The organism is Paraburkholderia sp. GAS348 (genome assembly GCF_050434205.1).
Lineage (GTDB): Bacteria > Pseudomonadota > Gammaproteobacteria > Burkholderiales > Burkholderiaceae > Paraburkholderia.
Map to the genome: position 1 here is coordinate 455296 of NZ_JBNPVT010000001.1, position 115343 is coordinate 570638.

Below are 115343 nucleotides of genomic sequence, written 5' to 3' on the forward strand. Positions count from 1 at the left end.
GGCGAGCGAGGCTGTGCTGCTGTAGAAGCGAAATACACGAAAAAATGGCCCGGGGGGACAAATGATGGTAGATCGGATTTGGCGGGCAACGCTGTTTATAGCCTTAATAAACGAGGTTGCAGTGGGTGCGGCGAGGTATTTCTTCGGAGATATTGGTGCAGGGCAGCTCGTCTATACGCCTAAGATTTTGATGGCTATAAACATCTTCTTTTCGTTGCTCACAAATTTTGATGTGGTCGCACTGTTCGTCGTGTGCACCTTTGTCCTGGCCGCGCTCGTTGGAGCCTTAAATGGAGTGACGCTGCCTGCGATCGCATTTCAACTGTGGATCATGCTCCCCTTGATCTTCGCATTGTTGGTGCCGAAAAATATTGCTACATACGAACCTCCCTACGAGAGAAGTCGAACAATTGCGATTATTTTTTTTGTGGCTATTATCGGGGTTGTTGCAAACTACTTTATCGAGTTTCCTTGGGCAGATAGTGCGTTTGATGTCGGTAACTATTCTGTAGAGGCAAACAAACTATCCTATGCCGGTGACTCAGTCCGATTGGCGGGATTAGGTAGAACAAGCGCGTCGACCGGGCTCATCCTCGGGGTGCTGGCTATCTGGCTAATTTGCCGCGCACGTTCCTGGACGATGAAATGGATTTATCTTGGAACAGCCACACTAGCACTTGTGCTGACGACCAATAAGACATCTATTTTAGCTCTGCTCATCGTGACGTTTATCCATTCGTTCGCGAGCAATGCCATAGCATCAAGGGTGCGCAGGGTGGCGTTTGTCCTTCAACTTTTTATTCCCGCCGTTTCGCTGGCAGCGGCTGACTATATTACGACTCAACCGACGGAATACAGTGTTTATTCGTCCCTATTGGATCGGATTGTGACGACATGGCCGGACATTCTGATTGGTCTCTATAAAAATTCAGACCTGCTGCTAGGTCGAGGCTTGGGAGGGTTTGGCTCGGCGACCGACTACTTCAGTACCGGAACCACCTTCAATACAGGGTACGCAGACAATATAGCCCTATATGTTATGTCGACTTGCGGGATCGTGGGGCTTGCCTTCTACAATTTTTCATTTTTCAAGCTCGAATTGCGATGCCGATTCCTGCTTAAATCTGAAGCGAGCATGATACTTTTTCTCATTTTAAGCGGCATTACAACGGACCTTCCTGAATCGGTGCCTTGCCAAATCGCACTCGGAATTTCGGTCATATCCGTAGTGCGTGGATTGAATCGAAATATTCGGAGGACTCGTGGCTAAGACTAAATTGTTATTCACCTGCTTCGCAGCCGTGCTGTTTCGCTCTTCGCCAGTCCTACAGGCGACGGAGGACGGTACTCTAGTCGGTATCAAAGACGGCTGGAATGGTTTGTTGCCCAACCAAGAGGCGCCGCTTCCCGAATTCGCACGGTCACGCAAATCGACTGGTGTTTGTTTGCACGATATTAGAGACGAGCGGTTACTAGAAAAGGCGCAAGAAGCCGGTTTTTCGTTTGTTCGAACAGACCTGTTTTGGGAAGCGGTTCAGCACGGGGATCGTTTTGACTTCGGAAAATTTAGCGATCTCCTTCGCAGGCTGGAAGCCCATCAAATGGGCGCACTGTTTATCCTTGGTTATAAGCACCAAGAATTCAGCCCAGCAGCTCCGACTACGCAGAATGAAATTGAAGCTTTCTCGAGGTACGTAAATCGAGCTATAGAACAATTTCGTGCTAGCGACGTTAAATTTGAACTTTGGAACGAGCCGAATACCAGGGAAGGCTGGCTTCAATCACCGAATGCAAAGGGATATAGCGAACTGGCAACGCAAATATTGAAGGGTGTCGAGCAAACACACGGAGAAATTAAGATTTCCTCCGGAGGGCTATCTACCATCGATCAGGGGTATCTCACTCAACTTGGGAAAGCGATGGATCTAAATAGGTTTGACGCGATTAGCGTTCATCCCTACAGGCAATCGGATCCCGAGAGTGTGTTGGCTGACTATGCGTCGCTGCGGGCCCACCTGAGAGATGCAGGAATTACTCGTCCAGAATTATGGGATTCGGAATGGGGGTATCCATCCTTTGGCTATCAATTTGTCAGCCGCTGGGGTGACGGGCGATCGCAAAACGCCAGAAATGCGCAGGCGATCTATGTGGTAAGACGATTGCTGGCCGATTGGATCACGGGCGTCGATCTAACTGCACTCTACGAATTGCGGGATGACACGGCGAACGGCCAAAGCCGGGAAAGCAATTTTGGTCTGTTGAATAGCGACGACACTCCCAAGCCCGCTTTCATAGCAGTAAAGGAATTGATGCAGCGTACGAGGAGGGTAACGGACGCAAAGATCTGGATAAGTAAGGACAAGCAGATCTTTATTCTGAGTTTTAAATCACCCGGCACAATTTCATTTGTTGCTTGGTCTCGTTCAGCGTCATTCTCGCTAAGTGTGCCGGCTCCAGGAAAGAACAGGTATCTCTACACAGGAGATGTATTTGGAACGGAGATCACGAAAGAAAATGCGCAGGAAGCGCAGATTTTAAAAGTTAGTGCAGACGGCGGCCCTGTATACGTCACGTATTCTGACGCTCCGCACTAGCACGTCAAGTCGTGGTGCTCGTTGACTTGTATAGAAAGATGACTTATGAATTGTTAGGGTCTACGCTAAATGGATAAGCTGGCGATTTATTGCGACACGGGTGTTTTTAGTGGTCACGAAATCATGCTGACTCGCATGATTGAAGGGCTGCTGGAGAACACACCCGACGCAATGGTGTTATTGATGTTTTCGCGCAATAATTTTGAGCTTGTGCAGTTTGCTGCACGCATGACTGCGCGCTACAAAAACGTGTTTTATAAAGCGTTAAGTTTTGAGGCGGAACAAATCAATGGACGACCTTGGGGTTTCTTTCGTGCTGTTCGCGAAATCTTAGTGATTCTTCGCTCGTATAATTCGCGAAAAATATTGATCGCCCAAGGGGATATTGCGTCAGCGAAAGTGGGATTGCTGGCGTCGAAGCTAATGCGACTGCACACCGTAAGTTATATCCCTTTGGTGGACGACGTCGGTTCGAAAAAAAGAAATATTTACGGTTTTTTCAAATCGTTTGTAAGTAGGAAATTGTATTATCTGCCCAGCGAGTTTATTGCGATAAGTGATTTTTTCAGAAAAAAAATATTGAAACTGAGACCTTCAGCTGTCGTTCGGGTGTTGGAAAATTACGTTGATAATTGCAGTGTGCAGTCTTTAGATGCCTCGAATTGTGCAGTTGCCAGAGGTGGATTGGGGATAAGCGCGGGCACGAAATTTGTGGTTAGTCACATTGGGCGGGTCAATTTTTCACAAAAGCGTCAGAATTTTCTTGTTGAAACCGTAAAAGCAAACCCGCACGAATTCGCAGAATTTTTTTTTCTATTCGTAGGCGATGGGCCTGATCGTCAAGCGCTTGAACAAGCAATTAGTGAGGACAAGTTTTTGCGATCCCATATGTTGTCATTAGGACATCGTGCGGATGTTTCGCAGATATTAGGTGTAAGTGATCTCGTTGTTCTGCCTTCAGCGTACGAAGGTGTCCCGTTAGTATTAATCGAATCGATTATAGCTGGTCGTCCTGTTCTTGCCAGCAATGTATCGGGGTTGTCCGAGTATCTGCCTTCTGAGATGCTTTTTGATCCAGACGATACTATTGAGTTTGCGAATAAAATCCAGTCATGCATGAAGGCGGATGTTGTGGAAATAAAACGCTCTTTTGAACGGCGTTTTTCTCGATCCGTGTTTGTTGAGCAAGTAAAAAATATACTGGCATGTTAATTTAAAGCGGAACAATTTATTATGAGAAGCGTCACCATCAATGGGCGTTTTACCAGCCAAAGAGTTACGGGCGTGCAGCGTGTCGCGCGAGAGCTGTTGAGGGCAATTGGACGTGAGCGGCGAGGGGAACCGCTGGAAATAATTTTGCCGCCGGACGGGGAGCTTATGAAAATCGATGGTGTTCGCTCGCTGAAATCATGGGGGGGGCGAGGGGTTTTTTGGGAGCAGCTGATACTGCCTTGGCTTTGTATTAATAGCACACTGATAAATTTTTCAAATTCGGCACCAATTTTTAAGCGGAAGCAGGTTGTGATTTTGCATGATGCCGCAGTCTTTGATATGCCCGAGCATTTTTCATTACTATTTCGAATCTGGTATAGATTGATGTTTTGGGCGCTGACGAGGACATCAAAAAAAATCTTCACGGTCTCTTATTTTTCGAGAGAGCGATTAGCCGTACATCTCGGCGTGGACCCCGCGTCGATTCATGTTATGCATCTAGGATGCGATCACATCGATCGGCTCGTCGCGGACAATGAGATTCTGGCGCGGCATTCTTTGGTGCGAGATCAATATGTCCTGGCCGTGAGTAGCGTTAATCCGACAAAGAATTTTGCACGTCTTGTGGAAGCTTTCTCCAACCTCAGTAGTAATACGGCGATAAAACTGGTGATCATCGGCGGTACCAACGGTGCTGTGTTCAGGGCGCCGAAATCGCCGGATTGCGGCGATGCTGCCAATGTGGTTCACGTTGGATATGTATCGGATCAAGAAGTCAAAGCACTCTATGAGAATGCCGCTTGTTTTGCGTTTCCTTCGGTTTATGAGGGTTTTGGTATTCCCCCTTTAGAAGCTATGCGTTGCCGATGTCCTGTCTTGGCTGCGAGCGCGGCCTCCCTTCCGGAAGTGTGCGGTGATGCGGTTGTATATTGCGATCCCTATTCGGCCGATGATATTCGTCAGCGATTGTCTGAGCTACTGGGGGATGCCGACCTTAGGGAGCGACTGCGGGAAAGAGGTTTTGCTAGAGCCGAGCAATTTGCTTGGTCAGAGAGCGCTAGGACTTTTATGAAACAAGTTGCGCTAAATTGATATTTATATATGGATATTGAATTTACAGTTCGACGCTCCCCGCTATTGAGCGTCGTGATAGCCGCATTTAATGTTGCGCCTTTCATAGAAAGATGCCTTCGATCGGTATTGGAGCAAGCTGAGAATTGGGCGATTGAAGTAGTGGTGGTGAATGATGGCTCGACGGATTCGACTCTCGAGATAGTTAAATTGGTTGTGAGTTACTATCCTACGGTCTCATGCAAGATAATTACGCAGGTCAATCAAGGTTTGAGCGACGCGAGAAATGTTGGTGTCACTCATGCGGCGAGCCCATATATAGTTTTTCTAGACGGGGACGATTCATGGTCTTCGTCGTTTGTCCAGCAAGTGTTACCGGCACTCAGTGACGGACATGCAGATGTCATTGAATTTGACGCGGCAATCGTGGATGAAGCAGACGGTTTTATTGGGCATCTAGATATTTGTCCCAGAAGCGTCTGCGGGCTTCGTGAAATAACAGAGGCAGCGCGGGAAGATTTCGCACGCCGTTTTCATAATTTTGCATGGGCGCGAATTTTTCGAAGCAATTTGGTGAAAGATGTCCCCTTCCCGAGGCGAAGGCATTACGAAGATGCTGCGACCGTTCCAAGTCTGATGTTGCTTGCAAGGACGATTTTCTACGTACCGGCGTCGCTGCTTAACTATCGAAGAAGGAAAGACAGCATAACGCAACGCTTTAAAAAGAAGGACGTTTTAGACTTGTGTCTTTCGTTGGATGATATTCTTGTCGATTCGGATAAATTCGATATCGAAAGAAAATATTGGGCTTTAATATTTGATGGAATTTTGAATAGAGCTTGTTTTGTCGCCTCCCGTCTCTCGGGTGATGAGGCCGTAGAGGCAAAAAGGGAGATTATCGGGAGAGTATTTAAATTGTATGATGAAGGGGTGATTTGGATTTTGCTAAAAATATGGCGCACGTTATTTTTTATAAGATTTGAGTCGTATAAATTTAGAATCAAAGAATTAATAAGGATGGTGATTTTTGATCTGGATATTTTTGCTATATTTGATCGAAAAAGACGGCAGCGAGGCTAATTGTATTAGAGGCAGTGTTAGTTGGATCGAAGTTGAATTATTCGATCCACGTTACCACGGTAGCTTATATGGGCTGCGGGAAACAGTTGTTTGAGGCGGCGACGATGAACTGACGGAATGCGAAGTCGATAGGCCTGGGGCGGGGTAGACATCAAGTGTGTCAGATGTTGTGATGCTGTTACTCGACTTCTTTGACGATAGTAGGTCCTTGTCAGGAGTAGACGTCGACTTCGGCGCTTTGGTTTGGCTCGAAGAAAATGTGGTGGTCAGCGATTCGTCGAACGTAGGATGTTGATTCCCGATGATTTGGTATTGGGTTCTCTGAGCGTCATCCATCGCTGCTGGACCGCCCAATAGTGCAAAAAAGTCTGGCTCGCTTGGGGCGTTTTTTTCCTGGCTACTTGAGCTGCGAGGCGCGGCGGGGCTGCTGGAATGTACCGCCATTCGGGCTGAAACGTTTGTGGAGTTGTTAAGTTGTGCAAAGCTCGCTTGTGAGGGGGATGCTGTTACAAGCAAGACGGCGATAAGGAGGCGATTTCTCATGGTCGTGAGGTGTGCAAGTGAGATTTTTAGAAATATATTGAATTTTCACTATCCTCGCTGTTTTTTTGAGAAAAATCTATAGAGGTTCGTTGCCGCTCTCGTCGGACCTTGCAGGTGTCGAACGTATATGTTCCGCAAGTGGGTTGCAAATGACAGTGTAGGAAAAATGGACTCTTGCCGTCGGTGCGCTAGGTGTGTTGGGTTTGGACGGCGTGGAAGCAGATACCCGCCAACAGCGTGGGGTGAGATCAGCGAGTAAGGGGTACACGCCCTGACGAACGGGAATTAATCGTAGATGTAAGGGGGCGCGAGAATAGTGAGCTTATTTAAAAGTACTCTTGGGACGATGGTGGTGAAGAATGACGTCTAAACGATTCTTGGATGTGAGTCATTTCATGAGTGCTGCCAAAAGTTTGACGTTTGTGAAGAGCTTCAGAAAAAATTCGGTTCGGCTGGTGGTCCAGCGCGGAGTAATGGAGGCGCTTCGTTGCAAGCTTACTGGGTGCTGTATTGCGGCATCGAGCGTGCAGTACAAACGGGCAACTCTGGAGGTGCGTGATCTGCGGAATTACAACGTGTTAGTGCATGTCTCAGTGCGCGACGTTACGAAGTTTGCCGTAGCGGCAGCAAGAACTCGGTTTGATTGTCGGCTCGACAGCGGACGTTTTTCTGCGAACACGGCCCGAGGGAGAGCGTAGAGAATGTCAGAGATCAATCGTAATCTGCGTCGAAGTGTTTCCATCAACATGGTCGGACGCTACTCAAATATCGTCATTCAATTGGCTGTCACTGCTTTGTTAGCCAGAACACTGGCCCCTGAGGATTTTGGCTTGATGGCGGTGGTGAGCGTCATCGCGGTTTTTCTCTCGTTTGTCAGCGAAATGGGGTTGGGGCCGGCGATTATTCAATTCGAGGGCCTAAAGGCAACACAACTAGCGGGCTTGTTCTGGATCACGGTCGCGGTGGGCGCAATCGCAGGATTAACACTTGCGCTCAGCGGTCCGCTGATCGCGCATGTCTACGCCAAGGACGTGTACGTGGAGATTGCGCACGGGTTAGGTTTGAATGTTGCGTTTTCTTGCTGGGTGATAGTTCCACTAGCCTTGCTACGACGACGTCAGCGGTTTCCGACCATTGCTGGAATCGAGGTGGGATCTGCCGTTCTGTCGGGCGCGTGCGCTGTTTATTCGGCGCTTCGTGGAAATGGGGTGGAAGCGTTGGTAGTAAAAAGCAGCGGTAATGCGTTGTTTATGTTTGTGCTGTGTATGGTGTGGGCACGACCACCAATGATGTCGCCGTCGGTGGGGGGTATGAAGCACGTAATGTCTTACTCTGCATACCAATTCATGTTTAACTTGATAAATTATTTCACGCGAAATCTTGACAAGTTGTTAATAGGAAAATTTTTGGGTAGCGCTCAATTGGGTTTGTATGACATGTCTTACCGACTCATGCTGATGCCCGTCGCTAACCTGACTCACGTGGTAACCCCAGCTATTCAACCCGTATACGCAGCCCATGGGAATAATTCGGATATTGTATTCCTGTCATATCAGAAGCTCGTACGTGTTCTATTGATCGGCGGGGGCCTCATGGGATTAGTTGGAATCACATGTTCCCAGGAGATCATCACACTAGCTTACGGCGCGAAATGGGTCCAAGCAATTCCCGTATTTTCAATTTTAAGTGTATCGATAGTGGTGCAGGTTGTGCTCTCATCAACGGGATCGGTATTTCAAGCATTAGGCAAGACCAAGGAGTTGTTCAAGTGCGGTATGTTTTCAACGACGACGACCGTCACTGCAATTGTGTGCGGTGTCTACGCAGCCGATTTGCGATTGCTTTCATGGCTGTTGGTCTTGAGCTTCTTCATCAACGCGCTGCAGGGATTCCATATGCTCGCCCGCCAAGGATTTGGTCGCTCGGTCGTTGAACTCTTTCGGCCAGTTGGTCGGCTTATCCTTGGAGTTGTGATCCTCGATGTGCTCGCAATCGCAGCACAGAGCCACCTCTATTCTTTGCCTGGAAATGCATTCATCCGTCTCGTGACCAAACTTTTGACAGTCGGTGCGATGTATTTCGGATTGATTGTGATGACCGGCGACGCCGCTTTTTTGAGGCGGGCATTGACGGTGCGCGCACGCCGGATTGCTATATAAGGCATGGCATCGTTGCATGCAACAATTTCTTATTGAGGATAGTCGTGCCACTATTTTCCGTAATCGTACCGATATACAACGTCCGGCAGTACGTGGTCGACGCGTTGAAGAGCATTGCAGAACAATCGCTCATAGATTTCGAGGCAATCGTTGTTGACGACGGTTCGACCGATGGTAGCGGCGAGATCGCTGAGGTTTTCTGCTTGAGCGATCGTCGGTTCAAGTACGTTCACCAAGAAAACAGTGGTGCGTCTGTTGCTCGCAACGTTGGCACTTCAATGGCGGAAGGAGCGTTTATCTATTACATGGATGGCGACGATCTGTTGGTGGAGGAAGCGTTGGCGGTATGCTTTAGCGAACTGAGCGCCCACGGTGCAGATATTGTCGTTTTCTGCGCGGATGTTTTCCCGACAGATTCTCCTATGTATGAACGCTATTGCGGCTACTATCAACGTCCACAATTGAGATCTCCTCTTTCGTCGGATGAATTTGTGATTGAATCGCTGAAACAGAAACGGTACTTCGTGTCTCCGTGCTGTTTCGTTGCGCGACGTTCTATTATCGGGGCACAGCGTTTTATAGAAGGTGTCATCTATGAAGACAATCACTTCTTTGCGGCGTTGTTATTGAACAAAAAATTGAAAGTTGCCGTTTCGAATCGTAGCCTGTTCCTACGGCGACTGCGCTCGCATTCGATCATGTCGTCAGAACGGACTATGAAAAACTACGAAAGTCTTTATCGGTTAGTGGGGGAAATGTCAGCGTTGAGTTTCGCTGCCGTGGAGCCGATCGCTCGTACGCGAGTGAAGGCTGATCTCATCGGGGGCATGCTCGGGGAATTGCATGTCACTAGCGCAATGCTAGGGGCTGGTATAAAACTCCGCCTGAAAAATATTAAGGCAACGTGGCACATCGCCGGGTGCGTCGATGTTCGACTATTGACACTAAAACGCATGCTCTTCGCCTTGCTACCTGAACTGTATCTGATTCGGCGAAAACGCTGATCTACTGCCTGGATCCGAGCTGGGTGGTCGGGCAGCGGTATGAGCATCGCTGCAATTGCTCTGGTGCAAGCGGAGTCGGGAGATTTAAAGTCAAATGTGGTGTATCTGGAGACCCAGACTATGTCAGTGCCGAAAGTAAGCGTGTTGCTGCCGATTTACAATGTTGAACTGTACGTTGAAGATTGCCTCGTGTCCCTTTTGTCGCAGACACGCACAGACTTTGAGATCATAGCCGTCGACGACTGCAGCCCGGACCGGTCCGGCGAGATCGTGGCTCGCGTTTTGAAGTCTCAGGACAAAGTGGCATGGAAGCTGGTAACGAACGAAAGCAATCAGGGGCTTGCCGAAACGCGGCGAATTGCCGCCATGGAGGCTACCGGCGACTATGTGCTATGCGTCGACAGCGATGACTACGTTCATCCGAGTCTGATAGGAAGAGTCATTGAAGAGGCGGTTGAGCATGACGCTGATGTCGTGATTTTCGCGGCGACCAACGTCAATCCTGATGGCACGGTAAATTACCAGATCGACAGCGATGACAAAGTGATAACCGGGGTCGAGGCGGTCGAGAGAATTATGGATCTCTCGTTGCAGGCATACTGTTGGAACAAGCTTGTGCGGCGCTCGATCTTTGTCGAAGTCGACCATCCGAGCGGGCTGATCTACGAAGATTTGTGCGTGTCGGTGCAGACCTTAGGCAGTTCGAAGATTGTTCGGCTGATACCTGACTGTCTGTATTTCTATGTGCTGCGCGAAAGCGGTATTTCGACCCGGTTCAATCCAAAAATTCTCGATCTTGTCACGATAATCGACTTGGTGGAGAAGGCCACTGCATCTCTCCCTATCGCGAATCGGAATCGGCGTTTTTTCAAGCTCAAATACATTTATGGATTTCGAACGGTCGCCTTCCAAGTGGCGATGAGAGCACCTACGTACCATCTTGCTAGCACAATCCTGCAAACCGTCTCCGAAAGGTTGCGGCCTCAGCATCTCTTTCGCATGTATGCAGACAGCCGCCCGAAATTGTCGTTCGTGATGTGTTTGCTCAAAATTCATCCGCGAATCTTTTACAGCTTTGTGCGGCGCTTCGGAGAACGCTAAAGCTTCCTTAACCGCGCACTTGACCTGTCTGGCTCTGGTGCAGGTTGTGGAAATAGTCGAGGAAGTGAATTTTGGTCGAGTGACTTATTGAGTTGAGAGAACCGCATCCCAAACGGTCGATACAACGATGTCTTTGAGGTTGAGCGTCACGAGATTGAACTGTGCCTTGCAAATACGATGCAACAACCCGATGCCTGAAATCAGGTGCCAGAAAACTGGTACCCGTACCCAGAATGTAGCATCCGTTCTGGATTCGTAAACGACAGTATTGGCAATACGAAGGCTCGATGGCGGGGCCTGACGAAGAACACCGCCCAGATCACGACGCTGTTTGCGCCGGGTGACCTGCGGATGGCGTGTAAGGTGCTGCGCAAAGTATGAAGCACGCCAGTGTTGGTGCCGTGAGGTTGGGCAATCGCGAGTCGCCACGGTTCGAATAAAACTGCGATCGAGGCCGCTGCATCTTCATCGCCAATTCAATGCAGTCAGTAAACTGCTGCGACGGGCAGGAAACGAGTTGTGCAGATCTTCTCAAATATTGACGCCAGCGGCAGAGACGATCAAATAACCGTACATACATGTTCCTGCATTTGAAGGCACGGTCTCAATGCAAGCGTTATCGCAACAACATGGACCTTATGACGATTGCTCTAAAGAGCCTTTCGTGGCTTTGCTTTGCCTAGTGCGCTTTCTATGTCGTTTTTTGCTTAAGAACAGCCATTTGGATGAGCCGAAGGCACGGCGGCAATTTCTCCTGGGGCGCGTAAAACCTCTCCGGCATTGGGATGGGGCATGGTTTCGCTTCCCGCATCCGCTACTTGTCCTTTGCGCAGTTGATGCGTTAGATCTGCATCAACGTAACCCCACCGCCGCTTAAAGCACATTCCCCCGCGGCGGAAGCACCTCAGCCTGCACCTCTCCCCCACCCACCACCTCCGCCTCCAGATACCCAATCCTCACCGGCGGCACAAACCACGCCAGACACAACCCAACCAACGCAGCCCCACCCGCCACCAGAATCCCAATATGAATCGACTGCACAAGCGCATCCCGCGCAGAATTCATCATCGCATCGCCCGCATGCCCGGCGCTCACCAGACGATTAATCAACGCCGCCTGCTCCGCACGATCCACCAACAACTCCGGGCTCGCAAACGATTTGAACCACTGCGTCGCCTGATACGAGGCGAGCGAGCGATGCACCCCCTGCGTATAAAGATGCCCGAGCAACGCACCGGTCATCACCGTACCCAGCATCCCCCCAAAAGTACGCAACGATTGCAGCAACGCCGTCGCCGCACCGATCTGATCGCGCGCGACGATCTGCTGCGAACAGACAGTCAGACTGGTCGCCACCAGACCGAGCCCAAGCCCGCTGATGCCCATGCACGACATCCACACCAGATGCGGCTCGGTACCTCTGAGCACGATCACGCTCAGACACGCCAGCGCGGACAGCGCAAAACCCACATACATAATGCCGTTCGCGCGGCGAATCCGTGTGACGATACGATTGTTCACCACACTGCCGACCGTCGTACCGAGCAGCAGCGGCGTAATCAACATGCCCGAGTCATGCGCAGACATCGCATAGCCGCCCTGAAACAGCAGCGGCACATAAAACACCAGCGAAAACAGCGCGAAGCCGCCGAGCACGGACATAGCAAAGAGCGCGGAAAGCTTGCGATCCAACAGCATATCCACCGGAATGATCGGATACTTGATCCTCCGCTCCCATAGCCACAGCGTCATTGCAAAACTCGTCGCGACGACGGCCAGCACGATCGTTATCGTGTCGACGCCATACTTCGGAAACAATTCGATCAGCAATTGCAGCGCGCCGAAAGTGACCGCGATCACGAACGCGCCAAGCCAGTCGAGCCGCACGGGGTCCTTGCTCCGCAGGTGATGCAGCGGCGGCAAAAAGCGCTGCACGAACAGCAGCGACACGAGGCCGACCGGCACGTTGACGAAAAACACCAGCCGCCAGCCGCCGTATTGCGTGAGCATGCCCCCGAGCGTCGGCCCGACCATATTGGCGATGCCGAACGCGGACGTGACAAACACGAGCCAACGCAGCCGCAGTTTCGGATTGGGGAACAGATCGGCGACAGTGGCGAACACCGTGCCGATCAGAATGCCGCCGCCTATCCCCTGCAATCCGCGCGAAATCACCAGCAACAGCATGCTGGTGGCAAACCCGCACAATACCGACGCGCAGGTAAACAACAGAATCGCGGCGATCAAAAACGGCTTGCGGCCGAACAAATCACCCAGCCGCCCGAAGATCGGAATGGTGATCACCGAAGCCAGCATGTAAGCCGTGGCGACCCATGCGTACAGATCGAAGCCCTTCAGATCGGCGACGATGCGCGGCAGCGCGGTGCCGACGATAGTTTGATCGAGCGCCACCAGCATCGAGACAAAGGCGACACCGAGCATCGCCAGCAGCGACTCGCGAAACGGCAGCAATTGTCCGCTGGGTAGAGGCGTGTCGAGACTGGGCGTCATGATCGTCTTACTTGCACACTTACTTGCGCGCGGCCTGTTGCGCGCCCAATGCCGCGCCGAGCTCTTCGTCCGTCATCGCCGGGACAACGCTCATCGTCAGTAAATCGCCCCATTCGAGCGCCAGTGCTGCCAGTCCGCGCGTATCTTCCGCCTCGACGACCGCAAAGCCATGCAATCCGCCGACTGCATGCCAGCGCCCCAGCAATTTGACGCCTTCAGGCGCCTGGCCGCCGGTTTTCATGAAGCGCTCGATGACGGAGTTTTCCGCCGTCGGCAGGCCATTCCATTGCACGATGAATTTCATAGCGTGTCTCCAATATGAATTGGCGATGCCGGCTCGTGGCGCGTCTTCACCGCGGCTCGCGCTGTGCGACGCTTTTGCATGCCTTGCGCCGCCAACACTTCTACGCCAGGAGGCTGTCCGGATAGCACGTCCTATCGGCGAACGGCATAAAACCACGCGGCGTCCTAAACATCATAGGTGAGTGCACGGTCGCTAACGTCGCCGCGTGCAGACATTCACCAGGTCAATCGAACAATTCGTCCGCTGCCGGAATAGCGTGGAGGGCTCGCTCGTTTCCAATTGCAGGCGTCTCGCGCGTCCTACAAGAAGGACCTCTTAATACGGCTGTCGACAATGTCGGTATCGATCTGGTTCGAAGCACGCCATGCCGTGTGCCGGCACGACCTGCACGCAGGCGAATGGCATGCGGAACAAACGCCGATTCATCAAACGAAAACGGCACGCGCGTTAAGCGCGTGCCGTTGCTACGAGTGTCCGATCAGAGGCCTAGCTGCGCGACAAATTGCGCGGCACGGCAGCAACGGAAACATCGGCTATCGCCTGATGCGCCGCGGGAAAACCCGGTGGATAGTCGACCACGCGCGCGGAACCCGGCACCACCTGCACGGCGACGCTCGCGTGCGCACCGATCCGCGCGCCGCCGACAATAGCGGCCATCGCCTGGCGGTCGAGTTCGACGCTGTCGGTGAGGTCCTTGATAACGAGCTTTGCCATGGCGGCTCCAGGGAAGCGTTCGAGCCGGCGGCCGGTGCGATTTTCCGGCCGCGGCCCGGGTGTGTCTTTAAGTGTAGAGAGGTCTCGTCGCACTATCAGTATAGGAAATCTGCTTGCAGCTCGCCTGTTGGATGTGACCAGGCAGCAGAAGGGAAGCCCCCGGCCCTTCGCTATTGCACGCAGTTAAACATTGGCGTAATTGGCGCCCCACAGCGACGGGCTGACATTCAGATGCAGCGGCACGAAGCCCGCGCCGATCACGCCGATGTTATTGAGCGCCGCAACATTGACGTTTTGTATCTGACTGAGGTTCTGGTTCACCGAGACGTTGACATTGGCAATGCCGCTCAGGCCGGCCACCGAAGGCAGGCCGGGCACGCTGCTGCCGGTGCCGCCGGCCACTGCCGACATTGCGCGGCGGTCGAGTTCGCGGGTGCGGGATAGATCGCGAATCATGAGGGATGACATGGTGATTCTCCAAAGGTGCGCGGAAGACGGGCGTGATCGGCGCGAAGCGGAAATTGCCGAGGGCCTCTCCGCTTCGCCGAATCGGACTTTAAACGTGAATGTTGTTGCTCGACGTGACGCTGGGGTTGATCGACGACGTGATGCCCGCTGCGAACGCGACGTTGTTGCCGTTGGCGTTCTGGATGTTCATCGCGTTGCTGATCAACTGCGTGGCGTCGACAGTCTTGCTGTTGTTCGGCGCGACCACCGGGCTGAAGTTGAAGTACGACGTGCTGGGGTAACCGTAGCCGTAGCCGCCACGCACGGCGCTCATGGCCTTGCTGTCGAGTTGTTCGGTGATGGACAGGTCTTTGATCATCAGCGTGTTCATGGTAAATCTCCTGGAAGGGAACATCACAGTCTTGCGGTTGGGTTCGAGCATCTTGTCTGCTCGAGTGTCACTAACGCATGGGCTGTGCCAGTTTTATTCGCGGCTCCTAAGAAAGTTGGTGGAGGCTTGATGCACAAGGCTTTCGCGTCACACCGCCGCGTCGAAGCGATAGTATGGCCACTAGCCGGAGACTGGCGGCTGATGGCGCGCACCCAACAACGCGCCGGATTCTGTTGGATGTCGCAAGACACTCGCCGGCAGTGCTCGCAGCGGGGCAATCCTGGTTTGCGAAAGCTCAGACCGGGAGCTAGTATCGAAGCGGCACATGTAACTGGTTACGACAGGTTTTCTATCAGCCCGAAAGGCTCCGGTCGCATGCGATCCGGCCCAACGGCAGCGGGGGCGCTTCGCACAAATGGCTAGCCTTGCGCATGTGATTCGCGACTATCAGAGCGGCGAGCTGTCACGTGACGAGTTCGTCGCCCAACTCGACAGCACGTTGACGACCGAAGGACTCGGTCCCACACAGCTGCTGGAAATGCTCGGCGTAGCACATCGAAAATCGCCGCTGCCCGACGATCTCTACACCGAAGTGCGTCGGCGCATTGAACAGTTGCGTGTCTCGAACGTGGCGGCGGGCGGCGAGGAAACCGGCATGCAGACCACCGTCGAGATACCGTCGGTACGCTCGGCGAGCGGGGCGAGCGAAGCAAGCTCGGCAGGTGCAGCGAGCGCCGCCGGCGCGCCGGGACATGATCAGATCAAAGGCACCGGCGATACGCTGAACAACCGTTTCGTTCTCGAGGAATGTCTGGGTGTCGGCGGAATGGGCACGGTGTACAAGGCGCTCGATTTGCGCAAGCTCGAAGCGTCGGATCGCAAGCCGTATGTTGCGATCAAGGTGCTCAACGTCCAGTTCCGCGGCAACCCGAATTCGCTCGTCGCGCTGCAACGCGAGGCGCGCAAGGCGCAGGTGCTCGCGCACCGCAACATCATCGCGGTGTACGACTTCGACCGCGACGGACCGATCGTCTACCTGACGATGGAGTACCTCACCGGCAAGCCGCTCAGCCAGCTATTGCGCACGCCGGGCTATAAGGGAATGCCAGTTCGCGCTGCGCTGCCGATTGTGCGCGGCATGTGCAATGCACTTGCCTATGCGCACGAACACGGCTTCGTGCATTGCGATTTCAAGCCCGCCAACGTCTTTCTCACGACGAATGCCGAAGTGAAAGTGATCGACTTCGGCATCGCCCGCGTGTTCCAGCGGCCGGAGGAGGAGACCGATGCCACGGTGTTCGACCCCGGCAGTCTCGGCGCGTTGACGCCTGCGTATGCGAGTCCGGAAATGATCGAGCATCGCGAGCCGGATCCGCGCGACGATATCTATGCGCTCGGCTGCATTACGTATGAGCTATTGACGGGCCACCATCCGTTCGACCGGTTGTCGGCGACACAGGCGCGCAATGCTGATTTTAAGCCGCAGCGGCCGTCCAATCTCGATGCGAAGCAGTGGCGCGCGTTGCGGGCTGCGCTGTCGTTCGATCGAAACACGCGCATGCCGAGTGTCGCGCGTTTTATTGCGGAGTTCGACAACGAAGCGCGCGCGGAGAAGTCGGGCACGTTGGCGAAGGCCGGGCTCGCGGGGTTGGCGGTGGTGTGTGCGGCGGTTGTCGGCGTGTTTGCTTTGCGGTCGGCGCCAAATCGTCAGAGCGGGACACAGCCGGCTGCGACTACTTCGGAGGCGTCTGCGGATCAAGCGGCTTCGGCGGCGACGCCTGTTGCTGCCGCACCGGTAGCGAGTGCGCCTGAGCCACCGTCAACTGCCGCGCCGGTTGCCGGGGGCACAGCGCAGCCTCCCGCACCGCCCGCGCCGCTCGCGCCGAAACCCGCGCTGACCTTAGCCGCCGTCGCGCCGGTGCTGGCGCAGGTGCCGTGTTCGGCGCTGTCCGCTTCGGCACAGGATCATTCGTTGACGGTGCGCGGCTACGTCTCGCAGCGCTACGGCGCGGCGCATCTGAAGGATACGCTGGTGGCATTGCCGGGCGTCGATACGCTCGCGCTGGAAGTCGAGCCGCTCGCCGACGACAAATGCGACACGATCAAAGCACTCGCTCCCTATTGGACCCGCAACTGGCAAGCAGGGCACGTTGCGTCGCTGCATGTGCGGCCGCCCGGCGGACAGTTGAGCGACGGCGATCCGCTAGTCGTCGACGTGACGACGCCAGGCTACGACTCGTACGTGAACCTCGACTACTATCAGCTCGACGGCAGCGTCGTGCACATGGTGCCGAGTCCGCGTGCGAAGGACAATCAGGCGCCCCCGCACTATGCGGCCACCATCGGCAGCGCGGGCGACTGGGTCATTTCGAAGCCGTTTGGATCGGAGATGGTGGTGCTTCTGATTACGCCGGCGCAGCTATTCGACAAGCCGCGCCCCGAAAGCGAATCACGTGCCGATTATCTGCGCGCACTGAATACGCGACTCGCGCAGATCGCCGGCAAATTCGGCCAGGATCATATCGTCGCGGACTTCGCGCCGATCACGACCAAGCCGCGCACGCCTTAAGCGACGCGCCGGGAGCATCACTTAAGATCCTTGACCACCCTGAAGCCATCCTGCGATTGGCGCACGCTTGCGCTGTACTTGAAGCGTGTCGCGCTCAGCATATAGCTCCCGCCTTCGCGCCAAGAGCCACCGCGAATCACCCGCATATCGCAACTGGGGCTGTCCCATGCGTGGCCGTCGGCGGGCGCGCTCTGGTAGGAGTTGTGCCAGCAATCGGCGACCCATTCCCAGACGCTGCCGTTCATGTCATACAAGCCGACCGGATTCGGCGCGAACGAACCGGCGGTCTCGGGCCCTTCCTTGTGCCAGGGATCGCCGCAGTCCTTGCAATTGGCGTTGCCCTTGCGCATCTGATCGCCCCACCAGTAGGCCGTCGTGGTGCCGCCACGGTCCGCGTATTCCCATTCGGCTTCGGTGGGCAAGCGGTAGGGTTTGCCGGTCGTTTTGCTCAGCCATTTCACGTACTGTTGCGCGTCGTCCCAACTGAGGTCGCGTGCCGGCGCCGCTTTGTTCGTATTGCTTTCGGGCGTGAGCTTTTGACAGGCGTTCGCGGCCACGCACGCATTCCATTGCTCGACGGTCACTGCGTATTTGCCGATCGCGAACGGCGCCCCAATGGTCACGTGATGGACGGGCTTTTCGGAGGGGTCGTCGGTGTTGCTGCCCATCGGGAATGCGCCCGCAGGCAAGGCGACCATGATTGGGCAGGTGGCGCAATCGCGGCTTTCGCCAGCGACGGGTGGATGCGCCGTGGGCTTTTGCGCGACTGCCGGTGTGGAAGGGGCAGCGGATGGGGCGGTCGTCGTAGTTGTCGTCGGTGGCGGTGCAGCAGCGTGCGGGTGGTCTTGCGGCTGCGCGCTTGCGGGTGGAGTTGGCCGCGCGGCTTGTGGTGACGGTGCAACCGGCGGTGCAACAGATGGCGTGGCAGCAGGCGAAGCAGGTGGCGCGCTCGCCGATGCCGCGGCGTGCAGCCGGTCAATGCGTGCGTGGGCAAGCGTGGCGAAGCGGCCGTTCGGATAGGCCTTCAGATAAGCCTCGTAATCGCCGGGATAGTTGCTGTCCTTGATGGAATTCCAGAAAGTGATTTCGTATTGCTCGCTGCTGTCCTTCGGCAGAATGCCTCGGCTGCGCAGCGCGACAACCGCGCCGTCGTTGGTAGCGGATGTGAGCGCCACAGTAGCCGCGCGAGATGCCGGCTCGGTCAGACGCGCGTCCCACGCAAGCGACGACGCGATCCACGGCGTTTGCTCGCCGCCAGTAACCTCGCTAACCCGCGTCGCGACATGTTGAAACAATCCCGCAAGATCCTGTGTCGACGAAGTGTCGTTGAGCGCGCGCAGCAATGCATTCGTATACACGCCGTGGTGCGTGCCGTCCGCTGCAAACCCGCCTGGCGCCGTCGCGTAAGCGACCAGCGTATTGGCGGGCAGCGTGGCCGTATCGAGTGATACGTCAGCGGAGAAGGGATTGTTCAGGCACGTATCGAGAATCACGAGATTGAGTGCGCCGGCACGCGGCGCGCGCATCGTCTGCAATACGGTATTCAAATCGACGCCCTCGCTGACCACCCGCGCCGGCGCGCGTGCATTGATGCCGGCTGGCACGAGCAGCGTCTGCCGTCCGATTTGCAAGCCATGTCCCGCGAAATAGAAGAGGCCGGTGCCGCCGTCTTGCAGACGTTGGCGGAATTCACTGATGGCTTGCCGCATTTCCTGCGCCGTCGCATCGGTGCGCATGATGACGTCGAAGCCGTGCGCACGCAGCGTGTCGCGCATGGCTTCAGCGTCGCGCGGCGCATTATCGCTAACCGGGCCTGCGTGATCGCCGTACGCGCCGTTGCCGATCACCAGCGCAATGCGCGCTTGCTGCGGGTTGTCTTTTCGCAGTGCGAGTGGCGCGATGAACGTTGCCGCCGTACGCGTAGCGGCAGCGCCATACTCCGCGCCGTCACGCTGCGCCGCGGCATAAACGCTGCCCCAATGCGCCTGAATTGCCCCGGCCATGCACACCAGCAGGAATGTTCGCCACATATTCGTATCCTGTTTGTTCCGGACAGAACATAGGTATTCAACGACCGCGACGCCCACAGCAGTCGTCCGGATGGATCGAGCGCAGCATCGATACCGCTATCGGCAATCCATCGACAACCTATGAACAACGATAGCACGCGGTTTGCACGTCACAATGATCCGCGCGTCGTCAGTGCGTTATACGGTTAACGAGTGTGGCGTATCTTTTTGGCAAGTTACGTCCTAAGCTAATTCACAAAGTAGGGCAGTACGCCCGTTTTAATAATGCCGCCGCTCCTCGACGTAAACCCGCGACGCAAACCCGCGACATGAACCCGCCACGTGAACCCACGTGAAACGACGTGAGTGCCCGCGACATCCAGCCGGAGCGTCCGGCTTGCGCTTTGCGCAGCCGAGGCGGCTATGACCATTCTTCGGGAGCGTGCGCAATGCGAAGAACCCTCAGACTTGGCGTGCTCGACATACGTCAAGGAACAAAGGCGGCGCTCGCAGCGTCCCGCATCGCCTGGTGCGCCACGCTTTTTCTTTTGCTCGGCATCGCGTCACTGTCTGGCTCCGCGCTTGCCGAACAAACGCCTTCGCCGCCGGGCGCCGAGGAATACATCATCTGGCCGTCGGACGGCGCGGTGATTCACGGCGGCAAGCTGTGGGTCCGCATGGGTCTGCGCAATATGGGCGTGTGCCCGAAGGGTGTCGCGGTTCCGAACACCGGGCATCACCATCTGCTGATCGACACCGACCTGCCGCCGCTCGACCAGGAGATTCCGTCGGACCGCAATCACCTGCATTTCGGTGCGGGTGAGACCGACGCGCGCATCGAGTTGCCGCCAGGCAAGCACACCTTGCAGCTCATTCTCGGCGACCACAACCACGTGCCGCATGTGCCGCCGGTGTATTCGAAGAAAATCACCATCACCGTACTAAAAGACTAGCGCGTCCCGTTCGTTCAAAGCGGGTCCGTCAGGACGGAGAGACCAACATGTACAAGATCATCGCGCTCGCGACGCTCGTGGCACTTGCGACATTGACGTCACTGGCCTCGCCGAATCTCGCCATGGCCGGCACGACACCGTCGCCGGCCGGCGCGCACGTCTATATCGGCTATCCGAACGACGGGCAGGTGGTGCCGGCCAATAAGCCTTTCCGGGTGTGGTTCGGCCTGCGCTATATGGGTGTGGCGCCGAAAGGCGTCAAGTATCCGAACACGGGGCACCACCATCTGCTGATCGATACCGACCTGCCGCCGATGGACCAGGAAATTCCAAATGACCGCAACCACCTGCATTTCGGCGCGGGCGAAACGGAGACAATGATTCAACTGCCACCCGGCAAGCACACGCTGCAATTGCTGATGGGCGACGACATGCATATGCCGCACAACCCGCCGGTGTACTCGAAGAAGATCACCGTGATTGCGCGCTAACAGCGTATGGGGTAGCGACACAACGCGGCTTTCCCGCTTCAGTGTCACGTCGCAACCAACACCGTCACGCGCATTGTTGGTTGCGATCCACCAGCTCCACTCTCCCGCCTGGTAGCCATCACGCTGCATCCGCCGGCACACCATCCCCGAAGTCCTTTATCCACGGCCATCTGGAAAGTTTCTTAAGAGCGGAAAGCAAAACTGGCACAGCCCATGCGTTAGTGACACTCGAGCAGACAAGATGCTCGAACCCAACCGCAAGACTGTGCTGTTACCCCTCCAGGAGATTTACCATGAACACGCTGATGATCAAAGACCTGTCCCTCACCGCACAACTCGACAGCAAGGCCATGAGCGCCGTACGTGGCGGCTACGGCTATCCGTCGTCGTCGTTTTTCAACTTCACGCCCGTGTATGCGCCGAACAATAGCAAGACTGTCACCGCCACGCAGTTGATCAGCAACGAAATGAACATCCAGAACGCCAACGGCAACAACGCAGCGTTCGTCACCGGCGTCACCACCACGATCGACCCGCATGTGAGCTCGAGCAACAACATCAACGTGTATTGAACGGCGCAGGCCGCCGCGGAGGCTCTCAGGCCTCCGCGGGACGCGCAACCTCAGCGCGTCAAAAAGATTTCGCATCCAATCGTTCTTTCCACACGACCCCAGCCTCACCGCTCGATCCCCGCGCCGACCTTCCTGTACCGCTTCGATGGTGAAGCCGGGCAGGACATGCTTTACTTAAACAGCGCGCTCGTCTCGTGCGGCGTAGCCGGTGTCATCGGAGAAAATCGTGTCCGCGTTGCTTGATTCAATGGTCCGTCAGCGCTTTTTCTACGCCTCGGCGCGGTGCTGTGCGGACCGTCGGCCGGTGCGTGCGAGCCGCATGTCCGCGGCGTTGCGCGGACTCTGCGCCGCAACGGCCTGCGCGCTGTCGCTGTGCGCGTGCGTCGACGTCAGCATGCCCGGCTACAAGCGGCCCGATACACCCGCCAAGGCGTCGTGGTCGGATGAGAAAGGCTCGCCGGTTTCGGCGGCCGCGACCATCGAGCCGGATTGGTGGAAAGGCTTCCACGATCCGTATCTGGACACACTGGTCGCTAAAGCAATCGCAGGCAACTTCGATATCAAGGTGCTGGCCGCGCGCATCGACGTGGCCAGCACGCAGATCGGCGAGGCCAAAGCAGGCGCGTTGCCGACCATGGATCTCGGCGGCGGCGCCGATTTCGAAAAGAGTACCGGCCAGACGTTTTCCAAGCAGTACAACGTCGCAACCCAGGTGAGCTGGGACATCGATATCTGGGGCAAAGTGGAGAAGGGCGTGCAGGCGCAAAAGGCCGAGTTCCACGCCAGCGAAGCAGATTGGCGCGCCGGCTATCTGGAACTGGTGGCGAACGTATCGAGTACCTATTTCCAGATCCTGCAATTCGACGACCAGATCGAGCAGCAGCAACAAACGCTCGTCACAAACCGGCAGATTCTCACCATCTACGACGGCCAGCGCCGCAACGGCCTCATACCGCAAACGCAGGTGCTGCGCCAGCAGGCCGAGATCAACCGCCTGACCAATCAGTTGCTCGAACTGCGCCGCTCGCGCGATCTCGCGAACAACGCCCTATGCACGCTGCTCGGCGTGCCGGCAGGCGAGTTCCAGTTGCCGAAAGGGCATTTGCAGCAGCGCGTGCAATTGCCCGTGGTGCCGGACGGCTTGCCCGCGCAACTCCTCGCGCGGCGCCCCGACGTGGTGGCCGCCGAGTTCAGAGTGCTGGAAGCCTACAACCTGGTTGGCCAGGCCAAGCTCGCGCAACTGCCTACCATCAATCTCACCGGCCATGGCGGCACCGCGAGCTTCGCGCTGACCGATTTGTTGAAGTCGTTCACCTATGGATTCATGCCCAGTATCAACATTCCGTTGCTCGATCCCGGCGTGCGGGCCCATGTGAAGGTCACGCAAGCGCAATCGACGGTAGCCGAGCAACAGTACCGTGTAGCCGTCATGGGTGCGTTCGAGGAGGTGGAAAACGCGCTGGTCAATCTGAACTCGCACAAGGCGCAGCGGGTGGAATTGCAGCAGGAGGTATCGCGTCTGCAGATCGTTGCCGATCAGATCCAGTCGCAATTGCGCCTCGGCGTGGTGTCGCAGCTGGAAGTCTTCGAAACCGAACGGACCTTGCTGGAAGCGCAGCAGGAACTGCTCGCCAATCATCAACTGATTCTGTCCGACACGGTTTTGCTTTATAAGGCACTGGGCGGTGGTTGGCCGAATGTGGATGTGCAAGCGGAAGTAAAGGAACACTGAGCTAATCCGGGACGTGGCGCGTGCGTGGCGTATTTCGGCTGCAGATGACGCATGAATGGCCCTTACAGCCGACGATCTGAAAATTGACACTTGCCATGCGTGACTTAAAATTTGTAAGAAGCCGGGTTGTGCGCGGCTCGCTAGAACACCCGCCATTCGCCGTAGTTCTTTTTTCCGTTCCCGTTGCGATCTCGTCGCAGCGGGTAAACGATTAGTGATCCAGATAAAATGACTGCTGGCGAAGCTCCGATTGCTGAGATACGCGCGACCCTGGACGCCACCTTCGAGGTGGTGCTGTCGCCGGTTTTGTCCGCGCAGCGTCCCGCGCTCGGTGCGATCCGGATCGTCGACAGCCTGTTCGCGATCGGCCGCAGCGAGGTGCCGTTCACCGACTACCCCGCCGAGCGGATAACCCGCCTGTCACGCCGCCATGCGCGGATTTTCACGGAGCACGGCGCTATCTATGTCGCCGATCTCGGCAGCAAGAACGGCACGACACTCAACGGCGTTGCGGTGCGGCAAGCTCCGTCGCGGGTGCGTGCCGGCGACGAACTGTGCTTCGGTGGCGAGCTCTGTTATCGGGTGAGTATCGAGCCGCGCGCGCGGATCGTCGCCGCCGCGAGTGCGGCACCCGCACCCGGCCTGCTGCTGGAGCCGCAGCGCGACGATCTCGGGCTTCAGCCGATCGACGTGCAGGCGTTCCCGTTTCTCATCAGCAAGGCGGACGAAGTCTTCGCGCGCTACAAGGACCGCTATCCGCATCAGGTCAACTACATTTCGCGGCGCCACGCGCATATCTTTCTGAAGGGCGGCGACCTCTATATCGAAGATCTCGGCAGCACCAACGGTACATTCGTCGGTGGAAAGCGGCTCGACGAAACCGCACTGCCGCTCGTGGAGGGGGACCTCCTTGCATTTGGCGGCGACCACTTCGTCTACAGGGTGACCCTGCAAAAACCCCCTGAAGTCGAGCCGACCGTGACCCAGCTATTCCTCAATCCCGCTGCCGACGAAGCTGCCGATACCGACAAGACCACGTTTGTTGGCGCCGCGCATTCGTTCCTCGATATCTTTTGCGTCGACCCAGGACTACAGCGCGAAGACGAAGTCAACGAGGCGGCGCAGGCCGCGTCTGCGCACGCGAAGCGCGACACGCTGACCGGCGGTGCGAACGGCACGAGCGGAACGAACAGAACAAACGGCGCGCATGGCGCAAATGGGACGTACGGCAAGCAAGGCTCGAACGGCTCACATGGAACGAACGCAGCGAAGGGCCGGCCGCAGCGTTGGCGTCTGCTCGCGGGCGAACTCAGCAAGGCCTTTGCGGGCGGCGATCACGCCATGGGGCGTCGCGCCGCGTGGTGGAGTGGCGCGGCCTTCGCCGTTCTGGTGGCCATCGCGCTGGCGCTATACATGCGCGGCTCATCGGAGCGCGACTTGAGAAATATGCTGGCGAGCGGCGATTACACCAGCGCGGTGGCCGCGGCAAACGGCTACCTGGCGAGCCATCCGGGCGACACCAAAGTCAGCGCATTGGCGAGCGAAGCGCTGCTGAAGGCAAAACTCCCCGGCTGGCTTAACGCGCTGCAGAAGGCGCAGTTCGACCAGGCCGACGCGCTGCTCAAGGAGATGAGATCGTTGAGTGCGAATAATGCGGACGCCGCTTCTCTGGTCGGCGAATTGCAATGGGTAGGCGACCTGGAGCGTTTCGTGGTGGGGCGCGGCGGGGTGGACGCGCCGATCCGCATGTACGCCGACGAGGCCACCATCAACGGCCTGCTGCAACGCTGGGACGACGACGCGAGAAGTCATCAGCGCGCGCTCGATCGCATCGCTTCGTATGTGCCCGTTTTTGCGGAGCCATACGCGCAGGCGCTGAGCCATCTGCGCAAACTGGAAAGCGACGACTCGGTGTACCTCGCCGCCATCGACCGCCTGAACGGCACCATTCGCACCGAACTGGCGCGCGACAAGCCCGACGCGCTGCCTGCCGTCCTCGACGATTACGCGCAGCGTTATCCGCGTCTCGCCGGCCTCGATCGTGTACGGGAAGATCTGCGCCACTACGCCGACGTCCTGAACGCCGCCCTCAGCCGGCAATTGACCCCGTTGCTTGCCTTGCTGAAAACGGTGCATTTCAGCACCCCGCCATTTCAGGCGCAGTTTCAGCAATTGGCTGCGAGCCGCCTGCCGTCGCCGGACGTCATCCAGCGCCATGACGCGGCGAGCGCGGCGTGGCTGCGCGGCGACACCCAGCAGGCGCTGAGCGACTTGCAGGCCATGCCTGCCGGGCCGTGGTCCGACGTGATCGCAGCGGAACTGGCGCATAAGAAAGCGCTGCTCGACCAGTTCGCCGACTTGCAGAAGACGCGCGGCGGCAAGGATTACGACCAACGCTTGTTGTCGTTCTACGCCAGTCTCGATCCGACGGCGGACGCGTGGTTCGTGCAATCGATCCAGAAAGACGTCGCCGCTTTGCACGACAAAGCACTGGCGCGTGCGCAAGACCTGCTGCTGCGCGCCCAGAGCTTATGGAAGCAGTATCGGGCGAGCGGTCCGATCGGCGGCACGCAAAGACTGGAAGCGGGGATTTCGCCCGGCTTTCGCAGCGAGGCGCGTCTGCTTTCCGATGCGCAGTCCGCCGCGCAACAGGGTATGCGCATCTATACGCAGCTGAAGGCGGATCATCCCGCCGACTTCGACCGCCTGCTAGCGGATATCGAAGCCGAAGCGGATTTGCAGCGCCGCTCGCTGACCGAGCTGCGCATGGTGCTGGACCCTGGGCTGTTGAAGGCGAAGCTGGCGTTGATCGGAGGCGAGCAGAGTGAAACGCGACAGTCACCCTAGACCATTGTCGGAGGCGCTGGAGGACCACAGCGTCGAAGGCATCGCGATTCTGACCGCGGAGCCGGTGCGGCTCGCTCGCGCGCTGATCTGGGCGATGGTCGCGCTGGTGGTGGCCGGCTTGCTGTGGTCGTTCGTGGGGCGCGCGGATGTGATCGTCAGTGCGCAAGGCACGCTCTCGCCGGAATCGGAGGTGCGCCGCATCTATGCACCGATCGACGGCGAACTGGCCGATCTGTACATCGCCGAGGGGCAGCCGGTATCGAAGGGTGACGTGCTGGCGCGGCTGAATGCGCGCGGCGCGATCGAGGCGGCGAGCAACGCCCTGCAGGCGCAACTCAAACTCGAAGATGCCGAGCGCGACTGGAAGCAGTTCCCCGAGAAGAAGGCGCTGATGGAGCGCAAGGCGGCCGCGCTGAAGGCCCAGATGGAAGTGGAAGCCCACCAACACGAAAATCGCATCTCCGAGGGCACGACCAAGCTCGCCGAAGGCCAAAAGGCCGAACTCGACGAAGCGCGCAGCGTGCTCGACAACGCGCGCCGCACGCGTGAGGCGGCGCATCAGGAGTTGGACCGCTACTCGCAGCTCTTCGCACAGCCCGGTGGCGGCGGTATCGCCGAGTTGCAGGTGGAGCAGAAACGAACCGCTGCATTGGAAGCGGATAACGCCTACCGTGTCGCGCAATCGAAACTCGCGGAGCTGGATTTCCGCCTGAGCCACGAATACGCGCAGGCCAATGCGCAACTCGAAACCAGCGGGCAGCAGACTACCGACCTGCAACTCCAGTACGACTCGGCAGTCCGCGACATCACCGACGCGGAAGACAAGGTGCGCCTGCAACTCCAGAGCGCGCGCCTCGTGGCTGAAGCCGCTGCGCGGATCCGCTTCGAGAACATCGACAAGGACAATTTTCTGCTGATCCTCGCGCCGGTTTCCGGCGTCATCACCGACGTGACCTCCACGCAGCGGGGCGACAAGATCCAGGCGAACGCGCCGCTCGGCGGCATTGCGCCGAAAGATGCGAAGCCGGTGCTGAAGATCGAAATCGCCGAACACGATCGTGCTTTTCTGCACGAGGGGCAGCCGGTGAAGCTGAAATTCAACGCGTTCCCGTATCAGCGCTATGGGCTGATCAACGGCACGCTTGCCTATATTTCACCGGCCACCAAGCCGTCCCTGCAGGACAAGCAGCCGGTGTACGAAGGCCGCGTGACGCTCGAGAAAAACTACTACCAGATCGCCGACACCCGCTATCCGCTGCGCTATGGCATGACGGCGAGTGCGGAGATCGTGGTGCGCGAACGGCGCTTGATCGATCTGGGTCTCGATCCGTTCAGGCAGGTGGCGGGTTGAGCGCGCCGATTACACGTCAATGAAAGGAGCCGATGACATGACCGCGATAGTGCGAATCGATGACGAAGTCGTGGACGTTTCCGAGTTCATTCGTCTTCTGAAATTGACTGGCCAGTTCGACAGCCTGATCGAGCAGATCGTGCGCGACAAGCTCACCGTGCATGCGGCGAAAAAGCAGGGCGTCGCCGTCACCGCGGACGAAATCCAGCAGCGCGCCGATCAGTTCCGCCGCGTGCGCGGCTTGCATCGCGCGACGGATATGAATCAGTACCTCGATGCGCTCGGCGTGAGTCTCGACGAGTTCGAGGCCTTCATAACCGACGGGCTGTATCAGGAGAAGATGCTCGACGTGGTCGGTAACGAGGCGGCGATCAAGGATTACTTCGCACTGAATTCGCCGAAGTTCGACGCAATCGAGGTGAGCCATATCGTGCTCGACAGCGAGGGCAAGGCGAAGGAAATGATCTCGTACCTGCACGACGATCCCGACAGTTTCGCCGACATGGCGCGCGAGCATTCGATCGCGGATACGCGTGAGGCGGGTGGCGTGATCGGCAAGGTGCTGCGCGGATCGCTGAAGCCGGACATTGAAGCGAAGATTTTCAATGCGGCGGTGGGCGATCTGCTCGGGCCGTTTCCGTCGGCGGATCGCTCGTGCTTCGAGATTTTCGCCGTGACGGCGAAATATCCGGCGACGCTCGATGCCGATGTGGCCGCCGAAGTCAGACGTCTGCTGCGCGAGAGCTGGCTGATTGCGCGCGCGCAGGAACATGTGATCGAAGCGCGCTAGCCGCGCATTTCGCATCGCTTCGCGCCGCAACGCAACATCGAAACGCGAAGTAAAGCAACGCAACGCAAAGCCGAATCGAGGTCCGCAAGCACATGGATGCACCCCAGACCGCGCCCTCCGCTGCCGAGTTTCTCACCTCGGTGGAAATCCTCTCGCCGTTTTCGCGCGACGAGATCGAGCGTCTTGCCGAATACGCGCAGGCACGCTTCTATTCGTTCGGCGAAACGGTGTGCTCGACGGGCGAGACGGCTGACGGTCTTTACGTGGTTCGCTCGGGCTCGGTGCGCATCTTCACCGAGGAACACGGCAAGGAAACCAGCATGGGCGTGCGCAAAACCGGCGAGATTTTCGCCGACATTGCGATGTTGCGCGCGTATGTGCACGAGGCGTCGGTGCGGGCGTCGGCGAAAACCGAGTTGCTGTTCATTCCCCGCGCCGCGATCGAACCGGTGCTCGCCGGTAATCAGGCCGCGTTGGCCTTTATCGCGAGCTACGTGGCGATCAGCTCGGCTGGCGGTTTCGTCGCGCAGTTGTTCGATCTGCGCGGCAAGCTCAACAAGGCGGAACTCGAAGAGTATGTGCGCAGCGTTGGCGTAAAAAGGGTGGCCGCCGGCAAGGAAATCCTCAAGCAGGACGGGCGCGACGACCGGCGGCTCTACGTGGTGCGGCAGGGCGAAGTGCGCATTGTCCGCCATGAGGAAGGCCAGGACTACACGCTCGCGACGCTAGGCGAAGGCGAAATCTTCGGCGAAAAGGCGTGTTTGATGCGGCAGGAGCAAATGGCGTCGGTGGTGGCGACGACCGATACGCGGCTGCTGGTGATCCCCGAGCGCACCGTCCATTTCATTCTGGAGCGCAATCCGAAGCTGCGCGAAGTCCTGGATGAGCGGATTCGCTACGGTGACCGAGAGTTGCAACGGCAAAAGCGCCTCGAACAGCGGCGCAAGTTGCCGCTGATGCTCGATCTACAGACCAAACCCGAGTTCGGCGAAAAGGTCATCAAGCGCTTTGCGCTGGTCGAACAGGCCGAAGAAATGGATTGCGGCGCCGCGTGTCTCGCCATGGTTTGCCGCCACTACAACATTCCGATGACGCTCGGCAAGCTGCGCGAACTTGCCAACGTGACGACGCAAGGCGCGACGCTCGACAGTCTCGCGCGCGCGGGCGAATCGCTCGGCTTCACCGCGCGCGGCGTGCAATGCACATTCGATTCGTTGCGCGGCTTCGATCTGCCCTTCATCGTGCATTGGGAGGGATATCACTACGTGGTGGTGTACGGGCTGTCGAAGGAATACGTGTGGGTCGCCGACCCGGCACTCGGCTTCAGGAAAATGACGGTTGAGGATTTCGAGCGCGGCTGGAGCGGTACGTGTTTGCTCTTTACGGGTGGACCGCATCTCTTGCAGATGTCGGCCGCGCGTTCGCCGTGGATACGCTTTGTCGGCTATCTGAGGCCGTACAAGAAAATTCTCGGCCACCTGTTCCTCGCCACCTTTGTGATTCAGGTGCTTGGCGTGATTCCGCCGCTGATTATCCAGAACATTCTCGACGGCGTGATCGTGCATCAGAACGTCAGCCTGCTGCATCTGCTGATCGGTGGCCTGATCATTGCCAATGTATTTTCGCAATTGATGTCGTCGATTCGCGCATATCTGGCGAATTTCATGGTGCGCAACATGGACTTCGCGATGATGTCGCAGTTTTTCAAGCACACCATGTCGCTACCGTTTTCGTTTTTCGCCAAACGCAAAACTGGTGACATCTTCGCGCGCTTCCAGGAGAACCAGACGATCCGCGCCTTCCTCACCGAATCCACGGTAACAACCGCGTTGAATCTGCTGATGGTGTTCATCTACTTCACGATCATGTTCGTCTACAACGTGAAGATGACGCTGGTGCTGATCGCGTTCGTGATACCGATCATGGGGCTGACGGCGCTGGCCACCCCGAAGATCAAGAACTATGCGCGTGAGGTGTTCACGGCCTCGACCGAATCGAAGTCATTTTTGATGGAAGCGCTCGCCGGTGTGGAGACCATCAAGGGCATGGGCATCGAACGGCCGGTACGGTTGCGCTGGGAGAAGAAATACGCGAAGGCGCTCGAAGTCCAATACCGGGCGCATGCCTTCAGTATTCTCGTTGGGCTTGGCAGCCAGTTGCTGAACGCGGCGACGACGATCGCCATTCTGTGGGTCGGCGCGAATCTGGTGCTGGCGCGCGAAATGACCATCGGTCAGCTGATCGCGTTCAATGCGTTCATGGGCAGCGTGCTGGGGCCGCTGATGGGACTGGTCGGCTTATGGAGCATGTTGAACGACGCGGGCGTGGCGATGGAGCGCCTCGGCGACGTGCTCGATATCGAGCCGGAACAGAAGCCGCAGGATTTGCCGTCGCGCGTGATGCTGCCTGAACTGCAAGGCGAAATCAGCCTCAACGGGGTCTATTTCCGTTACGGCGAGAACGATTCGGCGTATGTGCTGGAAAATATCAGCTTCGACATCAAGCCCGGCGAACTGGTGGCGATTGTGGGCCGCAGCGGTTCCGGCAAGACGACGCTTGCCAAACTGCTGGTCGGTTTCTACGCGCCGACCGAGGGCAAGATGACGATCGACGGCTACGATCTCGGCGTGGTCGATAAGGCCTATTACCGCGCGCAGATCGGCTATGTGATGCAGAGCAATCTGCTGTTTTCCGGCACGATTGCCGAGAACATTGCAAGCGGCGACGACGCACCCGAACGGCGCCGCATCGAGGAAGTCGCGAAGATGGCCGACGCGCATGCGTTCATCAGCAAGATGCCGCTCGGCTACGAGCAGATTGTCGGCGAACGCGGTATTGGCTTATCCGGCGGGCAGATCCAGCGGCTGTGCATCGCGCGGGCGCTGTATCACGATCCGCGTCTGCTGGTATTCGACGAAGCAACCTCCGCGCTGGACTCGCAATCGGAAAGCAATATCCTCGGCAACATGCACGATATTCTGAAGGGCCGAACGGCGGTGATCATTGCGCATCGGCTCAGCACTATCATGCGTGCCGACAAGATTCTGGTGCTGTACGAAGGGGCGATCGTCGAACAGGGCCGTCACGATGAACTGATCCAGCGCGGCGGCATGTACTACCAGCTGGTGCAGAAACAATTGAGTGCGTGATGAAGATACTCGACCAGGTAGAGGAGGCGAGCCCGGCGATTTCGTACGCGGGCCTGATCGAACGCATCGAGATTCTGCGCTCGACGCTGCGCTGGTCGTCCCGGCTCGAGCGCGCCGACATCGACAAGCTGCTTCGGCAAGCCACCTCGCTACGCGACGAGGTCATGCAGCTCTCGCACAAGGAGCGCTTCGTACAGGCCGCAACGGCCGCGGAGGCCGCCGCCCCTGCCGATCAATCGCGGGGCGCGCGTAGAAAGGCATTGATCGAGCGCAGTTTTATTTTCGAAGGGACGTTCGGCGACAATCCACGTCTGCTTGAATCGCTCGAAATCGCCGAGAAAGCGGCGCCGACCGATTTGCCGGTGTTGATCGACGGCGAGAGCGGCACCGGCAAGGAGCTCATGGCGAAGGTGATTCACGCGAATGGTTCGCGCCCGGATAAGCCATTTATCTCCGTGAATTGCGGCGCGATTCCGGACAATCTGCTGGAGTCGGAATTGTTCGGTCATCGCAAGGGTGCGTTCACGGGGGCCTCGAATGACCGCAAGGGCAAATTCGAAAGCGCGCATACCGGCACGATCTTTCTCGACGAAATCGGCGAGTTGCCGCTGGCCGGTCAGGTGAAGCTGCTGCGCGTGCTGGAAGCGCACGAGATTCAGCGCGTGGGCTCCGACGAAACGATTGCCGTCGATACGCGCATCGTCGCGGCGACCAATCGCAATCTGCGGCAACTCAGCGAAGAGGGCAAGTTCCGCGAGGATCTGTTCTACCGTCTCAGCGTGATTCATGTCACGTTGCCGCCGCTGCGCGAGCGGCGCGACGAGATACCGCTGCTGATTGCATGGTTCGGCGATGAGGCTGCCGGCACGCTAAAACGCAGGCCTGTGAGGTTGACGCCGCGTCTGCGGGACTTTCTGCTGAACTATGCCTACCCGGGCAATATCCGCGAATTGCGCAACGTGATGTATCGCGTGTCGTGTCTGGCTGGGGAGATGGCGGATATCGATCATCTGCCGCTGGACATGCGGCCGGCTGCGCCCGGTTCGGTCACGGCTTTGTCCAATGCAGCCACTGCGACGGGACAGGAGCCAATCAGCGTGGCGAATCTGATGTCGCTAAGCGACGCGAAGCGCGCCGCGAGCGACGACGCGGAAAAAGCCTTCCTGGAACGCGGCCTGCGCGAAGTGAGCGGCACCGTCGCGGAACTGGCCCGGCGCATCGATATGAACCGCTCGCATCTGCAAATGCTCCTGAAGAAGCATGGCCTGCATTCAAAGGATTTTCGCAACCGCAATGCGCCGTCCACGGGCAAAAACGGTGCTGACGAGCACGATGAGGAAGACAGCGATAGCTGAAGCCGCGTGTCTGAAATAAGGTGCCCTACGGCGTCTTTAGCGCGTTCGACGCCGCGCATTCAAGTCTGTACTTTCAAGACGCGGGGTTCAGCAGGGTTTTGTCCGATGCATGCAGATCTTCGGCTTGCACGACTATCGCAGTGACATTGTCACGTCCGCCGTGCGCAATGGCCAGTTCGACCAGTTCGTCGGACGCGCGCTCACACGCCACCGAGGTCAGCACTGCCAGTATTTCCGCATCGCTGACTTCGTTGCTCAGCCCATCGCTGCATAGCAGGAAGACGTCGCCGTCCGCGACTTCAATGGCATCGTCGTCGAGTTCGAGCACATCCGTCGCGCCGACCGCACGGGTGATCATGTGCTGAGCCGGATGATGCCGCGCCTCTTCGTCGGTAATGACACCGAGCGCCTTGAGTTCTTCCACCTGACTATGATCGCGCGTGAGTTGGCGCAATTGCCCGTCGCGAACCAGATAGAGGCGGCTGTCGCCGGCCCATAGATAGCCGCAGAAGCGGTCGCACGCGAGCAGCACGATGACTGTGCTGCCGATCCGTTGCACCTGGCGGCGCGCGGCTTCGTCCCGCAGTTGGCGGTTGGCCGTTTGCAGCCGTGCCCGCGCGTCGGCGATGCCGGTTTTCATGGCGAGCGGCGGCGCTAGCCGGCTCAGCGCATCGATCACCACGCGGCTCGCCAGATCGCCGACCGCATGACCGCCCATGCCATCGGCGACGGCCCAGCGCCCGGATTCGGGCTGGTCGAGGCAGGCATCTTCGTTGATTTCACGGACGCGTCCGGCGTCGGAACGCGCGGACGACGTCCATCGAAATTGGCTCGGACAGGTCACAAGGGCTACACCGTATCGTTTCTGCTGCGTGCGTCCGGGGAGACGTTGATGTTCGAGTTCGCGCCGGTGTTGCGCACATCCACCGACTGGAACGTGTTGATCATCTGGTTAGCATAGAAGTTGTTCGAAATGTCGTACAGGTTCACAACCGGACCAATGCTCGGCGTTTCCCGCACGTAAGGCTGAATCCAGCCATACACCCACGGCGCACCGCCGCCGCCGCGGATCGCCGTCATCGCTTTACGATCGAGCGCGAGGTTGAGCGAGAGGTCGTTCACAGTGATGGAAGCCATGTCGTTCTCCGGTTGGCCGCGTGCGTCGGGCGCGCGGTTGAAAAGGAATTAGACGTGATGGTGCAAGTGCCATGCCAATTCGTGGCTCGTGCGCACGCTTTCTCGTAACGCATTGATTGGGCGGCGATTCCGGGCGCTTGTGCAGGCAGCGTCTGTTCCTGCCGCGGTGCAGAGGTCGGGATGCAGCCAACATCCGGGTGCGTGCACCGGTGCGGGACCCAACACATTGGGCAGACTCCCGGACGTTCGCGGATACGCGTGAGGCCGGCCCACCGGCGCCCCAAATGGTCGATGCAGGCCAACACATCGGCTTGATTTCTGTCGGCTCATAACTGACACATGCTGTGCTCAAAACGCCTCGCAATTTCTGCCAGCCCTTTAAATAAAGGCTTTCCGGCACATGGCCCGGATGATGCAAATGATCTCGCAACAGTGTTGGATATTGAAGCGAGGCCAGCCATGAACACGAACCCTCTTTCGACGAGCAGCGAAGCGTCGAGCATCGACCTGCCGATCGGCGCGCATCTCGTCACGCAACGGAGCGGCTACCAACATCACGGCATTTACGTCGGCAATGGCCGCGTGGTTCATTACGCGGGCTTCGCGAGTTCGGCGCACCGCGGTCCGGTGGAAGAGGTGGAATTAACTCGCTTCGCCGCTGGTCATCCATTGACGATCCGCCCGACGCCGAGCGCCCGCTACGTCGGCGATGAAGCCGTGCGCCGCGCGCGCTCCCGTCTCGGCGAAAACCATTACCGCCTGCTGACGAATAACTGCGAGCACTTCTGTTCGTGGTGCCTGCTTGGCGAGAGCCGCAGCGAACAGGTGCATTGCTGCTTAAGGCATCCCCGCGCCGGCATGCACGCGCTGGTGTGTCTGGTGAAGGCGTTTGTCGAAAGCGCCGCGAAGAATGGCCACGTTGCCGCCCAGCTCGCGTAAGCCGGCGGGAACGAGCGGGAACGAGTTGAGGAATTCAGGAATTCAAGGAGCGCATCATGGTTACCGCAGAAAAGACCTTGCACTGGGCCGTCGATAAATGGCTCGCGCCGACACCGTCCATGCCCGCTCGCGTCGTGCGGTTTTGCCACAGCGCGTCGCAGCATCGGCGCTACGTCTGCGTGGAAGCACTTCGGCCAGGCGGCCTGCTGTCGATCTTCTTCTTCCGTCATGACGACGGCTCGTGGAACGTGTTCCCGCCGCAAGCCGAGCGGCCCGCCATGAACGGCCATTGCCGTGCGGCAGTTTGCTAGCTTGGTGTGGACGAGGCCGCTTCGTTGGCGAGATCCGTGGGGGCGGATAGCGACATCTGAGCTTCACGCGCGCCGCGCTCGAAATGAACGCGACTAACTTATCATCGTTTGCCAGCGGGCGCCGGAAGCCCGATAGTTGCGGCTTCACATAAGGAGCAGGGATGATCACAAGACGGAAATTCGCGGGCGCGATGTTCGGCGTTTCGATAGCTGGCGTTGCGGTTGGGAGTGGCGGCGCGTTCGGGAAAGTGTTGAAAGTGGGCACCACAAAGCAAGGAGGCGGCGTGGCCAAAGCGGACGCCATCCGTCAGCGGCTCGCGCAGATCGAAGTGGAAAGCGGCGGACGGCTCGGCGTTTCGATCGTCGACACGACCTCCGGATTGCATGCCGGTTTGCGGACGGACGAGCGTTTTCCGATGTGCAGCACATTCAAACTACTGGCAGCGGGTTTTGTGCTGACTCGCGTGGATCACGGACAAGAGGACCTGGAACGGCGCATCGTGTTTTCGAAAAGCGATCTTGTGCCGTACTCGCCGGCCACCAGCCAGCACACCCGCGAACGCACCGGGGATGCGGGGATGAGCGTCGCCGACTTGTGCAAGGCGGCCATTACGCTCAGCGACAACACCGCGGCCAATCTGTTGCTGGCGAGCTTTGGCGGTCCCTCCGCTTTGACCGCGTTCGCGCGCAGTATCGGCGATGGCATCACGCGTCTGGACCGTAACGAGCCGACGCTGAACGAAGCGACACCCGGCGATTCGCGCGACACCACCACGCCCAACGCAATGCTCGGCAATCTGCGTGAGTTGCTGCTGGGCGAGCGCTTGTCTTCGTCGTCGCGTGCGCAACTGTTGGCCTGGCTTGCCGCCAATCAGACCGGCGGCGAACGGATTCGCGCGAAGCTGCCGAAGGATTGGGGCGTCGGCGATAAAACCGGCACGGGCGATCACGGCACGGCAAACGACGTCGCGATCCTTTGGCCGCCGGGACGCGGGCCGATTCTCGTGACGGTCTACCTTACCGAAACGAGCGGCGATGCGGCGCGCTGCAATGCGGCGATTGCGAGTGTTGGCGCGTTGGTGGCCGGTCTCCTTTGAATCAATCGCAACGCCACATATTTCGCTCCTGTCACATCCCCGATCCTGTGAATTCGGTGGCGGGATACGCTGTCTCCTTGCCGTTCACAACCAGCACGAGCCGTACCGAATAGTGATAACTGGCGTAGCGCCCCACGAAGTGACTCAGTACATCGCCAAAGAGCACCACGTCGCCTGAGCCGGCGAAGCCCGCTGGATCGATCTCCACGTGAATGGCGAACTCCCGCAGCATGCCCCCCTTCCGGATGACGCTCCGCTGCTCGATCCATACGTGCCGGATCGCCGCGATGCGCTTCGCGTTGTCGTCGCGCCCGGTCCAGTCGTACAGCGCGAGCACACCGCGCAGCACGTCCTTGTCCAGCACGTCGAACTCGCGGCTGGAGAAATGCGAAATGACCTGCCAACGGTACTGCCTGTCCCGCGGCGGGTAGAGCGGCAGCGTGGGTTGCGTCAGGTTGCGCACGCTGCCTACGCCGCCGGCGTTCGAGGCGAGCGTGCTGATGGTCGACTCGCGCAGCGCCATGCGCGGCAGCGAGCCGTTGTTCGCCAGCACGCGCACCTTCACGTGGGTATCGGGCAGGCTGCCGGATTCGTCCCATACATGGCCGCCCAGCGTGATCCACATCTCTCGGCGACCCGTCACGCCAAAGCCCAGGGACGTATGGAAATACCGCTCGGATGCCTCGTGGCGCAGCATGCCGCCGCGATGCTGGAAGGTCTTGAAAGGCCGGTAGGCGCGCTCCTCCACACTGTCCGGGTCGGTGGCCGATACCGACAGTACATCGTAGGCCTCGATGTGAGCGCTGTCGGCGGCCGGTGCGCGCACCAGGTAGTCGCGCTCGTGCGCGTCAGGTTGCAGTGGCTGCGCATCGGTTTCGAACAGGTTGATGACAGGTGTGCAGAAGAGCCGGATATGGTGCGCGCTGAACGTGACATCACCAGCGAGCCGCTCATTCAGTACGATCTCGAATTCGATACGTGTTTCGCCGGGAGGCACGCTTGCCGCATCGAATCCGCACAGGTCCACAAAGCGGAATTTCTCGGGGAACGTGAAGTACTCGAGCATCGTCTGCTCGCGATCCAATTCCCGGTTGCGCCGCTCGTGGTCGGACGGCCAGAGCCGCGTCCCGGGGCCGAAGCCGGCCGCCTCGACCGTCATGTGAGGCTGTGGCTGCAGGCGCCCGTCATGGAGGGTCGGCAGGCGCACGCCGATCGTATCCACCTGGCGCGTGAACGCCGCATATAACGCGGAGGCAGTGGGCTGGTCGCCGTGCAGGTACAGGCGGATGCGCGCCAGATCATCGAGTGAGCGCTGATCGAAATTCAGCAGATCAAACGCGATACGGATCACCGTGCGGCCGTCGGCACGCACCGCCGGGCCAGCCTCGCGCAGCTTGAGCGGCTGCAGGCGAACCGGCTGGGTGGTGCGGTACGCGCATACCGTGCCCTCGGGGCCGACCGGACTTGAGCGCACTTGAACGCCCGGAGGCAGCGTACCGAGCACGCGCGCTTCGCCCGAACGCGGCACGCATTCGAGAATCGCCAGCGACGGAATCGTGCGGCCGGCATGCGGCCACAGGTGGTCGATCAGCGGGTCGGTGATTTCAGGTAGCGCGTCGTCGAGCTTCATGCGCAGCCGCGCCATCAGGAACGCAAAGCCCTGATATAGCTGCTCCGTGCTGTCTTCCCGCGGACCCAGGCCCGTCAGGCCTAGCCTGAGCGCGGCATCGGGGTGCGCGGCAGCGAACGCCTTGCTCGCGTCGCGAAGATAGCGCATCTCCGCTTCGTAGTATTTCAGATGCGGATTGTCTTCGTCACTCATTGCATCATCTCCGGCGGCAAGGGAGGAAGCGCCGGCACCGATCCTGCCTTGCCGGCAACGCCCGAAGGAAATCCCTGCGTGAAAAAAATCCGCTCGGGCATCCTGAAGCCGCGTAGCTTGAGCAGATCGAGAGGCTCGGCGCCAACCTGCGTGCGCAGCACGTAGCGCAACGGCGCGGCATCCGGCTGGTTCCACGTCAGCTCGTATCGGGTGCTGTCGAGCGGCTTGATCTCGGCCATCGACAGCAGTCGCAGGAAAGCCCAGTCGCCTGTTGCGTCGAACGCCTGCTGCAGGCCGGCGTTGACCATCTGCCACATCAGGGCCGCCCGCCCGTTCAGGCCGTTGCCGGGCCATGTAAGCGCCGTCCACGATTCCTGCTGGTTGAAGTAGGCGAGCGGCTTGCCGTCGACGGAGAGTTCCGTGCGCGTCACGTTAACCGACGGCAGTGCCATGATCTCGAATCGATAGGCTGCGTCGCCTTGCGAATACAACTGCGTGCCAAGCGTTGACAGTTGCCGGATGGCCGTGAGGAACTTCGGGTCGAACTGCAGCGCTTGTGGCGCCAGGCCATTCGGCACCCATTGATCGCCCTGTGGCTTGAGGACACCGGCAAGCTGCGTCGTGATAAAGCGGGCGATCAGGCCGGTGTCCGGACGCACGTAGCGCCCCAGTTCCGCAAAGGAAGCGTCGGCATTCGTATCGAAAAACGGATAGCGGCCGTTGAATGCGCTCCCGAACGGTGTGGCGACGCTCGCGCGCCATGCTTCGTTCAGGCTTGCCGCCGCGGGTTGCAGGATCGTCTGCCACCCGGTATCGAGAGGGCGAGCGAACAGTGCGTCGCCGAAGCCCGCCCACGCGGTGCCGAGGCTTGCGGCCGTGAGCGCCGCGTCGTCGCGTGCCTGTGCGAGTTCCGAGAGCTTGCCCTGAAACACGGCCTGTGCGAGCGAGCCGGCCATCGCCTGTGCATCGGGACTGGCCGCGATTTGCTGGAGCTTCAGACGCATCGTGGTCGCGACTGTCAGGAAATGCGCGAGGCTCACGCCGTTGAGTACCGCCGGGGCGTTTGCCGCATTCTCATTGTTGCCAGCGCCCCCGCCGGTGTCGCCCATCAGGGCAAGTAGCGGGCCGAATGGCTTGTCGAGCGGGTTGATTGCAGGCTGCCGGGTTTTGTCTTCGCTGCCAACGCCCCGCAGGAAGTCCCCTTGGGGGATCAGGCTCTGGGCCTTGCGTACCAGCGTATCGGTCAGGGCCGGTGACGCGCGGCCCGCCTGCGCCTGGTATTGCACGGACTTCATGAGCGCGATCAGTGGCGAGGTTTGCGCGTCCGCGAGGCGCGTGAGCTGGTCGATCGCCCCGTTCAGATTTGCTGCGGGTTGCCACTGGACGCTGTTGAGCATGCCCTGCCATGCGGCGGTGTATTCGGCAAAGTAGCGGGCGGTTAAGCGCGCCTTGAGATCGTCGATCGAGCGCTTGTTGTCGACTGCAAACGCGTCCGCGTCCGCGTCTGCAGCCGCAGGCGATGTCGTCATGGCACCTTGCGCGCTGGACGCGCGTGCGGATTGCGCCGGGCCGCTATCCTCCTGGATGACTTCCTTTGGGGCGTTGGACAGCACCCAGTCGCCATCCACATGCCGTTCGCTCGCCGCCTTCCCGATCGCCTCGGCGATCACGCCGTCCCACGCCGCGCGGGTGTAGATGCCTGGCACGGTCCGCGTAGTCGCGAAGAGCCCGCGTGCGTCCGTGCCGTTTAGCAGCGTGGTGAGCGATGCGTCCGTGTACTTGCCCTTCGCATCGTCGAGGATGTGCTGATAAACCGTGTCGTCAGCGTTCGCGAGACCGACCTGATTCGAGAGCGTATTGCGCGCGGCGGTCACGATCGGGGACGACGCATCGATGCGCCATTCCGGATGCGCCTTCAGGTGGTCGGCGTAGAAGCTGGCGAGACGCTGCGACGTGTCGAGCCACTCTCCGGTCGACATGGCGGCGGGTGCAGACCATGTGCTGGCGATCTGGTTTGTCAGGAATGCCGGGTCTGTGCGGCGCGGTTCGGCCAGCATCAGGTACGCCTTGAGCGCGTTATAGCCATGACGCTGCGCGTCGTGGCTCTGCAGCGCATCGGCGCGCACTTCAGCGAGATTAGTTAGGGATGCTTTAAGTGACTGCGCGACCGGGCGCTGCAGGTTGCGGGTGGCAACTGTCCGGTACGGCTGCCACAGCGCATCGAGGATGTCGTCGTTGCGGTTCAGGCCTGCGCGCAGGTACCACGGTGCACCGTGCTGCTGGCGATACTCGAACATGTCGATCTGATGTTGCAGCGCGAGTTGCGCCCGCAGCGCTGCCGGTGTGCCGGGTGCGGCTGCGAGCGCTGCGCTAGACGCCGCCTGTGCGTCGTGGATCAGATGCCGGTTGCCGATAGCCGAGATCGTCATCGCCACGCACCAGCCGATTGCCAGTGCCATGATAAGTGCGGCTAATGCGTTGGGCCAGTAGAAGCCGACGCGTTTGCCGCTCAGGCGGCGCACGTCGCGGGCGATCTCCTGCCAGGTGGGCAGTAGCGAGGCCGGCTGTGCGCGCAGCGTCATGCCGTTGAGGGCGGTCGTGCCGGTCGAAGTGGCCTGGGTCGAGGCAGCTACGGCGGGCGTGACGACCGGTGTCGCAATCGGCTGGATCACCTTGAATACTGGCGCGAACATCACGCCTGCGAACGGGGCGCGGAGCCATTTCGAGGCGATCAGTGCGTCCCAGCCCGTCATAATGCGCTCGTGTTGGTCACCGATGTACTCCGATACCTCCGCAAGGTACGGCGTGCGCCTTGACTTGCCGCACAGGCGCACGCCGATCGTTCCCGTCTGCTGTTCGAGCGCGGTGAGTTTGTCTTTTAGTTCGTGGGGCGAAGCTTTATCTGCGCGCCGGAGCGAGCCCGATGTCAATGCGCCGATGGCCTGGAATTTCTCGGGCTGCTTTCCGGTCGCCGGCACGGCATGCAGGAGTGTGATGGGCGCGGCCCAGCCAAGATCCGTCGCGATCCCTGCGAGCGAGCGCGGCAGTTCGGCGTCTGGCCGGATGGTGTCATCGACCTGTTCGACCTGGACCACGCCATCTACTGGACGCCTGCGTCGTAACTGCCGGACCTGTTTGCGCCACAGCGCGGCCTCGATGCCGTCGGGGGCCGCATGCACGAGGAACGCATCGGCGATATGCATCACGCCAGCCTGTTTCAGGCCGGGCGCGACCGTCTCGATCAATGTGTCGGCGCCGCTCACCAGCAGCCACGGCATCCGGTAACGCCAGAACCAGCCATGCGAGGTGCGCAGTTCCTCGGACAGGTATTGCAGACGTGCGTCGCGCTTCAGTGCAGGGATCGGCTCGACGGCGTTTGACTGATTCCCGGTCTCCCGGAGAAACAGTCGGCTCACCATGCTGTACGCGCCTAGTCCCAGCGCGACCAGATGCAGGATCACGACCACAACGAGTACCGTAAGGATCCAGAGCGATGCGGTTTTCCTGGCGTCAAGCGTTGTGAAATCGAGCAGATCGCCCTTGAGCCAGACCAGCCCAAGCGCAAGCACGGCAAGCACGACGGCGAGCAGGATCAGCCCCCAGATGGCCAGGCTGCCCGGTGCGCCGGCGGGCTCGTCGCCCAATGCAAGTGTCTTGATGTTATTCGTTGGATTCGTCATGCGGCGAAGCGGAGTTCGTTGCGGGGTTCACGTAAAGGATCGCGGCCTGCGCGGTTTGCGTGTGCTTAGGGCTGTGAAGGATCAGGTGCGGGCCAGCCGTTGCCGATTCGACGGCGGCGGCAATCGACAGCCAGCCGCCTGCCGCGCCTGCGTGGCCGATGAGGCCGTCGGGGCGGCGCTGTGTTTCCAGCTTGGTGACACCCGTCAGCTTTGCCTTGCCGAGCGCGGCCAGCAAGGCTGTTTCATGCGAGTCTTCCAAGCCGCTGATCCACGCGGGATTGACGGTGGGGGCTTCGGCATTGCCCCACAGCACAGCGTTCGCGAGTAGATCGGTGAGCGTATCCAGTTCGCCCGCGACAGGCCGGTGCAGGGTTGCCATGACCTTGACCGGCTCGGGCAACACGAAGATGCCAGGGCCGAGCAGTACAGCGATCGCGCCTTCGGTGCTGCCGACGGAGGGCAGCGCGTCGTGCCATTCCGCAGCTATCACCAGCAGTGGGCGTTTCTCGGCTGCGTCGAGCCAGGCGTCGGCCACGAGCAGGCCATCGCTGGCCGGTATTGGCATACATTCGAAGGCTGGCAAGTCGGCGATCTGCAGCGCGTGACGGACTTGATGCACGCGAATGTCGGCTGACTCCGCGGATGCGAGCACGCGGACGGCAGGTGCATATATCGCGCCGTACTGCGATAAGGTATTGAGGCTTGGAGCGAGCGTATCGAGGGTCTGGGCAAGCATGCGCACGATGGGCGGAACCGCTTCGCGAGTGAGGACTGGCGTCTCTATTGGGTCCTGTCCGGTAGCGTCTGTCATGGCCTCTTTATCCACCGACAGCGGCGCAGTGTCGGCCGGTTCCGCGCACAGCGAATCAGCATCGGCAAACCGGCTATGCACAATCTTTCCGAGGCCGTTGCGCGGCGCTTGCGCTTTCATTAACGTCGTCGTCGCGGCGAGCGCCTCCGAAAGACCCTTATCATCAAGCGGCAGGCAATACCCCACACCGAGTATCTGGAGCGGTTGCTGCGCATATCGCACACGGCTATTGAGCCATTTGCAGCGATGCATGTTCCAGTAATGTGCGCGGAACCAGAGTGCTTCGTATCCGGCGCGGGAAATACCTAGCACGAGAAAGAACAGGCCGTTGGGTAGGCCTACCACGCAGAACAAGAACCACGCGCCGCGCGCGGGCGTGCTCACCGGCCACAGGAGCAGCGCGACGGCAGCGCCAATCGCCCAGCACAGCACCCAGCCAATGAGCCACGGTACGAGGCGCGGTTTGTTCGTCGGGTAGGCACGTGGCAGGCCCGCTGGCGACAGATCGACCGGCATCGTCAGGCGCTATTCACGTTTTGCAGCGACGACAGCAGCCGGCAGCCACACGCGCAGCGGTGGTAGTGCATCGCGACCGGCTTGCCGCTCTTGCCGGGAAACGACGCGTTGCCCTCGGCAATCGTCGTCTTTCCATGTAGCGTACAGAGCGCCTCGTCACCTTGGCACGCGAGGAGTCGGTCCATAAACATCATTTCTGACGAGGCTGTTGTCACCTCGCCGCCATTTTCAAGTTTGTCGCCTTTGCGGATGGGAGATCGCATGCTTAGCTCCGACCAAAAGTTGACTCATGAAATATCTGATGCTGAATCGGTATTCCCTGTGTTCTATTTTCATCATCTCGATTGTTTTGTCTGTCGAAGAAAGTTGTTACGCCGGAAATAGCATTGGCATCAACCGGTGTCGGGGTGTCGACAAACTCGACAGGCTCCAGGATCGCCTTGATCCGATCAAGATCGCTGCGAGTCTTGCGATCCGCCAACCATTTAACCGGAGTGTTCCCACACAACGCGTGGGCTTTGTGGATCAGGCAGAAGTGGAAAACGCGAGTCCGTTGCCGCTCGTCACCGGTTGTGTCATCGTCGGTGTATGCCATCCGGGTCCAGTTTGCTCTCTTCATTGGGACCGTTCGAGCATTCGCCTGCTTCTCGAATTGAATGAATTCGGGGCCGTTGACCGGTCCGTGCCTCAGCCATTTGCCTGCTACATATCTTGCGTTCAGGGCGCTAGTAATTCGTTCCTCGCTGGCGTCTACACAGAATATGCCGAACCCGTCTGTTAGAAAGGCTTTTGGTCCGGTCATTGGGAGCAGATATCCGCCTTGTACAGGAGAACTCCCGTCGAAAGCTTCGAAATGCCCATCGAACATGTTCGCGATGCTGAACCGACATGAACCGACGACATGTTCTGTCGTCGTCGATGTCCACCCGGTCAAAGGCTGAGCGAAGTCCTGCGCTGCGGCAGTACTCAAGTATTGTGCGGCTGCCATGCCTGCTACGCAGGGACAAAGGATCAGTTTTTTCATCTGGATAATCCGTTCCACGTTACCAGTCAGGGAGTTCTTTCAGCGCCCCGTTTGCACCGGGAAACCGAATCCCATCCGTCAGCATGACAAGCGCGGTCGTATAGATTCCGTGCGCAAGCTCGAGTCGATCGACAGCGTCCGTCATCGGATCGGTCGAATGGATATCGCTTGAAGCTGTGCCCGCAAGAGGCAAAAACGGCGGGCTGGTAATCATCGTCTTAGCGCGACCGCCTGAATCTCGACCTTGCCCTTGGTTGCGAAAATCTTCAGTCCGAGCTTATGTGCGCACAGGGAGATCCCTCGCCTGCCGCCAGCGTGGAGCTCTTCACTGCGCTCACGTCGGCGTGTTGGCATCACCACGCCATTGACGGCGCGCGCGGGATTGGTTACTGGGTCGAGCAGGTCCGGCAACGACGGGATCGCGGCATGCTCGTCGAGCGTAAATGTCGACCGGCGTAACGGTGACGAGTCAAGCGTAGCGATTGAGAAACCCCGGTGTTGGGTGAACCTCGCATCCGGTTGCTGCAGGACATTATTGATGGTTCGCATGGCGGCAGTGAAGTCCCCTTTCTTTTTGGGTGGCACGGGTCGTGCACATGTTGGAATGTGCACGACCCGTGCGATTCGACTTACTGAGGTTACCTGCCGCGGTGAGCTAACGTCTATGAGACAAGCATGAGAAGAATCTTAATTTGACCAATATTCGCACTTCTGATGTTTTTTACTACATTACGGATGACGTGCAAGATTTTGCGCTCGAGTTGCATCGAACCAGTTACTGTTCCTTGAAACGAAGCGTCTTGAGCATGTCCATAAATAGGTCATAGCTGAAGCCATTTTCCAGACTAAGTTCACGCTTCCCTAGCAGACACACACCATCTAATTGGGCTGTCATTTTGTCGTTGCCTACCATGACATGAACACAGCGGTAGCGTGATGTGTATTCCTTGGCAGGCCTGCAACTGCCGCGCGCTTTGGCGAATGTTTCCTCAGCAATCCAACCGTGCCAGTTGCTGCCCTGGATGGGCGCTACGTCAGTTTTGGTGACCGGGTCACCGCAGTTGGATCGTTTGAATGAAAAGCCTGGGTTCAGTGTCGGCAACTTGTCGCCGGGTTTCAGACTGAATACGCTGCCACTCGCAGACGAGATCGCTTTATCGATACCAACTCCATCGACTGCAAAACTTATGTTATCGCCGCCACGTGTGTCGAAGTTTGGATCGTATTGAAAATCCATTTCCATGACGGCCTGGTCACCGCTTTTATATGAACCGGTGCAGCCGAACCCAATCGTTTGATCCGAAACACTTTTCAAATATGGAGTATTCATCGACATGCCACATTGATCCTCCACTTTCGGACCCGTAGGATTCGTTCCGATGCTGTGGAGACGAGCATTGTCAGTTGCCGATTGCGCGCAGGCTATTGAACACAAGAGCAGTTCGAGTGCTACAAAGATGGCACGAATCATGGGACACTTTCTTTTGGCGTGCGAGTTTTCTGTGAATAGATAGTATCGAAAATTTCGAGTATCGAGCATACCGCCCCAATTTATTTGAAAATTTGCCCACGAAATAGTTATCCGGCGTTGCTGCTCACTATTGATCGATAAAACGGATGGTCTTGACAATTTGCAAAAAAATGCCATAACTTAAACCTATATCTAAATCAAAATTCTCTGGCTCCCTGGTGAGACAATTCTGCGACATCGTGACGCTGAATTTTGAATTCCCAATCACCATTCGTATGCAGCGGTTAGCTTCAGAATATCGCTTGCAGTAGTCCGGGGTGGATGCATATTTTTTTGGGTTTTGTAAATATCTTCCGCAAGCCACCCGTGCCAGTTTTCATCATAAATTTTTTCTACTGTTGTCTTTGCCGTTAGATTGCATTCCATTGGAGCGCTTGCTGCTATGACTGTCTTTCTGGTTGGTGAGCCATGAAAAATTGCTTCTTCGTTCTTTTGGATGGCTGCGTTAATACTCGCGCGTCGAATATGGAGCGTTGGGATCCTATCCATCCAACTTGGATCGTGGAGACTTGAATCGATAGGGGCGAGGGATAGCACAGTGCCTCCGACCGTGTCGTACGATCCAACGCATGTTCCTAGTGTTCCCTGACCGATAGAGAATAAATCCGCTGGAAGTGCAAGCGTGATGCCGCATTTCTCAGAGAACTCTGCGGATTGCGTAGTTTGTAGGACTTCCTTCGACGAGGCTGAGGCGCAACCGCACGCCATAATTGTAGACGCCACAAACATAAGCAGCTTAATTCGCATATTCAGATTCCTTCCTGTCAGAACGTGTAACTTGGCGATGGATTTGCCCTCTAGTCTCAAGTCGTCACTGCTGAGTGATGGGTAGCGGTGAGTTCCGGTTGTCTGTTAATCGATTGGGAGCATACATACAAGTGCGCCAATGCGATTTGGCGATGTACACCAACCCATGCAGTCAGTAATAGTCTGCGAGACAAACTAAGATGTAACCATTGTTTGAAATTCTTAATCTTTAGATAAGACGATGGCCGCTTGGCGGGCGGGAAAAAATTCATTTCGAAGGCACTGTGTCAACACGGCATCTAAATTTCTCAGATTGACTCGCGGGGTCGCAAAAGATATTGCGATCAGCATCAAAGATGAGTTCGAACGTAATTGGAGTTGGAAAGCCGTCGTACCATTGCCGGATTGAAGCATCAAACTTTACACTCCCGGAGTCTTTCGTCATTCGACCAACCGGTCGTTTAGTAAAATGGCAGAACGGGCCGCCAGTTACAAACTCAAAATTCCCGGTTCCAACATTTTCATAGACTGAGCAACCCGAAGATTTTCCAACCCCCTCACTTGCCACAATTACGGTGCCTCTCGTTGATCCGGCTCCCCACTCAACAATACTTAATATTCGATGATGATCAACATCGAAGTTTGGGAATTCTTTTATCTTGCTTTCAATCTCCGCAAGGCGATGGGCGCCCATCTCGTTGCGCTGGAGCAGACGAGGGCTACTTGGATCTAAATTATCATGCGGATTGCCAGAAGCAACTGCAGAATTTGAAAAAATAACAAATGTGGTGCAAATGCCAGAGATCAAGCGCTTGTGAATTTTATTACTTTCTGATGAAGATTTATTCATGTTTTGTTATCTATTCAATTTAGGTAAGATCAACACGAACAGCACCGCTCGGCGCCGTGATTACTTGCGGATTTTGATTGTCAACCACGTCAAGCAGGAGGCGCGCAGCAAAGGCAGAATATGCATGTCGCTCCGCTGCACCGTTCCCACCGCCATTTATCCCGCGATTGACGTCGTGGATCGTGCTGGCACTCCACGGCTGACCTGCCTTCCGATTTATATTTACCCCTGCCTGGAACGGGCGGGCAACCAAGTAGAATCCAGCTAAATTGCACGCGTACATTGATTCCACCGAATATCTGCTTCGACGCATAGACGCCATTGGTGATAGCGCATAGGGCTTCGGGTTCGAGTTGCATCGAAGAAGTTATTGTTCCTTGAAACGAAGCGTCTTGAGCATGTCCATAAATAAGTCATAACTGAAGCCATTTTCCAGACTAAGTTCACGCTTCCGTAGCAGACACACACCATCTAATTGGGCCGTCATTTTGTCGTTGCCTACCATGACATGAACACAGCGGTAGCGTGATGTGTATTCCTTGGCAGGCCTGCAACTGCCGCGCGCTTTGGCGAATGTTTCCTCAGCAATCCAACCGTGCCAGTTGCTGCCCTGGATGGGCGTTACGTCAGTTTTGGTGACCGGGTCACCGCAGTTGGATTCTTGGTATGCTGAGCCCGGTGTCAGGGTCGGCAAGTTATCGCCGGGTTTCAAGCGGAACACGCTATCCTCTTCTGCAGCAGTCTTTTTCTCGATACCGACGCCTTCTACTACGAAGTTTATGCGAGCGCCGCCGCTGAGTTCGAAGTTCCGGTCGTACTGGAAATCCATATTTATGACGGTGTAACCACCGCTTTTATATGAACCGGAACATCCGAACCTAATGGCTTGTTCATCGACACGTTTCAGGTCTGGAGTGCGCATCGACATGCCGCATTGTTCCTCCACTTCCGGATTCGTTGGATTGGTTCCGATGGTAGCAAGGAGATCTGAATCGACTTCAGATTGCTTGCGGGAATGAATGCCGACTTTCGAGAGTCGGGTCGTGGACTGCTTAGGGATGTTGTCTATAGCCGAAGTCTCCGCATAAGAACTGCTGCATGAAATCAAAGCCAGTGCGACGAGCAGAAATTGACCAATGGTGCATGTAGTCATCAGTTGGTTTTGAATTCTTGGCTTAACTGGATCGCCCAGAAGGACCCGGCTGGGAGTCGACGAGATTGGCAATACGATTCGTAAGATCCGACGTCCCATCAGAGTATTTTTTTGCCAATTCTGATCAGACAGGGGAGTGCCTGATAGCAAGCTTTTCCAACACCGCGTCTGCTTTCGAACTGATGTCTGCCACGCTCTTGTCATAACAATTGTGAAGAATCGTGCCGCAGCCAGACCGGCAGTGATACGCTTGTTCGCGTCATGCATATGAGAAGGCATCCTTGGGTGAACTATCAGCGTAAGCTGACTTGCCGAAAGTCATTAGGCTAAAAGCAATAATAGCTGGCGGAATTTCGATGGCCGATCTCATAAAATTATTCTCGACCTGACTTGCGTCGCCATCGCTTTCTAGCTGGTCGCTTATTCGAATGGGGTTATTCATCTCTGTTCTCGTTCTATTTGCCAAAGCTTGCCGCGCCTGATGCGGCACCAGCCGGTGCCGTGGGGTCAACAAACTCAACAGACTCGAGGATCGCTCTAACCTTCCACAGTTGGTTGACCTTGTGATTTGCCAGCCATTCGACAGGCGTTGTTCCACACAAAGCATGCATTCTGTGAACCAGGCAGAAACTGAAAAAACGGCCTCGACGTTCCTCGTCGCCTGTGGTGTCATCGACGGTAATTCCTGTCCCTATCCAGTTTCTTCCATTTAGCGGCACAGTTTTGACATTTGCCGATTTCTCGAAAGGCGTTAATTCAGAACCATCAGTCCATGGGTCGTATCGCAGCCATTGGCCGTTGACTAATTTGGCCCCCAACGAAGCACCTATTTGCTTATCGTTTGCCTCCACACAAATTAAACTGAACCCGCCATTCAGTACGGGGGATGCGTTCGGGCCTGTATCGGGGATGTCGTATATACCCTGTGATGGAGAGCTTTTTGGTGAAACATAAAAAGTACCGCCGAACATGTTCTCAATTCGAAATCTGCAGGTTCCCACAGCATATTCCGAGGAAGTTGTTGAGGCACTTCTTTCAAAAACGGGAGGCGTGTCCCGTGCTGCAACGGCGCCGATAGCTAATGACACAACGATGCCTGTCATGAAGCGAGCGGTAGTCAGGTTCTTCATTCAGATTTTCTCCGTGTGTTACCAGTCGGGGATGAGTTTGAGCGTATCGTGGGCGTCCGGAAACTGGACAACGTCCGCCAGCTCGACCAGCGCCTTGGTATGGGCCTGAAATCGCGCCTGAAGGCCATTGATGTATGAGAAGGAGGTGGCTGCGAAACCCACATTCACTGTCGCCGCGACTAGCCCGAATGACTCGCAACTGTAGTAAGCCTTGAGTGTGTTTCCCACCGGTTTCGTCTCGCGGCGTATTACCGGGGCTTGGTCGGCGGGTTCGGGCGCGCCAGGCCGCCCAGTACGCGCCCCCGCTATCAGCGGCTTCAAACGGACGTGGATTACTCATGGATAGATACCATTGGTGGTAGTGCGAAAGAGTTCGGGTTCGAGTTGCATCGAACAAGTTACTTTTCCTTGAAACGAAGCGTCTTGAGCATGTCCATAAATAGGTCGTAGCTAAAGCCACTTTCCAGGCTAAGTTCGCGCTTGCGTAAGGAACTTGCGGCGCACAGTTGATCGTGACACTTCGAGAGAACGGGGCAATCGCCTGAGGGAAGGACCGGCAGAGTACGAGATTGGAAACATGTGATAACGGCGGATACCGCAATACTCCCTTCGATACGTGATTAACCGTATCCAGTAGTTCACGACCAAATAGCATTGCGAACTTTTGCCGATCTCTATAGCCCTTGACGACCACATTGATGAGCCAACTGATAAACTTGACTATGGTCAGGCGAAGTGCCGAGATTCTCCAGCCAATTATTTTTGTGATCAAAATCATAGGCCGCGTCTTGAATATGGAGCATTGGGATCCTATCCATCCAATTTGAATCGCGGACATCTGAATCTATCGGGGCGAGGGAAAGTACAGTGCTGCCGGTCTCGTCGTATGATCTAACGCACGTTCCTAACTTTCCCGGACCGTGAGCGAGCAGTTGGGCTGGAAATGCAAGTGTGAGGCCACATTTCGCCGCCAATTCATTGGCTTGCATGGTTTGTGACACATCCTTCGGCGACGCCGAGGTGTGACCGCACACCATAAGCGTAGACACCGCAAACATAAGCGTCCTGATTCGCATATTCGGATTCCTTCCTGTCGGAACGTGTAACTCGGCGCTCGGCGCACGGGGAAACATTCAATTCGATGGCGTCGTGTCAACACGGCATCTAAATTTCTCAGATTGACTCGCGGGGTCGCAAAAGATATTGCGATCAGCATTAAAGATGAGTTCGAACGTAATCGTAGTTGGTGGGCCGTCATACCATTGTCGGATCGACGCAGAAAACTCGACGCGCCCCGAATCATTCGTCATTTGGCCTACCGGTCCTTTAACAAAATGGCAGAACGGGCCGCCGGTTACTACTTCGAACTCTCCCGTGCCGAACTGTTCCAAGATGGAGCAGCTCGAGGTTCGATTAACACCTTCGCTGGCCGCCACTACAGTGCCTCTCGCTGGGCCACTTCCCCATTCCACAATACTCAATATTCGATGATGATGGACATCTAAGTCCGGAAGATTTTTAATTTTACTTTCAATTTCAGCAAGGCGATGGGCGCCTATCTCGTTGCGCTGGAGCAGACGAGGGCTACCTGGGTTTAAATTTTTATGCGGATTTCCAGAGGCAATCGTGACGTTTAAAAACAGGACAAATGTGATGCAGATGCTAGAGATCGAGCGCTTGCGAAATTTATAATTTTCTATTGAAAATTTAATCATGATTTATTGTCTATTTAATTTCACTAAAATCAACACGAACAGCACCGCTCGGCGCCGCGATTACTTGCGGATTTTGATCGTCAACCACGTCAAGCAGGAGGCGCGCAGCAAAGGCAGAATATGCCTGTCGCTCCGCCGCACCGTTCCTACTGCCATTTACCCCTCGATTAACGTCGTGGATTGTGCTGGCGCTCCACGGCTGATCTGCCTTCCGATTTATATTTATGCCTGCCCGGAACGGTCGGGCAACCCAGTAGAACCCAGCTGAATTACACGAGTGCATTGATTCCACCGAAGATCTGTTTCGACGCATAGATACCATTGGTGATGGTGCATAGGGCTTCGGGTTCGAGTTGCATCGAACAACTTACTGTTCCTTGAAACGAAGCGTCTTGAGCATGTCCATAAATAGGTCATAACTGAAGCCATTTTCCAGACTAAGTTCACGCCTCCGTAGCAGACACACACCGTCTAATTGGGCCGTCATTTTGTCGTTGCCTACCATGACATGAACGCAGCGGTAGCGTGACGTGTATTCCTTGGCAGGCCTGCAACTGCCGTGCGCTTTGGCGAATGTTTCCTCAGCAATCCACCCGTGCCAGTTGCTGCCCTGGATGGGCGCTACGTCAGTTTTGGTGACGGGGTCACCGCAGTTTGATTCTTTGTATGCTGAGCCCGGTGTCAGGGTCGGCATGTTATCGTCGGATTTCAACCGGAATACGCTGCCCGCTCCAGCAGCAATCTTCTTGTCGATACCGGTATTTTCGACTACAAAACTTATGTTGTCGCCGCCACGTGGGTCGAAGTTTGGATCGTATTGAAAATCCATTTCCATGACGGCCTGCTCACCATATTTATATGAACCGGTGCAGCCGAACCCAATCGTTTGATCCGAAACACTTTTCAAATCTAGAGTATTCATCGACATGCCACATTGATCCTCCACTTTCGGATCCGTAGGATTGGTTCCGATACTGCGGTGGTGAGCAGCATCAGCTGCCGATTGCGCATAGGCCATCGAGTATATGAGTAGTCCAAATGCCATGCTGGTGATTTGACGAATCATTGGCCATTCTCCGTTTGGCGCACCAGATTTCTTTCCGGGGACATGTTTGGTGTATCACCGAGAATGAAATAGGCATAGCGAAATAAATGCTGACGCTCCAGCAAGCCGCCTGCTCCACCGACCAGACGAAAGCAAGTCTGGACGTCCTGGTCGCTTGCGCCGTGGTCCGCTTTCCGGTTAATACGCGTCTTGACCCAAAAATAACCGGCCGAATCCGCCGCGACTTCTGCATCGGATTGCAAAAACTTCGGGTTGGGATCTGTCGTAAAGTCCTTGGCACGGTAAAGACCGTAGTCTCGGTAAGCGTTGCGCCACGTGAGGTGGATCAGGCCGCGTCCGCAGAAGCGCGGACCATCACCGGGCTGCACGTTTCCGTGGGATGCCGCTTTGTCGTGAATCTCGCCTGGGCGTCGGGCAATATACGTCGGACGATCACGATTCTTCAGAAAACCTAGATTCGCCAGCCAATTATGTTTATGGTCAAAATCATAAGCCGCGTCTTCCGCCGTGTAGCGTTCATACATTTTTGTGAAATATGTGGTATCGCCAATCTCGACAGTGGAGCGTAATGCCCCCGTTTCTTTGAAGATTTGCCCGAGAAAGTGGGCCTTGCGCAAACTGCTACCGAATCCGTATTTTCGGAACATGTGATTGATTGCTAAGCCGAGACCTTGGGGCGCACTGCCCCCTTCGCTGTTAGCCCCTTCGGTAAATCGCGTTTTGCTTAGAATCCATGAGATTTGACCGCCAGCAGTTGGCATCGATCTCAGCGGTAACAACTGAATCTGCTCTCGCAAGCTCAACCATCCGCACTTCCTGAAATGCCGAATAAACGCGAGCGGATGGAAGAACCAAAGTTTTGCACCCTCTTGCAGATGTGTCGCATCCCAAAACTGGAACTGCTTCAACAGGCCAATGAACTTCCCATACCCAGCGCTATCGCCGAAATAGAACTCGCCCTGCTGACTAAGCAGCTTTCCGTAGCGAGCCTCATTGTTTGTTCCGTCCCATTCGCTCGGCGCCTGACAGACAAACCCCTTGAGCAGCTCACGTACACCATCTGTGTTCTTCACGTACCGCACGAGTGCTTCTTCCTTTTTATATTCCTCGTGCTGGCCTTGCTCCTGCTGGGTCTGATGTTCCTTCGCAGTTCCCAGCATCGCTTTCAAGCGATCAATGTCGCATAGCCCGTCACTTGCAAACGGGCCACTGCCTTCGTCGACTTTCTGCCAGCTCGCGAGGAAAGGAAAATCCGCATCCGATAGCTTCACAATCGCGTTGTTATTGAGGTCGATATAGCCCTCCTGGCCCGCTGCGAATGCCGTACGTATCCACGTTGTTCTAGCGGCACCGGCGGAAAGAGTGGGCGAACCTGACAGAATTCGACCGAAACGCAGCAGTTCATACCCATCGCTCGGACACACCGGATAGAGTTTCATTGCCCGCTCGTACAGTTTGTATTCGTACTCCGGTTCGATCTTGTCCTTGATAAGCTGGGTTCGTGAACCGTCTGCGGCGACGCTCCATACGCTCGTGTACTTGCTGCCCTTGTGGAAATGCGATTCGACATGCAGAGGCAGGGTGTTCTGGCCACCATGCAACGGATCAAAGGCGATTCCGTGCAACTTGCCATCGACCGTTCCCGGCGGCTGCGGCACGAACGTTTGACCCGCCGGAATAATGAAATAGCTATGCCCCCAGTAGTCCGTGCCGGAGGGCGTATGGGGTTGCATGTTTCCGAGTTGCGTCGCGCCAAAGAAACGATCGAAATCGTCGGGCAGCATAAAGATCTCGAAATGAATATGCCGCTGCCCGTGGCAACACCCCGGGAGTCCAAGTACGTCTTTCCGGAATACCTTTTTGCCGCCGCCTGATTGCGCCGGCGGCGCCGCGGGCGGATTCAAGTTGCCGCCAGGCGAAGGCAGACGCATAAATTCCGGCAGATCGTTGCCATTCGCGCCAACACCGCTGTATTCGCTCAACGCCAGTAAATGCATGTATAGCGAATAAAACGTGAGCGTGCGGCCTTCTCCCGTCTCGGTCGTATGTTTGAGCAGTACAAAACCAGCGTGACTGTCGAGTTCGCCTTCGCCGCTATCAATGGGGTGCTGACACACCCGATATGCCACGACTTCTCCATCGGCAATCGCCCGTACTCTCTCGTTTTGCGTCGCGGGGTAGAGATGCACGCCAGTATGCCAACGCCGGTCGAACGCAATTGGATAGATTCCGTGAGCAAGCTCGAATCGATCGACAGCGTCCATCATCGGATCGGTCGAATGGATATCGCTTGATGTCATGCCCGCAAGAGGCAAAAACGGTGGGCTGGTAATCATCGTCTTAGCGTGACAGGTTGTAGATATTCGTTAGCTTCAATTCGCTTTGCGGCAAGTCGAGCAGCGCGTTCTCAAAATTCTCCGGGCCTTCAAAGATGAACGACTCCGCCTTGACCCGAAACTCACCCTGACAATGGAACACCACGTTGCCATTCTCGATCGTGATCGCGGCGCCGCCGCTGGCCATGACTGCCTTCGTTTTCCCGCTCACCAGCACGTCCTGGCTAGCGCTTGCCACGCGTAGCTGCTGGTCCGCGAGCAGGTCGAGTGCATCGCTCTGCGCCTGGATCTCGACCTTGCCCTTGGCTGCGAATATTTTCAGCCCGAGCCTATGCGCGCACAGGGAGATCAGATCACCTGCCGCCAGCGTGAAGCGTTTCACTGCGCTCACGTCGACGTGCCTGCCCGCAGTGAGCATCACGTTTTCGCCGGCGGCCTGCTGCACGGAGCTCGGTGTCACCAGAGCAATACCGCCCGGTGCGCTGGCGATCAGTCCGGCGTCCTTGAGTTGGTCCAGCGCATCTTTCAAGCTCGCCTGAGTCGCCTTGTCGGCAGGTGCGGCTTTCGCCTGCGTGGTGGCATCAACCAGCGCGGTCACGCGACTCAAGGCCGACTGCAATTCCCTGAGCGCGGCCTGCATTTCAAGCTGCGGCGCGTTGGGGCTGGACAGCGCATCGGCTGACAGGAACAGGCCTTTGGGCGCATGCATCGTGCCCCAGCCCTGCGTGTTGATCTCAAAGCCCTCGCCGCGCTTCTGTTTCTGGCTGTCCACCAGATACCCGAGGCTGACCGACGACTTCATATAGACCGTCGCCACCTTGACGCCTTCATGGCCCTTCAGATCCTCGAAGCGGATCTTTGCGCCATTGAGCGGCGAGCGCCATACCGCGCGGCTGTACCAGCCGGCCTTGCCATGCACGATGTCCGGGTGCGCGTAGTCATGCAGCGCGCCGCTGATGTACAAGCGATCCACGTCCCCGTTGGTGCCTTCGAGCCGGACCTCCGTGCCCGGCAGCAGCGGCGAATGAAACCCACCTTGGTACGACGCGGCGGGGCGCATCAGACGCAGCGGCATCGTATTCATGCCGCGCGTGCCCGTGCGCCGCAGGAAATGCGGCAATACCCGGTAGCGGCCGTACTCGTCCAGCCATGCGTACGGCTCGTCATCGCCCGACTCGATGGTGGCGATCAGCGTGCCGCCGACCCAGCGCCAGTGCTTTTCGGGGATGTACTCGGGGCGGTATGTCAGATGCGAGGGCGTCGCCTCGAACTGGTTGATGACCGGCTGGGTACGACTGCCTGTCGTAATGAGCTTAGTGATCACGAAGCCGTATTCGGCCTCGGGCATCGCGTGGTTCGTCAGGCGCACCACCATGCCGGGCATCATGCCGATCACGTTGCTCGTGCCCTTGAACGTGGTTTGCCGTGCGATCAGTTCATCGCGTCGCGCGTCGGCCAGCATCTGCCCGATCTCCGCAGTATGGTGGTGCTCGGTGCTGCGATTCACGCTGCCATACACAGAACAGTCGTCGTGCGCGACGTACGACTCGGCCTTCAGCGGGGCGACGGGCGTGCGATAGTTGTGCTCCCGCAACTCGACCACGGCCGGCACAAGCTTGCGGATCGGACTGATCGACAGCACGGCCTCATGCCAGTTTCCCGAGAGGCCTGAGACGGGCATCAACGGCACCTCGAGCGCGCGGACGTAGCCACGCGGCGAATTGCCGAACACAATCGTGTCGCGTTGCGGTCCATCTCCCTTGCGGCCCTGCTTGAAGTACCAGAAGAGGCCGGCGCGGCGGCAATGACGCGACACAAAATCCCAGACGGTCTCCTCATACATGACCGCCTGCTCGAAACGCTCTTCGACACCTTCCAGCTCGAATTCGACGTCGAATGATTGGATCAGTTGCCGGTCGATGATCGATTCGGTGATCAGTTCCTTAAGCGTCTTGTCGAGAAATATCCCTGAGTCGACCACTTGCCTGAAAAGCGCCACGCGAGGTTCGATGCGCAGCTTGTAAGTTGCCTCGTCGCGGCTCGTGTTGACGCGCTCCCATTGCGTCACCACGCCATTGACGGTGCGCGCGGGATTGACTACCGGGTCGAGCAGGCCCGGCAACGACGGGATCGCGGCACGTTCGTCGATCGTGAATGTCGACCGGCGCCCGACGCAGGATGCGCCATCGATCGACTTCTCGACCGACGTAACGGTGAGGTCGGCCACGTAGGTTTCGTTGAACGCTTCCTCAAGACGGAACTCCAGCACATCTAACCGTGGGTCAAACGTGGCGATTGAGAGTCTGAGGTGTTGGGTGAGCCTTGCACCCGGATGCTGCAGAACATCGTTAATGGTTCGCATGGCGGCAGTGAAGTCCCCGTTTTTTTGGGTGGCACGGTGCGCGCACATGTTGGAATGTGCCGACCCGTGCGATTCGACTTACTGAGGTTACCTGCCGCGATGCGCGAACGTCTATGAGACAAGCATGAGAAAAATCCCATTTTTACAAATCTTCGTACTTCTGATGTTTTTTTATTCTATCGCAGGAACAACGCACGCCATTCTTCCGATCGAGTTCGGGTTTTTACCCAGCCGTCAATCCGCCATCCGTTCCAGCATCGCGAGAAGGGTGTCGAATGAAAGCGGCTTGCGCGCGTATTCGATGGTGGGATTCGGCTGCGCGGGGATATCCGCGGCCGCGCTGCACAGGATGATCGGAATGGTGCGCAGACCGGCGTCGTCGTTCAGCGCGGCGCACAGTTGCGGCCCCGACATGACTGGCATCATGCAGTCCGACACGATGATGTCGGGCTGTGTCTTGTGGATCTGTTCAAGTGCGGCAACCCCGTTGGGCGCCGTCAGCACGGTATAGCCATGCCGCTCCAGCAACAGTCGCCAAACCGTGAGGATGTCGAACTCGTCGTCCACGAGCAGGATGGTTTTCATGGGCGGCTACGTATCTCGTCGCGGCGTCAGCGTGGCTGACAGGCCTTGCGCCGAAACCACGCTGGCGAGGCTGACCGGGCTTTCGATCACGTCGAGCCCCTGAGACGAAATGACGAGTTCGCGCAGCGACGTGTCGTGTGCGCTCTCACGCTGCTTGACCACGGAAATCATGCGCCGCAACCCCGCTGCCGTTTCGGCGTAGCGCAGCAGCACGAGGTTCTCGGTCAACGCGGAGACCCGCACGCTCTTCGCGTGTCCGGGGTCGGCGTAAAGCGGCAGCTCCTCCGTCAGTATCGTGGTGACGCCGGCTTCCCGAAGCTGATGAAGCAGCGCGTTCAGGAACAGGCCGAAGCGTTCGGTCCGCAAGGCCGAGTCGCGAAAGCCCTCCACGCCGTCGATCACGATCCGCTTCGCACCGGTCTTCCTGACCGTGGCGAGCGCAACGGCCGCGAGTTCGTCGACCGCCAGTTCTATGGCGGGCTGCCATTGAATCATCACGCGGCCGTCGTTGTACGGGCCGGCGAGATCGATCGAGACAGCCTCGGCTTTGCCGATCAGGCGCTGGGGTCCTTCGTAAAAGCCCAGATACACGCAGCGTTCGCCGCGCGCCACGCCGGCCGCGAGAAACTGCAGACAAAGCAAGGTCTTGCCGACCCCTGACGGTCCAATCAGCGTGGTCGTGGAACCTTGCGCAAAGCCGCCGCCGAGCAGGCCGTCCAGATGCGCAAGGCCGAAGCCGAGCCGCGTTTTCAGATCGACCGGGCCCGGCGGCGCCGCGCATTGCGACTCCAGACGCGGGAACATCAGGAGCCCGCTTTCGGCAATGCGAAAGGAATGTTTGCCCATCAGATGGTTGCGCGCACGCATCTTGTGCACTTCGATTTCGCGCGTGCGGCGCATGCCGTCGTTATAGCGGTTCAGTTCGATCAGGCCGTCGACCAGCGTGTGCTCGGGATGCGGTTCGTTGCCGGAGAGCGGTGCGAGCAGCAACGTGGTGCAATCCATTGCGGCGACCAGCGCGTTCAGTTCGTGGATGAACTTCGACAGCGACAGCTCGGTTTCGCTGAATTCGCGTGCGCTGCGAAAGCCGTCGATGATCATGAGGCTCGGACGAGTGTCGTAAATGCTCGACGCAATCAGCTTGAGGAAGCCATCGAGACCGTCCTGCATCAACTCGTGATAGCCGGAGACAAACAGCATTTGCTGTGCAACTGCGGTTTCGTCGAAGAAGCTAAGCCCTTTGAGGTGCGCCAGCAGCTTGTCGTGCGACTCGGCGATCAGGGTCATGTACAGCACCTTTTCGCCCTGGCTTACACGATGAAAACCGATCTGGCTCGACAGAATCGTTTTGCCCGCACCGGCCATGCCTTCCAGCAGATAGACCCCGCCGCTGACCAGACCCCCGCCCAGGATCTCGTCGAGACCGGGGACACCCGTTTCCATGTTGGGCCGGGAGGACGTCTGAGATTCGTGTGTCGTCATGGTCGGTATGTCGTTCAATGAAGTGCGCAGGAGCGACAGCTGGCAAATGCAATCAAGCGGACCGTGTTTCGCTCAATCTGACTGCATCAGCAATTCACGTTCCCGCTCGTTGTGGCGACCTCGTGTGCAGGCAATGGATGCTCGGATTGCGCTTGCTGCCCGCCAGTTGGCGAATGGCGAGGGGGCGGCGGAGCGTAATGCAAGTTGAGGGTGCATGAGCGTGCGCGAGGGTTTTGCAAGTTACCGGTAGTTATCGCCAACGTACGGCTGAGTTTTTCAACTCGCCGTATACAATTCGGCAGCGCCTGACTTTTGCCCAAACCTGACCTGATCCCACTCATGCCGAATCCGACCCGGGCCTTTCTTCTCGGCCCGCTCCTGAAAGGCGTTTCACGCTCCTTCTATCTCACCCTGCGCGTGCTGCCCGTCGGGATGCGCGATCCGATCGGCCTCGCGTACCTGCTGGCGCGCGCGGCCGACACGATTGCGGACACTTCGCTGATTTCGCCCGAGCAACGCCTTGCGTTGCTGCTGTCGCTGCGCGACCAGGTCAACGGCGCCCCGAACGACGGCGCACTGTTCCAGCGCATGGCTGCCGAAGTGGCGGGCCAGCAGGTCCAGTCCGATGAAAAGGTCCTGCTGGAATCGCTCGGTCCGGCGCTCGAGGTGCTAGCGCAACTGAGCGAGTCCGACCGCAAGGCCGTACGCGAGATCGTGTCGACGCTGACCGAAGGAATGGAATTCGACCTGCGCACATTCCCCGACGAACGTTCCGGCCAGATCGCCGCGATGCGTGAGTACGAGGAACTGGACCGCTATACCTACCTGGTGGCGGGCTGCGTCGGCGAATTCTGGACCACCATGACCTACGCGCATATGCCCGGTACGCTGAAAGAGCAGCCCGAGACAATGGCGCGCCGCGGCGTGCGTTTCGGCAAAGCGCTGCAGATGACCAACGTGCTGCGCGATTGCGGCAAGGATTTGCGGATCGGCCGCTGTTATCTTCCGCAGACGATGCTCGATCAGGACGGCCTCAATGCACAAGATCTCCTGCTGCCGGTGAATTCCGTTCGCGCTCGGCCTCTGATGGTCGAACTCGTGCGCAAGGCGCTGGATCATTTCCGTGAGGCATTGGACTACACGCTGGCGATTCCCGCGTTGTCGGTGCGTTTGCGTCTCGCCTGTTTGTGGCCGATCCTGATCGGTCTGGAGACGCTGCTATTGCTGGTGGATAACGATGCCTGGCTCGACCCGGCCAAGGTCTCCAAGGTCCGGCGCAATCGGGTGTATCAGATCATCGCGTCTTCACTGCTGCAGGTGCCTTCGAATGGCCTGGTGCGGGCGTCGGTTGAAAAGCGAATCAAGCAAATCGAAGCTCGATTCTAAGGGCAGCACCCCTTAACTCAATCTGCATCGTTGAGTCATCAACAATCGGGAAACCCCTAGCATCCTGCGTCGATGGTTCGCGTTAGTCTCTTCTAAAGAGGAGACGATCCATGAGACAAGCGTTCAATATTGCAGTGGTGTTGTTGCTTGGCTATCTGATGGCGGATAGGGCGCTGATGCGCGCGCAAGCCGGAGAAATGGGGACAATAACGTGCCACCAAGGTGCGGAGCTGGTCAAATCGAACGCGTTGAAGAAGGGCTTCGGTGACACGGGGGCTCGCAGCCAGGGTGAAAATTTTCTGTCGAGCTGTCTCGTGACGGGGCGTGGCCAGGTGGGCGATCTGATCGCTCGCGAATGACGCAAGCAGCCTGGCGCCGCTGAGGCTCCATCAACGCGTGGCACTACATAAACAAAAAGCGCCCAGACCGTGAGGTCCAGGCGAAGTCATCGGGAGCCCGATGACGGAGGTATCGAATACACAACTGGCCCGCGACCGGGGATGCTCGGTCGCGGGCCACGTCGTTTGAATCAGGGCGCGCGGCTGTTTTGCGCGCTTGGCGGCCGATCGGTGCAAAGGGCACGGCCTCGGCGGCTCGTTCCGCTGGACTGCTGGGTTACCAGCTCAATTACCCGGTCAGTTGACCGCTGGGTTGCCAGTTCTGCCGCGAGCTTAGTTGCCGAAATAAACCGACTTCGGACCGTTCGCCGGAACCGGGTGGCCCGATTGCGACGAGCCACTCACTACACCGCCTAAACCGCTTTCCGCCGTTTGTGCGGTACCGTTTTGCTCGGCGACACGGGCTTCCGCAGCCTGAATGTCCGCCGGGTAGTACGGGTCCGAGTGGCTCGGCCGGTAGCCGGCCTTTTCGACTTGAATCAGTTCTGCACGCACTTGGGCGCGGGTCACGGGCTGGCTGGACTGCGCAAACGAGGCAACAGGAGCGGCCAGCGCAGCGGCGATAACAACAGCTTGAATGAGCGATTTCATGAGGAACTACCTCCAGTTCGGTTTTCTAGCTTGCTACGAACGGTCTTGTTCGTAGGCAGTGATTGAATTGTAGTTTTGCGATCTGGCCAGAGTAATCACCAATTCAGGTAATCTTTGTTGCGAAATTCGAAACAAAAAAGGGCGCCGATGGCGCCCTTTTTCCCTCTACGACCTGAAGGTCAACTCAAACCGCTGCAGGCCGCCACTTCAACAGCCGCTGTTCGACCGCCGTCAACAGATAGTCCGCAGCCAGTGCGACCACGGCCAGCACGATCATTGCCGCGAACACACCGCTTGCATTGAACGCGCCTTGCGCAGTGGAGATCAGCAGACCGATACCTTGCTTCGAGCCGAGGAATTCGCCCACCACCGCGCCGACCAGCGCAAAGCCGAAGCTCACGTGCAGGCTGGCAAGAATCCAGCTCAACGCCGACGGAATCACCACCGAGGTCGTCACCTGGCGGCGCGACGCACCCAGAATCTGCGCATTCGCGATCATGTAGCGGTCCGCTTCACGCACGCCCTGGAACGCATTGGCGAACACCACGAAGAACACCATCACGACCGCTAGCGCCACCTTCGAAGCCATGCCAAGACCGAGCGCAATCACGAACACCGAGCCGAGCACCACGCGTGGAATCGAGTTGGCGATCTTGATGTAGAGGCTGAACACGTCGGAGAGCAGCTTGTTGCGGCCGAGCACGATGCCGCAGAACACGCCCGCCACCGAACCGATAATGAAGCCGAGCCCGGTTTCTTCAAGCGTGACCCACACTTGTGTCAAGAGCGGACCTTGCGACGTGCCGTTCACGAACCAGTCGACGATCTGATCGAAAATCGCACTCGGCATCGAGAAGAAGAACGGATCGATCCACTTCAGGCGCGCGGACAATTCCCACCCGCCGAGCACCACCACCAGCACGACAATGCGCAGGGTGATCACTAGCGCATGGCGTTGCCGGATGCGTTTTTGCGCGACACGCTCGACCTGGGCGAGCGTCGCGGGATCGATGCCCGAAGGCATCATCTGTTGAGGGGTAGTAGACATATTTGCCGTTCCTTGATTAACCGATCTGCACTTCTTCGCGCAGGTCGTGCCAGATGTCGCGCGAGATTTCAATGAAACGCGGGTCGTAGCGAACCTCCGACGTGACGCGCGGACGCGGCAGATCGATTTCGTACACTTTCTTCAGCGTGGCCGGGCGTGCCGTCAGCACGAACACGCGGTCGGCGAGCGCAATCGCTTCTTCCAGATCGTGCGTGACGAACACCACCGAGCCGGCGCCGCCCCACAGTTGCAGCAGTTCGTCCTGCATCAGCGTGCGGGTCTGCATGTCGAGCGCCGAGAAAGGCTCGTCCATCAGCAGGATTTCCGGTTTATTGATGAAGGTTTGCGCGAGCGCCACGCGCTTTCTCATGCCGCCGGACAGTTGATGCGGATAGTGCTTGCCGAACTTGTCGAGGCCCACGCGGCGCAGCCATTCGTTGGCTTCGTCGTACGCGGCGGATTTCGAGCGGCCGCGATACAGCGGGCCGGCCGCCACGTTGTCGAGCACCGAGCGCCACGGAAACACGGCGTCGGCCTGAAACACGAAGCCGATACGCGGATCGATGCCGTCCACCGGCGCGCCCATCACGCGCACTTCGCCGGTGGTGGGCTTCAGCAAGCCGGTGATCATGCTGAGCGTGGTCGACTTGCCGCAACCCGTCGGGCCGACAACCGCGACGAACTCGCCGCGCGCCACCGACATGCTGAAGTCGCGCAACGCGATCGTCGCCTTGCCGTCCGGAGAAATGAAACGGCACGATACGTTGCGCATCTCGATGGCGGGCGTATCGCGTGACATAGGTTGATTCATCGGCTGGTGCCTCGCAGTTCTCGTGATGTTGAATGAGCGTTACTTCGCCGCGGTCTTGACCGCTGCCGACACGTAGTCGTTGGTGTAGGTCTTGGCGAGGTCGATATGCTTGCCCTTCACCGAAGGATTGAACGCCGACAACACCTTCAGGACCGTGTCCGGGCCGTCGGCGGGCATCTTGCCGTCCTTCGTGAACATCGGCAGCGATGCTTTCAGCGCGCCGACGTACAGGTCCTTGTTGTTGCCGTAGTAGTCCTTCGGCATCTTCGCGGCGATCTCTTCCGCGCTATGCGTGGCGATGAAGTTCAGCGTCTTCGCGAATGCATGCGAGAGTTTCGCGGCGTCGTCCTTGTGCGATTCGGCCCATGCGCGCTGCACGTAGAAGCTCGACGCCGGGTAGGTGCCGCCGAGCGCGGCGCGCGTGCCTTCCAGCGTGCGCATATCCACCAGCACCTTGGCGTCGCCGGTCTTCAGCAACTGCGAGACGGTGGGCTCGGTGGTCATGCCCGCGTCGATGCGGTTCTGCTTGATGGCCGCGATAAAGCTGTTGTCCGCGCCGACCGGCAGCAGCGTGTATTGCGTGGACGGCACGCCCGCGCGTTGCGCGAGGTATTGCGTGAGGAAGCTGGTCGAGGAGCCGAGGCCGGTCACGCCGAGCGTCTTGCCCTTCACGTCGGCCATGCTCTTAAGCGTCTCGGCAGACTTGGTGGAGACCATTTCCACTTCACCCGGCACCTGGCCGAAAATCACCAGCGCCTGGACTTCCTTGCCCTTGCTCTGCAGGTCGATGGTGTGATCGTAGAAGCCCACCACGCCTTGCACCGCGCCGGCGAGCAGTTCGTTTTCCGCATCCACGCCGGCCGGTTGCGAGAGAATTTCGACGTCGAGGCCTTCGTCCTTGAAGTAGCCGAGCTGTTCGGTGAGCTTGGCCGGCAGATAGATGATCTTGGTGGCGCCGCCGACCATGATCGTCAGCTTCTCGGCGTGAGCCGCGGCCGAAGCGGCGGCAAGGGTGAACGCAACACCTGTCACAGCGGCAATCTGGCGCAAGGTACGCATGAAGCAGTCTCCTTAGGTTTGGTCGCCGCGAGGTGCGGATGCGGCGCTTTCTGGATGAGTGACGGGGATTATAGAAATCGGAAACCTTCTGGCAGCTTTCGGGGCTGTGGGCAAATCATGGGTGTTAACCCGAGAATTCACCGCAACTGTGCCGCCACCCCCAGGCAAACCCCACTACGTGTGCCACAAACTACGCAAGCCGCGCGCAAAGCCCTTGTTTTACGGCACAATCGGCGTCCTGACTTTTGCCGTGCGTTTAGTTGCCTATTTCGCCGTTCCCGCCATGAAGCTGCTGCTTATCGAAGACAACCACACGCTGGCGCACTGGCTCGCGAAGATGCTGGAACAGGAGGCGTTCGCGCTCGACGCCGTGCAGGACGGCGACGCCGCCGACCGCTTGCTGCGCACCAACCACTACGACGTGATCCTGCTCGACCTGAATCTGCCAAAGCTGTCGGGCAAGAACGTGCTGCGCCGTCTGCGCCAGCGCGGTGACGCGACGCCGGTGCTGATCCTGACGGCGAGCGGTTCGATCGACGAAAAAGTGGAGCTGCTCGGCGCCGGCGCGGACGACTACCTGGTGAAGCCATTCGAAGTGCGCGAGCTGATTGCGCGGATCAAGGTGGCGATCCGTCGCCAGTCGCCGTCGAAGGCGAGCGAGGTGGTGTGCGGCGATCTGGCGTTCGACATCGACACACGCCAGTTCACGCTAAAGGGCGCGCCGCTGAACGTCACGCCGCGCGAGCGCTCGGTGCTCGAAACGCTGATCCTGCGTCTGGGCAAGACGGTGACCAAGCCGGCGCTGGTCGACGCGATCTTCACGCTCGCAGACGAGCCGAGCGAGGACGCCGTCGAAATCTACATTTCGCGGCTGCGCAAGAAACTCGATGGCAGTTCGGCCGCGATCGTCACGTTGCGCGGTCTTGGCTACTTGCTGCGCAAGAAAGAAGATGACCAATAGCCTGCGCATGCGTCTGCTGTGGTGGCTGCTGGTGCCGCTCGCGTTGTACGTGTTCGTCACCGGCAAAGCCGAGTACGACAACGCGCGTCACACGGCGGATCTGGTGCAGGACAACCAGCTCATCTCGTCGGCGCGGATGATCGCCGGTGAAGTGGAATGGGTGGACGGTTTTCTGCGCGTGGACGTGCCGCCCGCCGCGCTTGAAGTGTTCGTGTCGCCATATCGCGATCAGGTGTTCTACAGCGTGCGGGTCGATGACGGCCGCTTGCTGGCCGGCACGCCGGATTTTCCGCAGCACGCGGCGAGTTCGTCCGACAAGGCCGATCACTACGACGCCGAATTCCATGGCCAGCCCGTGCGCGCGGTCGGCCTCGTGCGTCTGATGTACGACAGCGGCGCGACACACCGCGTCCGGGTGACAGTCGGCAAGACGGTGCGCTCGCGCGACGCGATGGCACAGCAACTGTGGCAGCCGCAACTCGTGCGGCAGATCGAAATGATCGTGCTGGCAGTCGCACTGGTCTGCATCGGCCTCACTTTCGAATTGCGGCCGCTGATGAAAGTGAAGGAAGACGTCGCCGACCGCGACCCCATGCAGCTCGAGCCGATTCGCGTCGAGCGCCTGCATACCGAGTTGCGGCCCATCGTCGAGGCGATCAATCAATGTATCGCCAGGCTCGGCGTGCAGGTGGCCGCACAACGGCGTTTTATCGCCGACGCCGCGCACCAGTTGCGCACGCCGCTCACGCTGCTCGGCACGCAGTTGCAGTTCGCGCGTCAGCAGGACGGCCTGAACCCCGCACTCGACGAGGCGCTCGCGGCGATGCACCGCAGCAACCGTTCGATGGTCGGACTCACCAACAAGCTGCTGTTGCTCGCGCAGGCCGAGGCTGCCGACAACAGGCAACTGGCGGTGGAAACGGTGGATCTGGTGCCGCTTGCAATGGAAGTGGTGGAAGATCTGGCGCTGCTCGCGCAGGCTCGGGACATCGATCTGGGCGCGGAACTGAGCGGCCCCGCGCCGGTGGCCGGGCATCGTGGCCTGCTTCAGGCGTTGATCGCCAACCTCGCGGAGAACGCGATCCGCTATACCGGCAGTGGCGGCCACGTCACGGTGGCGGTCAGCGCCCATGGCGATTCGGTCGCCGTGTCGGTGCTGGACGACGGCCCCGGCATTCCGGCCGAGTCGCGCAGCCGGGTGTTCGAACCGTTTTTCCGGGCGTCGGCGGATACGGAGGGAACGGGGCTGGGCCTCGCCATCGTGCGCGAAATCGCGGACGCGCACCACGGAGAGATCGCGCTCAAGCCGGGCGAGGGCGGCAAAGGCGTGCACGTGACCGTGTCGTTTCCGCGTGCGCCGACGGAACGGCCTCAGGCCGGTTAAATCAGCCGCTTCAAATCGGCGGCTCTGAAGGTAGTCGGGACAAACCCGCGATCGGTACAGGAAATGCGTGTGCGAAAGCTTCGGGAAGGATTCGCGCCCCTAGAATTTTTGGCAGGCGATCCATCAAACGCCCACCGCGCACGCGGGATATAACGGAGACATCCACAATGAACCCTGCTTTGACGCGCCTTTCGCGCGCCGTCCATGCCGCTGTCGCGGCTTCGCTTTCACTCCTGCTGATCGTCCAACCGGCGGCGCCCGCGCAGGCCTCTGCGCCGGAGAAAGTCGTGATCATGGTGGGCGGGATTACCAAGCTCATCTATCTGCCCGCGCGTTTGACCGAGCAGCTCGGCTACTTCAAGGCGGAAGGCCTCGACGTCGAACTGCTGTCGCAACCGGCGGGTGTCGATGCGGAAAACGAACTGCTCTCGGGCGGCGTGCAGGCCGTGGTCGGTTTCTACGATCATTCGATCGACCTGCAGGCCAAGGGCAAGGAAGTGAAGGCGATTGTGGTATTCGGCCAGGTGCCCGGCGAAGTGGAGATGGTGGCGACGAAGCAGGCCGACACGATCAAAAGCATGGCCGACGTGAAGGGTAAAACGCTCGGCGTGACCGGGCTCGGCTCGTCGACCAATTTTCTGACGCAGTACCTGGCGAATCTCAAGGGTGTGCCGAGCTCGCAATACACGGTGCTGCCGGTCGGCGCGGACAACAGCTTTATCGCGGCGATCAGGCAGAACCGCATCGACGCGGGCATGACCACCGAGCCGACCGTGTCGCAACTGCTCAAGTCGGGGGACGCCAAGGTGCTGATCGATATGCGCAATGTCGAAGGCACGCGTGCCGCGCTCGGCGGCACGTACCCGGCTTCGAGCCTGTACGTGCAGAGCGCGTGGCTCGACACGCATCAGCAGGAAGCGGCCAAACTCGCACGCGCCTTCGTGAAGACGCTGCAGTATCTGCATACGCACAGCGCTGAGGAAATTGCCGCGCAAATGCCGAAAGACTATGTCGGCAGCGACAAGGCGCTCTATGTCAGTGCATTGAAGGCTTCGCTGCCTATGTACACGGCGGACGGCAAGATGCCCGCCGACGGTCCGGAAACGGTACTGAAGGTACTGGCGGGCTTCAATCCGTCGGTGAAAGACCGGCACATCGATCTGTCGCGTACTTTCACCAATCAGTTTGTCAACGAGGTCAAGCCGTAAGATGGATGCTGGCGCCTCTCGAGACGAGGTGCGCCGGCTTCCCGAAGAGAGGGACGACGAATCGTGTTTTCAGGCAGTTTGCGCGGACGCTTGCTGTGGTGGCTCTTGCTGCCACTGGCGGCGTTCGTGTCCATTTCCGGCGTGATTTCGTATCGCAACGCGCAGACCACGGCCGACCTGGTTCAGGATAACGCGTTGCTATCGTCGATGCGCATCATTGGCGAGGACATCGACTGGGATAACGGCAACGTGTCGATCCAGATTCCGCCGGCCGCGCTCGAGTTGTTCGAGTCGCCGGAACAGGACAGCGTGTTCTATCGCGTCGAAGCGAGCGGCCACCGCTTGCTGGCCGGCAGTCTCGAGTTGCCCGTGCCGCGCGGCGTAGGCGACTTTCCGATGCTCTACTCCACGCATCTCGACGATGGCCGCCCCGTACGCGCGGTTGCTTACTTGCGGCAGCTCTACGACTCGGGCCGCACCGAAGAAGTCGTCGTGGCGGTCGCGAAGACGGAAGGCTCGCGCGACGCCATGGTGTGGCGTCTGTTGCGTCCGCAACTATTCGGCGAGGTGCTCACGCTGGTGCTCGCGATGGTGTTCGTCTATCTCGGGCTGACCTTCGAATTGCGGCCGTTGATGAAGGTGAAAGACGACGTCGCCGATCGCAACGCGTCGCAACTTGAACCGATACGCGTGGCGCGTTTGCACGTCGAATTGAGGCCGATCGTCGAAGCGATCAACCAGTGCATCGCGCGCATGGGCCAGCAGGCCGCGACTCAGCGGCAGTTCATCTCCGACGCCGCGCATCAGTTGCGCACGCCGCTCGCGCTGCTGGTGGCGCAGATCCAGTTCGCGCGGCAACGTGAGAATCGGGACGTGCCGCTCACCGAAGCACTGGCCGGCATGCATAAAAGCAGCCGTAAGCTGACCACCTTGACCAACAAACTATTGCTGCTCGCTCAGGCCGAGTCCGCTGCGCCATCCAATACGCGCGAACGGGTCGATCTGAGCGCGTTGATTGCGGGCGTGCTGGAGGAGCTGATCGCATTTGCGCAGTCGCGTGAAATCGATCTGGGTGCTGAACTGGAAGACGGTTTATACGTGACCGGCGACGAGGCGTTGACCGCGGCGCTCGTCACCAATCTCGTCGACAACGCGTTGCGCTATACGCAGCCCGGCGGCTGCGTCACCGTGCACACGCAGCGCAGCCATGACAGGGCGACCGTGCGTGTGCTCGACAACGGGCCGGGTATCAAAGCCGAGGCGAGGGCGCGCGTGTTCGAGCGTTTCTATCGTGCATCGAATCACGCCGACGGAACCGGTCTCGGCTTGCCGATCGTGCGCGAGATCGCCCACCGGCAAGGCGGCACGGTAACACTCGAGCCGGGAGAGGGCGGAGTCGGCCTGGTCGCCACCGTCGAGATGCGACTATGGTCGGCAGCGGTGTGATGCGCGGCCACATCAGGGGAAACTTATGAAACTGCTGCTCGTTGAAGACGACGCTGACCTCGCGCGCTGGGTGATGAACCTGATGCAGGTCGAGAATTTCGTGGTTGACTGGGCGCAGGACGGCGAGCGGGCGGAGACGCTGCTCGGCCTGCAGTGCTACGACGCGGTGCTGCTCGATCTGCGGCTGCCGGGCATTGGCGGCAAGGACGTGCTGGCGCGTCTGCGCCGCAAACGCGACAACGTGCCGGTGCTGATGCTCACCGCCAACGGTTCGACCGACGACAAAGTGGCCTGCTTCTCGGCCGGCGCCGACGACTATGTCGTCAAACCCTTCGACGCACGCGAACTAGTGGCGCGCATCAAGGCGCTAATCCGCCGCCAGGCGGCCGGCGACAAGGGCCAGTCGATCGACTGCGGCGATCTGCGCTATCTGTTCGATTCCCGCGAATTCGTACTGCAAAGCGAACCGTTGCCGTTGCGGCGGCGCGAACATGCCATCCTCGAAACGCTGATGCTGAAGCAGGGCAAGACAGTCTCGAAGTCCACCTTGATGGACAAGGTCTTCACGCTCGACGACGAACTCAGCGCCGATGCCATCGACATCTACATTCACCGCTTGCGCAAGCATCTTGCAAGCTCCAGCGCGAAGATCATGACCTTGCGCGGGCTTGGCTACATCCTGCGCGAAGAAGTGCCGCGCGAAGCGTTTGCCGAGGCGTTATAACGCGTTGGCGCAGTGCTGAATCGCTCGCTCGACCATTGTCAATACCATTCTCGTTTAGTGTTTTCACCGACGTTTCCTGCGCTCCCGCGAAAGAGGTGTGAAGGGTTGGTCTGACTATCCTTTGTGCTGCTACTCAAGTGGATATCAGATCATTTCAACGCAGCAGGATCGGAGGGGACGATGGTAAAAAAAAGCAGCTTGTTGCTGGTGGCGAGCGCCGGCGCATTGGCGATGGGAAGCGCTCACGCGCAATCGAACGTACAGCTTTACGGCTTGATGGATCTGAGTGCAGTGTCTTACCAGACCAACGCGAATGCTGACGGCAAGCACGTGATTTCGATGGGTATCAACGGCGAACCGTGGTTCAGCGGCAGCCGCTTCGGTATGAGGGGTGCGGAAGATCTGGGTGGCGGCGTGAAAGCGATTTTCAAGCTGGAAGCCGAGTACCGCGTGAGCGACGGCGCCATGGAAGACCCGGGCCAGATCTTCGACCGCGATGCATGGGTGGGCGTGGAGAGCGACACCTTCGGCAAGTTCACGGCCGGCTTCCAGAACACCATTGCGCGCGACGCGGCTGCGATCTACGGCGATCCGTACACCAGTGCGCAGCTGACTACCGAAGAAGGCGGCTGGACCAACACCAACAACTTCAAGCAATTGATTTTCTACGCGGGCAGCGCAACCGGCACCCGTTACCAGAACGGCCTTGTCTGGAAGAAGCTGTGGAACAACGGCGTTTTCACATCGGCGGGCTATGCGTTCGGTAACAAGACGAGCTTCGGCAACAACGCCACGTACGCCGTCGCGCTCGGCTATGACGGCGGTCCGTTCAATCTGTCGTCGTTCTACAACCACGTCAACAATAACGGCTTCACCAATAAGACCTACTCGGTGGGCGGCAATTACACGTACAGCATCTTCCGCGTGAATGCCGGCTACTTCCACTACACCGGCGATCAGGGTGCGCTGGGCCAACGCCGTGACAATGCGTGGACGGTATCGTTCAAGCTGGCGCCGAAGGGTCCGCTCGACTACGAACTCGGCTATCAGCAGATGCACACGTCGAACGCCGCCTTCGACGACAACGGCAGCATCGCCAATGCCAATCTCGGCTTCGATCCGAATACGGGTACCGGCAGTGGCTACAAGGAAACCTTGTACGCTTCGGTGTTCTATCACCTGTCCAGGCGCACCGAGCTTTACGTAGCCGGCGACTATATGAAGCTGCACAGTGGCTATGTCATCGCGACGACGTTCGGCGCGAAGAACCAGTTGGAGTTGACGACGGGTATTCGTACGCGCTTCTAAGTATCGAATCAAAGGCTGGAGAGGCGGCGTACTGTTAGCGGCGGCGCTTCCGAAGGCCCGTGGTCAGGACGCCATATGCATCGAACATGCACACGGCGTGATTCGTTTGGCTTGTGCGCGCTGTCGCAGCGCGTGAACCTTGAACGCGCTCCGCGCCGGCGCGCCGAACGCAGCGGAATGCAAACAATCGCTCGCCGATCTAGCAGGCCGGCTGCGCCAGACCGCACAGCGGAAGACGCTCATTCACCTGGTCTAGAAGGCCCGTTTTTTTCCATTCCACATACCGAAGATAGCAAGTCTGCTGCGGCGGAAAAGTCGCCGGCAGCCTGTGCCACTTTTCTTTCGTTTGCAGCACCCAAAGTATCGCGTTGAGAATCTCGCGGTCGCTGCGGCGGGGGCGCCCGCGACCGGACGCAACCACGGGAAAAAGACTTTGGACGCGCGCCCAATCGGCGTCGGTGAGAGGGATCTGAAGCATCGCCCGCCTTGAATGACTGTGTGAGGAATGCGCAGTAGTTACATGCCGCGTGGGTGCCGATACTAGTAAATCTTTTTTTCTCGGTCAAATCTTATTGCTGCAGTGCGGAACCTTAGTTCACCGCTTGTCGTATAGCGATTCTATTCGCGAGGCATGACACAAGTTGTCAGTTTGAAGGGGCGGACTTGCGGCAATCGCCGCGTTCAACGCCCTGAGCGATGCCCCGTACCGCCGATGCGAAACGCTACGTAACGTTTGCGTTCATACCGACGGTTGGAGAGTGAAATTACGCTTCAACAGGTTTGACTGTCTCGCCGGGAACCGTTGCCCAGCAGGGATCTTCAGCTTCCGTCCCGGTTTGGTATGACAGCGAACGCGTCACATGGCGCGAGATGTGCTTACGTTAGCGCAGATAAAATATGCTTGCTACATGCTAACGCTCGACTATGAAAAGCCCATATCGCTCGCAATCACGTTCGGCACGCGTACCGCTTGCGTTGTGCAGACCGATTGGGACGACTCGCTCGACGATGCTATGGCGCTGAGCGAACTGGAAAACCGCGTCCGCGAAGGTCTGCGCGCGGGCGAGTTTCATCTCGTGTTTCAAGGTGCCTACCGCGCGGCAAGTGGAGCGCTGGCGCGCCTTGAAGCGCAGGTCCGATGGACGCATCCTGACTACGGGCTGCTGCTTCCCGGCAGTTTCACGATGCCGCTCGAGCACCCGCAGGTCGCACTGGAGATGGCCTTGTTCGTCCTCGACGGCGTCTGCCGTGAGCTGGGCGGCTGCCTCTGTTCGAAGATGGCGCTGCTGCCGGTCGCGATCACGCTGCCGGCGGAAGTGGCCGTGCTCGAATCGTTTGCCGACGACCTCACGCGCGTCGCGCGTTCGTATGGCGTGCCGGCTAATCTGCTTGAAATCGAAGTACCCGACAGCGTTGACGCGGCAGGTCTCCTGTCTTTGCGTACTTTGACCGCCGGCCTTCGGTCCGCGGGAGCCGGCATCTCGCTGGGCAGGTGGGGCAACGGCGCATCGTCGCTTGCACTGCTCGGCACGCTCGATGTGGACACCGTTACGATCGCGGCTGAGCTGATGGCCGTGGTTCCGCGCGATCCTCGCGCCTGCGTGGTGATGTCGGCGTTACTGGATCTGCTCCATGCGCTCGATGTGCACGTCGTGGTGAACGGCGTCGAGACCAAAGCACAATTGCAATGGCTGAGCGCATCATGGCCGGAGGCGTTGGCGCAAGGCTTCCTGTTCTCACACCCAAAGGCAGGGCTGGCCAATGTGCTGGCGCTAAGCCGCGAATCGTGATCGCGTCCCGCACGTTACGTAACCTGTCCTCACGCCATTGAAGAATGGTGCGGTGCAAAATAACGCGATCTACCGCGTTGGTAGCATAAACACCTTATTGAAACGCGCGTGCGATCCTGGCGAACAACCCATTTTTCGTAATCCATTCCGCGTAAGCACGATAGTCGGGATCGTTCATTAGATGCCGCTCCTCGGTTTTGGCGCGCATGAAATACACCAGATTCACACCCGCCAGCGCGGCGCAGTGCGTGAGCGCGACTTGCCAGCCCAACGGTTCGACGAACGGCACCGCCACCATCCAGAACGAAAGATTCTTCGCGATGTAGGCGGGATGCTTCGTGAAGCGATAAGGTCCCGAGGTGATGATGCCGCGATTGGTCAAGTTCGAAAACCGCAAGCCGAACGCGATGGTGGAAAGCGCGTAGCAGAGGACCAAGGCAATTATCATGGTGCCCCAGATGATTCGGACAATGGGCACGGATATCAGCCAGTTGTCCCAGAACATCGAACCCTGGTAGTGGATGTACTGCGTCGAGATCAGCGACCAGAACGGCTGGTAACAGATAAGCGCAACCAGCCAGCCGAGCGTGGTGGGTTCCGCGCTGCGCACGTGAGTATCGAGAATGCGCAGTGTGCACAGATAACCTACAGTGCCGAACATCAGGTCCATCGTGAAGGACAGGTCGTACATGAAACTGAACGTCGCAAGCGAGAACGGCGCGTTCATGGCGGTCGCGAGCGATGCACCGATATGGTCCGCGTCGGTGGAAAGATAGGTGATCATCAGCGGCAGGAAGAACGCTTTCACCATCCATCCGGCCAGCATTTCACGCACGGGCTTCCAGTTGCCTGGGCGCTGCCCGCAAAACACCAGGCGGCCCCACAGCATATAGGCATCATCGGTTTCACGCTGACACCTGTCCATCCACGCAAAGTAAAACGGCGCCGCCACGATCAGATACGGTGCGAGCGTACGGATCAGCGACCAGAAGGGGTTATAGAACGTGCCGTGATACTCGGGCAACAGCCAGTAGAGCAGACCGATTCCGGCGTACACGGAAGCCAGCGCGGCAAGGCGCAAACCCACGCGCGCAACACTGAGCGGCCGAACCGCCTGGCCGGCAAGTCCGGCGCTTGGGCGTAGATACACGCGTGCGACAAACAGTTCGTATAGCGCGACCGTCGCGATGATCGCGAGACAGGCGGCGGTGCTGCGGCCTGCGCCGTCCAGCGCAGTGCTGTCGCGTAGCAGCCAGAGCGTCAGAAGGCCGCCCGCGATGCCAAGCAGGCCAACGGAAAACGGCGTCGCCGAACGCGGCCGCTGCTCTTCTACGTGCGCTACGTTATCCAGAGTGGAGTTCATGTCATCCTCGTATTCATGACATAGATAGCGGCCGGGCTTTTGATTTTTTAAGTCCCGGCCGCTGTGCCGAACGATCGCCTATTTGCCGGCAACGCCACCAAGCAATCCGCTGACAATGTTCGTCACCGGCGCTAGCGGATTCGTGCTGGTCGAACCGCTACCCGCACTGCCGGTCAAGCCCGTCACGAGGCCGGTGACCGGCGCGAGCGGCGAGGTCTTGCCAGCCGCGCCGCTGGCGCTCGAGGTCAGCGTGGTGACGAGGCTGGTGACGGGTGCGAGCGGGTTACCGGTGCTGCCGGTCCCACCGAGCGAACCGAGGTTGCCGATCAGGCCCGTCAACGGCGGGATGCTGCTGCCGCCCCCGGATCCCCCCACTGCGCCAAGCGGGCCCGGCTGGCCGGCGATCGGCGCCGACGGATTGGTCGTCGCGCCCGTCAGCAGTCCGCCCGTGCTCGTGACCGTCTTGCCCAGCTGGCTCGCTACGCCGCCGGTATCGTTACCCACCTGATTGCCGGTCGCGCCCGACACTTTTTGGCCGGTCGAATCGAGCCCGCTGCCGATGGTGCTCAGCAAGTTGTTGAGCGGTGCGCCGAGGCCCGTGTTGTTGCCGATGGATTGCGTCGTATTCGAGGCCATGAGGGTGATCGGGTTGATGGCCGTGCCTAGTTGGGTCTCGGACTGTTGAACCGGCGCGCTGGCCAGCGCCGAGTTCACTCCCGAGCCAACTTTGGCGACGCCGTTGCCGACATCACCGACAACCGTACCCAAGGTCGACGTGATGGGTGCGAGCGGCGCGAGACGCCCGGTTCCGAGACTCGTCATCGCGCCGCCGACCGCAGTAACGGCCGCGCCCGCGTTGGTAACGAGACCCGATGTGGAGGTCAGGGTCGGGCCAAGCGGATTGGCCGAGCTGCCCAGGGTGCCCAGGCCTGCAGCCGTGCCGTTGCCGAGGGACTTGACGCCGTTGCCGAGATCAGTGAATGCGGCGCTTAGATTCGCAGTCGTTGCGCCGTTGACGCCAGGGACTGATGTACCCGTGATCCTGGAGCCCGTATCCGCGGTGGTCGTGCCCAAGGCGGTGATGAGGTTGCCGCCCAGGGTGGCGACGTTGGCGAGAGGAGTGGTGGAGGCGCCGGAGCTTGAGCCGGAGCTTGAACCGGAGCTTGAACCGGAGCTTGAACCGGAGCTTGAACCGGAGCTTGAGCCGGAGCTTGAACCGGAGCTTGAGCCGGAGCTTGAACCGGAGCTTGAACCGGAGCTTGAGCCGGAGCTGGAACCGGAGCTTGAGCCGGAGCTTGAGCCGGAGCTTGAGCCGGAGCTGGAACCAGAGCTTGAGCCGGAGCTGGACCCAGAGCTGGACCCAGAGCTAGACCCAGAGCTAGACCCAGAGCTAGACCCAGAACTGCTTGCTCCGGAACTAGAGCCTGAGCTACTGGCGCCGGAGCTACCCGAAGTGCCCGAACTCCCCGACGTGCCCAAGACACCCGAAGTCCCGCCGAGCCCGCCCCCGCCAAGCCCGCTTCCTGGAGTATTGAGGCTGGATCCGCAACCGTAGAGCGCGAGTAATGTAGACGTCGCAATAGCGATGGCTGTCCGACCGACGAATTTTTGCATGGTGTCCCCGTTGAACGAATATTGGCGGGACCAACACTGCAAGTTGCGCGCCAGATGCGAGTTATCGCTTCATCTTGATAATTAAGCGCACATGTGGTTTAAAAAAACTATGATATGAAGAATTTATCGCATCAAAAACACGATTCGGGCTAAGGTGGCCACGGCGTGTTCCGCGTCCGTGCTACGTAACGCGTCCAATGGACGTAACAGCATCGAGCCGCCGCCAAACATGGCAGCGGCCCCCGCCCTCACATACGCCCTCAATGACGCCCCACGCCGATTAAAACGCAGCGGTATAAATCTCCAACGCATCGGCCTCAGTAACAGGCCGCGGATTATTCACCAGAAGCCGCGTTTGCAACATTGCGTCGCTCGCCATCCGCTCGAGCCCGCTACGTTCGATGCCGACATCGCGCAACCGGGCCGGAATCGCGGTCGCGGCAATCATCTGTTCGAGCCGTTCGATCAACGCCAGCGTCTTGCCCTCGGCGCTGCCCGTCATACCCGGCACGATCACGTCTGCGAGTTCGGCGTACAGCTGTGCCGCCGCTTCTGCGTTGAACCGCAACACGTGCGGCAGCACGAGTGCATTCGAAAGACCGTGCGGGACGTGATAAATGCCCCCGATCGGATACGCGAGCGCATGCACTGCAGCCACCGGCGAATTGGCGAATGCCTGACCGGCGAAAGCCGCGCCGAGCAACATCGCTTCGCGCGCCTCGCGATTCTGGCCGTTCTCGCATGCGGGCAACAGATTGCGCGACAGCAGGTCGAGCGCTTTCACCGCCAGCATGTCGGACACCGGGTTCTTCAAATGCGCGGACGTGTACGCCTCGATCGCGTGAACCATCGCGTCGACGCCGGTCGCCGCCGTCGCGGCAGCAGGCAGCCCGAGCGTGAGTTCCGCGTCGAGAATCGCCAGATCGGCGACCAGTTGCGGTGCGACCACGCCCATCTTCTTCGCCTCGCCCACCGTCACGATCGACACGGCCGTGACTTCGGAGCCGGTGCCTGCGGTGGTCGGCATCTGCACGAGCGGCAAGCGCGACACCGTGACCTTGTTCACGCCGTACATCTCGCTGAGCGCCTGCTGGTCTTGCGGAGCCAGCACGGCAATCAGCTTCGCCACGTCCATCGACGAACCGCCGCCGAGTCCCAGCACGATCTCCACGCCGGTCTCGCGTGCGCGCGACGTCGCCTCGAGCACGATGTGCTCTGGCGGATCGGCGATGACGTCGTCGATCACGGTGGGTTTCCAGCCGTGTGCCGCGAGATCGGCGAGCGCCGGATTCAGCAGCCCGCTCTTGTGTAGAAAACCATCCGTCACCACGCACACGCGTGTGAGCGACAGAAATTGCGCGCGCAACAACGCGCCGAGACGGCGCGCCGCGCCGAACTCGACCACCATGGCCGGCACCGTTTGAAACCGGAATGCGTTCATCGTGTCACCTGCAGGTCAGGACTAGCCATTGGACATCAGTTGTACCAGATTCGGATCGCTTCACTCCAGTCACATTTTCAATCGCGCTGCGTGAGTGACTACCGTTCGCTCAGTCTTTATCCGTACCGCTCGCGGATTCCTCCGCTTCCAGCGCCTCGCTCATCTCCTGCGCGGCGGCCTGTAGTTCCGGCACATAGCGCCGCGTCGCCTCGGCCAACGTGACCGCGCGTGAGAGAAACACCACGTTCAGACTTGCCAGCACACGCTCCTGCGAGACGATCGCGACGGCAACCGCGCCGATTTTGCTCTGCGCGGCCCAATCGCCGTGGTTCGATCCGAAGCCGTCCGCGCGAGCTCGCCGTACCAGGCTTTTGATCAACGCATCATTGGAGGCGAGCGCCTTCTGCTCGTCTCCGCCCGCACCCGAACGCAGCAACTCGAGAATGTCCTCGCGTTCGCCCTCGGGGCACATCGCAAAGTAAGCGCGTCCAGCGGCCGTGAGCAGAATCGGCAGGCGCCGCCCAACCATCGAACGGTGAAACGACAGCGGACTGAAGCGGTGCGTGGTCTCGCGGATGATCATCGCGTCGCCGTCCGGCGTGGTCAGGTCCGAAGGCCACGCTACGCGCTGCAATACAAACTTCGATTTCGCACGAATAGTAATGCATCTGATTCGCATTTATAATTTATTCAGCGTCGCAAGTCATCTATAAGACATCTGTCTTAAGACATAGGGTAATGAGCCGTAAGCCTTGTCTGGCGGGGCTCGACCCTGTTCGGGGCGTGGCGGGGATATGTTTGTTTAGCAGCGAGTACTGGAAAACACGCATATACTCACGTTCGTGCCGTAAAAAGTAGTGCCGTGGGTCGCGCCGCGTTCTTGCTGCTTTGTCGCAACTTCGCGGCTCAGCGCCACCAACGCTCTGTCTATCACTTCACCAAGCAAAGCATCAAACATGTCCACATCGCCGAAGATCATCTACACCCTGACCGACGAAGCGCCTGCTCTGGCGACTTATTCGCTGCTGCCGATCGTCAAGGCGTTCACGCGCTCGTCCGACGTGATCGTCGAAACGCGCGATATCTCGCTTGCCGGCCGGATCATCGCTGCATTTCCGGATTACCTGACCGCGGAACAGAAGGGTTCCGACGATCTGGCGGAACTGGGTGGACTCACCACGCGTCCGGAAGCGAACATCATCAAGCTGCCGAACATCAGCGCTTCGGTGCCGCAACTGAAGGCCGCGATTACCGAACTGCGCGATCAGGGCTTCAAGCTGCCGTCCTATCCGGACGAAGCGAAGACCGACGAAGAGAAAGACGTCAAGGCGCGCTACGACAAGATCAAGGGCAGCGCGGTGAACCCGGTGCTGCGCGAAGGCAATTCGGATCGCCGCGCGCCGCTGTCGGTCAAGAACTACGCACGCAAGCACCCGCACAAGATGGGCGCGTGGAGCGCGGACTCGAAGTCGCACGTGGCGCACATGAGCGGCGGCGATTTCTACGGCAGCGAAAAATCGGCGCTGATCGCAGCGGCCGGCGCCGTGAAGATCGAACTGATCGCGGCCGACGGCTCGACGAAGGTCCTGAAAGAAAAGACGGCCGTGCAAGCGGGCGAGATCATCGACGCGTCGGTGCTCAGCAAGAACGCGCTGCGCAACTTCATCGAAGCAGAAATCGCCGATGCGAAGAGCAAGGGCGTGCTGTTCTCGGTGCATCTGAAAGCGACCATGATGAAGGTGTCGGATCCGATCATCTTCGGTCACGTGGTCTCGGTGTTCTACAAAGACGTGCTGACCAAGCACGCCGACGCGCTGGCGCAAGCCGGCTTCAACCCGAACAACGGTATCGGCGATCTGTACGCGCGTCTGAAGGACCTGCCGGCTGAAACGCGTGAAGCGATCGAAGCCGACATCAAGGCGCAATACGCGCAACGCCCGCAACTGGCCATGGTCAACTCGGACAAGGGCATCACCAGCCTGCACGTGCCGAGCGACGTGATCGTCGACGCCTCCATGCCGGCCATGATTCGCGAGTCGGGCAAGATGTGGGGCGCGGACGGCGCACTGCACGACGCCAAGGCCGTGATTCCGGACCGTTGCTACGCCGATGTCTACCAGGCTGTGATCGAAGATTGCAAGAAGAACGGCGCATTCGACCCGGTCACCATGGGCACGGTGCCCAACGTCGGTCTGATGGCACAAGCTGCTGAAGAATACGGTTCACACGACAAGACGTTCCAGATCCCGGCAAACGGCGTGGTGCGCGTGACCGACGCAGCCGGTACGTTGCTGATCGAGCAGGCGGTTGAAGCAGGCGACATCTGGCGCATGTGCCAGACCAAGGACGCGCCGGTTCAGGATTGGGTCAAGCTCGCAGTGAACCGCGCTCGCGCCACCAACACGCCGGCTATTTTCTGGCTGGACGCGGCGCGCGCGCACGACGCCCAGATCATCAAGAAGGTCGAGCAATACCTGAAGGACCACGACACTAGCGGTCTGGATATCCGCGTCATGACGCCGGTCGAAGCCACGAAGTTCTCGATCGAGCGCATCCGCGCCGGCAAGGACACGATCTCGGTCACCGGCAACGTGCTGCGCGACTACCTGACCGACCTGTTCCCGATCATGGAACTGGGCACCAGCGCGAAGATGCTGTCGATCGTTCCGCTGATGGCGGGTGGCGGCATGTTCGAAACGGGCGCGGGCGGTTCGGCGCCGAAGCACGTTCAGCAACTGGTCGAAGAAGGTTTCCTGCGTTGGGATTCGCTCGGCGAATTCCTGGCGTTGGCGGCTTCGCTCGAACACCTGAGCGGCGCGTATCACAACCCGAAGGCGCAGGTGCTGGCCAAGACGCTGGATCAGGCAACGGGCAAGTTCCTCGACAACGACAAGTCGCCGGCGCGCAAGGTTGGCGGTATCGACAACCGCGGCAGCCACTTCTACCTGGCCATGTACTGGGCTGAGGCACTCGCTGCGCAAACCGAAGATGCCGCATTGCAGGCGCAGTTCGCCGGCGTGGCGAAGGCGATGGCCGACAACGAAGCGAAGATCATCGAAGAGCTGGGTGCAGCGCAAGGCAAGCCGGTGGCTATCGGCGGTTACTACCGTCCGAGTGTCGAACTGACGAGCAAGGCCATGCGCCCGAGCGCGACGCTGAACAAGATTGTGGACGCGGTCGCTTGATGACCTGAATGAGGTGCTGAGGCTGTCGCCCAAGGTGCCGAAGCAAGCACGGAAATAAGTGCGAAAGTACGCGGTAAGCAAGACGATGGCGCTCTTCAGGAGCGCCATCGTCGTTTCTACGCGTGCGGGGGTGGTCATATCTGCCCTCACACGTGAACGATTTCCCATTCGCTGAGTTTTTCGGGGATCTCGAGCGTCGACGTATCGACTTCGGTCAGATGCGGGCAGGTCAGGCCACGTGCGACTTCATCGGCTGCCTGTTCCGGGCAGGAAAATTCACCGAGCGTCTCGTTGCCGTAGGTTGCCTCCCAACCACCTTGGCCCGGCAAAATGTAAAACGCTCCCTGGGTCGATTCAAAGCGAAAGCCTTCCATTTTTAGTCTCCCAATTGCCAATTAAAAACTGCGATGCTGCGGCGGCCTCAGGTCGGGGGGCTTGGGACTTGCTGCGACTGCGTTTTCGTCCCGTCTTTTGCTGCACCCTTTTCGCTGCGTCCTATGAACCGTCGGCTCTTGTAAAAGAGTCTACGCCAGCGCGTCATGGCGCAAGGGGTTGTTAGCGGGTTCTTTTTATCAAAAAATATCGTTTAAAAATAAAGGCTTGGCATCGTCATTTCAAGATATGCAACGCGGGGCGGCATTGCGAAATGGCGAATTTGTGCCACGCACCACGATTTTTTACGAAGCAAGGGCTCATGCCACATCGTGAAATTTTGGCGTCCTAGCCAGATAGTGGGCGTCGTGCATTCGTGGTGCCGCGCCGGATTTCATCGGAAAGGGTGGCCACCACCTTCTCAGTCAGGCTGCTCATTTCTGTGGCGTGTTGACTTATCGACTGGAAATACACACGTTGCGTGTGCGTGCGACGTCATGTGACGGTTCGACATAGCCATCATAGTGTCAGTCCAAATGATCACGGTTCGAATCTCGCGCGCTGGCCGCTTGCTTGGGATCGCGCGCAGACCTGTCACGGCCGGTGCAATCGGAGCTCAATTTTTCAGTTGTCAGACGTCTTATTTTGGATCGGCATTTTTGATGGCGAAGCGTTACATTAGCTGCCGTCTCCCAGTGCGTATGACTCGGATGGCAGGGTAAACACCTCGTTGGATTCGACGGACGCAAGATAGTAGACTGTCGTCAGACAACATATCATGCGATTCAGCCCCAAATTACCCGGCCTGCTCGAATGCGCCGCGTTCCGTTCGATCAGGCCTTCCGAGTGGCCGAAACTGGAGACAACCTTGACATCTGCTCTCGCCCCCGCCGCCGACCCGCTTGAGTCCGCGGTCTCGAAGGTCAAGCGGAACGTTCTGCCGCTTTTCCTGATCATGTTCATCGCGAACTATATCGACCGCGTGAACATCGGCTTCGTCAATTCCCACATGCAGACGGACCTCGGCATCGGCGCTGCCGCATACGGCCTGGGGAGCGGGTTGTTCTTTGTCGGCTATGCGCTGTTCGAAGTGCCGTCGAACGTATTGATGCAGAAGTACGGTGCACGCGCCTGGCTGACCCGCATCATGGGCACCTGGGGGCTGGTCGCGGCCGCCATGGCGTTTGTGTGGAACGATACGTCTTTCTACGTGCTGCGATTCCTGCTCGGCATCGCTGAAGCTGGCTTCTTCCCAGGCGTGGTGTTTTATTTCACACAATGGCTGCCGCAGAAAGAGCGGGGCAAGGCCGTGGCGGTTTTTCTCTCGGGCTCCGCACTGGCGTCGGTGCTGTCCGGTCCGATTACCGGCAGCCTGCTATCCATTCGCGGATTCGGCTTGCATGGCTGGCAATGGATGTTTCTCATTGAGGGCGGCTTCTCAATCGTGCTGTGCGGTGTCAGCTGGATGCTGCTGAAGTCGCGCATTCGCGACGCCTCGTGGCTGACGGCTGAAGAGCAGTCCGTTCTCGAAAGCTCGATCGCCGCGGAGCAGGCCGAGCGCGAGGCGCACGGCGGCGCGCATTTGCCGGCCATGAAGCTGCTGAAAGACCCGCAGATCCTGCTGTTCTGCTTCCTGTACTTTGCGATTCAACTGACCATTTACGCGGCCACCTTCTGGCTGCCGACGATCATCCGCAAGATGGGCGGACTCTCGGACTTCGAAGTCGGCATGTTCAATGCCATTCCTTGGCTCATCGCCATGTTCGCCATGTACTGCTTCGCCGTGTTGTCGGCGAAGTGGCGTTTCCAGCAGGCGTGGCTGGCCGTGGCGCTCGTGATCGCGGCGTGTGGGCTGTTCGCCTCGACGTCGGGTAATCCGGTGCTGTCTTTCGTGGCGATCTGCTTCTCGGCGATCGGCTTCAAGGCGGCGGCTTCGCTGTTCTGGCCGATTCCGCAGGGTTATCTGGACGCGCGCGTTGCGGCTGCCGTCATTGCGCTGATCAATTCGGTCGGTAACCTCGGCGGGTTCTTCGCACCGGCTGCCTTTGGCTATCTGCAGCAGCACACCGGCTCGATCACCGGCGGCCTGTACGGCTTGGGCGTGGCGTCGCTGATCGCGGCGGCGGCCGGCTTCCTGACCCGCAATCGCAGGATGAACCGCGACGCGCTGCCGCAGCCGCTTCATAGCAAAGCCCACTAACCGTCGAAACCGTCCATCACGAAGCACGCACGTTCCGATTGCTGTCCGGTGCGGGTGTCGAATGCGATCACGCAACGTCATGATTCCCGCCAGTCGGCTTACTAACTCACCTGGTCCCAATCTCATGTCCACGAACTCATCCCCATCGAACGCTACGCCGATCGTGACCGAGCTGCGCGTCGTGCCCGTCGCCGGCCGCGACAGCATGCTGATGAATCTGAGCGGCGCGCATGGCCCGTTCTTCACACGCAATATCGTCATTCTGCGCGACAGTGCCGGTCATACCGGTGTCGGCGAAGTGCCGGGCGGCGAGAGCATCCGCAAGACCATCGACGACGCGCGTCCGTTGGTCGTCGGCCAGTCGATCGGTAATTTGCAAGCCATCCTGAACAAGGCACGTACGCAGTTCGCCGACCGCGACGCCGGCGGCCGAGGCCTGCAGACTTTCGACCTGCGCACCACCATTCACGCGGTGACCGCGCTCGAAGCCGCGCTGCTCGATCTGCTCGGCCAGCATCTGGGCGTGCCTGTCGCGGCACTGCTCGGCGAAGGTCAGCAACGCGACGAAGTGGAAATGCTCGGTTACCTGTTCTATATCGGCGACCGCAAGAAAACCGATCTGCCCTATGCCAGTGGCGCGCAAGGGCGCGACGACTGGGAGCGTGTGCGTACCGAAGAAGCCATGACGCCCGAGGCGGTGGTGCGGCTTGCCGAGGCAGCGCAAGCGCGCTATGGCTTCAACGATTTCAAGCTCAAGGGCGGCGTATTGCCCGGCGACGCCGAAATCGAAGCGGTCACGGCGCTCGCCGAGCGGTTCCCCAATGCCCGCGTCACACTCGATCCGAATGGCGCATGGTCGCTCGCGGAAGCGGTGCGCCTGTGCCGCGACAAGCACGACGTGCTGGCTTATGCGGAAGACCCGTGCGGCGCGGAAAACGGCTACTCGGGCCGCGAGGTGATGGCCGAATTCCGCCGTGCGACCGGTTTGCCGACGGCGACCAACATGATCGCTACCGACTGGCGCCAGATGGGGCATGCGATCCAGTTGCAGTCGGTGGATATTCCGCTTGCCGATCCGCACTTCTGGACCATGCAGGGCTCGGTGCGCGTGGCGCAGATGTGCAACGACTGGGGTCTCACGTGGGGTTCGCACTCGAACAATCACTTCGACATTTCGCTCGCGATGTTCACGCATGTCGCGGCTGCGGCGCCCGGCAAGATCACGGCGATCGACACGCACTGGATCTGGCAGGACGGTCAGCGCCTGACGCGCGAGCCGTTGCAGATCGTCGGCGGCAAGGTCGAGGTGCCTCAGGCCGCCGGCCTCGGTGTCGAGCTGGATATGGACGAGATCGAGAAGGCGCACGCGCTGTATCGGCAACATGGCCTCGGCGCACGCGACGACGGCGTGGCTATGCAGTACCTGATTCCGAACTGGACGTTCGATAACAAGCGCCCGTGTCTGGTGCGCTGAGTTTCCCATGATCCGGGCGGCGGCCTGTGGGGCCGCCGCAAGCTGCTGCGATCAACTACCGCGGTTCTGCCGCGCTCAACTCCGGCGAAACACAACGTGCGAGATGCGCTGCACGAGCAACGCCGCTGCAAGCGCCGCCACCGCCGTCAGCCACACGCCGATATGAATCGACTGCACCAATGCATCGCGTGCCGTGTCGATCAGCGCCAGCGTATTGAGCCCCGACGTCTTCATATCCGCAATCAGTTTCGCGCGCACTGCTTCATCGATCAGGATGCGCAGATCGACGAAACGCGGCTGCCATTGCGATACGGCCGGCTCGCCGAGCACGCTCATCGTGCGCGTGACCACGTTGCGGTAATGATGCTGCACCACGGTTGCCACAATGCTGGTGCCCAGCATCCCCCCCACCATCCGCGTGGACTGCAGTAATGCGGTCGTGATGCCGAAGCGTTCACGCCCGGCAATCTCCTGGCCGAACACATTCAGATTGTTCAGAATGAAACCCAGGCCGATGCCGACGGCCGCCATCGGCAATTCGATCCACACGTGCGGCGTCTGCGGATTGGCAAACGCCAACGCGATCGACGCGAACAACAGCAGCGCGAACCCAATCGACAGAATCCGCGTGGGCTTCTTCATGTGAATGACGATGCGCGTATTCAGCAGGCTGCCGAGCGCGATGCAGGCGGCGATCGGCGTAGCGAGAAGACCGGCGTGTTGCGGCGACAATCCGAAGCCGCCTTGCAGCAGCAGTGGCGCGAAGAAGATCAGCGAGAACATCACGAAGCCGGACAGGAAGCCGAGTATGAACAGGGTGACGAGTTGCGCATCCTTGAAGAGGTCGAGCGGAATGATCGGGTGCGTGGCGCGTTTCTCGCACACCAGCAACGCGACGGCACCCACGCTCACGAAGGCCGCCAGCGCCAGGTTGCCGGGCGTCAGGCCATCTTTAGGCACGGCTTCGATGAAAGCCTGCAGGCCGCCCAACACGGCGGTGACCAGTGCTGCGCCGAGCCAGTCGATCTTGACTTCGCCCTCGTGCGGCCGCCGGAAGTTGGGCAGATGCGCCCAGATGAAATAGAGCGCGGCGGCGCCGACCGGCAGGTTGATCAGGAAGGTGGAGCGCCAGCCCCAATGCTCGCTCATCCAGCCACCCAGCGACGGACCCGCTGCGGTGCCGATCCCGTATGCGGCCGCCATTACGACTTGCCAACGCACCCGCGCGCGCGGATCGGGGAATAGATCCGGTATCGACGCGAACGCCGTGCCCACCATCATCCCGCCGCCGACGCCTTGCAAGCCGCGCGCGATCACGAGGAACAGCATGTCGTTTGCGACGCCGCAGAGCACCGACGCCACCGTGAACGTGATGACCGCGGCGATCACGAAACGCTTGCGGCCGAAATAGTCACCGAGGCGGCCGAACACCGGGACAGTCACCACCGACGCCAGCAGGTACGCGCTGGCAATCCATGCGTAGTACTCGAAGCCGTGCAGTTCGGCGACGATCGAAGGCAGTGCGGTGCTGACTACAGTCTGGTCGAGTGCGACCAGCATGTTGACGAGGCCGATGCCGAGCATCGCTAGCAGGGCGTTTCGGAAAGGCAGGGCGGTCGCAGTCGCAGTCGCAGTCGAGTTCACGGGTCTGGGAGAGAGGGGCTTTTCAGGGTGGGCGCGGCCGGGCGCGGGCCAGGGTCTTGACCACTATTGTGTCCTATAGTTGTCTGACCTCTTGCGCTCAATTATACGGGTTTCCCCTTAATCAAGGCCATTCTCGAGGCATTCAGCGCAAATAAATGCCGTGCGCGCGGGCACGGCAGGACGGGTGCACATCGATATGTGACGTCTGTTGACATTCATTAAGCGAGGCTGAGTGGCTTTCCTCGCAAGCTTTTGCGCCCGAGCGCTATCCCGCCGCGCGGCCGACGGCACGCCGCGAGGTGCACTGCACGAGCAGAGAGAAGTCGAGACCGGCTCACGACATCCACCTTCACGTTCTATGTTCCCGTCGCCAGGCGACGACGGGATGTTGACTGCGTTTGAGCGAATGAGTGAACTTGCGATCGGAGGGTGCTAGTCCTACTTCAGGAGTGTCATCTGCACGACCTTCAAAACAACAAGGCCAACGGCTAGCAGCAGGTAGCCGCGCAGCACGCCCATCCAGACACGCTTGGCCAGCGTGAGATTCGGCGGCGGCAGTTCGTCCAGCGGCGGCATGCGCCACGTGTCCCGGGCGCTCTTCGGATACTGCTGCACTTGTCCATCCGCGGCTTCGCGACGGACTCGGCGAATGCCGACGGTGGCGGCATAGCCGAGGATGGCCAGGAGTGTTCCGCCGGCGAGCGTTTCCAGAATCGTTTCACCCGTGATGTCCGGGTAGACGACCGAGGCGGTCAGGATGATGGACAGCATCACCAGCACCCACACAACGGCCCCCGTGAAGACGTTCAGTTTCTTCGAGTTGACCCACGGGCCAAGCACCGCGCGGTCGTTGCACAGCAGAAGCAAAAATACCGTAGCGCTCGGCAGCAGCACGCCCGCGAGCGTTTGCACAGCTTCAGTCAGCAGACCAAGCGGGCTGCCTGGAATCAGCACAAGCGTTGCTGCGGCCGCAACAATGCCGAAGTAGACGAGATAGAAACCCTTGGCGTCCGACACGGGGCGATGCAGCGAGTGGCGAATCTTGAACACGTCGCCGATGGCGTACGCGGTCGACAGCGACACGGCAGCAGCGCCGATGATGCAGGCATCGAGCAGCGCAACAGCGAAGAGCGTGGCCGAGGTGCGGCCCGCGTATTTCTCCAGACCTGCAATCACGCCACCCGCGTCCGTGAAATTGCCGAACTCAGGCTTGCCGGCATACAGGGCGGCGCAAAATGAAATCATCGCCACTGCGCCAATCAGCACGAACACAATGCCAATCCACAGGTCAGCCTTTTCGTACTTCATGAAACGCGGCGTGATGCGTTTGTCGACAATGTAGCTTTGCTGGAAAAACAGTTGCCATGGTGCAACGGTGGTGCCGACGATACCGATGACCAGCAGCATCACGTCGCTCAGTTTCGAATGGGCGGGCCAGTTCGGAATGAGGAAATCGCGCGTCATCTGGCCGACCGGCGGGTGAATCGACACCAGCACGGGCACCAGCAGCAGACTCAAGATGCACAGTACGACGGCGAAGCGTTCGAAGCGCCTGAAATTGCCTGTACTGACTGCGGCCATCGTCAGCGCCGCTGCAATGCAGACGCCCAGAAACTTGGAGATACCAAAGAAGTCAAGGACGAAAGTGATACCGATGAACTCGGTCACGATGGTCAGCGCGTTAAGAATGAACAGATCGACGACGCTGAACGCACCCCAGAACTTGCCGAAGCGCTCGAAGATGAGGCGCGCGTGTCCGACACCGGTGACGGCGCCCAGTCGCAGCACCATTTCCTGATTGACGAAGAGGACCGGTACCAGCAGCAGGATGGTCCACAGCAACGTGGTGCCGTAGTTCTGCCCGGCCTGGGTATAGGTGCCGAAGGCGCCTGCATCGTTGTCGCCGACCATCACGATGAGGCCGGGGCCGAGAATGGCCAGCAGTGTACGGATGCGAGCCCACCAGTTGGTGCGCGGCGCGGTGTCGTGGTGGGCGATGGTGCCCAGCGCACCCCTGATGTCGCCGACGTGTGCAGAGTCAAGCACGGCGCTGCGCGGCGGTGAGACGTTAGCTGGAGTGGACATTTTGTTTTTTCCCCTGATTCTGGTTATTGAAAGGACATTGCGCACCTCCGGCATACGTAAGGGCGTGTACCGTCGAAAAACGGCGTCGCTTGCGTATGACGGAAAAGGGCGCGGAAGATTACGAAACGAGCGTTTTAAGGCGTTGCCAGAATGCAGCGAACCTGTGCGGTTCGCTGGCATGCAGCGCCAGCATGGCGTCGTAGTGGACGCGTGATTCTTCAACGTGCGGCAGTTGCGACAGAAGGAGGCCGAAGTTCATGATATTTCTCCAGGCGTTGGCTTAACGCGGTTCGCGGAAAGCCAGCAGACATGGAGGTCAGGCGCACTATGCGCATATCGACGAACGTCTACTCGCTTTCCTCAGGCAAAGATAGAGGTGAGCGGCATATGGGATAACTGTCACTGTCCGGCATGGCGGCTCCTTATCGACGTCGGTACGCGCGCTTGCTGCATGTTTGCAACGCACGCGTTTATCCACGCGTCTGCCCGCGCCATCGAAAATCGACAAGGCGCGAACGGACGCAGCCGCGAGTCGACGCTCGCGACGCGATGCCGTACGGACGCACGAACGCTGCGGCCATATGGCGCTAATCAAGGTGCACGGAGAGGGTAACAACGGCGCGCACCGTCTGCCTGAAGGCAAGACGGCGGCTGGGTGAAGAGAGCGCGGACGTCCTGCCGGTCAGGCAGCGAAACTATTCGAAGGTCGACTACTGCAGGTGTCCAAGGCATCAGCCCCGTTTGTGAAGATTTTTGAATTTTAGGTGGCGCTTGAATCCGAAGTCAACATCATTCGTTAAGCAGAGCAGATATTGTTTGCCAACAACGTTTTCTTTCAAAACTGACAGGAAAGAACGGCCGTTTTTGTTCGGGAATGACATTGGAAATGAGAGACAGAACCGGTTGGCACGGGATTCTGGTCAGGAGATTCGGACTGCGATGTCTTTGAGGAATTTTTGCTTGTAGTTTTTATCGCGAGCCGAATACAATCCGCCCGTCTCATCAAAAGGAGTCCCTCGTGGACACATGCTCTAGTAGTGGAAGTCCGATGCCGGCCTGTGCCGGCGCAGTCACCGCGAGATAGTCGCCGCAGGAACACTCCTTCGCCGCTAACTCGCTTTTGCCGGGTTAGCGCGCTTCATTACCGACTGGTTCTTTGCCGGTCTGTCAGCAGCACGCTCCCTTTGTTTGGCCGCTTGTCGCAAGTCCGCTTGCGAAACGCAGTCACGTCGTCACACGTCGTCCGGCTTGGCCGGGCAGGGCGGGGGTGCGCGACACTTTTCGGAGACATGGGTGGCTTGCGGCCCTGGCTCGGCGACCACGGTGTGACGTTCAGCCTGCAGGAAACCAGTGAATACCTGAATAACCTCTCGGGAGGCGTCAAACGCGGTGGCGCCTACGATGGGCTAACGCAACTCGGTGTCGTGGTGGACACGCAAAAGGCATTCGGGCTGCCGGGCGGCACGTTCAACGTTTCAGCGTTACAGATTCACGGCACCAACCTGACCCAGCGGAATCTGCAGACCTTGCAAACGGCGACCGGCATCGAAGCGGATGCTACGACGAGACTATGGGAACTCTGGTATCAGCAGTCCCTGCTCGCGGGCAAGGTCGATGTGAAGATCGGGCAGCAGAGTCTCGACCAGGAGTTCATGACGAGCCAGTATGCGGCCACGTTCATGAACGCCACCTTCGGCTGGCCGGTGCTGCCGTCCACCGATATGCCGGCGGGCGGGCCCGCCTATCCGTTGTCGTCACTCATTCCGAATCCGGACAACCCATCGCAGCGTGTCGGCAATGAAGCCGTGCTGGGGCTGAGGACCAATATCCAGTTCTGACGCGCTGCGAGATGCTGCAATATGCCGCCGGCGCTCAGATATTGATCTGAGCGTCGATTTCCAGCGATCTTCCGCTATCTCAACTGCCAGATGCCCCATGCGGCAATGAGCAAAGCCGCGGTGAGCCCGCCGCCGAGTAGGATGTAGGTAGCCATTGAAATGAAATGTAAGCGATACGTGATTGAAAGGAGGATTCGTGAGATTGCCTCGTATGCTACCGGCCCTACCTTTCAGAACAACGTTCGATGACGCCTTGTAGTTCGCCTATCAGTGGCAGGCGGGGCGCGGAACGCAATCTGCCCATCGTGCGCCGGCCAGCCCGAGTGGATATCGGCAACCTTGATGCAGATGGTGAAAGCGCCCGGCGACGTGAATAATGGCAGTTCGTCGCGGTTATGGTTGATGTTGGCGGATTTCACGACCGCTTCCGGTGCGAATCAATGGGCGCTGATGGTGACGTGATCGCCTAACGCAATCAGTTTGCAACCGCAGGCCGTGCTGTGCCCGTACATCGCAACGCGCCTGCCGTTGTCCATGATCATGTCCGACCCTTCAATGATCGGATTGACACCGTGTGTCGGGCACGACACCAGATCGCCCACGCGGGCAACCTTGCGCCCGAGGACGTCCATTGTGTCGGAGCCGGTGATGATGAAACCCCCGTGTGTCGTGCTGTCGCCTACGCAGGCAATTGAATACATGTAGAACTCCTATCATTCAGGATCAGGTTTTGGGACGATAGCGTGAATCAGAAGGGCCGTTCCAGTTGGTCCCGTCATGAAAGCAGATTGTAGTGTTGTCATCAAGGCCACGCAACGCGCGCCCGTAGGGCCGTCGCGCATGTACTCTCGGCGCAGCAATAGAAGGGAAGAAGGGAATGTGACGCAGTAAACGAAGCGCGGGCCGTGAGTGTTACCAGCATTCACAGCCCGCTGACCACCACCAACTCATACAAGGAGTTGACCATGGCTAACGCCAATCTTAAAGCACAACCCCGCAAAGCCCGCAAACCTCGTCCACCTGAGTACGAGTATCGCAGCGGCATTCTGCGCAGCGCCCCCGATCCGGGGCCGACGCAACCAGACTTTTCTCGTAATCGTCCATACTTCATCCGAAACAGCTGAACAGGGGGGCTGACCCTCACCGCCGAGTAGGCGGACAAAGCGCCGCGTCAGCGGCCCTTTGTTCAATTACAGATGATCCGAAATCAATTTCACTAGATCATTAAAAGCCGCGTCAAGCTTTACCTTCACGTATTCTTCATTTCCGTGGAACTTAAAAATATAGCCAACAATTTCTTTTCCTTCCTGGTTCGTCAGGTCGGCGGTAAGTTCATATGTCCCATCGGCACCACTTAGATCGAGTGTTAAGTCAACCTCCGTAGGGTAAAAACTCACATATGCCGTACCACCGAGAGCGTTCTGGTAAAAACCCGAATTCGACGACTCAATCTTAATCTTCTCACCAACCGCAGTTTTTACCTTTTCAACATATCCTGCTAAATAAGCGCAGATATCGGTAGTCATCACTTCTTCCCCCGAGCAGTGACTGCTCCGAATATACCTTCCGTCAGAGAATGCGTCGAGTCGCTTCCTCTGGATTTAGCCCAGTCAGTCAGCTTGGAATCAGTAGGGTCGTTTATCGGCCTAATTGTTACGTGACCGTTCGGCTTGTCATGCGTCGCTTGCAGACCGCACGAACATAGCTTTTGCACGTTGAGTTCAACGTATTTCCCGCTGTCCAAACCGGCTTCCGATGTGGCCGCTGATAAGCCCGGCTCCTTCCCATCAATGCGTGTCGTATCTTTCCCGAGTCGCGGAGTCAAACTATCGGGCGTTCCTGACGCATTTCTGAAAACGGTTCCGCTCGTTAAAACTTTGGGTTCGAAGCCAGCCAGCCCCAGCGGATCAATCCACCCCGTCGGATCGGGCGCGTACTGCCAGGTGTTCAGTCCACCCGCGAGGTCAATCGGATCCTTGCTGATGAACCTGCCGCAGTGGGGATCGTAGTAACGGTGGAAGTTATAGTGCAGCCCCGTCTCGGCGTCGCCACTCTGACTTTGCAGCCGTCAGAAAATCTGGCAGTGGTGTGGATTGCCTACCACGTCATAGTCGTCCCACTCATGGAGCGCATTCTCTATCGAGCCTTGTACAACAAGGGGTTCCAACACGCGTTCTTATCTCAGACGAAAGGCTTCCTCGAGAGACAGCTCGTCCTCATCTTCTATCTCTGTCAGTGAATAGTTTTGAGGCAACGCAGATCGAACCGCGTTGTACAGGTCATGGTTTGAATTTGTGACCTCCAGAAGCAGTTCGTTCTCGCCAACCCTAAACACTCTCAAATCATATGCCCATGTGTTACGAGAATTGAGCGCCTTAAGAGCGATGCAGTTTGCCTTCTCATGCGCAACCAGCTGGCTTCGCCGTAACTCACTCATCACATGATCCGCGTTGCATTCGCGACCGTCCAGTCTTACCGAATATTCATAGCTCACAATCAACTCCCATCACCGTGAGGACGCCCACGAACCGTAGGAAGATCACCAGGGTTCCGAATTCCAATATGCTTTTCGTCCCCGTCTTCCGTAACTATTCCACGATCACTCAGTTGATTGTTGCACGGGTCTTGCTTATGGACATGAGCATTATTGCCCGACTTGTATCCGCTTGGATTCTGATTGCCGTAGCGATGAATCCTGACCTCCGAACCATCTGCATGATTCCAATTGGCGTTCTTCCCGTTATCTTTTGTTAGGGTAAAACTGTCTTTTGCGAGCGTTTTTTCGATACGAGCGACGCTCATGCCTTTTAGCTGCTGTAGAGCCTTTGCGGCCGATGTACACGTTAGCCCCAGCGGATCAATCCACTGTACCGGGTTGGGCGCATATTGATAGACGTTGATGCCACCGGCCAGTCCAATCGGATCCTTGCTGATGAACCGGCCGGTCGCCGGATCATAGTAACGGTTGCAATTGTAGTGCAGCCCTGTCTCATCATCATGATACTGCCCCTGGAAACGCAGCGCGTTAGTGACCTCTGCCGGGTCCGGCTTCTCCTTCCAGGTGTCTTTCCAGCCACCCCACGCCTTGTAGCGTGCCAGCCATACCACCTTGCCCGATTCATCCACGAGTTCCTGTGGCGTGCCCAGGTGGTCATTCTGATAGAACAGTGTAGCGTGGCGCGTCGTCGCCGGCATCTGCACAAAGCGCCCATCGGTGCCGGTCGCCAGGTGCGCCGCCTCGACCAGCGTTTCATCCAGCCGCGCGAGCGGCACGGACGAACCCGGTTCATGCAGATAGACCGACGCGGCCTGCCACTGATGCTCCTCATCCAGCGTGTGCATGCGCTGCGCGACCGGCAACGAATACGGGTCATTCGGATCCTCACGCACCAGACGCGCCGGGCGATAGCGATACGGACGGACATCGCCCGTTCGTCGCGGCGGCTCATGGAAACGCTCCTCCATCAGCAGCACATCGCCATCCCACGTGAACACCGTGCGATCGATCCCGCCTCCTGGCCGCTCGACCTCCTTCAACGTGCGCCGCCCGAACACGTCGTAGCGGAAACGCACCACCAGTTCCGCGCGTGCAGTGCCATTCAGGTAACGAACGCCGCCGTTCTCCAGAGGCTCCGTACGGTCCAGTTCGTTCGCGCCTGGCGTTTTCGCGTAGCGGCTCGCTTCCTTGAGCCGGTTGGCCGTGTCGTAGCGGTACAGCCACGTCCGCCCATCGCGTTCAATCCGCCGTATCAGGTTGCCGCGCGTGTCGTAGTCGTAACGGACCCGGTTCAGTTCGGCCAGCACGTTACCGATGCACTTTGGCAGTGACTGCTTCCACTCGTACAGTTTCTTCGCGTCCTCGGACCCGCGCCTGTTGTGGCGCAGCGGCGGGTATTGCTCGTCCGGATGCGCGCGCAGCCAGGCCGCATCTTCTGCCGCCTCGCGTGCAAACCGTTCCGCCTTTTCCCGTGGCGTCTCCATGACCGGCGGCGGCGTCATCTTCTCCGGGTCCACCGGATTGCCCGCCGGATCGAACGCGAAAATTTCCGTCAGGTCCGGGGTGACGGCCTTCAGCAGTCGCCCGACCGGATCATAGGTGTAGTCGGTCACGCCGCGCGTGCGGTCCTCGATGCGCATCAGGTGTCCTGCCGGGCCGTACTGCAAACGCCGTTGCGCGATGCGCTCGTGCGGACTGGCCGCGCTGGCGGGTCTCACCGCGAACCGCGTCAGCCGTCCGGCCGGATCGTATTCGCGCTGCTGGCTGAATGCCCTGTGCGTGCGTCCGGTTTCGCGGTGCAGCCGGTCCCGCTCGAAGTCGACCAGCGGCTGGCCATCGACCAGCACGCCATGCACATGCCCCGAGCCGTAACGCAGCCAGTCGATGGTGCGCGTGCTGGGCAGGATGGTTCTGGTGCGGTTGCCGAGCGCGTCGTATTCGTGACGCGTGACCGTCACGTATTCAGTGCCGGTGGTGGGATGCTGATGCTGTTCTTCCGCGATCAGGTTGCCTGCCTCGTCGTAGTGCAGTTGCACCCGGCTGGATTCGGTCTGCGCGGTCACGAGCCGCCCGCGTGCGTCGTAGTAGAACTGTTCGCTATGGGTTCCTTTTCCGGGTGCGCGGATGTTGCGCCTCGCGAGGCGCCCGAGCGGGTCGCGCACGAACCCGGTTTCCATGTCCCCCTCGCGCGAGCCCACAAGCTGTCCCGCCTCGTCGTAGGCATAGTGGGTGGTGCGACCGTCGAAGTCCTGCTGTTCGACCAGTTGGCCGAGGGCGTCGTAACGGAATCGCGTCACCTCGTCGTTTTCGTTGCGCAACCACTCGAGCCGCCATTGCGCATCGTAAAAGTAGGCGATGTGACCACCCGCCGCATCCTTGCGCCCTGTCGGCTTGTGGCGCATCGCGTAGCTGTATTCGGTCAGTTGTCCTGCGCCATCGCGGTACGACTTCAGGCTACCTTCGCCGTCCCATGTGAAGTGCTCCTCGACGCCGTCCGGGTGAGTGAGCTGGACGAGCTGGCCGCGTGCGTCGTGCCGGTAGCGGGTGATATGGCCTTCGGCATCGGTATGCCGCGCCAGATGGCCGCGCCCGTCGTAGCCGTAGGCCGTTGCGTAACCTGAACAGTCGACGGCTTCCATGAGCCGCCCCGCGTGGTCGTAGCGGAACTGCTTTACGCCGCCTTTCGGGTCGGTGAGCGATAGCATGCGGCCCGCACTGTTCCAGACGTAGTGCGTTGTGCGCCCGGCGGCGTCGGTCACCGATACGGGCCGGCCCAGCGTGTCATACGCGGTCTGCGTGACATCGCCATTGGCTGCCGTGACCGTGACTGGCAGACCCTGCGCGTTGTATCCGGTGCGTGTCGTATTGCCCAGTGCATCTGTTACGGCGACCAGGCGCCCGCTCGCGTCGTAGGCGAAGCGCTGCATCCGCCCCAGGGCATCGCGGGTGCCAATCAGGTTGTTGTTTTCATCCCAGTCGAAGCGTTCACTGGTACCGTCCGCGTACTCGACCAGAACGATGCGGTTATGCGCGTCGTAACGGTGGAGCGTGGCGTTGCCGGCGACGTCCGTGACCTTGGTGTACCAGTGTTCGCGGTGATACTCGAAGCGCGTGTCCTCGTACACATCGCGCGCCCCTTTACCCAGCCAGGTGCGCACGCATTGCGCATCGGCCGGGGCGGGCAGATCCGCCTGAGCGGTAACGGCGCGTCCAGATGATGGGCACTACACCGTCGAGTGCGAAATCGGTCTGCTCCAGGTTCTCGTCGCCCATCGCGTAGTTGACGGGCTTGGCACTATTGGTCTGGGGGCAGCCGCAGCCGTTCTTCGCTGGCAAGGTGCTCGGCTTCGCGCCCAGCTGCGTTGTGTCGCGATGTTCGCCGGGTTTCGTGTGAGGCTCTTTCATCGTGCCCGGTGCGGCCTGCGCGACATGCGACGGCTTGTGCGCACGCCGCGCCCTGATTTCTGCCACGATCTGCACGGCCATGAATATCAGCGTGCCCGTTGTGGCGGCATCGCCGAATGCCTTGTCGAGCATCGGTTCGGTATTGCGGTCGAACTCGTCAAGCCAGGCGAGGATCGCGTCGCGCCTGCCCGATAGCTTCAGCAGTTCATCAATCCCATGCAGGGCGATTTCCTCGCCCGTGGGCACCCACGACAGGAACCCGGAGTTCCTCCTTACCGCACCCATCTGCTCGGCTGCCGAAACCGGGTTCTGCACAAAGCGGCGCACGGTGCGCGACGCGTCGCGCACGCCTTTGACGATGTCCTGTTTCCACTCCTTCAGCTTTTCATCAAGGGTCGACATGAATTCGATCACGTCGCCGCCGGCGGTTGCCCAGAACAGGTCAACCAGCACGCCGATCGCAGCGCCCTTCGCGAACGCGAGCAGGATCTCCTTGACGACCGCGCGCGCGGGGCGGCTTGCGTTGCCCGCGGCAGGCACGACGCCGATGGCATCGACCGCGAGGATGCCCCAGTTGAACAGGTTCCTTGCCGCGCCGGTTACGCTGCATATGCGGTAAATGTCGGTGCCCACGTCATACAGCGACATGGCATTGCCGACCACGGGAAGCATGTACAGGCACTGGACAAAAATCTCGTGGCTATGGTTCTCCACGGATTCGATACCGACCTGCACGAGATTGGGCGTCGTGGCGGGTGCCGGCACGGGGCGGGTGATGACGCGCCGGGCCTCGGCGTTGCTCCTGATTTCCTGAGGAATCTGGCGGACAACTGTGTTCGGTGAGTTCGGGGTATTCGCGCTGGACATGTTCTTGTGGGGGAGCCGAGGGGTAGGAGCCGCGGCCGTTAGCCATCAGCCGATGGCGGGCGGCTTCGGCAGACCCTGCGCGCGTGCAGGCACACCTGGTGTCGCTGGAATGGCCGGGCTGGCCGCAGACATCGCCTGACGGGTGAGTGCATCCGCAGCGGCCTGTTCAAGCGTCGCCGTACTGCCCACAACGCCTTCGCTCGCGGCCTGGGTGGCGACGCCGGCGATTGTCGAAGCCATCGGGCTGACAGACGCAACAGCAGCCATCACCGGACCCGCCAGGCTCGGCAGCGCACGGGCGGCAGCAGAGCCGGTGCCCGCGACTTGCGGCGTACCCTTGGGGTCCACCCACCTGCGCGCCTTGTCCTCCAGGTCGTGCGCTTCCTCGAAGTATTCGACCGTGCCGCCGCCGCGCGGCGCATTGGACAGCGTGCCGCGACCGTTCGCGTCCAGCGTGCCGCCGCGCCAGCTGCCGTCAGGAAACGTCACCTTGTATTTCGCGTTCGGCACCGGCTGACCGTTCGGATAGGCATGCCACAACTGCATGCCGGTCGCCTCCTGTGCGGGCATCAGCGGCAGTGCCTCGTGTAGCGTGCCCGAAGGTCCGATACGCAGCGGGCCCTTTAGCGTGATTTCGCCCGCGCTGCCAATCTCCACCTGGCCGCCTGACAGCTTGATATATGCGCCACCACACATCAGCGTGAGAGACTTGTCCGCGTTCAGCGTGATTGAATCACTGGTGCTCGCGATCGTGACGCCCTTCAGGGCCGACAATGACAGCGCATCCCCCTGTGCCTGCACATCCACCTTGCCCGCAGCGGCGTAAATTTTCACGCCCTGCGTGTTCGCGAACAGTGACACCGCATTACCCGCCGCCACCGTATAGTTGCCGCCGATAGCCGCATCGGCATTGCCGCCCGTTGTCGTGAAGAAGTGCCCACCTGCCGAGAGTTGCAGGTGTTCGCCGCTAGTGAGCGCCACGCCATGCGGCGCGGAGGCGAGCAGCACGGCCCGCTGTAAGTCCTTGAGTTGTGTTTCGAGCAGCGCCTTTTGCGCTTCGCAGGCAGCGACCACCGCCTGAGCCTTGCCGACCGCTTCGGACAGGCTTTGCATGCGCGCCTGCGCGGCCTGCAACTGTTCCAGCGCGACGCTCATGTCGAGCGCCTGGCCGTTGGCCGCTGGCTGCGCGTCTGCGCTGAAGAACAGACCCTTGCCCGCGCGCAGCACGCCCCATAGACCCGTGCGCAGTTCGAATCCCTCGCCGCGCTGCTGCCGCTGCGAATTGACCAGGTGACCCATGTTGAGCTGGGTCTTGTCGCCGTAGTTGGTCGACAGCTTGATGCCTTCCTTGCCCTGCTTGTCTTCCATGCGCAGCTTGTTGCGCTGCGTACGGATCATGTTGCGGGTGTTCCAGCCGGTCTGGCCGGTCACGAGGTCGACGGCCTAGTTATGGTGTTGCACGAACGCTATGAACGGAGAATTTGGATTTCCGTTCATGAACGCCACGCCGACTTCGGTATCCTTCAGCAGCGGAAAGTGAAATCCCGTCTGGTTCGCGCCGGCAAATGGCTTGGCGAGCCGTAGCGGCACCGACTCGCCGCCAGCCGGCCATTCGTCATAGTCGAAATCGAACCGCACGGTGTAGTGACCAGCCAGCGTCAGGTGCGCCTCCGCATCGTTGTCCGGTGACGTGACGCGTGCCGAAAGCGTGCCGGCGATTTTCGGCCAATTGTCTTCTTCGAGCTTCAGGCGGAACGGACGCTCCGAAGGGATCGAGCGGAACGAGTTGATATAGGATTGGTTGCGTGCGGCTCGATGCACGACTTCAATGATGACCTGGCCGTGCGGCGCGTCTGGCAGCGGTTCATCCATCTTCAGCACGAGGCCGGGGCACAGGTCATGAACGGTGCTCCTGCCGTCGTAGACGATCTGCCACGCCACCGCGGCCTCGTGTCTCAGGCGTGCTTCCCGTGCAGCCTCCTGGGCATTCAGGTGGTGCGTACCAAATACGTACGTCTGCCCCCAGGTGGTTTTGTCGTCACGCGTGACATTGGCCCGAGCGTCGAAACGCTCCCATGCATCGTCCGGGTTGTAGTCCGCCACGCGCACCGATTCGGGAATGGTCTCGCTATGCGTCTGCAACGCAATCACGGCTTCATGACCCGACTCAAGACCCGAGGTCTCGCGATAGGGGATGACCACGTCAGGCCGGTACGTATAGCCGTCCACGTCATCGGCGAAATGCACCTCATCGCCGATCTTGCCGGGACGGATAAAGCAGTAAAGGCCTGTCTGACGCATCAGCAGGTAAATATAGTCCCAGTCCGACATCTGGTATTGCATACGGAATGCGAGCTTGGGAAACGCGCGCCGCAGCTTGAAACTGAACTGGTGCGTGCTGAAATCGTGACGGCGCAGGATATCCGCGATGATGTCCGGAACCGATTTGTTCTGGTAAATGCGTGTGGCGCGCGTGAGGCGTAGGCGTGCAATATGCGCCTCGACCACGATCCGGTATGCGCAGAAGTCACGCGTCCTGCGCGTACGGACCACCTGCGTGATACAGCCGTTGAAGGTCCGGGTCCCGCCGCCGTCGGGCGGCGGATCGATGGTGAATGTCGCATCGCGGCTTAGGTAGTCGACACGATTCAGGTCGACATTGGCCGTCAGTTCCAGCGTGATCTTGTAGGGCTCGCCCAGCCGTTCAACCGCTTCGACCGATACGATTGACAAGCTATCGGTCGAAGGCGCTTGCCTGACTTCCATGTGATATGACTGGCATCCGGTGGTCCATCGCGCCGTTGCGCCCCTGGCCTGTCCTCTGCTGACTCCATCCGTCATCCGCTCGCCTCCGTCCGTGTGCAGTGCATAAGATCTTGCGCATGGACTATCGGATGAACTCGAAAAAAAATCTATAGGATATCTACGTGAATTTCGCAAACACTTGTCGTGTCACGGGGCGCAATTGCATGAAACGTTACAGATGGTGACGGGATCGTTGCAAACCCGGTCGGCTGAAGGCGCGATTACTCCAGCTTTTGACCGTGGAAAGAGGCGATGCGTGATGAGGCGAGCTTCTGACGCAACGTCTTCGCGGCCTGAACCAAATTCGTCAGTGCCGGAATCACCTCCTCCCATGTACGCGGTTTCAGGCCGCAAGCCACTCGAGTACGGCGTTCAGGTCGGTTTTCCAGATGTTGCGCCCGTTGATTACGCCGGGCGACAACACCTTATCGGCCAACAGGTGCGCAACGGACGCCAGCTTGCGCAAAAGAAGTCGTCCGGGGCGCCCTCAAGAATGGCGGAGTTTGGCCGACAATGCGTACAGAGGCTTTGCAAAAGAAAATCTTGCGAGTTCGCGACACCTCGGCGACGCAATGGGTCAGAAAAAATCCCGAAATGTGTGATAAAACTATGGTAGTTCGAAAAAAGGCCTGACTGAACATGCCATCGGATTGTGATCGCGAATAAGAATTTAACTGGGCGTCGTTCCGCTACGGAGGCGTTGTGATTCGAAACTGGCTTGGCGGGGTGTTGGTTGCAGTGTGTTTCGTCAGTAACGCCTTTGCGGACGGACCGGATTGTTCCCGGCCGTTTACGCTTGGATTGCACGACCACGGCCTGCTCTATTCACTCGATACCGATAGTGGTATCGACAAAGACTTTGCAGATGAGTTGATCCGGCGTAGCGGTTGCCAGATCAAGGTCAGTCTGATGTCACGCGCACGTATCTGGAAACTGATCGAGTCGGGCGCACTCGACTTCAGTCTTTCTGGCATTGCAAATGACGAACGCAATCAATATGCTTCGTTTGCGTGGTACTTCAGTAATAAATACTATCTGCTCGTGCGGAAAGACGCCGGCATCCATAACGTCGCGGACTTCGAACACAATGAACGCGCCCAGCTCGGCGTGATCCGCAGTTTTCGCTACAGTGCATCGGCCAACGAACTGGTCGACAGACTGACGTCGGAAAACCGGGTCAGCCTGGCGGGCGGGCTCGAGCCTCTCTACCAGGCGCTGATTCTTCGACAGATCCAGGGCATGATTATCGAGCCCTTCGATTACCCCGCGCTGGACGAGAAAAAGATACGCGACGTGACGACGATCGTTGAGTTCAACGATCCTTCGGTGCCGCACGGTCTGATCATGTCGAAGAAAGCACTCTCGGCCGCCGAACAGGAGAAGTGGCGGGCGCTGGTGGATGAAATGCGTGCCGACGGAACGGTGCGCCGTATCTTCGAAAAGTACTTCAGGCCGGACCTGGCCGATGCCATGGTCAACTTCAAGGCGTCACCGTGATCCGGGTACGCTCGGTTCTGCTGCCGTTGCTGGTTTTATCCGCATCGCTCTGCGTGACCTGGGTCGTGTGGAATCACGAACGGCAAGCGACTCGCAAAGAGCTTCGCACCCAGTTTGATTACACCATGAGCGATGCGGTAGGCCGCATCGAACAGCGCATGGCGACTTACGAGCTGATGTTGCGAGGCGTGCAGAGCCTGTTTGCCGCGAACGGAACGATCGATCGCGACAGGTTCCGGCGCTATGTGAGCGCACTCAATCTCGACGCGAACTTTTCCGGCGTCCACGGCGTCGGCGTGATCGAATGGGTGCCCGCGGCGCGTAAAGCGGCTCATATAGCGGACATGCGCCAGGGCGGCATTCCAGACTACACGATTCATCCCGACGGGCGGCGCGAGGATTATGCCCCGATCATTCAGCGCGAACCCTTTATTGGCCTCGCACGCGGCCCGTCCGGCTTTGACACCTGGGACGAGCCGGTGCGGCGGGCTGCGCTGGAGAAGGCCCGGGATTCCGGCATGGCGGCGATCTCGGGAAAGGTGCGCCTTGCGATCGATATGGACGCAGACCCCCGGCCGGCTTTCATCATGTACCTTCCGGTCTATGCTTCCGGCAAGGCACAGGACAACCTCGTGCAGCGTCGGGCGAACATCATTGGTTGGGTCTATGCATCGTTCCGCATGCGCGATGTGATGGCCAGTCTCTACGGCGAGCAGCCACCCGGCGTCTCGCTGGCCATTTACGATGGCGTAGAACCATCGGAGGCAGCACTGCTGAATCGCACTTCGGATGCAAACAGCCAGCGTGCGCCCGCGCTCATCTCCGCAAACGAATATCTGGTTGTGGACGGGCACGACTGGACGCTGTCGATGAGCGCCTCCGACGCGTTCCGATCCCGCTTGGGACGTAATGCGGAGATGTTGATTGCGGGCACGGGCAGCGGGTTGAGTCTCCTGCTGGCGCTTCTGGCCTGGCTCGTGATGACGGGGCGGGAGCGTGCCATGCGACTCGCCTCGGCGATGACCCGTGAGTTGCGCGAGAACGAAGAAAAATTTCGCGCCATTGCCGACTGCACGGTGAACTTGGAGATCTGGTGGGGACGGGACGGCAAACCTCGCTGGATCAACCCGTCGGTTGAATACTACACGGGCTACACCGTCGCCGAATGTATGGCGATGCCCGATTTCACCCTCAAGCTAATCCATCCGGAGGACATTTCGCGCGTTGCGCCGGAATTTCAAAAAGGACTTCAGGGTTCTCGCGGCGAGGATCTTGAGTTTCGTTGCGTGCGCAAGGATGGATCGCTCCTCTGGCTGTCGGTTTCCTGGGTTCCGATTAGCAATCAGAAAGGAGACTTCATTGGTTTTCGTACAAGCGGGCGCGATATTACGGAGCGTAAGAAGTCGGAGGAGAAAATCCGCGAACTTGCCTTCTACGACACGCTGACCCGCCTGCCCAATCGCGCGCTCCTACTGGATCGGCTGAGGCAGTCAATGGCGGCCAGCCGGCAGAACAAGGCTTGCGGCGCCCTGATGTTCATCGATCTCGACCACTTCAAAACGCTGAACGATACGCTTGGGCACGACAAAGGCGATCTGCTCCTGCGACAGGTCGCATATCGCCTGTCGAGTAGTGTCAATGAGGGCGACACGGTTGCCCGGGTCGGCGGTGACGAGTTCGTTGTGCTGCTCGGCAACCTGAGTCTGGACAAGGCGACGGCGACGATGCAAACCGAGGCGGTGGGGGAAAGAATTCTCGCGGTGTTGGGGGGCGCCTATCAGCTCAATGGTGTCCAGTTCCGGAGTACCGCCAGCATCGGCGTCACAGTATTCAATGGGGAGCAGACTTCCACCGACGAGCTTTTCAAGCAGGCCGATCTCGCCATGTATAAGTCGAAGGAGCGCGGCCGCAATGCCATGTGCTTTTTCGACCCTGCGATGCAGACGGCAGTGCTGAGACGAGCCGAGCTGGAGGTGGGGCTGCGCAACGCCATTGAGGAGAACCGGCTCGTGCTTCACTATCAGGCGCAGGTCGTCGACGGCGACCGCATAACCGGTGCGGAAGCGCTGGTGCGCTGGGCGCATCCTGAGCGCGGCCTGATACCCCCGGGTGAGTTTATCCCGCTCGCTGAGGAGTCGGGGCTGATTCTCGAGATGGGGCGAACGGTATTGGCGTCCGCATGCGCCCAGCTGGCCCTGTGGGCGACGCGGCCGTCGATGGCGCATCTGTCTATATCCGTGAACGTAAGCGCCCGGCAATTTCGCGAACCTGACTTCGTGGACGATGTGCTCGCAGTGATCACCCGGGCTGGGGCGCGGGCGGACAGGCTGAAGCTCGAGCTGACCGAGAGTGTTCTGGTTGAGAACGTACAGGACATTATCGAAAAGATGAGCATCCTTCGAACGCGAGGTGTGACTTTCTCCCTGGATGACTTCGGGACTGGCTACTCTTCGCTGGCTTACCTGAAAAGATTGCCATTGGACCAGTTGAAGATTGACCGGTCGTTCGTGCGCGACATCCTGGTCGACCCCAACGACGCGGACATCGCAAGAACGATCGTGGCGCTCGCCCGAAGTTTTAACCTGGGTGTCATCGCAGAGGGCGTCGAAACTGAAGCGCAGAGAGATTTCCTTGCGGTAGCAGGATGTCATGCCTATCAAGGTTTCCTCTTTTGCAAGCCGCTTCCGATTCAGGGTTTCGAGCAATTTGTGAGCAGATTCGGTTCCCGGGACCGGACGGAAGACCGGTCGACGGGGCGTGATGGGAGAAGCGTTGGTTCAGATACGGTCACCTGATCAATCTATATTTGGCGGCAGGAAAACCGGCGCCGCGACGTCGCGGGTTCTTGCACCAGCTCCGCAACCTCGCGCCACCACTTCCCGCCGCGGTGCGGCGCGCCCAAATCTAACCGCTCGCCCATGCGGGGCGTCGCAAGCGGAATGCCGCGCGCGGCGGTGAGTCCGACCACGCGCTCGTAGGGTTCTTGCCAGCGATGCATCGCCAGGTCGAACGTGCCGTTGTGAACGGGCACCAGCCAGCGGCCGCGCAGATCGATGTGTGCCTGGACGGTCTCGTCGGGCTGCATGTGGACGTACGGCCATTGGGCATCGTAGGCACCCGTTTCGAGCAGCGTCACGTCGAATGGACCCAGCCGCTCGCCGATGGTCTTGAAGCCGTCGAAGTAGCCCGTGTCGCCGCTGAAGAATACGCGCAGCGCGTCATCGACGATCACCCACGAGGCCCACAAGGTGCTGTTGCCGTCAAACAGACTGCGGCCGGAGAAATGCTGCGCCGGGGTTGCCGTGAACGCCAGGCCGTCGATCTCAACGCTCTGCCACCAGTCGAACTGGCGTACCTTCGACGCCTCGATACCCCACTCGATCAGGCGGTCGCCGACACCCAGCGGCGTCAGAAACACACCCGTCCGCGCGGCGAGCGCCAGCACGGTCTCGCGGTCCAGATGGTCGTAGTGGTCGTGCGACAGAATCACGCCGGAGAGCGGCGGCAAGTCTTCGAGCGCGATGGGCGGTGCATGAAAGCGCTTCGGACCGAACGACCGGAACGGCGATGCGCGTTCAGCGAAGACCGGGTCGGTCAGCCAGAACTGACCACGCAGCTTGAGCAGCATGGTCGAATGCCCGAGGCGATACAGGCTCCGGTCAGGCGCGGCGTCGAGCTGTTCACGCGACAGCGCATCGACGGGCAGGGTGCCCGCCGGCACCGTGCCGTCCGGTTTGTTGAACAACACATTCCACACGATGCTCAAGCTCTTGCCGATTCCTTCGACGGGACGCGGCTTGACGTTACGAAAGCGCTCGCCGTCGTGCTGTGCCGACGTGTCGAACAATTCGCGCCCGCGTCGCGCTGCCGTCAGGCCCAAGGCGCGGCGAACAGAACCGGTGAACGATGTCATGCAAACCACCTCGATACGGAAAGTAGACTGTTGAGTGTAGTTTATTTTTGAGAAAAGTAAACTGCCCAGTGTAAAATTTAACGATGGACACCAGTGATACCCCTCTCCGCCTGACTGACCGCAAGCGCGCGGCCGTGATAGCCGCGGCCATTGAAGAATTTCTTGCGGCCGGCTTCGACGCGACCAGCATGGACCGCATCGCGGCGCGCGCGAGCGTCTCGAAGCGTACGGTGTACAACCATTTTCCAAGCAAGGAAGCGCTGTTCGCGGCGATCCTGCGGCAGTTGTGGGAGTCGAGTGACACAGGAGCGGCGCCGGCTTACTCCGCCGTGCACCCATTGCGTGCGCAGTTGCTCCAGCTTCTGTTGAAAAAGCTGAGCCTGTTGAATGACGAGGCGTTCCTGTCCCTCGCGCGCGTAGCGATCGCGGCGGGCATTCATTCACCGGAGCGCGCGCGCGATATGGTGACCCGCATGGGTGAACGGGAGGAAGACTTGACGGTGTGGATTCGCGCAGCCGCTGCCGATGGCCGTCTCAAGACGTCGGACCCGATGTTCGCCTCGCAGCAGTTGCAGGGCCTGGTAAAGGCGTTCGCTTTCTGGCCGCAGGTGACGATGGGCCAGCCACCGCTCAGCGTGGATGAACAAAGGCAAGTCGCGGAATCCGCTGCCGATATGTTTCTTGCGCGTTATGCGTGAATCGTTGGCGACGAGATGTCAGTCTCAAGGCCCTCGAAGGGTGAAGCGGAGTGTGTCACAGTAACAACTCTCACTCGAGGAGCGACTCCGCATGACCCGATTACCGATTGCCGACCGATGGTTCGAACTCAAACGCATCAGCGACGACATCACGCTACTGTGGGAACCCCACGTCGTACCGTTAATGCGCTGCAATATCTGGCATGTGCGTGGCCGCGACCGGGATCTGATGATCGATACAGGGATGGGCATCGTCAGTCTGCAGGATGCAGCGAGGCACCTGCTGCAGAAGGACGTCACCGCCGTTGCGACGCATACGCACTCGGACCATATCGGCGGACATCATGAGTTCGAGCACACGCTGGTTCACGAATTGGAGGCAGACAACCTGCGCTCGCCGCGCGAGCGAGGCACCCTTCTGGCCTCGGTATTGGGTGACGAAGCCATTCGCCGGTATCGCGAAGCAGGTTATCCGTTCGACGGCGATCTGATTACGGCCCTTCCCAGCGCTGATTACGCGATGTCCGACTATCGTGTGAGGGCCGCAACGGTCACGGAAATCGTCAAGGAAGGGAACATTGTCGATCTCGGCAACCGGCATTTTGAAGTCCTGCATCTGCCGGGCCACTCACCGGGCAGCATCGGGCTATGGGAAGCGGCGTCCGGCACGTTGTTCTCGGGCGATGCGATCTACGACGGCCCGCTGCTGGATGAGATAGGCGGCGCGGATATTCCGGCCTATGTGCGCACCATGAAGCGCCTGCGCGAATTGCCTGTGCAAGTGGTCCACGCTGGACACGACGCGAGCTTCGGGCGAGAGCGGCTGGTCGAGTTGGTCGATGCCTATCTGGCCAAACGTACCTGATCACGGGGCTGCTCGACGGCCTGGCGCGTGGCCTGCTGGACTTCGCGCGCCAGGGAAACGGTTGGCGTATGGTCTAGCCCTTAACCCGATAACCCAGTTTTACGCGTCTTTCAGCCAGGGCATTTCCACGGGTGACACCACCAGACGCCGGGACTCCCGTTTCAGTTCGAAGATAAACCCGACCAGGATCATGGAGTCGGCATACGGGATCGGGAATACGTGAGGATTGTCCGCGGTGCGTAGTGGGTGCGCCGGCGTATCTGCTGTCGTCGCGGCGTTCTCGCGGACGCTTTCCAGCTCGTCGGCCATGGCCTGCCCACTGACTTTCTGGACGCGGCTACGCAAGTCGCTGAAGGGTTCGATGCGCGCCCCGTCTTCGTTGTATTCGGGCACTTCATAGATGAACCAGGACATGTGCGTCTCCAGAGAAAAGGGCAAGTATTCTAGCAGCGTGCATCACGCATCCACGCTTTCCTGGCTACGGAAATCGAGCCGCGCTCAGTCCCCACCACAAAAAAAACTGAGACGAAAGTCTGATCCGGTCGGATGCTGCACTGCGGTGTGATCTTCCGGAACCCGCATGCTAAAAGTCATCCTAAGCGTGCCACTCAGCGATACGCGCCGAGCCGACCGGAGACATTCATGCCCTATGTTCCGCAAGTGAGACACATCGACCGGATCCGCAGGTTGATCGAAGGCCGAACGACCGATCGCGGCGCCGATGCTACGCGGCTGGCTTCGTCGTATTGGCGCTCCCTTGAACAATATCACCTCGATCCTGGCGTGACAGAAGGTCCGCGCATTCTGACCGCGCCAGAATTGCGCGACGTACAACACCGGGAAGAATCGGTTTTGCGGGCCTCGGGAGAGTGTCTTTCGCGTCTGCATGAGACGGTGCGCGAAGCGGACTACTGCGTGATGCTCACTGACGCGCAGGGCGTGACGATCGATTTTCGCGTTGACCGGGATCGGCGCCACGACTTCAAACGAGCGGGACTTTATGGGGGCTCCTGCTGGTCCGAGCGGGAAGAGGGAACCTGCGGCATTGCCGCCGTGCTGCTCGATTCCCAACCGATTACGGTGCATAAGACCGATCACTTTCGCGCCGCTTTTACCACGTTGACGTGTAGTGCTTCGCCTATTTTCGGGCTGGAAGGCGAGCTGATCGGCGTGCTGGATGCGTCGGCGATTCGCTCGCCCGATGAACGCGAAAGCCAGCGGCTGATCAATCATATCGTGCGTCATAGTGCGGTGTTGATCGAAGACAGCTTTTTTCTCAACGCGACCACGCATTGCTGGGTTTTGCTGGCGCACCGCAATCGCCACTACGTGGAAGCCCAGCCGGAAATTCTGATCGCCTTCGATGTGCGCGGAAATGCAGTCGCGGCCAATCGCCGGGCCAAAGAGTGCGTGCCGGGCCTCGATCGGCTGCCGCGACCGGTCTCCGAGTTATTTGATGTCCGCGCCGAACGTCTTCTGGATGTCAGGCCCGGTCGCGACATGGTCTCGATGAAATTTGTGGGCAACGGTTCGCCGCTCTATGCACGCGTTCGTCCACCCGTCATTCGCGCGCAACGGCAGCCTGTGCCGAAGCCTCAGGGTCCCGCCCGCGAGGCGCAACCCGCACTCACCGAAATCGATGCCCTTGAGCGCGACCGCATCGTCGCTGCCCTGACGGATGCGAAATGGCGCCCGGACGAGACCGCCCAAACCTTGGGCATCTCGCGCGCGACGCTCTACAGACGGATCGCGAAGTTCGGCATTGTCCCGCCTCACCGGCGATAGCGGCCCACGGTTTTCCAGCGGGCAAAGAACCCGCGTATTACTTCGACGTTTCATTAATCCGTATCGAATGGAGGAGCAGTCATGCCTGAAAATAATGCAAGCCAGACTATTGCACATGTTCTGGAGTCCATGGAATCAGCGCTTAAACACGGTGATACCGCTGCGGCGCTCGCGTTGTTTCAACCCGAGTGCTATTGGCGCGATCTGGTTGCTTTCACCTGGAATATCAAAACCATGGAGGGCCGGGACCAGATCGGTGCCATGCTCGACGCGCAACTCGGCACCATTAAACCCGCCCGGCTGAGGGTTGCTGAAAATGAAGCACCGACCGAAGCCGGCGGCGTAGCACAGGCGTGGATCACCTTCGAAACGGAGGTCGCCCGCGGCAGCGGCTTTATCCGCGTGAAGGATGGCCTGATCTGGACCTTGCTGACCACCATGGGTGAACTGAAAGGCCATGAAGAACCCAAAGGCAACCGCCGTCCGATGGGCGCGGAACATGGCGCGCGCATGGATCGAACGAGCTGGAAGGAACGTCGTGAAGCCGAAGCGCAGGCGCTGGGCCGCGCGGAGCAACCCTACTGTTTGATCGTGGGTGGCGGGCAGGGTGGGATTGGCCTGGGCGCGCGTCTGCGGCAGTTGGGTGTGCCGACGATCATCGTCGATAAAAATCCACGTCCTGGCGATGCCTGGCGCAACCGCTACAAGTCCCTGTGTCTGCATGATCCGGTTTGGTACGACCACATGCCTTATTTGCCGTTCCCGGATAACTGGCCGGTTTTCACGCCCAAGGACAAGATTGGCGACTGGCTCGAGATGTACACCAAGGTCATGGAGTTGAACTATTGGGGGTCGACCATTTGCAAGTCCGCGCGTTACGACGAAGCAGCGGCCGAATGGGTGGTCGAAATTGAGCACGATGGCGAGACGCTGACGCTGCGGCCAAAGCAGCTTGTGCTTGCTACGGGCATGTCGGGGAAGCCGAATATCCCCTCATTCAAGGGCATGGATGTGTTCAAAGGCGAGCAGCATCATTCGTCGAGACATCCGGGACCCGATGCGTACAAGGGCAAGAAAGTGGTGGTGATCGGCGCGAACAATTCGGCGCATGACATCTGTGCGGCGTTGTGGGAAGCAGGCGTCGACGTCACGATGGTTCAGCGTTCGTCCACGCATATCGTCAAGTCGGATTCGCTGATGGAGCTTGCGCTCGGTGATCTTTATTCCGAGCGCGCGGTGGCGTCGGGCATGACGACGTCGAAAGCCGACCTGACGTTTGCGTCGATCCCGTACAAGATCCTGCACACGTTTCAAAAGCCCGTATTCGATGCGATCAGGGAACGCGATGCGGAGTTCTATGACCGTCTGGAAAAGCGGGGTTTTATGCTCGACTTCGGCGATGACGACTCGGGGCTCTTCATGAAATATCTTCGGCGCGGGTCGGGTTACTACATTGATGTGGGCGCCGCCGACCTTGTCGCGGACGGTAAGATCAAGCTGAAGAGTAGCGTGGATGTGGTCGAACTCAAGGAACACTCTGTTCTGCTAAGCGACGGTGCCGAGCTCGAGGCGGACCTCGTCGTCTACGCAACCGGCTACGGATCGATGAACGGCTGGGCCGCCGATCTCATCTCGCGTGACGTGGCGGATAAAGTGGGCAAGGTGTGGGGGCTGGGTTCGAATACGACAAAAGACCCGGGACCGTGGGAAGGCGAGCAACGCAACATGTGGAAGCCCACGCAGCAGCCCGCCTTGTGGTTCCATGGCGGCAACCTGCATCAGTCGCGCCATTACTCCCAATATTTATCGCTGCAATTGAAGGCGCGCATGGAGGGAATTGCGACGCCGGTTTATGGGCTCCAGGAAGTGCATCATCTTTCCTGACGCCGGCGGGCGGTCGATGCGCGTGTCAGCGATCCCAGTTTGACGAATACTGGGTTGGCGTTGCAATGCGCATCGGCCGCTACGATAGTCGTTCCTCTCATTGGCCATGCGCTTGCTGACCGCTGGCAACGTCAGCCGGCTATCCGCCGGCCTCCGCCGGCTTTGACCAATCTGAGCGTCACCGCACAGACTCGCCGGCTCAGCCGTACGATTCTGAAGTCTCAACGCTCTGCTGCCACCTGTCCTCGAGCCTGTTGCGCAATCCAGCAGAACGATCGCGCTTCTACGATGAAACCATCCGTTCTCCGCATGCTGACCGCCGTTGCGTCGCTGGGCGTGGGATTCTCTGCAGCTGTGTGCAATGCCTATGCGCTCGATACACAGATGAACTGCCAGTCGAGCCCGCATGATTTCATTGCTCCGCTTCTGGACGAGCAGTCGATCGATCCAAAGCCAATGCGCATTGAAGCGAACTCGGTTAATGCATTTCGTCCCGCGCACGGCAGCAACCTGACGGCATTCGGCTTTCATGTTCATGCTGTCTTCGGCTATGAGCCAAACGATCCCATCTTCAAGCAAGGCAGCGGCCAGTCGGTTAGCTCCTCAACGTATGGCGTGGTGGTGACCGGCTCTGCCGCGTCGGTTGAGGCGAGCGTTCGACGGGCAGGGAGCGATGCTGTAGTTCACGAAGTCATTCCATTTTTTCTCACGGCCGTTTTTTGCAACGGGCATTGAGATCGATCCTCACTCGTTCAGATCGTCCATTCCTGCAGCAACGCCATTGCGCGCCCGACGAGCGCCGCAGCAGGCAAGGCCATCCCTCGCGCGCCACTTGCCACGGCCCAGGCATTGGACGCTGCGGCTCGTGCGATCAAGGCCGCCCCAGGATCCTGATCGCAGGTCCGCGTTTATGGACATGCTGAAACCGGACACAGTCAGGTTCTGACGGATTGCTCCTTGAACAGGGCAAGTGCGCAGAAGCTCATGAAGCATGCCGGCGCCACGTACCAGGCTGCGGAGATTGGATTGCCCGTCCATTTGATCAACCCTGTCACGATGAATTGTGCAGTACCGCCAAACAGGGCTACGTGCAGCGCATGCGCAGTCGCCATGCCACTGGCGCGCACCCGCGCAGGAAGCGCTTCGAGCACAAGCAGGGCGATGACGCCGGCGCCCGTCGCCACCAGCACGCTAATGAGCGCGACGCCGCACAGGATCGGCAGCGCGCTGTTCGCACCCGCAATCAACAGGAAGACCGGATAGACCAGAAGCGCCGTACATCCCGAACTCAGAAGGGCCAGTGGCTTGCGGCGAGGCAGACGGTCGACGAGGCGGCCGGACAGTGGCGGAATCACGACCAGCAACAGCGCGGACAACGCCGATGCCATGAATCCGGTGAGGGCGGGCATGTGCATCACGCGAGTCACATAACTCGGCATGAAGTAGACGATTGCGTAGACCGGTATGGTTTGCCCCATCATCATCAGCATCGCCAGGACGATCGTGGCGCTATGGTGGCGATACAGTTCGGCGAGCGGTGCGCCGGCATGCCGGGCGTCGGCGGTTGCTGACGGCGCAGGATCCTCGCGAAGCCGACGGCGAATATACAAGCCGACTGGCGCGATCAGAAGGCCAATCAGGAATGGAATACGCCAACCCCACGAGGCAAGCGCGGCTGGTGACAGCGTGCTGGAGAGCAGCAAGCCGAGAGAGGCGCCCAGCAATGCAGCGGCGCCCTGGCTAGTGAGTTGCCAGCTGACCAGATAGCCGCGCCGCGACACCGGTCCCGCCTCCATGACGAAGGTCGCGGCTACGCCGATGTCACCGCCGAGCGCAAAACCTTGCAGCGATCGAGCGGCGACAAGAATAAGCGGCGCGGCCACGCCTATCGTCGCAAATGACGGACACAGCGCGATCGCGGCTGTCGCCAGGGCCATCATCCAACTCGTTCGTGTCATGGCGGCGCGGCGTCCCACGCGGTCGGCATAAGTGCCGATCAGCATCGCGCCAAGCGGGCGCATGAAAAAACCGACACCGAAGGTGCCGACGGCCAGCAGCAGCGATGTCATTGGATCTGTCGCCGGGAAGAACTGGTCGCCGATCATCGCCGCGAAGAATCCGAACACGGTGAAGTCGAACATTTCGAGGCCGGTGACGAGCGATGCGGCGATGATGGCCTTGAGAAGTTCGCGGCGATTGCGGGTGTTCGCGACCGTAGTGAGCGGGGTCGTGCCCATTTCATTTCCTGGCGAAGAGGTGGTTCCGGACGTCGGCAGATATGCGGACGCGCGAAACTATACCCCGGTTTTCAATAGATGGCCGCAGACCGCGAGGGCTTCCTCCCATGGCACGTGCGCATGCTGATTGGTGGACGGCCGGAAGAGAACAGTCTTGCCGGTGAGAGGCAATGACGAGTGCGCGCCTTCACGCCATGCACAGAAGCGGTGCACCAAACTTGAGTTCAGCAGGGCCTGCCACACTGGCGCTATGCTAGCGTCTTCGCCTACCTTGAGGAGCAACTGATGAAACCAACTACAGGATCGATGATCACGTTTAGCCGCCCTGACGGCAAGGACGTCCAGGGTTATCTGGCCAAACCGCACAAGCCGGAAGGCGCGCCGGCCATCGTCGTGATTCAGGAGTGGTGGGGTTTGAACGACCAGATTCGCGGCGTGGCGGACCGGCTCGCGCAAGCCGGCTATCTGGCCCTGGTGCCCGATCTCTTCCGTGGCAAATCGACAGTGGAAGAAGAAGAGGCAAACCATCTGCTGAGCGGGCTCGACTTCGGCGACGCCGCCGCTCAGGATGTGCGTGGCGCCGTCCAGTATCTGAAGCAGCATGCGGCGAACGTCGGTGTGACCGGCTTTTGCATGGGTGGCGCGCTCACCTTGCTCTCGCTATGCAATATCCCTGAAGTGTCGGCCGGCGTGGTGTGGTACGGCTTCCCTCCGCTCGAGTACATCGACGCCTCGAAAATCAAGGTTCCTGTGCTCGGTCACTGGGCGACGCAAGACGAATTCTTCCCGGCAGAGACGGTCGACGTATTGGAGACGAAGCTCACCGCCGCCAATGTCGACGTCGAGTTTCATCGCTATCTTGCGTTCCATGCGTTCGCTAACGAAACGGCAGTCGGGCCGGGCCGTATCGCCAGGACCCAGTTCGATCCGGTCTGGTCGCAGCAGGCCTGGGACCGCACGCTGACGTTCTTTGGCCGCACGCTTTGGAAGTAACAGGCACGCGCGAACCCACACTGCGAGGAGGATGCTCGCGGCGGCGAGCCACTATGCTAGCCGCCGCCGCATCCCGCGCCGAAGCGCCGATCACGCGAGTCACGACCTGATCACTCTGTTTACCTATACTCATCTCACTCTGAAGGCAGCCCAATCGCCGTAACCAATACCAACAAGACGGAGCCTCACATGCCCGTAGCGATGCGAAACGCGGCCCTCGTGCTGCTGCTGTGTTTCACTTTGGGTGCCAGTGCATATGTGCAAGCCGGTTCCGGTTGCGATGGGGGATGCGACGCCCGCGGCCAGTTGCTCGATCATCGGGTCACGTTACGGCTGAGTGCCGCGGCGTTTTCGAAATTGCTTGCCTCAAACGCATCCGGTCAGCACCTCGCGCAGATCGCCGGCGCGCCTGCCTGCGGCGTGGAGATCGTGACCTTCCGCTACCGGACCATCGGCGGCGCGGGCGAGCCCACTACCGCCAGCGGCGCACTGATGATCCCGGGCGGGCGGTCGGCGGCATGTGGCGGCCCGCGTCCGCTGATGCTCTACGCGCACGGCACGACCGCATATCGCAACTACAACATCGCCGATATCACGCAAACCGATCCGGGTAACGGCGACGGCGCCGGGGAGGGCATCAGCGTTGCCGCCATGTATGCGGCCCAGGGCTATATCGTGGTGGCGACTAACTATGCGGGCTATGCCGGCTCCGATCTCGCATACCACCCCTACCTGAACGCCGACCAGCAATCCGCCGATGTGGTCGACTCGCTTCGGGCGGCGCGGGGTGCATTGCGTGAAGTGAAGCCCGCAAGAAGGACGCGCGAGAACGGCAAGCTCTTCGTTACCGGCTACTCCCAAGGTGGCTTCGTGGCATTGGCGACGCATCGTGCGCTGCAAGCGGCAGGCGTCAAGGTCACAGCATCCGCGCCGGGATCGGGTCCGTATGCACTCGCCGCCACCGCGGATGCGCTCATCGAAGGCGAGGTGAACCTGGGGTCGACGCTATTCACGACCTTGATCTTGACGGGCTATCAGCATGCCTACGAGAACATCTATCGCAAGCCCGGTGACTTCTATGAAGCGGCCTATGCCCCGGGCATCGAGAATCTCCTGCCGAGCCTGCAAGCTCTCGACCCGCTATTTGCGAAGCGGAAACTGCCCTCTGCGCAACTCTTCAACAGCGTTCCGCCGGCGCCACAATATGCTTCGATGACGCCGCCAACTTCGCCGCCTCTCGTACCGCCCGCGCTGACGCCTGTGTTTGCTGCCGGATTCGGCAATGCCAATCTCGTGCGCAACGCCTATCGCCTGAGTCTTCTGG

Annotated in this window: 94 protein-coding genes and 7 pseudogenes (2 of these 101 only partly in view); 47 read left to right on the forward strand and 54 right to left on the reverse strand. The window is 59.2% G+C overall.

Translation table 11 applies throughout. From position 1 onward, the window contains the following. The 9 genes from P3T22_RS02155 to P3T22_RS02195 form a co-directional block, all read left to right on the forward strand. Positions 1 to 25 carry the 3' portion of a glycosyltransferase gene (locus tag P3T22_RS02155; protein ID WP_429324089.1) on the forward strand. It extends 1094 nt beyond the left edge of the window, so the window shows 25 of its 1119 coding nt (coding positions 1095–1119); the start codon falls outside the window, past its left edge; the stop codon is at positions 23 to 25. Positions 26 to 61: 36 nt separating this feature from the next. Further along, positions 62 to 1270, forward strand: coding sequence for a hypothetical protein (locus P3T22_RS02160; protein ID WP_429324090.1), 1209 nt, complete (start codon positions 62 to 64; stop codon positions 1268 to 1270). Continuing rightward, a complete protein-coding gene (locus tag P3T22_RS02165) occupies positions 1263 to 2594 on the forward strand; it encodes a hypothetical protein (protein WP_429324091.1) in 1332 nt (443 codons plus the stop codon). The genes P3T22_RS02160 and P3T22_RS02165 overlap by 8 nt, the downstream gene beginning before the upstream one ends. A gap of 69 nt (positions 2595 to 2663) precedes the next feature. Further along, positions 2664 to 3806, forward strand: coding sequence for a glycosyltransferase (locus P3T22_RS02170; RefSeq protein ID WP_429324092.1), 1143 nt, complete (start codon positions 2664 to 2666; stop codon positions 3804 to 3806). Between the two features lie 21 nt (positions 3807 to 3827). Further along, a complete protein-coding gene (locus P3T22_RS02175; RefSeq protein ID WP_429324093.1) occupies positions 3828 to 4898 on the forward strand; it encodes a glycosyltransferase family 4 protein in 1071 nt (356 codons plus the stop codon). Between the two features lie 9 nt (positions 4899 to 4907). Further along, positions 4908 to 5957, forward strand: a complete 1050-nt coding sequence (locus tag P3T22_RS02180; RefSeq protein ID WP_429324094.1) for a glycosyltransferase family 2 protein — start codon at positions 4908 to 4910, stop codon at positions 5955 to 5957. A gap of 1244 nt (positions 5958 to 7201) precedes the next feature. Beyond that, complete coding sequence (locus P3T22_RS02185; RefSeq protein WP_429324095.1) at positions 7202 to 8659, forward strand: lipopolysaccharide biosynthesis protein; 1458 nt, start codon at positions 7202 to 7204, stop codon at positions 8657 to 8659. Positions 8660 to 8703: 44 nt separating this feature from the next. Next, complete coding sequence (locus P3T22_RS02190; RefSeq protein WP_429324096.1) at positions 8704 to 9663, forward strand: glycosyltransferase family 2 protein; 960 nt, start codon at positions 8704 to 8706, stop codon at positions 9661 to 9663. 39 nt (positions 9664 to 9702) lie between these two features. Beyond that, positions 9703 to 10764, forward strand: a complete 1062-nt coding sequence (locus P3T22_RS02195; protein WP_429324097.1) for a glycosyltransferase family 2 protein — start codon at positions 9703 to 9705, stop codon at positions 10762 to 10764. Positions 10765 to 10848: 84 nt separating this feature from the next. On the opposite strand, the pseudogene P3T22_RS02200 reads toward P3T22_RS02195, so the two are convergent. Further along, a pseudogene (locus tag P3T22_RS02200) lies at positions 10849 to 10965 on the reverse strand (IS6 family transposase); the annotation flags it as partial. A 38-nt stretch (positions 10966 to 11003) separates the two neighbouring features. On the opposite strand from P3T22_RS02200, the pseudogene P3T22_RS02205 reads away from it, so the two are divergent. Further along, positions 11004 to 11145, forward strand: a pseudogene (locus tag P3T22_RS02205) (IS5/IS1182 family transposase); the annotation flags it as partial. Positions 11146 to 11637: 492 nt separating this feature from the next. Here P3T22_RS02205 and P3T22_RS02210 read toward each other — a convergent pair. The 5 genes from P3T22_RS02210 to P3T22_RS02230 all read right to left on the reverse strand — a co-directional run bounded on the left by P3T22_RS02210 (position 11638) and on the right by P3T22_RS02230 (position 15131). Beyond that, on the reverse strand, positions 11638 to 13275 hold the full coding sequence (locus P3T22_RS02210) for an MFS transporter (RefSeq protein WP_429324098.1): 1638 nt from the start codon (positions 13273 to 13275) through the stop codon (positions 11638 to 11640). Between the two features lie 19 nt (positions 13276 to 13294). Further along, positions 13295 to 13579 (reverse strand): DUF3303 domain-containing protein, encoded by a 285-nt coding sequence (locus tag P3T22_RS02215; RefSeq protein ID WP_063500303.1) that lies wholly within the window; start codon positions 13577 to 13579, stop codon positions 13295 to 13297. A gap of 486 nt (positions 13580 to 14065) precedes the next feature. Further along, positions 14066 to 14293 carry a hypothetical protein gene (locus P3T22_RS02220; protein WP_063500302.1) on the reverse strand — a complete coding sequence of 76 codons (228 nt, stop codon included), beginning with the start codon at positions 14291 to 14293 and terminating at the stop codon, positions 14066 to 14068. 183 nt (positions 14294 to 14476) lie between these two features. After that, the gene (locus tag P3T22_RS02225; RefSeq protein WP_063500301.1) at positions 14477 to 14761 is read right to left on the reverse strand and encodes a hypothetical protein; all 285 of its coding nucleotides are present in this window, start codon (positions 14759 to 14761) and stop codon (positions 14477 to 14479) included. Between the two features lie 88 nt (positions 14762 to 14849). Next, positions 14850 to 15131 carry a hypothetical protein gene (locus P3T22_RS02230; protein WP_063500300.1) on the reverse strand — a complete coding sequence of 94 codons (282 nt, stop codon included), beginning with the start codon at positions 15129 to 15131 and terminating at the stop codon, positions 14850 to 14852. A gap of 415 nt (positions 15132 to 15546) precedes the next feature. Between P3T22_RS02230 and P3T22_RS02235 the strand changes: the two genes are divergently transcribed. Beyond that, positions 15547 to 17700 carry a protein kinase domain-containing protein gene (locus tag P3T22_RS02235; RefSeq protein WP_429324099.1) on the forward strand — a complete coding sequence of 718 codons (2154 nt, stop codon included), beginning with the start codon at positions 15547 to 15549 and terminating at the stop codon, positions 17698 to 17700. Between the two features lie 17 nt (positions 17701 to 17717). Here the strand turns inward: P3T22_RS02235 and P3T22_RS02240 are convergent, their stop codons facing one another. Together P3T22_RS02240 and P3T22_RS02245 are read right to left on the reverse strand one after the other, a co-directional pair. After that, positions 17718 to 18398, reverse strand: a complete 681-nt coding sequence (locus tag P3T22_RS02240) for a formylglycine-generating enzyme family protein (protein ID WP_429324169.1) — start codon at positions 18396 to 18398, stop codon at positions 17718 to 17720. 534 nt (positions 18399 to 18932) lie between these two features. Further along, positions 18933 to 19730, reverse strand: a pseudogene (locus P3T22_RS02245) (caspase family protein); the annotation flags it as partial. A gap of 428 nt (positions 19731 to 20158) precedes the next feature. Here P3T22_RS02245 and P3T22_RS02250 point away from each other — a divergent pair. The 9 genes from P3T22_RS02250 (at position 20159) to P3T22_RS02290 (ending at position 32949) form a co-directional block, all read left to right on the forward strand. Beyond that, complete coding sequence (locus P3T22_RS02250) at positions 20159 to 20662, forward strand: DUF4399 domain-containing protein (RefSeq protein ID WP_063500297.1); 504 nt, start codon at positions 20159 to 20161, stop codon at positions 20660 to 20662. 47 nt (positions 20663 to 20709) lie between these two features. Further along, positions 20710 to 21153 carry a DUF4399 domain-containing protein gene (locus P3T22_RS02255; RefSeq protein WP_429324100.1) on the forward strand — a complete coding sequence of 148 codons (444 nt, stop codon included), beginning with the start codon at positions 20710 to 20712 and terminating at the stop codon, positions 21151 to 21153. A gap of 293 nt (positions 21154 to 21446) precedes the next feature. Beyond that, positions 21447 to 21725, forward strand: coding sequence for a hypothetical protein (locus tag P3T22_RS02260; RefSeq protein WP_063500295.1), 279 nt, complete (start codon positions 21447 to 21449; stop codon positions 21723 to 21725). Positions 21726 to 22044: 319 nt separating this feature from the next. Next, entirely contained in the window at positions 22045 to 23457 is a 1413-nt protein-coding gene (locus P3T22_RS02265; RefSeq protein ID WP_429324170.1) for an efflux transporter outer membrane subunit, read from the forward strand. 228 nt (positions 23458 to 23685) lie between these two features. Continuing rightward, on the forward strand, positions 23686 to 26304 hold the full coding sequence (locus tag P3T22_RS02270) for an FHA domain-containing protein (RefSeq protein WP_429324101.1): 2619 nt from the start codon (positions 23686 to 23688) through the stop codon (positions 26302 to 26304). Further along, positions 26282 to 27655 carry an HlyD family efflux transporter periplasmic adaptor subunit gene (locus P3T22_RS02275; RefSeq protein WP_063500293.1) on the forward strand — a complete coding sequence of 458 codons (1374 nt, stop codon included), beginning with the start codon at positions 26282 to 26284 and terminating at the stop codon, positions 27653 to 27655. Before P3T22_RS02270 ends, P3T22_RS02275 begins: the two co-directional genes overlap by 23 nt. Positions 27656 to 27692: 37 nt before the next feature. After that, on the forward strand, positions 27693 to 28445 hold the full coding sequence (locus P3T22_RS02280) for a peptidylprolyl isomerase (protein WP_429324102.1): 753 nt from the start codon (positions 27693 to 27695) through the stop codon (positions 28443 to 28445). A 92-nt stretch (positions 28446 to 28537) separates the two neighbouring features. Further along, positions 28538 to 31594 (forward strand): peptidase domain-containing ABC transporter, encoded by a 3057-nt coding sequence (locus tag P3T22_RS02285; protein ID WP_429324103.1) that lies wholly within the window; start codon positions 28538 to 28540, stop codon positions 31592 to 31594. After that, positions 31591 to 32949 (forward strand): sigma-54 interaction domain-containing protein, encoded by a 1359-nt coding sequence (locus tag P3T22_RS02290; RefSeq protein ID WP_429324104.1) that lies wholly within the window; start codon positions 31591 to 31593, stop codon positions 32947 to 32949. The genes P3T22_RS02285 and P3T22_RS02290 overlap by 4 nt, the downstream gene beginning before the upstream one ends. Positions 32950 to 33022: 73 nt before the next feature. Here the strand turns inward: P3T22_RS02290 and P3T22_RS02295 are convergent, their stop codons facing one another. Further along, on the reverse strand, positions 33023 to 33793 hold the full coding sequence (locus P3T22_RS02295) for a PP2C family protein-serine/threonine phosphatase (RefSeq protein WP_063500289.1): 771 nt from the start codon (positions 33791 to 33793) through the stop codon (positions 33023 to 33025). Between the two features lie 5 nt (positions 33794 to 33798). Beyond that, a complete protein-coding gene (locus P3T22_RS02300) occupies positions 33799 to 34086 on the reverse strand; it encodes a hypothetical protein (RefSeq protein ID WP_154562764.1) in 288 nt (95 codons plus the stop codon). 459 nt (positions 34087 to 34545) lie between these two features. Between P3T22_RS02300 and P3T22_RS02305 the strand changes: the two genes are divergently transcribed. The 3 genes from P3T22_RS02305 (at position 34546) to bla (ending at position 36433) form a co-directional block, all read left to right on the forward strand. Continuing rightward, positions 34546 to 35025 (forward strand): lecithin retinol acyltransferase family protein, encoded by a 480-nt coding sequence (locus tag P3T22_RS02305; protein WP_429324105.1) that lies wholly within the window; start codon positions 34546 to 34548, stop codon positions 35023 to 35025. A gap of 56 nt (positions 35026 to 35081) precedes the next feature. Next, positions 35082 to 35336, forward strand: a complete 255-nt coding sequence (locus tag P3T22_RS02310) for a hypothetical protein (protein WP_063500287.1) — start codon at positions 35082 to 35084, stop codon at positions 35334 to 35336. A 161-nt stretch (positions 35337 to 35497) separates the two neighbouring features. Beyond that, on the forward strand, positions 35498 to 36433 hold the full coding sequence (gene bla, locus P3T22_RS02315; protein WP_429324106.1) for a class A beta-lactamase: 936 nt from the start codon (positions 35498 to 35500) through the stop codon (positions 36431 to 36433). A 31-nt stretch (positions 36434 to 36464) separates the two neighbouring features. On the opposite strand, the gene tssF is transcribed toward bla, so the two are convergent. From tssF to P3T22_RS02410, 19 genes are all read right to left on the reverse strand, one after another. Next, a complete protein-coding gene (tssF, locus tag P3T22_RS02320; protein WP_429324107.1) occupies positions 36465 to 38255 on the reverse strand; it encodes a type VI secretion system baseplate subunit TssF in 1791 nt (596 codons plus the stop codon). Next, positions 38252 to 41935: an ImcF-related family protein gene (locus tag P3T22_RS02325; protein WP_429324108.1), complete on the reverse strand. Its 3684-nt coding sequence runs from the start codon at positions 41933 to 41935 to the stop codon at positions 38252 to 38254. Before P3T22_RS02325 ends, tssF begins: the two co-directional genes overlap by 4 nt. Next, on the reverse strand, positions 41916 to 43262 hold the full coding sequence (locus tag P3T22_RS02330; protein WP_429324109.1) for a hypothetical protein: 1347 nt from the start codon (positions 43260 to 43262) through the stop codon (positions 41916 to 41918). Before P3T22_RS02330 ends, P3T22_RS02325 begins: the two co-directional genes overlap by 20 nt. A gap of 2 nt (positions 43263 to 43264) precedes the next feature. Further along, complete coding sequence (locus P3T22_RS02335; protein ID WP_429324110.1) at positions 43265 to 43525, reverse strand: PAAR domain-containing protein; 261 nt, start codon at positions 43523 to 43525, stop codon at positions 43265 to 43267. Positions 43526 to 43527: 2 nt separating this feature from the next. Next, a complete protein-coding gene (locus P3T22_RS02340; RefSeq protein ID WP_429324111.1) occupies positions 43528 to 44286 on the reverse strand; it encodes a hypothetical protein in 759 nt (252 codons plus the stop codon). A gap of 210 nt (positions 44287 to 44496) precedes the next feature. Then, positions 44497 to 44835 carry a hypothetical protein gene (locus tag P3T22_RS02345; protein ID WP_429324112.1) on the reverse strand — a complete coding sequence of 113 codons (339 nt, stop codon included), beginning with the start codon at positions 44833 to 44835 and terminating at the stop codon, positions 44497 to 44499. Between the two features lie 226 nt (positions 44836 to 45061). Further along, positions 45062 to 45757: a hypothetical protein gene (locus tag P3T22_RS02350; RefSeq protein WP_429324113.1), complete on the reverse strand. Its 696-nt coding sequence runs from the start codon at positions 45755 to 45757 to the stop codon at positions 45062 to 45064. Between the two features lie 264 nt (positions 45758 to 46021). Beyond that, entirely contained in the window at positions 46022 to 46564 is a 543-nt protein-coding gene (locus tag P3T22_RS02355) for a hypothetical protein (RefSeq protein WP_429324114.1), read from the reverse strand. Between the two features lie 268 nt (positions 46565 to 46832). After that, positions 46833 to 47414 (reverse strand): hypothetical protein, encoded by a 582-nt coding sequence (locus P3T22_RS02360; RefSeq protein WP_429324115.1) that lies wholly within the window; start codon positions 47412 to 47414, stop codon positions 46833 to 46835. Between the two features lie 367 nt (positions 47415 to 47781). Beyond that, on the reverse strand, positions 47782 to 48834 hold the full coding sequence (locus P3T22_RS02365; RefSeq protein WP_429324116.1) for a hypothetical protein: 1053 nt from the start codon (positions 48832 to 48834) through the stop codon (positions 47782 to 47784). After that, on the reverse strand, positions 48827 to 49009 hold the full coding sequence (locus P3T22_RS02370; protein WP_429324117.1) for a hypothetical protein: 183 nt from the start codon (positions 49007 to 49009) through the stop codon (positions 48827 to 48829). Before P3T22_RS02370 ends, P3T22_RS02365 begins: the two co-directional genes overlap by 8 nt. A gap of 13 nt (positions 49010 to 49022) precedes the next feature. Continuing rightward, positions 49023 to 49697 (reverse strand): hypothetical protein, encoded by a 675-nt coding sequence (locus P3T22_RS02375; RefSeq protein ID WP_429324118.1) that lies wholly within the window; start codon positions 49695 to 49697, stop codon positions 49023 to 49025. An 18-nt stretch (positions 49698 to 49715) separates the two neighbouring features. Then, a complete protein-coding gene (locus P3T22_RS02380) occupies positions 49716 to 49925 on the reverse strand; it encodes a hypothetical protein (RefSeq protein ID WP_429324119.1) in 210 nt (69 codons plus the stop codon). A 905-nt stretch (positions 49926 to 50830) separates the two neighbouring features. Then, complete coding sequence (locus tag P3T22_RS02385; protein WP_429324120.1) at positions 50831 to 51412, reverse strand: hypothetical protein; 582 nt, start codon at positions 51410 to 51412, stop codon at positions 50831 to 50833. A 367-nt stretch (positions 51413 to 51779) separates the two neighbouring features. Continuing rightward, positions 51780 to 52478 carry a hypothetical protein gene (locus P3T22_RS02390; RefSeq protein WP_429324121.1) on the reverse strand — a complete coding sequence of 233 codons (699 nt, stop codon included), beginning with the start codon at positions 52476 to 52478 and terminating at the stop codon, positions 51780 to 51782. Further along, positions 52475 to 54814 (reverse strand): hypothetical protein, encoded by a 2340-nt coding sequence (locus P3T22_RS02395; protein ID WP_429324122.1) that lies wholly within the window; start codon positions 54812 to 54814, stop codon positions 52475 to 52477. The genes P3T22_RS02390 and P3T22_RS02395 overlap by 4 nt, the downstream gene beginning before the upstream one ends. Positions 54815 to 54818: 4 nt before the next feature. Next, positions 54819 to 57176 (reverse strand): type VI secretion system Vgr family protein, encoded by a 2358-nt coding sequence (locus P3T22_RS02400; protein ID WP_429324123.1) that lies wholly within the window; start codon positions 57174 to 57176, stop codon positions 54819 to 54821. 234 nt (positions 57177 to 57410) lie between these two features. Then, on the reverse strand, positions 57411 to 57761 hold the full coding sequence (locus P3T22_RS02405) for a response regulator (RefSeq protein ID WP_063498487.1): 351 nt from the start codon (positions 57759 to 57761) through the stop codon (positions 57411 to 57413). Between the two features lie 6 nt (positions 57762 to 57767). Further along, on the reverse strand, positions 57768 to 59243 hold the full coding sequence (locus P3T22_RS02410) for an ATPase domain-containing protein (RefSeq protein ID WP_063498488.1): 1476 nt from the start codon (positions 59241 to 59243) through the stop codon (positions 57768 to 57770). Positions 59244 to 59582: 339 nt separating this feature from the next. On the opposite strand from P3T22_RS02410, the gene P3T22_RS02415 reads away from it, so the two are divergent. Both P3T22_RS02415 and P3T22_RS02420 read left to right on the forward strand, forming a co-directional pair. After that, positions 59583 to 60629 carry a phytoene/squalene synthase family protein gene (locus P3T22_RS02415; protein WP_429324124.1) on the forward strand — a complete coding sequence of 349 codons (1047 nt, stop codon included), beginning with the start codon at positions 59583 to 59585 and terminating at the stop codon, positions 60627 to 60629. A gap of 110 nt (positions 60630 to 60739) precedes the next feature. Beyond that, the gene (locus P3T22_RS02420; protein WP_063498490.1) at positions 60740 to 60988 is read left to right on the forward strand and encodes a hypothetical protein; all 249 of its coding nucleotides are present in this window, start codon (positions 60740 to 60742) and stop codon (positions 60986 to 60988) included. Positions 60989 to 61300: 312 nt separating this feature from the next. On the opposite strand, the gene P3T22_RS02425 is transcribed toward P3T22_RS02420, so the two are convergent. The 4 genes from P3T22_RS02425 to P3T22_RS02440 all read right to left on the reverse strand — a co-directional run bounded on the left by P3T22_RS02425 (position 61301) and on the right by P3T22_RS02440 (position 64536). Further along, positions 61301 to 61618 carry a DUF4148 domain-containing protein gene (locus P3T22_RS02425; protein ID WP_063498491.1) on the reverse strand — a complete coding sequence of 106 codons (318 nt, stop codon included), beginning with the start codon at positions 61616 to 61618 and terminating at the stop codon, positions 61301 to 61303. Between the two features lie 184 nt (positions 61619 to 61802). Beyond that, a complete protein-coding gene (locus tag P3T22_RS02430) occupies positions 61803 to 62666 on the reverse strand; it encodes an ABC transporter permease (RefSeq protein ID WP_063498492.1) in 864 nt (287 codons plus the stop codon). Between the two features lie 16 nt (positions 62667 to 62682). Next, entirely contained in the window at positions 62683 to 63477 is a 795-nt protein-coding gene (locus tag P3T22_RS02435) for an ABC transporter ATP-binding protein (RefSeq protein ID WP_007178237.1), read from the reverse strand. A 39-nt stretch (positions 63478 to 63516) separates the two neighbouring features. Continuing rightward, positions 63517 to 64536, reverse strand: a complete 1020-nt coding sequence (locus P3T22_RS02440) for an ABC transporter substrate-binding protein (protein ID WP_429324125.1) — start codon at positions 64534 to 64536, stop codon at positions 63517 to 63519. A gap of 283 nt (positions 64537 to 64819) precedes the next feature. Here P3T22_RS02440 and P3T22_RS02445 point away from each other — a divergent pair, with 283 nt between their 5' ends. The 6 genes from P3T22_RS02445 to P3T22_RS02470 all read left to right on the forward strand — a co-directional run bounded on the left by P3T22_RS02445 (position 64820) and on the right by P3T22_RS02470 (position 71567). Next, positions 64820 to 65497, forward strand: coding sequence for a response regulator (locus P3T22_RS02445; RefSeq protein WP_429324126.1), 678 nt, complete (start codon positions 64820 to 64822; stop codon positions 65495 to 65497). Next, entirely contained in the window at positions 65487 to 66881 is a 1395-nt protein-coding gene (locus tag P3T22_RS02450) for a sensor histidine kinase (protein WP_063498495.1), read from the forward strand. Before P3T22_RS02445 ends, P3T22_RS02450 begins: the two co-directional genes overlap by 11 nt. 167 nt (positions 66882 to 67048) lie before the next feature. After that, on the forward strand, positions 67049 to 68089 hold the full coding sequence (locus tag P3T22_RS02455) for an ABC transporter substrate-binding protein (RefSeq protein ID WP_063498496.1): 1041 nt from the start codon (positions 67049 to 67051) through the stop codon (positions 68087 to 68089). Between the two features lie 63 nt (positions 68090 to 68152). After that, positions 68153 to 69535 (forward strand): sensor histidine kinase, encoded by a 1383-nt coding sequence (locus tag P3T22_RS02460; RefSeq protein ID WP_063498497.1) that lies wholly within the window; start codon positions 68153 to 68155, stop codon positions 69533 to 69535. Positions 69536 to 69560: 25 nt separating this feature from the next. Next, positions 69561 to 70259, forward strand: a complete 699-nt coding sequence (locus P3T22_RS02465; protein ID WP_063498498.1) for a response regulator — start codon at positions 69561 to 69563, stop codon at positions 70257 to 70259. Between the two features lie 180 nt (positions 70260 to 70439). After that, a complete protein-coding gene (locus tag P3T22_RS02470) occupies positions 70440 to 71567 on the forward strand; it encodes a porin (RefSeq protein WP_063498499.1) in 1128 nt (375 codons plus the stop codon). Between the two features lie 199 nt (positions 71568 to 71766). Here the strand turns inward: P3T22_RS02470 and P3T22_RS02475 are convergent, their stop codons facing one another. Further along, entirely contained in the window at positions 71767 to 72045 is a 279-nt protein-coding gene (locus tag P3T22_RS02475; protein WP_063498500.1) for a transposase, read from the reverse strand. 430 nt (positions 72046 to 72475) lie between these two features. On the opposite strand from P3T22_RS02475, the gene P3T22_RS02480 reads away from it, so the two are divergent. Beyond that, complete coding sequence (locus P3T22_RS02480) at positions 72476 to 73357, forward strand: EAL domain-containing protein (protein WP_063498501.1); 882 nt, start codon at positions 72476 to 72478, stop codon at positions 73355 to 73357. A gap of 94 nt (positions 73358 to 73451) precedes the next feature. On the opposite strand, the gene P3T22_RS02485 is transcribed toward P3T22_RS02480, so the two are convergent. Together P3T22_RS02485 and P3T22_RS02490 are read right to left on the reverse strand one after the other, a co-directional pair. Further along, positions 73452 to 74720 (reverse strand): isoprenylcysteine carboxylmethyltransferase family protein, encoded by a 1269-nt coding sequence (locus tag P3T22_RS02485; protein ID WP_063498502.1) that lies wholly within the window; start codon positions 74718 to 74720, stop codon positions 73452 to 73454. A gap of 78 nt (positions 74721 to 74798) precedes the next feature. Next, on the reverse strand, positions 74799 to 75794 hold the full coding sequence (locus P3T22_RS02490) for a collagen-like triple helix repeat-containing protein (RefSeq protein ID WP_429324127.1): 996 nt from the start codon (positions 75792 to 75794) through the stop codon (positions 74799 to 74801). On the opposite strand from P3T22_RS02490, the gene P3T22_RS02495 reads away from it, so the two are divergent. Continuing rightward, the gene (locus P3T22_RS02495) at positions 75781 to 76275 is read left to right on the forward strand and encodes a hypothetical protein (RefSeq protein ID WP_429324128.1); all 495 of its coding nucleotides are present in this window, start codon (positions 75781 to 75783) and stop codon (positions 76273 to 76275) included. The genes P3T22_RS02490 and P3T22_RS02495 overlap by 14 nt on opposite strands. A 339-nt stretch (positions 76276 to 76614) precedes the next feature. On the opposite strand, the gene P3T22_RS02500 is transcribed toward P3T22_RS02495, so the two are convergent. From P3T22_RS02500 to P3T22_RS02510, 3 genes and pseudogenes are all read right to left on the reverse strand, one after another. Further along, positions 76615 to 77775 carry an iron-containing alcohol dehydrogenase gene (locus tag P3T22_RS02500; RefSeq protein WP_429324129.1) on the reverse strand — a complete coding sequence of 387 codons (1161 nt, stop codon included), beginning with the start codon at positions 77773 to 77775 and terminating at the stop codon, positions 76615 to 76617. A gap of 109 nt (positions 77776 to 77884) precedes the next feature. Continuing rightward, positions 77885 to 78412 (reverse strand): annotated as a pseudogene (locus tag P3T22_RS02505) (DNA-binding transcriptional regulator); the annotation flags it as partial. Between the two features lie 165 nt (positions 78413 to 78577). Next, the gene (locus P3T22_RS02510; RefSeq protein WP_158515311.1) at positions 78578 to 78733 is read right to left on the reverse strand and encodes a hypothetical protein; all 156 of its coding nucleotides are present in this window, start codon (positions 78731 to 78733) and stop codon (positions 78578 to 78580) included. On the opposite strand from P3T22_RS02510, the gene P3T22_RS02515 reads away from it, so the two are divergent. Next, a complete protein-coding gene (locus tag P3T22_RS02515; RefSeq protein ID WP_063498504.1) occupies positions 78732 to 80960 on the forward strand; it encodes an NADP-dependent isocitrate dehydrogenase in 2229 nt (742 codons plus the stop codon). The genes P3T22_RS02510 and P3T22_RS02515 overlap by 2 nt on opposite strands. Positions 80961 to 81106: 146 nt before the next feature. Here the strand turns inward: P3T22_RS02515 and P3T22_RS02520 are convergent, their stop codons facing one another. Further along, positions 81107 to 81334 (reverse strand): hypothetical protein, encoded by a 228-nt coding sequence (locus tag P3T22_RS02520; RefSeq protein WP_063498505.1) that lies wholly within the window; start codon positions 81332 to 81334, stop codon positions 81107 to 81109. Positions 81335 to 82200: 866 nt separating this feature from the next. On the opposite strand from P3T22_RS02520, the gene P3T22_RS02525 reads away from it, so the two are divergent. Both P3T22_RS02525 and gudD read left to right on the forward strand, forming a co-directional pair. Continuing rightward, positions 82201 to 83532, forward strand: coding sequence for an MFS transporter (locus P3T22_RS02525; protein ID WP_429324130.1), 1332 nt, complete (start codon positions 82201 to 82203; stop codon positions 83530 to 83532). Positions 83533 to 83656: 124 nt separating this feature from the next. Beyond that, positions 83657 to 85006 (forward strand): glucarate dehydratase, encoded by a 1350-nt coding sequence (gene gudD, locus P3T22_RS02530; RefSeq protein ID WP_429324131.1) that lies wholly within the window; start codon positions 83657 to 83659, stop codon positions 85004 to 85006. Positions 85007 to 85081: 75 nt separating this feature from the next. Here the strand turns inward: gudD and P3T22_RS02535 are convergent, their stop codons facing one another. The 3 genes from P3T22_RS02535 to P3T22_RS02545 form a co-directional block, all read right to left on the reverse strand. Next, on the reverse strand, positions 85082 to 86590 hold the full coding sequence (locus P3T22_RS02535) for an MFS transporter (protein WP_063498508.1): 1509 nt from the start codon (positions 86588 to 86590) through the stop codon (positions 85082 to 85084). Positions 86591 to 87088: 498 nt separating this feature from the next. Then, the gene (locus P3T22_RS02540) at positions 87089 to 88735 is read right to left on the reverse strand and encodes an NRAMP family divalent metal transporter (RefSeq protein ID WP_429324132.1); all 1647 of its coding nucleotides are present in this window, start codon (positions 88733 to 88735) and stop codon (positions 87089 to 87091) included. Positions 88736 to 88853: 118 nt separating this feature from the next. Next, on the reverse strand, positions 88854 to 88994 hold the full coding sequence (locus P3T22_RS02545) for a hypothetical protein (RefSeq protein WP_181448454.1): 141 nt from the start codon (positions 88992 to 88994) through the stop codon (positions 88854 to 88856). A 1012-nt stretch (positions 88995 to 90006) separates the two neighbouring features. Between P3T22_RS02545 and P3T22_RS02550 the strand changes: the two are divergent. Further along, positions 90007 to 90495, forward strand: a pseudogene (locus P3T22_RS02550) (carbohydrate porin); the annotation flags it as partial. 515 nt (positions 90496 to 91010) lie between these two features. Here P3T22_RS02550 and P3T22_RS02555 read toward each other — a convergent pair. Continuing rightward, on the reverse strand, positions 91011 to 91274 hold the full coding sequence (locus P3T22_RS02555; RefSeq protein ID WP_063498510.1) for a PAAR domain-containing protein: 264 nt from the start codon (positions 91272 to 91274) through the stop codon (positions 91011 to 91013). A 264-nt stretch (positions 91275 to 91538) separates the two neighbouring features. Between P3T22_RS02555 and P3T22_RS02560 the strand changes: the two genes are divergently transcribed. After that, entirely contained in the window at positions 91539 to 91697 is a 159-nt protein-coding gene (locus tag P3T22_RS02560; RefSeq protein ID WP_158515312.1) for a hypothetical protein, read from the forward strand. Between the two features lie 66 nt (positions 91698 to 91763). Here the strand turns inward: P3T22_RS02560 and P3T22_RS02565 are convergent, their stop codons facing one another. The 7 genes and pseudogenes from P3T22_RS02565 to P3T22_RS02595 all read right to left on the reverse strand — a co-directional run. Then, positions 91764 to 92099, reverse strand: coding sequence for a hypothetical protein (locus tag P3T22_RS02565; protein WP_063498511.1), 336 nt, complete (start codon positions 92097 to 92099; stop codon positions 91764 to 91766). A gap of 365 nt (positions 92100 to 92464) precedes the next feature. After that, positions 92465 to 92641: pseudogene (locus tag P3T22_RS02570) on the reverse strand (RHS repeat-associated core domain-containing protein); the annotation flags it as partial. 428 nt (positions 92642 to 93069) lie between these two features. Further along, positions 93070 to 96228 carry an RHS repeat-associated core domain-containing protein gene (locus P3T22_RS02575; RefSeq protein WP_429324133.1) on the reverse strand — a complete coding sequence of 1053 codons (3159 nt, stop codon included), beginning with the start codon at positions 96226 to 96228 and terminating at the stop codon, positions 93070 to 93072. After that, the gene (locus tag P3T22_RS02580) at positions 96209 to 97138 is read right to left on the reverse strand and encodes a DUF6531 domain-containing protein (protein ID WP_429324134.1); all 930 of its coding nucleotides are present in this window, start codon (positions 97136 to 97138) and stop codon (positions 96209 to 96211) included. Before P3T22_RS02580 ends, P3T22_RS02575 begins: the two co-directional genes overlap by 20 nt. 249 nt (positions 97139 to 97387) lie before the next feature. Beyond that, positions 97388 to 98773, reverse strand: coding sequence for a DUF2345 domain-containing protein (locus P3T22_RS02585; protein ID WP_429324135.1), 1386 nt, complete (start codon positions 98771 to 98773; stop codon positions 97388 to 97390). Between the two features lie 12 nt (positions 98774 to 98785). After that, the gene (locus P3T22_RS02590; RefSeq protein WP_429324136.1) at positions 98786 to 100075 is read right to left on the reverse strand and encodes a type VI secretion system Vgr family protein; all 1290 of its coding nucleotides are present in this window, start codon (positions 100073 to 100075) and stop codon (positions 98786 to 98788) included. 424 nt (positions 100076 to 100499) lie between these two features. After that, a pseudogene (locus P3T22_RS02595) lies at positions 100500 to 100586 on the reverse strand (hypothetical protein); the annotation flags it as partial. 263 nt (positions 100587 to 100849) lie between these two features. On the opposite strand from P3T22_RS02595, the gene P3T22_RS02600 reads away from it, so the two are divergent. Further along, entirely contained in the window at positions 100850 to 101644 is a 795-nt protein-coding gene (locus P3T22_RS02600; RefSeq protein ID WP_063498516.1) for a substrate-binding periplasmic protein, read from the forward strand. Next, a complete protein-coding gene (locus P3T22_RS02605) occupies positions 101641 to 104439 on the forward strand; it encodes a bifunctional diguanylate cyclase/phosphodiesterase (RefSeq protein ID WP_429324137.1) in 2799 nt (932 codons plus the stop codon). The genes P3T22_RS02600 and P3T22_RS02605 overlap by 4 nt, the downstream gene beginning before the upstream one ends. Positions 104440 to 104444: 5 nt before the next feature. Here the strand turns inward: P3T22_RS02605 and P3T22_RS02610 are convergent, their stop codons facing one another. Continuing rightward, positions 104445 to 105557 (reverse strand): MBL fold metallo-hydrolase, encoded by a 1113-nt coding sequence (locus P3T22_RS02610; RefSeq protein ID WP_429324138.1) that lies wholly within the window; start codon positions 105555 to 105557, stop codon positions 104445 to 104447. A gap of 83 nt (positions 105558 to 105640) precedes the next feature. Between P3T22_RS02610 and P3T22_RS02615 the strand changes: the two genes are divergently transcribed. Together P3T22_RS02615 and P3T22_RS02620 are read left to right on the forward strand one after the other, a co-directional pair. Continuing rightward, positions 105641 to 106255 (forward strand): TetR/AcrR family transcriptional regulator, encoded by a 615-nt coding sequence (locus P3T22_RS02615; protein WP_429324139.1) that lies wholly within the window; start codon positions 105641 to 105643, stop codon positions 106253 to 106255. Between the two features lie 91 nt (positions 106256 to 106346). Next, positions 106347 to 107120 carry an MBL fold metallo-hydrolase gene (locus tag P3T22_RS02620; protein ID WP_063498520.1) on the forward strand — a complete coding sequence of 258 codons (774 nt, stop codon included), beginning with the start codon at positions 106347 to 106349 and terminating at the stop codon, positions 107118 to 107120. A gap of 99 nt (positions 107121 to 107219) precedes the next feature. On the opposite strand, the gene P3T22_RS02625 is transcribed toward P3T22_RS02620, so the two are convergent. Then, positions 107220 to 107534, reverse strand: a complete 315-nt coding sequence (locus tag P3T22_RS02625) for a hypothetical protein (protein WP_063498521.1) — start codon at positions 107532 to 107534, stop codon at positions 107220 to 107222. Positions 107535 to 107762: 228 nt separating this feature from the next. Here P3T22_RS02625 and P3T22_RS02630 point away from each other — a divergent pair, with 228 nt between their 5' ends. The 3 genes from P3T22_RS02630 to P3T22_RS02640 all read left to right on the forward strand — a co-directional run bounded on the left by P3T22_RS02630 (position 107763) and on the right by P3T22_RS02640 (position 111524). Beyond that, positions 107763 to 108905: a GAF domain-containing protein gene (locus P3T22_RS02630; RefSeq protein WP_429324140.1), complete on the forward strand. Its 1143-nt coding sequence runs from the start codon at positions 107763 to 107765 to the stop codon at positions 108903 to 108905. A gap of 81 nt (positions 108906 to 108986) precedes the next feature. Then, positions 108987 to 110789 carry an NAD(P)/FAD-dependent oxidoreductase gene (locus P3T22_RS02635; protein ID WP_429324141.1) on the forward strand — a complete coding sequence of 601 codons (1803 nt, stop codon included), beginning with the start codon at positions 108987 to 108989 and terminating at the stop codon, positions 110787 to 110789. 288 nt (positions 110790 to 111077) lie between these two features. After that, a complete protein-coding gene (locus P3T22_RS02640; RefSeq protein WP_063498524.1) occupies positions 111078 to 111524 on the forward strand; it encodes a hypothetical protein in 447 nt (148 codons plus the stop codon). A 200-nt stretch (positions 111525 to 111724) separates the two neighbouring features. On the opposite strand, the gene P3T22_RS02645 is transcribed toward P3T22_RS02640, so the two are convergent. Continuing rightward, entirely contained in the window at positions 111725 to 113026 is a 1302-nt protein-coding gene (locus P3T22_RS02645; protein WP_429324142.1) for an MFS transporter, read from the reverse strand. Positions 113027 to 113311: 285 nt separating this feature from the next. Here P3T22_RS02645 and P3T22_RS02650 point away from each other — a divergent pair, with 285 nt between their 5' ends. After that, positions 113312 to 114019 carry a dienelactone hydrolase family protein gene (locus P3T22_RS02650; protein WP_429324143.1) on the forward strand — a complete coding sequence of 236 codons (708 nt, stop codon included), beginning with the start codon at positions 113312 to 113314 and terminating at the stop codon, positions 114017 to 114019. A gap of 189 nt (positions 114020 to 114208) precedes the next feature. Then, positions 114209 to 115343 carry the 5' portion of an alpha/beta hydrolase family protein gene (locus P3T22_RS02655; RefSeq protein ID WP_063498527.1) on the forward strand. It continues 452 nt past the right edge of the window, so only the first 1135 of its 1587 coding nucleotides appear in the window; it begins with the start codon at positions 114209 to 114211; the stop codon falls past the right edge of the window.

Coding starts and splice junctions, on each gene's coding strand:
- P3T22_RS02160 (WP_429324090.1), top strand. CDS start 62: ATGATGGTAGATCGGATTTGGCGGGCAACGCTGTTTATAGCCTTAATA.
- P3T22_RS02170 (WP_429324092.1), top strand. CDS start 2,664: ATGGATAAGCTGGCGATTTATTGCGACACGGGTGTTTTTAGTGGTCAC.
- P3T22_RS02175 (WP_429324093.1), top strand. CDS start 3,828: ATGAGAAGCGTCACCATCAATGGGCGTTTTACCAGCCAAAGAGTTACG.
- P3T22_RS02180 (WP_429324094.1), top strand. CDS start 4,908: ATGGATATTGAATTTACAGTTCGACGCTCCCCGCTATTGAGCGTCGTG.
- P3T22_RS02185 (WP_429324095.1), top strand. CDS start 7,202: ATGTCAGAGATCAATCGTAATCTGCGTCGAAGTGTTTCCATCAACATG.
- P3T22_RS02195 (WP_429324097.1), top strand. CDS start 9,703: ATGAGCATCGCTGCAATTGCTCTGGTGCAAGCGGAGTCGGGAGATTTA.
- P3T22_RS02210 (WP_429324098.1), bottom strand. CDS start 13,275: ATGACGCCCAGTCTCGACACGCCTCTACCCAGCGGACAATTGCTGCCG.
- P3T22_RS02215 (WP_063500303.1), bottom strand. CDS start 13,579: ATGAAATTCATCGTGCAATGGAATGGCCTGCCGACGGCGGAAAACTCC.
- P3T22_RS02220 (WP_063500302.1), bottom strand. CDS start 14,293: ATGGCAAAGCTCGTTATCAAGGACCTCACCGACAGCGTCGAACTCGAC.
- P3T22_RS02225 (WP_063500301.1), bottom strand. CDS start 14,761: ATGTCATCCCTCATGATTCGCGATCTATCCCGCACCCGCGAACTCGAC.
- P3T22_RS02230 (WP_063500300.1), bottom strand. CDS start 15,131: ATGAACACGCTGATGATCAAAGACCTGTCCATCACCGAACAACTCGAC.
- P3T22_RS02235 (WP_429324099.1), top strand. CDS start 15,547: ATGGCTAGCCTTGCGCATGTGATTCGCGACTATCAGAGCGGCGAGCTG.
- P3T22_RS02240 (WP_429324169.1), bottom strand. CDS start 18,398: ATGGTCGCCTTGCCTGCGGGCGCATTCCCGATGGGCAGCAACACCGAC.
- P3T22_RS02250 (WP_063500297.1), top strand. CDS start 20,159: ATGCGAAGAACCCTCAGACTTGGCGTGCTCGACATACGTCAAGGAACA.
- P3T22_RS02255 (WP_429324100.1), top strand. CDS start 20,710: ATGTACAAGATCATCGCGCTCGCGACGCTCGTGGCACTTGCGACATTG.
- P3T22_RS02260 (WP_063500295.1), top strand. CDS start 21,447: ATGAACACGCTGATGATCAAAGACCTGTCCCTCACCGCACAACTCGAC.
- P3T22_RS02265 (WP_429324170.1), top strand. CDS start 22,045: ATGTCCGCGGCGTTGCGCGGACTCTGCGCCGCAACGGCCTGCGCGCTG.
- P3T22_RS02270 (WP_429324101.1), top strand. CDS start 23,686: ATGACTGCTGGCGAAGCTCCGATTGCTGAGATACGCGCGACCCTGGAC.
- P3T22_RS02280 (WP_429324102.1), top strand. CDS start 27,693: ATGACCGCGATAGTGCGAATCGATGACGAAGTCGTGGACGTTTCCGAG.
- P3T22_RS02285 (WP_429324103.1), top strand. CDS start 28,538: ATGGATGCACCCCAGACCGCGCCCTCCGCTGCCGAGTTTCTCACCTCG.
- P3T22_RS02300 (WP_154562764.1), bottom strand. CDS start 34,086: ATGGCTTCCATCACTGTGAACGACCTCTCGCTCAACCTCGCGCTCGAT.
- P3T22_RS02305 (WP_429324105.1), top strand. CDS start 34,546: ATGAACACGAACCCTCTTTCGACGAGCAGCGAAGCGTCGAGCATCGAC.
- P3T22_RS02310 (WP_063500287.1), top strand. CDS start 35,082: ATGGTTACCGCAGAAAAGACCTTGCACTGGGCCGTCGATAAATGGCTC.
- bla (WP_429324106.1), top strand. CDS start 35,498: ATGATCACAAGACGGAAATTCGCGGGCGCGATGTTCGGCGTTTCGATA.
- tssF (WP_429324107.1), bottom strand. CDS start 38,255: ATGAGTGACGAAGACAATCCGCATCTGAAATACTACGAAGCGGAGATG.
- P3T22_RS02325 (WP_429324108.1), bottom strand. CDS start 41,935: ATGACGAATCCAACGAATAACATCAAGACACTTGCATTGGGCGACGAG.
- P3T22_RS02330 (WP_429324109.1), bottom strand. CDS start 43,262: ATGCCGGTCGATCTGTCGCCAGCGGGCCTGCCACGTGCCTACCCGACG.
- P3T22_RS02335 (WP_429324110.1), bottom strand. CDS start 43,525: ATGCGATCTCCCATCCGCAAAGGCGACAAACTTGAAAATGGCGGCGAG.
- P3T22_RS02340 (WP_429324111.1), bottom strand. CDS start 44,286: ATGAAAAAACTGATCCTTTGTCCCTGCGTAGCAGGCATGGCAGCCGCA.
- P3T22_RS02345 (WP_429324112.1), bottom strand. CDS start 44,835: ATGCGAACCATCAATAATGTCCTGCAGCAACCGGATGCGAGGTTCACC.
- P3T22_RS02350 (WP_429324113.1), bottom strand. CDS start 45,757: ATGATTCGTGCCATCTTTGTAGCACTCGAACTGCTCTTGTGTTCAATA.
- P3T22_RS02355 (WP_429324114.1), bottom strand. CDS start 46,564: ATGCGAATTAAGCTGCTTATGTTTGTGGCGTCTACAATTATGGCGTGC.
- P3T22_RS02360 (WP_429324115.1), bottom strand. CDS start 47,414: ATGAATAAATCTTCATCAGAAAGTAATAAAATTCACAAGCGCTTGATC.
- P3T22_RS02365 (WP_429324116.1), bottom strand. CDS start 48,834: ATGCATGACGCGAACAAGCGTATCACTGCCGGTCTGGCTGCGGCACGA.
- P3T22_RS02370 (WP_429324117.1), bottom strand. CDS start 49,009: ATGAATAACCCCATTCGAATAAGCGACCAGCTAGAAAGCGATGGCGAC.
- P3T22_RS02375 (WP_429324118.1), bottom strand. CDS start 49,697: ATGAAGAACCTGACTACCGCTCGCTTCATGACAGGCATCGTTGTGTCA.
- P3T22_RS02385 (WP_429324120.1), bottom strand. CDS start 51,412: ATGATTAAATTTTCAATAGAAAATTATAAATTTCGCAAGCGCTCGATC.
- P3T22_RS02390 (WP_429324121.1), bottom strand. CDS start 52,478: ATGATTCGTCAAATCACCAGCATGGCATTTGGACTACTCATATACTCG.
- P3T22_RS02395 (WP_429324122.1), bottom strand. CDS start 54,814: ATGATTACCAGCCCACCGTTTTTGCCTCTTGCGGGCATGACATCAAGC.
- P3T22_RS02400 (WP_429324123.1), bottom strand. CDS start 57,176: ATGCGAACCATTAACGATGTTCTGCAGCATCCGGGTGCAAGGCTCACC.
- P3T22_RS02405 (WP_063498487.1), bottom strand. CDS start 57,761: ATGAAAACCATCCTGCTCGTGGACGACGAGTTCGACATCCTCACGGTT.
- P3T22_RS02410 (WP_063498488.1), bottom strand. CDS start 59,243: ATGACGACACACGAATCTCAGACGTCCTCCCGGCCCAACATGGAAACG.
- P3T22_RS02415 (WP_429324124.1), top strand. CDS start 59,583: ATGCCGAATCCGACCCGGGCCTTTCTTCTCGGCCCGCTCCTGAAAGGC.
- P3T22_RS02420 (WP_063498490.1), top strand. CDS start 60,740: ATGAGACAAGCGTTCAATATTGCAGTGGTGTTGTTGCTTGGCTATCTG.
- P3T22_RS02425 (WP_063498491.1), bottom strand. CDS start 61,618: ATGAAATCGCTCATTCAAGCTGTTGTTATCGCCGCTGCGCTGGCCGCT.
- P3T22_RS02430 (WP_063498492.1), bottom strand. CDS start 62,666: ATGTCTACTACCCCTCAACAGATGATGCCTTCGGGCATCGATCCCGCG.
- P3T22_RS02435 (WP_007178237.1), bottom strand. CDS start 63,477: ATGAATCAACCTATGTCACGCGATACGCCCGCCATCGAGATGCGCAAC.
- P3T22_RS02440 (WP_429324125.1), bottom strand. CDS start 64,536: ATGCGTACCTTGCGCCAGATTGCCGCTGTGACAGGTGTTGCGTTCACC.
- P3T22_RS02445 (WP_429324126.1), top strand. CDS start 64,820: ATGAAGCTGCTGCTTATCGAAGACAACCACACGCTGGCGCACTGGCTC.
- P3T22_RS02450 (WP_063498495.1), top strand. CDS start 65,487: ATGACCAATAGCCTGCGCATGCGTCTGCTGTGGTGGCTGCTGGTGCCG.
- P3T22_RS02455 (WP_063498496.1), top strand. CDS start 67,049: ATGAACCCTGCTTTGACGCGCCTTTCGCGCGCCGTCCATGCCGCTGTC.
- P3T22_RS02465 (WP_063498498.1), top strand. CDS start 69,561: ATGAAACTGCTGCTCGTTGAAGACGACGCTGACCTCGCGCGCTGGGTG.
- P3T22_RS02470 (WP_063498499.1), top strand. CDS start 70,440: ATGGTAAAAAAAAGCAGCTTGTTGCTGGTGGCGAGCGCCGGCGCATTG.
- P3T22_RS02475 (WP_063498500.1), bottom strand. CDS start 72,045: ATGCTTCAGATCCCTCTCACCGACGCCGATTGGGCGCGCGTCCAAAGT.
- P3T22_RS02480 (WP_063498501.1), top strand. CDS start 72,476: ATGCTAACGCTCGACTATGAAAAGCCCATATCGCTCGCAATCACGTTC.
- P3T22_RS02485 (WP_063498502.1), bottom strand. CDS start 74,720: ATGAACTCCACTCTGGATAACGTAGCGCACGTAGAAGAGCAGCGGCCG.
- P3T22_RS02500 (WP_429324129.1), bottom strand. CDS start 77,775: ATGAACGCATTCCGGTTTCAAACGGTGCCGGCCATGGTGGTCGAGTTC.
- P3T22_RS02515 (WP_063498504.1), top strand. CDS start 78,732: ATGTCCACATCGCCGAAGATCATCTACACCCTGACCGACGAAGCGCCT.
- P3T22_RS02510 (WP_158515311.1), bottom strand. CDS start 78,733: ATGTTTGATGCTTTGCTTGGTGAAGTGATAGACAGAGCGTTGGTGGCG.
- P3T22_RS02520 (WP_063498505.1), bottom strand. CDS start 81,334: ATGGAAGGCTTTCGCTTTGAATCGACCCAGGGAGCGTTTTACATTTTG.
- gudD (WP_429324131.1), top strand. CDS start 83,657: ATGTCCACGAACTCATCCCCATCGAACGCTACGCCGATCGTGACCGAG.
- P3T22_RS02535 (WP_063498508.1), bottom strand. CDS start 86,590: ATGCTCGGCATCGGCCTCGTCAACATGCTGGTCGCACTCGACCAGACT.
- P3T22_RS02540 (WP_429324132.1), bottom strand. CDS start 88,735: ATGTCCACTCCAGCTAACGTCTCACCGCCGCGCAGCGCCGTGCTTGAC.
- P3T22_RS02545 (WP_181448454.1), bottom strand. CDS start 88,994: ATGAACTTCGGCCTCCTTCTGTCGCAACTGCCGCACGTTGAAGAATCA.
- P3T22_RS02555 (WP_063498510.1), bottom strand. CDS start 91,274: ATGTATTCAATTGCCTGCGTAGGCGACAGCACGACACACGGGGGTTTC.
- P3T22_RS02560 (WP_158515312.1), top strand. CDS start 91,539: ATGGCTAACGCCAATCTTAAAGCACAACCCCGCAAAGCCCGCAAACCT.
- P3T22_RS02565 (WP_063498511.1), bottom strand. CDS start 92,099: ATGACTACCGATATCTGCGCTTATTTAGCAGGATATGTTGAAAAGGTA.
- P3T22_RS02610 (WP_429324138.1), bottom strand. CDS start 105,557: ATGACATCGTTCACCGGTTCTGTTCGCCGCGCCTTGGGCCTGACGGCA.
- P3T22_RS02615 (WP_429324139.1), top strand. CDS start 105,641: ATGGACACCAGTGATACCCCTCTCCGCCTGACTGACCGCAAGCGCGCG.
- P3T22_RS02620 (WP_063498520.1), top strand. CDS start 106,347: ATGACCCGATTACCGATTGCCGACCGATGGTTCGAACTCAAACGCATC.
- P3T22_RS02625 (WP_063498521.1), bottom strand. CDS start 107,534: ATGTCCTGGTTCATCTATGAAGTGCCCGAATACAACGAAGACGGGGCG.
- P3T22_RS02630 (WP_429324140.1), top strand. CDS start 107,763: ATGCCCTATGTTCCGCAAGTGAGACACATCGACCGGATCCGCAGGTTG.
- P3T22_RS02635 (WP_429324141.1), top strand. CDS start 108,987: ATGCCTGAAAATAATGCAAGCCAGACTATTGCACATGTTCTGGAGTCC.
- P3T22_RS02640 (WP_063498524.1), top strand. CDS start 111,078: ATGAAACCATCCGTTCTCCGCATGCTGACCGCCGTTGCGTCGCTGGGC.
- P3T22_RS02645 (WP_429324142.1), bottom strand. CDS start 113,026: ATGGGCACGACCCCGCTCACTACGGTCGCGAACACCCGCAATCGCCGC.
- P3T22_RS02650 (WP_429324143.1), top strand. CDS start 113,312: ATGAAACCAACTACAGGATCGATGATCACGTTTAGCCGCCCTGACGGC.